The organism is Faecalibacterium sp. BIOML-A4 (assembly GCF_009679665.1).
In the GTDB taxonomy this organism is placed as follows: Bacteria; Bacillota; Clostridia; order Oscillospirales; family Ruminococcaceae; genus Faecalibacterium; species Faecalibacterium taiwanense.
Genome location: NZ_WKZG01000006.1, coordinates 57098 through 146460, shown reverse-complemented (window position 1 = coordinate 146460; position 89363 = coordinate 57098). Strand labels below are relative to the sequence as shown.

The window sequence follows — 89363 nt, the reverse complement described above, 5'->3', positions numbered from 1 at the left end:
GAAGATTTTGCAGAGCAAAACATGTGAAAAGGCAAAGCTCCTGCTCATGGTCACCGTTCACACCGAACGCAGTTCCTACCCCTGTTTTGCAGCGGCGTTGTCCGGCTCGCCCACAGAAAGTGTGAGGTCATGGCGCAGTATCTCGTTCAGACGGCTTATGAAGAATTCAAGGTGCAGCTTCCCAAAAGAAAAATACCGCCCTGCAAGACAGGCGAAAAATTTTGTCGGGTGAAACGGCGGCAAAATAGATCGGGTGTGTTGCGGGGCGGTAAAAATCTTCATGGGGAATAAATCCTCGCCGCTCTGTACTTTTCTACAAAATTGGTGGGATTTGCGATAAAGGGTATCACGGATTGCGGCGAGCGTCAAGATGGTTTTGCAAATTTTATTGCAGTAAAGCAGTGATAGTAGGACTTATACAAATCAAAACACCGCCCGATTCTGGTGAAGGAGAACCAGAATTGAACGGTGCAAATGGAAGAAGGAGAAAAGCGTAGAAAATCAGACGATGCAATCTGGGAGCAGCGCATGGAGCTGTGTCAGCAGTTCTTCGCAGGAATCGGAATAAATCACAAGGGTAAGCGGATTGCTCAGGTCGAGACTGTAAATGCCAAGCAGGGATTTGGCATCAATGGTATATCGCCCGGAGACTAAGTCCATCTCATAGGGATATTTGGACAGCAAATCTACAAAGTCCTTGACCTGATCGACCTGCCGCATTCTGATCTGTAATTTTGTCATAGGGTATCCTTTCTTTTACATCAGTGGGATAGAGGCAATGCAGTTCTGAATTTCTACCATGGAGGGCATTGCAGGGATTGCACCGCCCTTTGTCGTGGTCAGACTGCCCGCTGCATTGCCGAAGCGGACGATTTCTTCAAGCTCAAATGCAGGGAGGGTACGCAAATCCTCCGCAGCTTTTCTCCGCAGCTGGTAGTGAATTGCGCCCATGAAAGCATCGCCTGCACCCGTCGTGTCCACGGTAGGCACATCATAGGTGGGAAGATGCCCTGCGCCCACAGCGTTCCGGTAATAAGCACCCTTTGCACCCAGCGATACCAGCACAAGAGATGGCCCCATTTCGAGCAGGGCTTGTGAGCCGCGGGCAAGGTCGCTTTCGTTTGTGATAAGCTGCATTTCTTCCTCGGAAACTTTCAGAAGATCCGCCAGCGTGACACCTTCCTGCATCTGGACAACGGCATCTGCCGGGTGCTCCCACAGAAGCGGACGGTAATTGGGGTCAAAGCTGACCAGCTTGCCCTGCTGCCGTGCATACCGCGCAGCTTCCAACGTGGCGGTGCGGCTCGGGTCGGAGGTCAGAGAGACAGAGCCGAAATGGAAGATGGCAGCATCGTCAATCAGATTCCTGTTGACTTCTGCCGAAGTCAGCATCACATCGGCACCGGGGTTCCGGTAAAAGGTAAAGGAGCGGTCTCCCTTGCTGTCAAGCTGTACGAAGGCAAGGGTCGTGGGAATCTTTTCGTCAATCACCAGACCGGACACATCAATGCTGCTTTCCACAAGGGTCTGGCGGAGAAAATCGCCAAATCCGTCTTTGCCGACTTTTCCGATGAATGCTGTTTTGCCGCCCAGACGGGCATTCATGGCAAGGACATTGGCGGGTGCACCGCCGGGATTCCGGGCAAACAATTCGATGCCCTGTGCATTGGTTCCGTTCGGGGTAAAGTCGATCAGGCTTTCTCCCAAAGCTACAACATCAAACATGGTATCACCTCAACCTGTTTTTTTAGCGTTCAGTTCGGACATAATCTGGTTATACGAACGCTTACTGATTCGGTAGAAGAACAGGACAATCGCTGTTATCAGCCACAGCACACCGGGAAGCAGCGAGAATGCATAGTGCATCGCATTCTGCACGGCAGCATTCTGCACCTGATTGGGGGCAAAACTCAATGCACTCAGCACACCAGCCAGCGCAGAGGTGCCAATCGCCATGCCCAGTTTGTTCCCCAGTGAAACGAATGCGTACTGGAAACCATCGTTGCGGACACCGGTTTTCCACTCGCCATACTCCACGCAGTCGGGAACGATGGCGTAGATGGCGGTATTGAATCCGCAGAAGAAGAACTGGGACAGTGCAGCGAATGTATAGAACGGAATGGGAGAAGAAACTGCACTGAAGAAATAGAGCGCAATCAGGGAAACGCCGGTTCCGGCAGCGAAAAGGGAAGCGGTGTGCCCTTTGTTGCCCAGCTTTTCAAACACGAAGGGGAATGCCGCAGCACCCAGAATGGAGGGAACGATCAGGATCATCGAGTAGATGGTAAACAGATTCTCGTTGCCTTCCACATATTTGAAGTAATAGAGCAGGTCGGCATTGCGGCCATACAGCGTTATACCGAACAGGAACTGACCCGCCAGTGCAATCAGGTAGGGCTTGTTCTGAAGCGCTGCATCCAACTGCTTTTTCAGTGAGACTTTTTTCCGCTCCGGGGGCTGGACGACCTCTTTGGTTTTGGCAAAACAGAACCAGTGACAGAGGGTGAAGATACCGCCGTAAAGGACGGTCACCAGAAGATATCCCCGTGCTGCATTATCACCGCCAAAAGCAGAGATCAAAGGCAGGGTGATGATGTTGATGATATTGATGGCGATCATGGCACAGACGGAGCGAGAGGTGTTGATTTTCGCACGCTCCTCGATGTTCTGGGTCAGGGTGCCGCAGAGCGTACCATAAGGGATGTTCACGCAAGTATAGCCCAGAACCAGTACACAGTAAGTAATGTACATATACAGGCTCTTAGCACTGTCTGACCATGTGGGGTGCGCCCAGAACGTCAGCACGAGCACCACAGCAGTTGCCGGCGCGCCGAACAACAGCCATGGACGGTAGCGTCCCCAGCGGGAACGGGTACGGTCGCTCAGCGAACCGATCACGGGGTCATTGATGGCATCCCAGAAGCGGGAGACCAGCATCAGGAGGGACACTGCCGCCATGCTGATGCCGCAGACATCGGTGTAAAAAATCATCAAGAAGTTGCCAACGAACATCCAGCTGAAGTTGCAGCCCACATCGCCCATGCCGTAAGCGATTTTACTGATCAGAGGGACTTTGATGTTCGTATCCTGCTGTTTCGGCTCTGCTGTGTAACTCATACGACGCGCTCCTTTCTCCTCTTGACGCGATGCTTATAATTTCTGGCAGAACTCTATTCTCTCTTTATTCGGGCCTTCGACCATGAAAAAGCGAACACCGTTTTCCCAGAACGGCAGTGACTGGATGCTGGAATGCAGCAGGTGCATCCCTGCCTCTTTTGCCGCAGCAAAGGCGGCTTCGATATCGGTCGTTGCCAGAGCTACATGGTCGATTGCTCCGGCCTTTTCCGCCGCACGATGGTTTTCATAGGTTTCGATCATCAGATCGCCAAGCTGAAGAAACGCAACGCGCTCCCCGGCGGCTTTGTTCACCGTTTCCAGCGCAGAAACAAACCCCAGCTTCTTGTAAAATGCAATGGTCTTGTCGAGATCATTTGTTGGGATGCCAATGTGCGCCACACCGGTCAGAACCTGCGGAAAGCTCATACCTTCGTTTCCTCCGCAATCTTCACCACTGCTTTGACGATGTTGGCCTTGTCCGAAATGCTCTTGTCCATGGCATTCTGGATGTCGTCAAAGTCAAAGATGTTGGTCACAATGCCCTTCAGATTGATTTTGCCGGAAGCAACGGCATCGATCGCCATGGGGTAAATGTGGCGATAACGGAACACGGTCTTGAAGGTCAGTTCCTTGTCCAGTGCAAGGCTCATAGGCAGGGTCATCTCGCCGGATTTGGAGTAACCAACCAGAACGATGTTTGCGCCCTTCTGCGCCATCTCAATGGCCTGACGGGTAGTGATTTCTGTGCCAGCAGTCTCGATAACGAGGTCGCAGCCCAGACCATCGGTCAGGTCGAGAATCGTCTGGACAGCATCCTTTTCGCGGCTGTTGATCACACCGTCTGCACCCAGTTCAAGAGCCTTATCCAGACGCTTCTGCATGATATCTACAACGTAAACACGGGAAACACCCTCGGCTTTCAGCGCCATCATGGAGACCAGACCAATGCAGCCTGCACCCATGACCACCGCAGTCTGACCGGCATGAGCACCGCCCTGATTGGCGGCGTGGAAACCAACGGCCAGAGGCTCGATCAGCGCACCTTCCATGGTGCTTACGTTGTCCGGCAGCTTGAAGCAGAGGTTTGCTTCATGTGCCACATACTCCTGAAAAACACCGTCTACCGGCGGGGTAGCGAAGAACACGACATCCGGGCAGAGGTTGTATTTGCCCTCGCGGCAGAACTTGCAGTGACCGCAGGTCTTGCCCGGCTCCAGCGCAACGCGGTCGCCGACTTTCAGATGCTTGACAGCACTGCCAACTTCCACGACTGTGCCGCCCGGCTCGTGGCCCAGCACGAACGGTGGCTTGACCACATAATTGCCGATCGCACCCGTTTCATAGTAGTGCATATCGCTGCCGCAGATGCCAACGTATTCCAGCTTGACAAGAACCTCGTCCTCTTTGGGTGTGGGGATCGGGCGGGTGGTGTAGCCCATCTTGCCGATGCCGTTCATGACTGCAACTTTCATTGTGCCTTTCATAAGATGACCTCCGTTTTTATTTGTTTATTAACTTTTATAAAGTGTTTATGAATGTGACTACAAATTAACACACCGCACAACCAAAGTCAAGCCCTTTTTCGCGGATTCGGAAAACTGCACAAGGAAAAAGCGGCGGAATTGTGCAAAAAATCGAGGACGGCAGGTGCCGTCCTCGATGGGAAGGTTTATAGGTTCTGAATAAAGGCTTCGATATGGAGCAGAGCGGCTCCCAGCGCAGAGGCTTCCAGCCTATAGCGGCTGAACTTCAGGTAGGAACTGTCCGGCTCAAACGTATTACGCTCGACCAGCATTTCCCGGAGCGGTTCGCCAAACTCTGCCAGAAAGCCGCCAACGTAGCCGCCAACAATTACATCACAGTCGAAGGTCATGCGCAGATTATTGACTGCTACAGCAAGGTAAGAAAGGTATTCATTCCATGCCGTTTGCAAAGCTGCATTGCCGGAGCGCAACCCGTCAAAGAATAGTGCAAGATTTCCGTCGGTCAGCTGGGAGAGGACTTTTGCAGAGCAATAGGCATCCAGACAGCCCTTTTTTCCGCAGTAGCAGGGGCGGCCATCGGGAACGAGCGTGTTGTGCCCGAACTCTCCGGCACGAAGATGGTCGCCGCCATAGAGCGCTCCACCGGTCAGAATCGCACCGCCGACACTGTTGCTCAGAGAAAGGTAGACAAGGCTGCGGGGAGATTCGAGGTCGCGCACTTCAGCAAGTCCGGCAGCGTTCGCGTCGTTGATGAACCGGCAGGAGAACGGGATGTAACGGCTGAATTCTTCGGTAGGAACATTCCGCAGACCCAAGGCATGAGAGTAAACCAATGTCTGCCCCTCTTTGTCCAGAATACCGGGCAGCGAAATGCCGACGCCCAAGATTTTTTCGACCGGGCAGCCCTCTTTTTCAATCAGCCCCTGCACGATTCCGGCAAGCATTTCCGCATAGGTGTCCGACCGCTCATAAAGACGCTTTTTACGCTCATAGTGGAGAAGGTTACCGGACAGATCGACCAGAACTGCTCCGACATGATTCTGGGTGATCTCCAGTCCGACCGCAAGTCTGGCATTCCGCACGGGAGCAAATGCTCTCGCCTTGCGCCCACCGGTAGATTCAAAGGTGCCGACCTCCTGCACCAGTCCCATCGCCATCAGTTCTTTGACATTCTGCAATACGGTCGGCCAGCTGTTGTTGACTTTTGCCGCAAGCTCCGGCTGCGAGATTCGGTCGCAGGAAAAAATGCTGCGAATCGTTCGGATGCGGTTGATTTTTTTAACATCACGGTTATTTGCGCCGCTGCCGGTCATGGGCTTACTCACCTCCAAGAGCAGATTCAACATTTGAAAGAAGATTTATAAAGCTCTTTCTTATTATAGAGAATCTGGAAAGATTCTGCAAGGGAAACATTTACAAAAAAGCGTTAGCCGAAAAGAGCGAGTTGCTTATGGATAAGAAGCGATGCTACCAGCTTATGGCAAACCATAGGTCGGTGGGCATCGTGTTCTTTATAGGGACTTAATCTTCCAGCCTGCTGTGGTCGCATCCCAGCGAGAGATAGTGCTCCATCTCTCCTCCCAGCACAAGCTGTGCGTACTCCAGCGGCCTGTTGCACAGCAGCCAGTCCAGCTCTGCCCGCTGTGCGGGGGTGCTGCCGTACTCGTCCTCCACGGCGATGCAGTCGATGGCAAGAGTGGTGCCATCCTCGAACCGGGCTTCCACCCGGTTGGTGTCCATATTGAAGCGGCAGGAAAGCAGTTTGTTCATGGTGAACCTCATTTCTATATCAAACGGTGTCTGTTCGGATGTCCTAAACCCTTTTGTTTGAGCGATGGAAGGGGCTCGAACAGGGCGGCGGCGCATAGGGAAAACGCTGCTGCGGCAGGACGGGAGAACGTACACCATTGGTTCCTCTGCAAGCCTGCGCTGGGTGGGCAAAGACCGTCAACTGCCACGCCCATCCGCGCATCCTTCTGCCACAGAACAGGTGCTTGCCGGAGCCTCTCGCAGCCCCTTTTCCGCGTCAGCCGGAACCAAGGTGTAACACACTAGACTTTGCAGGCAAAGTCGTGTGCCAAAGGGATGCTGCCTCTCGCCTGTCGGCTCGGTCAGGTGCTTCAAAATGCGCTGCACTTTGAGGTCGCCACTGGCGCGACCCGCACCCCTTTGGAAACCCAAGAGAAACGCCTATCAACTGCGCTGCTCGTCCTCGGCCAGTGCGTTGATCCGCTTGACCATGGGGTGCTGCAGAAACTTCTGCTTATTTACAGTATACCTCGTGCGTGCTATACTAAAATCAGTACCCTTTTCACGCATCGTTTTTGCGAAACAGTTGTTTTTTAAGAGAGAGTGACCTTATGAACAAAAAGATTACGATCCGTGATGTGGCACAGGCAGCGGGCGTTTCCATCAGCACGGTCCATCAGGCACTGAACGACAAGCCTGGCGTCAGTGAGGTCACCAGGGAGCATATCCGGAGGATCGCGGATGATCTGGGCTACCGGCCCAATAAAATGGCTTCCGGCCTGAAACGCCGCACCCAGCGTGTGGCTGTGCTTCTGCCGGATGAGGTGGGCCGAAACCGCTTTTATTATCCGCCTTTGTGGCAGGGTGTGCGGGACTACTTGAAAAACTCTGAAGATCTGAACGTGGAGTGTACCGAGTTCAGTTTCCCCAATGAGATCGACCCTTTCCACTCCCGTGGAGTGGAAGAGGTGCGCGCTCTGCTGGCCGAGGACAAACTGGACGGCCTGCTGACAGTGGGTCACATGGAAGCTATGACAATGCAGGAGTGGCAGCATGCCCGGGATGCCGGTGTGGCAGTGGTGCAGGTGGGGTTTAGAAACCCGAAGATCGCACCGCTGTGCAGCGTGCAGCCCGACTATGAGGTCATTGGACGGACGATGGCAGAGCTGATCTTCAGCCATATCCCCTCTTTCGGCAGTGTGGTGCTCTGTGCCGGAAATCCCAAATGGGAGCAACATGCCCGCATCGTGCAGGGGTTTGAGGATTATATGCAGGAGAACGGTGCGCAGAACCGCATTTATCTGGACAATTCCTGCTGCATCGGCTCAGAGGCACAGAGGAACATCCTGAATCTGCTGGAAAAGCCGGATGTTGCGGCCTGCTGCAGTGTGCTGTCGCAGGGGAGCGTGATGCTCGTGCAGGGGCTGCAGCAGTGCGGCAAAGCGGGTAAAGTGTTCGCGGTGGGCAGCGACGTATTCGAAGAAAATCTGGACGCTCTGCGGAGCAGAATCCTGGACAATATCGTGCAGAAAAACCCTTACGCTCAAGGGTATCTTGGCATCAAAGCACTGGTGGAATATCTCGTGCAGGGCAAGGCTCCGGAACAGCGCACCATTTACGTGGGCTCTGAAGTGGTGTTCCGCAGCAACGCTGTGATGTATGACCGGGACAATTTCCGGGGGCTGCTGCTCTGAAAACAAAAACATGAAAAAGGCGGACTGGTTTCCAATCAGTCCGCCTTTTTCATGTAAATGGAGAAGTAAAAAGAGCAAGCGGTAAATGTCAAAAGTCAGTGGGATCAGCCCTTGTACTCGAGCTTGCGGTAGCTGCGGCAGCTCTTCTCGATCAGATCCCAATCCAGTTCGGCACCCACGCCCGGACCCTGCGGCACATGGATGATGCCATGTTCGTCAATGGGCAGTTTGCCCTTCATGGGCAGGGTGTAGTTTTCTTCAGGTACGAAGTACTCGAAATACTCACAGTTCTTGATGGCGCAGCTGACATGCAGGTTGACAAGATCCATGTAGTTCATGGTGGTGGTGTGGATCTCGCAGTTCAGGCCGAATGCTTCTGCCAGATGTGCGATCTTCAGCGTGCCGGTGATGCCGTCCTTCCAACTGACATCCGCGCGGACGATATCGGCAGCGTGCTGAGCAATGACCTGCGCCACACCCCAGTGGCAGCCGCGGGTGGTCTCGGTGGCAGCGATAGGGATATCCAGTGTGCGGCACAGCTCGGTGTATTTATACAGCTCAAAGTCGCGGAAGGGCTCTTCGAACCACTTATAATTCAGCCTTTCCAGCTGACGCCCCACGGTGACGGCTTCGTTGATGGTATAGTCGCCCACGGGGTCGGTCATCAGCAGGTAGTCGGGGCCGACAGCGTCGCGGATGGCCTGATGCACTTCCATATCAAAGCTGACCGGCCCGCCCGGATGGGCTTTGTAGCCGGGGATGCCTTTGCTCTGGTAGTAGAGAGCCTCGTCCACATACTCCTTAACAGTGCCGTGGAAGTTGCCGCTGGCATAGACCGGCAGGCTGTCGCGGTAAGCGCCGATGTACTTATAAAGAGGAAGCCCGGCTTCCTTGGCACAGATATCCCACAAGGCTACATCCACGGGGCCGGGCAGGAACACGGGAAAGAATGCCTCATGACGGTCGATGGTCCACAGTTCCTGGAAGATGGCCTCACGGTCATGGGGGTCACGTCCCAGAACAACAGGGCCGATGCTCTCCTGTAAGTAGGCTTCGCTCACAGCGCCGCTGCGGGCTGCCATGCAGGTGGCAACGCCCTCAATGCCGGTGTCGGTGGTCAGTTTGATGGCGATGACATCCCAGCCCATTTTGGCACCGCCCTGACGCTTTTCGTCAAACAGGCAGCGGCCGCGCTCGACCCACCAGGTCTCGAACTTGGTAATGATCATAAAAATGCTCCTCTCGTTGATCGTGTTAAAGGAATTGGCTGCTTGATAACCGGAACTTTGCTTTGCGGAAAAGAATCTTTGACGGAAACACGTCAATAAAATAGAACCGAAACGTTTTGCTTGATTATAATGCAAAAGTACATAAAAGTAAAGAGATTACAGAATTTTGGTTGGAAAATCGTCACACTGCAAAAACGATTTGGTCAAAAACTATGCTATATGACAAAAATATATCCGAAACAGGCGAAAAATTTGAAAAATATTGACCTCGCGCACAAGACGTGCTAAAATGTTGCCAAAGAAAGCTACAAAAACGTTTTTGTAGCAAGGGGCAGGCGGGACACGAAGACGCTGCCCCGAACACGTATCCGACACACGATGCCAAGAAAAAAGGAGATTTCTTATGAAAAAAGCAATTTCTCGTCGTGACTTCCTGAAGGTTGTTGGCGTTTCTGCCGCAGCACTGGGCATGACCGCATGCGGCGGTTCTTCCGCTTCCACCTCTGCTTCCACCGCAGCTTCCTCCACTGCCTCTTCTGCAGCAGCAGGTGCAGGCGAGGGCGGCTCCGGCAATGACTACAAGCTGACATGGAACGAGGTCAACGGCGAGGACTACGGCGCAACCGTTGGCGCACACACCTTTGCTGAGAAGATCGAAGAGCTGTCCGGCGGTCACATCACCATTGACCTGTACATCAACGGCACGCTGGGTTCCGAGGCTGAGTCCATGCAGGGCATCCAGATGGGTACTCTGGATATCTTCCGCGGCAACGCTTCTTCTCTGCCCAACTACGGCGCTGAACTGATCGGCACCACCGGCCTGCCGTATGTCTTTAAGGATATGGCACAGTTTGAGGATGTGGCTGAGAGCAGTCTGGGCGACGAGCTGCTGCAGAGCGTGGAAGATGCCAACTGCGGTTATGTTGCTCTGGGCTGGCTGGTCGAAGGTCCTCGCAGCATGTTCATCACCCCGAAGGTCTACGAGCGTCTGGGCAAGCCCACCGACTTCACGCTGGACAAGATGAAGGGCCTGAAGGTCCGCGTGCCCGAGACGGACCTGATGATCAACACCATGGATGCTCTGGGCGCTTCCGCCACCGCAATCGCTTACTCTGAGCTGTACACCTCTCTGCAGTCCGGCGTCGTCGATGCTGCTGAGAACGGCGTTACCTCTTACATGAGCAACAGCTTCAACGAAGTTGCCCCCTACTTCATCACCGATGCACACACCTTTGGCTGCGGCGTCATCCTGATGAACGCTGACAAGTGGAACGGCTTCAACGATGCCGAGAAGGGCTGGATCAAGGAAGCCGCTCTGGCCGCACGTTCCGCCTGCTACGAGTACAACCAGAAGCAGGAGCAGGCCTGCTTCGATTCCTTCGCCGACAAGGGCATCACCAAGCTGGAGGTTTCCGATATCGAAAAGTGGCAGGAGGCCTGCGCACCTCTGTACGAGAAGGAGAGCGCAGAGGCTCAGGACATCATCGCTAAGATCCAGGGCGGCAACTACTGATCCCTGCCGAGACGTTTTGACGAACCAATAAAGGACGAACGTTCCCCACGGCTGGCAGCGGTCGTGGGGAATTTTAGAAAAACGAACAATCAAGGAGCCGATTATGGACAAATTTGAAACTGTTTGGAAAAAGATCGACGCCGTGCTGTTCCAGCTTCTGCGCCATGTCTGCGCATTGATCCTGGGAGCTCTGGTAGCGGTGGTCTTTTTTATCTTCTTTGGGCGTTATGTGATGCACCATTCTCCCATGTGGGGCGAGCCGTTCTCCCTGCTGTGTCTGGTATGGCTGAGCCTGCTGGGCAGTGTGCTGGTGGTGCGCAAGAACGAGCATCTGGCCGTTACCATGTTTGACGAAAAGCTGGGCAAGACTGGTGTGTTCGTCACCGATATCCTGTCCGCTGTGTGTGTGGTGGGCTTCTCCATCTTCCTGATCGTGTACGGCATCAAGCTGGCACAGTCGGGCGCAAGCAACAACATGGCCGGCATCAATGTGCCCTATGCCTTTATGTACAGTGCACTGCCTGTGACCGGCGTACTGAACATCTTCGCTGTTCTGAGCCACTGGGTGCTGGGTCGAAAGGAGAAAAAGTAAATGTCTACTGCAACGATCGCAACCATCCTGCTGCTGGGTGTGTTCCTGGTGCTGGTTTTCCTCCGCGTGCCCGTGGTATATGCCATTGGTGTGGCTTCTCTGCTGGATTTCTTCTATCTGGGCATCAACCCCATGCAGATGGCTCTGAAATTTGTCAGCAATCTGAACTCCTATACGCTGCTGGCGGTGCCCTTCTTCATCCTGATGGGTGAATTGATGAGCGCGGGCGGCATCACCGATACCCTGATCGCTTTCTCAAAGGAACTTGTCGGCTGGATGCATGGCGGTGCTGCCATGGTCAACGTGGTGGCCTCCTTCTTCTTCGGCGGCATCTCCGGCTCTTCTTCTGCCGACTGTGCCTCTCTGGGCCCCATCGAGATCAAGATGATGGAAGAGCAGGGCTATGACCGCGAGTTCTCCACCTGCCTGACCATGGCATCCTCCGTTGAAGGTATTCTGGTTCCCCCCTCTCAGAACATGGTCATCTTCACTCTGGCTGCTGCCGGCGTCACCACCGTTTCCATCGGCCAGCTGTTCGTGGCCGGCTACATGCCCGGCGCTGTGCTGAGCATCGTGCTGATGATCTACTCCTACTACTACTCCAAGAAGATGAACATCCCGGTCACCGGCAAGTTCAACCTGAAGAACTGCATCAAGGCATTCTTCAAGGCCATCTGGGGCATGCTGGCTGTTATGTTCGTGGTCGTCGGCGTTATCGCCGGTGTCTTTACCACCACCGAGTCCGCCGCTGCTGCCGTTGTGTGGTCGCTGTGCGTCGGCCTGTTCATCTACAAGGGCTTCTCCTTCAAGGATATCCCCCACATCTTTGCAAACGTCGTGGAGACTCTGGGCAAGGTGCTGATCCTGCTGGGCGTGTCCGGCGCATTCACCTACCTGCTGACCTATCTGCGCATCCCCACCATGATCGCTACCGGCCTGTTCTCCATCACCAGCAACAAGATCATCATCCTGATCCTGCTCAACATCCTGATGTTGTGTCTGGGCTGCCTGATCGAGATGGCCTGCCTGATCCTGATGCTGACCCCCGTCATCCTGCCCATCTGGATGCAGCTGGGTCTGTCCCCCATCCATCTGGGCATCGTCATGGTGCTGAACCTCGGCATCGGCCTGCTGACCCCTCCCGTCGGCTCCACCCTGTTCATCGGTTCTGCCATTTCCGGCATCAAGATCGAGACCCTGTCCAAGAAGATGGTGCCGTTCTACATCACCATGTTCATTGCGCTGATCATCCTGACCTACTTCCCGCAGACCTTCATGTGGCTGCCGAACCTGCTGTACTAAGTGCGTATGGAAACAATGAATCTGCCGCTGGGGGCGCGGCTCTGGATCGCAGATGCCCCCAAAGACCCCAAAGGAATGATTCTGATCTGCCCCGGCGGCGGATACCAGTGGCTTTCGCCGCGTGAGGCCCAGCCGGTAGCCCGCGCCTTTACCGCCGCCGGCTGGGCGGCCGCGGTGGTGTACTACACCATTCGCGAAAAGCCCGGCCAACCCCCGCTGGGTACCCTGCCGGTGCGCCAGCTGGGCGAAGCACTGCAGACCATGCAGCAGCGTTTCCCGGCACTGTCGGCGCTGGTCTGTGGCTTCTCCGCAGGCGGCCATCTGGCAGCCAGTCTGGGCGTGCACTGGCGTGAGCTGGGCCTGCCCCGCCCCGACGGCATGATCCTGGGCTACCCGGTGATCACCGCCGGAAAGTACGCCCACCGCGGCAGTATCCAAAATCTGGCCGGTTCGGACGATCCGGGCTGGTATTCGCTGGAAACGCAGGTCACGGCAGATACGCCGCCTGCCTTCTTCTGGCATACCGTCACCGACCCGGAAGTGCCGGTGCAGAACAGCCTGCTTCTGGCAGGTGCACTGAGCGCGGCCGGTGTGCGCTACGAAATGCATCTTTACCCCCGCGGGGTGCACGGTCTGAGTCTGGCAACGCCCGAAGTGGACGAGCCGGAAAAGCACCGCGTTGCAGATCCCCACATCGCCGGCTGGTTCGGGCAGTGCCTCGAATGGCTGGATATTCTAAAAACGACAAAGGAGTGATTCCCCATGGCAATGTGGAAAAACGACGATGAAATGTTCGCCCTGATGAAAGAGAAGCTCTATACCCCCGTTGTGGGTGATATTCTGGATCAGATGGGCTATAAGCACCAGTTCCTGCCCGCTTCCATCCGCCCGCTGGCTGCACAGGTGCCTACCGCACCCTACATCCTGCCCGGAGAGGAAGAGGACAAGCGCCTGAAGGTGGCTGGCTACGCCTGCACCGTTCTGGAAAACGATGTGTTTGAGTACCCCGCCGAAAAGCCCTTCGGCTATATGACTGAGGCGCTGGATGACCTGAAGCCCAACGAGATCTACATCGCTACCGGCGCACACAACAGTGCTCTGTGGGGCGAGCTGCTCACCGCCTGCGGCAAGGCCCGCGGTGCAGTTGGCGCCGTTCTGGACGGCTACACCCGCGATACCCCCAAGGTCATCGAGCAGAACTTCCCTGTTTTCTGCTCCGGTACATGGGCACAGGATTCCTCCGTCCGTACCTACGTGTTCAAGTGGCGCTGCCCCATTGAGATCGGTCAGGTGACCATCCACAATGGCGATATCGTCTTTGGTGACATCGACGGCGTGCTCATCATCCCCAAGGATATTGCACCGGAAGTCATCGAGAAAGCCCTCGTCAAGGCAAGCACGGAAAAGACCATGCGCAAAGCCATTGAAGACGGCATGATGGTCACGGATGCATTTGCAAAGTTCGGAGTGCTGTAAGCTATGGACGAAAAGCAGAACGCCTTTCAGATCAATCGGGAAGACAATGTGGCCACGGCCCTGACCCCGCTGGTGCCCGGCCCTGTGGAGCTGCGCGGCGATGCCTGCGCCCCCGAAGTGGAAGCCGTCACCGAGGTGCCGATGGGCCATAAAATTGCCCTGCGGGACATCAGGAACGGTGAGGATATCGTCAAGTACGGCGTAGTCATTGGCCGCGCTACCGCCGATATCCCGGCTGGCAGCTGGGTACACCTGCACGTCATGCGCAGCGTCTACGACCAGCGTTCCAGCCATCTGGACGTCAGGACCGGTGCTCCCAAAGACACGAAGTACGAGTAAAGGAGAGGCTTTTAATGGATTGGAATGAACTGCAAAGCCTCACCTGGCCCGGCTACGCCCGCAAAAACGGCGGCAAGGGCATCCGTAACCGGGTGTTGGTGATCTACACGGTCAAGTGTGCCGAGTTTGTGGCGCAGCAGATCGTAGCCAAAAGCGGCAGTACCAATGTGGAACTGCTGGGCTTTGACGGCTGTACCGACAACCAGTATGCGGTGAACCTGCTCATCAGCTTCATCCGCCACCCCAACGTGGGTGCGGTGCTGGCCGTAGGCCTTGGCTGTGAATACGTGCAGCCGGAATGGCTGTCTAAAATTGCCGAGGAAGAGGGCAAGCCCACAAGCTGGATGTTCATCCAGAACGAGGGCGGCACCCAGCCTGCCGTCCGCAAGGGCGTGGAGTGGGTGCAGAGCGCACTCAAAGAGCTGGAAAACACCCCCCTCGTGGAGATGTCCGTAAAAGATCTGGTCATCGGCGCAGAGTGCGGCGGCAGTGACTACACCAGCGGTCTGGCTGGCAATGTGGTCGTGGGCCGGTTCTACGACTGGCTCACCGATCAGGGCGGCACGGCCATCTTTGAGGAGATCGTTGAGGCCATTGGTCTGGATCATCTGCTGCTCAAGCGCGCTGCTTCTGAGCAGGCCGCAAAAGAGCTGCGCTATACCTATGATAAAGCGCTGGAATACTGCCGCAGCGTGCGTCAGTATTCGGTCAGCCCCGGCAACTTTGCAGGCGGCCTGTCCACCATTGAAGAAAAGAGCATGGGTGCTGTGATCAAGAGCGGCTCCCGCCCAATTCAGGGCGTCATCAAGGTGTCCTGCCCTGCGCCCCATCCGGGTCTGTGGCTGCTGGACTCCACCCCGGACCCTTACTGGATGCAGTTTGGCATCACCAATCCAAACGACAACGAGGGCTTGATGGATCTTGCCAGCTGTGGCGCACACATCGTGTTCCTCGTTACAGGGCGCGGCAATGTGGTGGGCAGCGCAGTAGCCCCCTGCATCAAGATCACCGGCAACGGTGCGACTTACGCCCGCATGGAGGGCGATATGGACTTCAATGCCAACCCCGTGCTCCGGGGCGAATGCACCCAGAGCGAGCTGGCCCGCCGCCTGACCGAACTGGTGGTAAAAACTGCCGCCGGTCAGCCCACCAAGAGCGAAGCCCAGGGACACCACGAGTTCTTTGTACCGTATAAATATCAGGAAAAGCAGGTCGCTTTCAAGCGTGCCTGCGAAGAGTGAGGAGGACTGTTCCCCATGGCAGCATTTACCGAAGAACAGGTGAAGGATTTCAGCATCAAGAACTGGTACGACCTGTCCGGTCAGGTCGCCGTCGTCACCGGCGGTGCCACCGGTCTGGGTCTTGCCATTACCCGCTGTCTTGTTTCCGCAGGCGCAAAGGTGGCCGTTGTGGCTTCCCGTGCTCCTGAGCTGGTGGCCGATACTCTGGCAGAGTTTGGCGGCAAGGCTGTGTACTATCAGTTCAATATCACCGATACCGACCACGCTCAGGAACTGGCCGATAAGATCACCGCTGAGCAGGGTCCCGTGAGCATCCTTGTGAACAACGCAGGCAACCATTGCAAGAAGTTCATCTGGGATATGACCGTGGACGACTACAAGCGCGTTCTGGATGTGCATCTGGTGGGTGCATTCGCACTGACCAAGGCTTTTGTTCCCCAGATGAAGGAGCAGGGTCATGGCCGCATCATCTTCCAGGCCAGCATGACCAGCTACATCGGCCAGCCCCAGGTGGCAGGCTACTCCACCGCAAAGGCCGGCTATCTGGGCCTGATCCACACCCTGACCGCTGAACTGGCCGAGTACGGCATCACCGTCAACGCCATTGCTCCGGGCTGGATCGACACCCCCATGTTCCACAAAGCTACCGACAACGACCCGCCGCGTCTGGCCAAGATCATGGGCCGCATCCCCGCCAAGAGCGTGGGCGACCCTATGGATGTCGGCATGTGTGCAGCGTTCCTGTGCAGTGACGCAGCCCGCTATATCAGCGGCACCTGCATCCCTGTTGACGGCGGCGCTCTGATCGGATTCTGATGAAATGAGCCCACCCATCTCCTGAACAGACGGGTGGGCATTTTTGGAGGATATTTGTTATGAATGATCGTTTCAGCGAAGAGCTGTTCCTCACCAATGAGACCGGCAAGATGCTCTACCACAAGTATGCAGAGCATATGCCGATCATCGATTACCATTGCCATCTTCAGCCCGTGGAGATCGCTGAGAACAAGGAGTTTGAAGATCTGGGCGAGATGTGGCTGCGCGGCGACCACTACAAGTGGCGCTGTATGCGCACCTTTGGCATCGACGAGAAGTACATCACCGGTGACGCCAGCTACTACGAAAAGTACATGAAGTTTGCCGAAATTCTGCCCCAGCTGGTGGGCAATCCCATCTATATCTGGTGTGCACTGGAGCTGAAGCGCTACTTCGACATCGACGAACCCCTGACCGCAGCCAATGCACAGGAAATTTATGACCGCACCAAAAAGCTTATCACCGAAAAGCACATGACACGCCGCTGGTGCATGGAGCATAGCAATGTGCGTCTGGTCTCCACCACCGAAGACCCCATCGACGACCTGCGCTACCACAAGGTTCTGAACGAGGAAAAGATGTTCACCCGCGTGATCACCGCCTTCCGCCCCGATAAGGCCATGTTCTGCGCCAACGCCGATTTTGCTGCTTATCTGGCAAAGCTTTCTGCTGCTGCGGAGCAGCCCATCGACAGCTTTGCCGAGATGCTCACCGCATTGGAAAAGCGTTTGCAGTATTTCCAGCAGATCACCGGCACCACCGTCAGTGACGACGGCATCCCCTACTTCAACTGGGCAGATTACACCCCCGCCGAGGTAGAGGGCATCTTTGCCAAGGCACGCAGCGGCGGCAAGCTGACCCAGCATGAGATCGACCAGTACCAGAGCGCATTCCTGTTCGAGATGGCCCGTATCTACAACCGCAACCACTACGTTATGCAGCTGCACATCGGCACCTATCTGGATGCCAACACCAGCCATGTGAAGAGCGTGGGCCAGTCCACTGGTTTTGATTGCTGCGACGATGCCGCACCGGTCAAGGGTGTTGGCGAGCTGCTGAACAACCTGACCACCATCGGCGAACTGCCCAAAACCATCATCTACCCGCTGGACGGCACCAAGATTGAGACCTGGGCGATCTTAGCCGCAGGCTTCTGCGATAATGGCACCAAGGCAAAAGTTCAGCTGGGCGCACCCTGGTGGTTCAACGATCAGGCCTTTGGCATCCAGCGGCAGTTCGAGGCCTGTGCAAACCTGTACCCGGTCTCACTGTCGGTCGGCATGCTGACCGACAGCCGCAGCTTTATCTCCTATCCCCGTCATGAGCTGTACCGCCGCGTGCTGTGCAGTTATCTGGGCAGTCTGGTGGAGCGCGGAGAGTATTTCTCCGGTGAGGAAGAGCTGAAAAAGACCATCGAGAATGTCTGCTTCAACAATGTGAATGAGTTCTTTGGCTTCAACGTTAAGGTTTGATAGGAGGATTTATTATGGCAGATCTGAAGGGTAAGGCCGGCATCGTCACCGGCGGCAGCAGCGGCATTGGTTTCCAGATCGCAAATGTGCTGGCAGAGGCCGGCGCAACGGTTTACGTGATCAGCCGTACCGGCAGGCCCAAAGAGGGCGTGGGAGAAAGCGCATCGGGCGTTGTCCACCTGAAGGGCGATGTGGGCGATGTAGAAGCCATGAAGGCTATGGTGGCAGAGCTTGCCGCAAAGCACAATGGCTGCCTTGATTTTCTGGTGAACAATGCAGGCGTCAGCTATAAATGCCGTGCCGAAAATTTCCCTATGGAACAGTTTGACAACATCATGAACGTGAACGTCAAGTATTTGTTTGAGATGAGCGTTGTCTGCTACCCCTACCTGAAGAAGAGCGCGGACAAGGGCCGCATCATCAACATCACCAGCATGAGCGCACATCTGGGCTTCAGCGAGGTGGTGCCCTACTGCACCAGCAAGGGCGCTGTTTTGGCTATGACCCGCGCACTGGCTGTGGAGTGGGCCGGGGACAACATCACCGTCAACAGCATCGCACCGGGCTGGTTCCGCAGCAAGATGAACGAGCAGGTGGTGGACGCCGCCCGTGAGCAGAAGATCCTGAACCGGATGCCCCTGCATGCTTACGGCGATACCCGCGATCTGGGCAAGATGGCCGAGTTCCTGGTGGGCGATGGAGCCTCCTACATCACAGGTCAGGATTTTGCCGTGGATGGCGGTGCCCTGGCGTATGGATACTGACCGAACTTGATTTTTGGTGTGCGGTCACTCGAACCAATGCCGTCAAGTCGTTGTCGGATAAATCGATTTTTCATTTGTCCGGGAGTAAGTGCACGGTTTCTGCACGGTTTTTGCACGGTCTCAAAACGTGCAAAGGGTGCAAATCGTTGCAAAATCGGACAAAGGGTGCAGAAACTCCAAGCTCAAAACTTGCGATGCATCGCTGAGAGATGACGTTAAAACGTAACTTCCAAAAATTGAGGGAATCGCCCGGCGTGCGCTACGAATCAGTAGGCCGGGGGTTCGAGTCCCTTCCATCGCACCAAGTAAAATCCCACGATTGACCGTTGAAAATACGGTGTAAATCGTGGGATTTCTTGCTTTATATAGCTGTCAAAATGGCTGGAAAGTGTGACAAAAATGCGACAAATTCAAGAAAAACCTGTTTGTGCGACAGTGTACGCCCCTGTTCTGTATGCTTTGCCCTATATCATACGGCTGTATAATGGGCAATCCTCACCCCTGCTATGGGCTGGGTGTGTAGTGTTTCACGACCCACCTACCTACAATCTGAACTGTTGATATGTCAGAGCAGCTTTCTCCACCTGTGGGGAAAAGGGCATGAACCAGATTCACACCCCGACACAAGCGGCGATGGGGTCAATCTGACGGACTGCCATAGATCGGCGTAAAATTGCGCTGGTGTTGGATGCGCTCAAAATTGAGCGTAACCCAATTACGACCCTTTGCCCGGTCTGCCTGATAGCACTATCACAGAATTGTGGTGCCCGGCGGCTTCCTGGCAGAAGGTGCACCCACCTGTGAAGATGTCCCCACTTTTGGGGATACGGTCATCACCTCAAGGCCGGAGCCCATCCGGCATTTCGTTACGGAAACACTGGGACGCACAGCGACCCAGCAGGACGCTACCGGCGTGTACACCGGCGAGCCCCGCACCATGATCATGGTGGCGCTGACCCGGCGGCAGGCAGGGCTGCTGCGGGATTTCCTGCGCCGGGAGGACTCTGACCATTGTCAACTCCAGCAAGATCATCGGCAAAGGATTCCAGTCCATCTGAAAACGCAAAATGCCCGCCCACCGTGGGTCTCCACAGGTGGGCGGCATCATCATTATATATGGTATCAGAGCATGGGCGCACGGTTTCTGCACGGTCGGCGCACGGTTCATGTGATTTGTGTCAGAACATGCTGCGGCTGCTTCAAAACAGCGGAGCGGAAGAAGCAAATTCTAAACAAATACTGGGGTCGGGAAAAATCCCGACCCCAAAACTATTATAAACCTATTATTCTGTCTGTTTGACAGAACACACCTTGGATGCAGTGCGCCGTTCGGCTGTCTTTCATCAAAGCGATCCGTCAGCGTTTGACGGCGACGGCTTCGATCTCTACCCTTGCATTCTTTGGAAGTGCTGCTACCTGAAAGGCTGCGCGGGCCGGATAAGGCTCTGCAAAAAATTCGCCGTACACTTCGTTCATGGCACCGAACTCGTTGATGTCTGCCAGTAGCACGGTGGTCTTTACTACGTCTGCCATTGTCATACCGTTGGCCTCGATGATTGCCTTCAGGTTCAGGAGCGACTGCCTAGTCTGCGCTGCAATGTCCTCACTGGGGAAGGCGCCGGTAGCGGGATCAATGGGCAGCTGACCGGAAATGAATGCATATTCCCTGGCGGAGATCCCTTGAGAGTAGGGACCGATGGCCGAAGGAGCAGCGGCTGTATAAATTGCTTTGTTGGACATGACACTTCTTTCCTTTCTATTGTTGCTTGCGGACTGCACGTTCACTTTTCAGGCTCAGCACAAACAGCAGTGCAAGCACTGCCATCAGGCCCAACCCAAAAGGACGGCAGATTAGTCCGAAAATGTTGTCGGAGTACTGCATCAGCGCCCGTCGCAGGGAGGTGTCTGCAGTGGGTCCAACCAAAAGGCCCAGCACAAACGGTGCGATCGGGTAGCGATACAGTTTCATCAGATATCCCAGCAGACCAAAAAGCGATAGCTGGATCAGGGCAAACGGTGTTCCTATGGCACTGTAAGCGCCTATTGCGCACAGCACCGCCACCAGCGGCATCAGAAGACTTTGGGGAATGGTCAGGATGCGGATCGTCAGCTTGGAACACAGGAAGGAGACGACACCCATTGCCGCTGCGGCCATCAGCAATAACAGGCACAGCCCACAGAGGATGCCCGGTGACTCGATCAGAAGCGTGGGGCCGGGACGCAGATTCATGATGAACATAGCCGACAGAAAGATCGCCGCTGTGGAACTGCCGGGGATCCCGAGCGACAGAGCCGGGATCAGCGCACCGGCCGAGCAGGCATTGTTGGCGACTTCCGCCGCAATGATCCCTTCCTCGGAGCCGTGGCCGAACTTCTCTTTTTGCTTGGAGGAGCGCTTGGCAAGATCGTAGGAAAACCAGCAAGCGGCAGACTCGCCGATGCCCGGGATGAAGCCAATCCACAATCCCGCCAGAGCGGAACGGAGCATGTTGCCAAGATTGGCTTTCAAGACCGTCCAGTTGATGAGTGGAAAGCCGGTCTTTTCCACGGTCCGCTCCGGTTCGGGAGCGCACAGCGTGTAGAGAACCTCTCCAAGGCCAAACAGCCCTAGCATGGCGATAACGCTGTTGAAGCCCGACAACAATTCTCCGCGCCCAAAGGTGAAGCGCAGCACGGACTGTACCCCATCCGCTCCGGTCAGAGACAGCAGGCACCCCGCCAAGGCGGCAATCCACCCCCGCCGCCGGCTGCCGCCAGAAATAGAGCCGCAGATGAGCAGACCGAAAACGCAGAACAGAAAGGTCTCCCAATCGCCAAACTTCAGGGCGATGCCAGTCACGAAGGGCTGGATCAGGAAGATAAGGATCGTGCCCACAAGCGTTCCCACAACAGACGCTGCAATGGAATAACCTACGGCCTCCCGGCCTCTGCCCTGCTTTGTCAGGGCGTTGCCATCCAGACAGGTCGCCGCTGCTGCGGGTGTGCCGGGGATGTTGATCAGGCTGGCGGTAATGCCGCCAGAACCGCACGAGGCCACAAAAATGCCCACGAGCAGTGCCATACCGTGGGTGTACTCCAAGTGGAATACCAGCCCAAGGCAAAGCGCCATGCCCATCGTCGGCCCAAGTCCTGGCACGACGCCGACAACAAAGCCCAGAAACACGCCGCCGATCAGGAACAGCCAGACGCCCGGATCGCACAGAAACGCAGCTGCCGCCTCGGGCAGATAGAGCCATTCAGAAAACATGTGCATTCTCCCATTTTACAAAAGCTGCAATCCCAGCACGCCGGGGATCAACAAGAGAGCCGCCAGACAGTACACTCCGCTGAGCAATAGCAGCTCCAGTGGACGCCTGCCTCGGTTCAATAGAAACAGGATGGCCGTTAAATACGCCGCGGTCGGCAGGGTAAAACCTACTTTGGAAATCAACAGCAAATAGGCAAGTGTCAGCAGGACCACAGAAACGGATCTTTTTGTTATGCTATGGCCGCCTGCCGAAACCTCCTGCCCCTTCCAAAGCGCTGCTGTCAGACGCACGCCTTGCAGGGTGAGCATGGCAGACAGCAACAGCGGCAGGAATTTAGCTTCCGTCAGCAAGCCCCAAAAACCGTCGGTTTTTACGGGATTTCTGCGGATGCCGAGAGAGAGGAGGACGTATCCCAGTCCCGCTGCCGTCACGATCAAGCCTTCTGCACACTGGCGCAGTTTTTTCTTATCCATAATGCGCTCTCCTATTCCGGCCATGCCTGCGCCGCAGCCGTGCGGTCATTGGCTGGGAACGAGAAATCCTCGATCCTTGGGATCTGGTAATCGGCCGGGTTGATTGTAGAGATCCCGGCGTCATACAGACCCCATGCATAGATGGATTCCAGCTTTGCACATATTTCGTCGCTCTCTGTGCCGATTATTGCCGCAGGCTCCAGCCCTTTGGTCTGGCAAAACTGCGCCCACTCTTTGCTGTCCACAGTACTCTGGAATGCGTCGCGGATCTTTGCCACGGCGTCTGCCGGTGTATCTCGGGAAACCCGGAAGCCCCAATACAGCAATCCCTGAAGATCGCTCAACTCGGGGTAGTCGTCCAGAAGGCTGGGTACGGTATAATTCCCCTTTGCACAGTCGATCTCCCGGGGGCTGCTGTCGCAGATGCCCAGAATGCGGATATCGCCGCTCTGTGCCAGATCCAGAATATCGGACAAACCGCACCAAGACCAGGTCACTTCCCCGGCTACCACTTTGATGGCGGCGGAACGGCCGCCGTCGTAGGGAACGGAATTGCCCTTCAGGCCCAGCTTTTCCAGCATCAGCGAGCCGGTCAGTTGGTTAATGCTTCCCAGACCGGCGTTGCCCCACTTCATGGAGGGGTCCCCCCGCATGGCGTCAAACAGCTGCTGTGCGGTCTGGTAGGGAGAATTGCCGGAAACAAACAGTACATAAGGGGAAGAGGCTGCATAGAAGCCGTAGAAATCCTCCCAGCCCAGATCGGCATACCCAAGGGTGCGCCAGCCAGATACCGTGTGCGCCACATCTCCCAGCCAGGTATAGCCGTCATGAGCGGCAGCGTACACCTGTTGGCCGGCAATAGAACCGGAACCGCCGGTAACGTTTACCAGATTGAAGGTGGTAGACAGCTGCTGGGACATGAGCGCTGACAGCTGCCGGGCAACGGTATCCGCCGTGCCGCCCGCGGTGTAACAGACGTCGATCTCGATCTTTTGAGACGGCCACTGTCCGGTCGTTTCCTTCCTGCTGCATCCGGTCAATAATGCAACGAAAACAAGCAACGCTGCAAGGATTCGTTTTTTCATGGGTCGTCTCCTTTCGATTTTCGATGCAAGAGAAAACGTTTTTATCATACCAGATTGACGCAAAAAGTACAAGTGACACAGACCGAACCCTCTAAAGCGAACCCGGCCTGTGCATTTCAGGATATTACAGCGCGTTTACAGCCTTTTCCAGCTGCTCCAGCGCCTGTTCCACGGTGGACCGCGGACAAGCGATGTTCATGCGCATGAAGCCGGTGCCGCCTGTACCGAAGGTGGCGCCGTCGTTCAGGCCCAGCTTTGCTTTGTTGAACATGAATGCCTTCAGTTCGTCCTGGGTCATATTCAGATCCCGGCAGTCCAGCCACATCAGATAGGTCGCTTCCGGTTCTGCTAGCTTGATGCGGGGGATGCGCTCCTTCATATAAGCCATCATCATATCCCGACTCTGCTGCAGATACTGCATCATCTCATCCGCGTAATAGTCGCACTTGGTGTAGGCCGTGACAAAGGTAAGCATGCCAAAGATCGTGCGGCCATAGTTTTTGTTGTTTACGATCGTGATTTCGATGTTGTCCCGGATGCGTTTGTTGGGGATGATGGCCGCTCCGGTACGGAACCCGGCAATGTTAAAGGTTTTACTGGGGTTAATCAGGACGATGCAGTTGTTTGCAAACTCCTCGCTGATGGAACCAAAGGGAATGTGCTTGTAACCTTGATAAGTCAGATCGCAGTGGATCTCGTCAGAGATTACCAGTACGTTGTACTTCAGGCACAGCTCACCGATCCGCTTCAGCTCTTCAAGGGTGAAGCAGCGCATAGCGGGGTTGTGGGGGTTGGACATAAAGAACAGCTTGGTGCGGGGATCCTTCAGCTTCTTCTCCAGATCGTCAAAATCAATTTGATATTTGCCGTTTTCGTCCTGCACAAGGCGGTTCTCCAGCAGCTGGCGGCCGTTGTTGCGTACGATAGCGGAGAAGGGCGGGTAAACCGGGGGCTGAATGACCACCTTGTCGCCGGGATAAGAATAGGCTCGGATGGCGTACATCAAGAACGGAAGAACACCGTTGGCGTACTTGACCCAGTGAGGGTCCACGTTCCAGCCAAAGCGGACGCGCTCCCAGCGCGCTGCCGCCTCTTCAAACTCAAAGGACTCAATGGGATAGCCGAAGCAGGGGTGCTTTGCCCGCTGCTGGATGGCCTCGGAAATTTCTGCCGGTACGGCAAAGTCCGTATCCGCGATCCACATCGGGAGCACGTCCTCTGGATAGCAGGCAGCCTCGTACTTCTTGCACTCGGAGACTCGCCGGTTGATGATCTCGTCAAAATTGTGTCTCATAGCATTTCACCTCAAAAAACAGAGTAAAAATCAAAGTCCGAATACAACAAAGGTTGCGATAAAGCAGACCAGCACGCCGAACAGCATGGGAACGGCGTTGCGCTTGCACAGGGCCATCGGCTCTGTCTCCACCATGCCGGACACGGCAATCATCGCGCCGCAGAAGGGAGAGAAGCAGCGGGACAGGCCGCCGGTCAGATGCATGGGCACCAGCAGCAGACCGTTGTGTACGCCAAGCGTTGCGGCCATATCCGCACCCATCGAACCGAAAGCGTACCAGGGAGCGTTGGAAGAGCCGGTGAGCAGCGCGGTGCCGATCTGGATGGCGGCCATCGCAATGGCCACGATGATCACGGCGCCGCCGATGTGGGACAGCATGCCGCACAGAACGTCGATGCCCTTCAGTTTCTTGATGGCTTCGGCAAAAACAGAGGCGACAGAAATCAGAACGATGATGTTGTTGAAGTAGTTGCCCATCCAGACCCACAGCTTTTTCAGGTTATCCTGCAGGCGGTTCATGTCCTTTTTTACGATTAGGTCCACGATGAAGAACAGGAAGAAGCAGATGATGTGGGCGGTGATAACGTCCATCTTTATGCCGTCCACAAAGCTGAACACGACTACCAGCGTCAGGGGGATCAGGGGGAAGACGCCGTAGAAGGCGGGCACACCGAGGTCAGAGATCTTCATGTCCTCCTTGGCTTCTTCGGGGATCACCAGACCGCCGAACTCCTTCTTATCCATATACTGGAACCAGATACCCATGAAAATGCCGACGCAGACGATGATCACCGGTCCAATGATCAGCTCGTAGTTGGTAAACCAATCCATAGGGGTGCAGTTTAGGATCTCGGTGGCGGCAAAGATGCCGGTGGAGTCGTTGGGGCCAAGGTCCATACCGCCGATGGCCACGCAGGCAGCCGCCGCGCTGAGTTTGCTGACGCCCATCCGGGTCAGGATGGGGAACATGGTAGCCATAAACAGCAGGCCAAGGGCGATCTGGCTGGTGATAAAAATCTTTAGCACAGCGCCGATCATGTAAACCAGAGCCAGCACGATGTAGGGGTTCTTAATGGGTTTCAGCAGTTTGCTGGCGCCAAGGGCCAGCACATCAGCCGCTTTGGTGTGGTTCATCAGCATGACGTAGCCGCCGATCATCATCAGGCGGATACCGGTGCCGGAAATGGTGCTGACAAATTTGGCGCGGATCACATCAAAAATGTCCAGCCATACATTGCCGGTGGTGGAGTCACCCAGCACAGATTGGCCGGTGACGATGGTAGCGGCAGCCAGACCGATGACGCCCAAAAACAGGAAGGTCAACCGAGTATCGACCTTTTTCAGGATCATGGTTACGGCAGCGACAACCAGGAGCGCTGTGAGAATCACGTACAGAATGTCCATAGTCTCTCCTCCAAAATATAATTCATCATATGACACTCGTCATATGTCTTATGTGTAAAGCTTAACAGATTGTTTACGATTTTACAAGATGGAACCTTTCATAAACTGAAGCGGCCTTTTTTGTCGAAAAGTCACAATCAATATCATACGTATGATGTTCTACGTTCAGCGTTGACATTTGCCTGCGAACCATTTATACTATATTCAAAGACTTTTTATAGGGATCTCACATAAATTCCCGCACCAAATTCAATCCTGGAAAGGATCAGAGAACGGAGCCATTACCCATGTCTTCTAATAAAACGCTCTCTGCCATCGTGGCAAACAAAATTGAAAATCAGATTATCTGCGGCAACTGGCAGGTCGGCAGTCAGATCCCCCCAGAGCAGGAGCTGATGCAGACCTTTGACGTCAGCCGCATCACCATCCGGGAAGCAATCAAAACGCTGGTGTCTCGGGATGTTCTGGAAATCCGCCGTGGCTGCGGCACTTTTGTCAGCGCCGTGCCGGGCCTGTCTGACGATCCTTTGGGGCTACGCTTTATCGCCAGTGATGATTTGAACACCTATCTGTTTGAGGCTCGACAGATCCTGGAGCCTTCTGTTTGTCGTCTTGCCGCCCAGCGTGGCGATGCGGAAGAGCTGGTGCTCCTGAAGCAGTTAGCCGAGGATATCGACGAGCTGGATGCGCAGCTGCAGGGAAAGAAAACCACCCCGGAGGTGATCCAGGCCATCACCGCCAAGGACATTGCCTTCCACACCTTCCTGTGCCGCATGAGCAAAAACCCCGTCTTTGAGCGGATGCTTCCGGTGATTATCAAATCGGTGCGGGCTTCTTACAGCCTGCTGGTTCCCCGTCTGTCTAACGGTCCCCGGGTGTCCATTCACGGAGAGATCTACAAAGCGGTGGCAGCCCACGACGGGGACGAAGCCTACCGACTGATGGTCGCTCACTTGAGCAACAGTCGTCAGGGCTTTGACCAGAAGGTGAAAAAGGAGCGCAATGCCAAAGGTGGAAAAACGGAACTGCCTCAAAAGTAATAAATAATAGAAATAGAAGGCATTTCGTGCAGTATGAAAAATCACAACGAGCAAAGCGGGCAGAACGGGCCAGACTGCGCTGCAGCGACTCATAACACGCAGGCCAAAGATTCAGAGATAAAAAGCAGGGCGTACCCCTTCGTTGAGGGATATGCCCTGTTTTTTGCTACAGCCTTAAAAATGCAACATACAGAACATCAATATCGCAGCAATTTGGTTGACTACCTAAATTACGGGTGGTCAATTATGCTATACTGGCATAGAAATCAATCAAAATATATCGTTGTTTGGTTAAATAATATAGTTTTGACGAAAAAAGTCTGACCGTTTTACTTGAAGATCAAAAAGAAAGAGGAGGCTGTTTGCAGGTCAGCGACAAAAGAAACCACCAAAATCACATGGCTGATCCTTGCGTTTATGACATTCTCAACCGTATGGGGATTCGGCAGTGTCACAAATGACTTTGTGTACTTCAATGGTCCGCAGATCATCTTCAGCTGGATCCAGATGTTTGCGCGTTACTTTGTTCCTTATGCCCTGATGGTCGGCGAGCTGGATTTTACGGTCAAGAGTGAGGGCAGCGTTAGCTCATGGCTGCACTAGACCACCAATGTAAAGCTGGCCTATTATGCAGGCTGAACCTACTGGGCCTGCCACATCACCTATATTGCCAGCAAAGGCAGCGGCTTTTTGAAAGCCTTGAGCTGGGCGATCTTCCGCAATGCGGAAAGTTACGATTCTGTCCCCACCCTGTACATCCAACTGGCGACCTTCTGCATCCTGCTGCTGGGCTGCTACATTGCTAGCCTTGGTCTGAATCCGCTGAAAAAGCTGCTGACCGCTGCCGGTACCTGCACCTTTGTCGTGTCACTGCTGTACATTGTTATGATGTTTGCAGTGCCTGTCATTAACTCCAAGGCAGAGTAATGATCCACCTCTCCACCCAGCACAAGCTGTGCGTACTCCAACGGCTTATTGTAGAGCAGCCAGTCCAGTTCCGCCCGTTGTACCGGGGTGTTTCCGTATTCGTCCTCCACAGCGGCGCAGTCGATGGCAATGGTGGTGCTACCCTCGAACCGGGCTTCCATCCGGTTGGTATCCATATTGAAGTGGCAGGAAAGCAGCTTGTTCATGGTGAACCTCATTTCTATGTAAAACGGTGTCTGTTCGGATGTCCTAAACCCTGCCAAAGAACCGGTGTATCATGTAAGATTGTTGTCTGGATGAAATAGGGAATTTTTGTGCTGCTGATGCCTCAAAAATCCAGCAGGAAAGTCGCTCATTTTGAGACCGTCTTGTCGGGCTGATTTTAGCTCTGCACACTTTTGCACATTTTCTGCACATCGCAAGGATGGATAATAGGTGTAAAACCGTGCAAGCAATGCAAAGAATACAATAGAACAACAACGGCAAAATGACGGTAATTCGATCGAAATAGCGATTTGACGTTGAATAATGAAATGGACAAAATGCGCTATTCGGTTCCTACGAATCAGTAGGCCGGGGGTTCGAGTCCCTTCCATCGCACCAAGAAAAACCAGTACACATTGTGTGCTGGTTTTTCTTTTTTGTTTGCGCGATGGAAGGGGCTCGAACAGGGCGGCGGCGCATAGCGCCGCAAGCAATCAGCCCAGTGCAACAACGACGACCGCAGCCTGCGGCTGAAACAGGGAGGAGTTGTTGGGGCCGCGTTCTGATTTTTCAAAGCCCTACCAAGGGGCTGCGGAAAAATCAGCTAACGCAACCCGTTGCTGTTGCTTAGCCCGCGGGTCCCAACGCGTAGGAATGTCTACCGTGGAAGCTGTGGATCGAAAGATTTCATGGCTTTTTTGTTTTGTAAGCCATGGCTGCACGGTTTTTGCACGGTCGGTGTTTTCCATGTCCGATAATGTAGGGCGCTGTATTGCATTGCAATCAGTGCCCTTTTTTGCATCAGGTGAGCAGTGCCAGGCGGAGCTTTGCCTTCATTTCCGGGTCGGCATCCTTGAGCAATTCCAAAAGAGCTGTCATGGAGATGGTGGGTTCGCCTGCGGCGGGTACAGCCTGTGGGCTGGGGGTGTCGGGCTTGGCATAGAAGCCGCTTTCAAACTTCTTGCCCAGCTCCACACGGGAGGACTGCTGGATAAGGCGGGCAAAGACTTCCTTGAGGATGTTCTCCGCTTTTTTAGCGTGAAAATGTAAAAGACCAACTGTATATTTCAGGTTTCGGAAAGAAGCTTCCCCTCCTCCAGCATCTTTTTCACCTCGCGCAGGTCTTTGCACTCGGCGGTGTACAGACGGCGCATCTCGTCGTCAGCGGGGGCAAGGTCCGGCACCATCACGGTGACAAAGCCGCCCCGCGCACCGGCGCGCACGCCGTTGTAGCTGTCCTCCAGCACCAGCGTTTCAGCCGGGGTGGTACCCAGCGCCTTGGCCGCGGTGAGGAAGATCTCCGGGTCGGGCTTTGACGAGGTGAACTGCTCGCCGGAAATAAGGGCCTGAAAGTGATCGGTCATGTGCCAGTTGTTGAGGTGCCGCAGGATGGATGCCATCCGGCTGGAGGAAGCCACCACCATGGGAATGTGCTGCGCTTCCAGATAGGCGATGAGTTCATCCAGACCCGGCTTTTTGGGCGGCGGTGCCTGAAAGGCCGTCTCTGCCTGCGCGTGCAGGGCATCCATGATGGCATCGGTGTCGCAGTCCGGGCCGTAGAAGCGGCGCAGCACGGCCCGCATGGAATCGCCTGCCGAGCCGCGCGCGGCAGCGTCCAGCCCTTCCTTATAAGGAAGGCCCAGTGTGGCCAGTGCGGGCTTCCACAGGGTGGCCCAGATGCGCTCGGTGTCGAACATCAGCCCGTCCATATCAAAAATAACACCTTTTATCATTGTGCAAAAGCTCCTTTCTGAGCCTGTAAGATCCGGCTTATGCCCTCATTGTATCATATTTTGGGCAGTTTGCACATGGAAAAGCAGGCAATTTAGCGCAACTTAACCTGTCCAAAGATGAAAGATTTTTCGTTTCCTTGTAAATCACATTCATATTATTATAATAGAAAACAACATTCGGTGTTTGCGGGCGCATTTTCACTCGCTGCGCCCGAGATCAGGAAAGAGGGAAAATAAATCATGTTGGATATCAAGATCACCCGTACCACTGCTCCGAAGGCAAAGCCTGACGAGAGCAATCTGGGTTTTGGCAAGAAGTTCACCGACCATATGTTCGTGATGGATTACACCGAGGGCGAAGGCTGGCACGATGCCCGCATTGTCCCCTACGGCCCCTTTGAACTGGACCCGGCTACTGTCGTGTTCCACTACGCTCAGGAGATCTTTGAGGGCATGAAGGCATACCGCACGGCCGATGATACCGTCCAGCTGTTCCGCCCGGACTGCAACGCAAAGCGTTTCCAGGACTCCGCCGACCGTCTGTGCATCCCCAAGATCCCTGTGGAGGACTACATTCAGGCGGTTGAAACGCTGGTGGATGTGGACCGTGACTGGGTGCCCCATTCCGACGGTGCTTCCCTGTACATCCGTCCCTTCGTGTTCGCAAACGACGTGGGTCTGGGCGTGCACGCTTCCAAGCACTACATTTTCTGCATCATCTGCGCTCCCTCGGGCGCTTACTATGCCGAGGGCATCAACCCCGTCCGCATCTATGTGGAAGACGAGTACATCCGCGCCGCTCCCGGCCTGACCGGCTTCACCAAGTGCGGCGGCAACTACGCTGCTTCCATCAAGGCCGGCGAGCTGGCCGAGGAGCAGGGCTACGCACAGGTGCTGTGGCTGGACGGCGTGGAGAAGAAGTACGTCGAGGAAGTTGGCAGCATGAACATCATGTTCAAGATCGACGGCAAGGTGTACACCGCTGCTACCGTCGGCACCGTTCTGCCCGGCGTTACCCGCCGCAGCTGCATCGAGCTGCTGAAGGACTGGGGCTATGAGGTCGTCGAGGGCAAGATCGCCATTGCCGACATCATGGCTGCTGCCCGCGAAGGCAAGCTGGAAGAGGTGTTCGGCACCGGTACCGCCGCTGTCGTCTCCCCCGTCAAGGAGCTGGTCTGGAAGGGCGAGCACGCCTACATCGGCGACGGCAAGATCGGCCCTGTCACCCAGAAACTGTACGACACCATGACCGGTATGCAGTGGGGCAAGATCCCCGATACCAAGGGCTGGATCGTGCCTGTTGAGAAAAAGAACTGATCCCGATTCTCCGGAGAAAACCTTTTTATTCAGAATAGCAGCAAACGCCGCCAGGCCTCCGCTCGGCGGCGTTTGCCGTATATTAGGATAACGTCCTCGCCCTCTCAGCCACGCTTCGCGTGTCAGCTCCCCCAAAGGGGGAGCCCTTGGCAAAACCAGAAACTTTACCGTACTGCCAAGGCCTCTCACTTTGGGAGAGGTGGATGCGAGCGAAGCGAGCAGACGGAGAGGGCAAGCCGCCTCTCCGTCAAACCTCCAAAATTTCCCGGCGCAATTGCTTTCTGTGCCCTGCAGTGCTAAACTGAAAACAGAACAGCGGCCTGCATTGCGGCAGGCGTGCGGGAAAGATTGAGAGGAATGGACCCATGGTCAAAAAATGGAGCGTGAGCTACCCTGCCGTCAACGGCACCGAGCAGCGCAGAGTATATGTTTATCTGCCCACGATGTATGAAGCTGACCCCGACCGCCGGTATCCGGTGCTGTATATGTTCGACGGTCAGAACGTCTTTTTTGACGAGGATGCCACCTTTGGCAAAAGCTGGGGCGTGGCCGATTATCTGGACTACACCGACACCCCGCTGATCGTGGCGGCGGTGGAGTGCAACGCCGGAGCCAACAACGAACGGCTGGTGGAGTATTCGCCCTACCGGTTCGACGACCCGCAGTTCGGCCACTTTGACGGCATGGGTCAGGCCACCATGAGCTGGTATATCCACCGGTTCAAACCTTTCATCGACCGCAACTTCCGCACCCTGCCCGACCGGGCACACACCTTTATCGGCGGCAGCAGCATGGGCGGTCTGATGAGCCTGTACGCCCTTTTGCAGTACAACGACACTTTCAGCCGTGCGGCGGCGCTGTCACCGTCTATCTGGGTGTCGCCGGAAAAGCTTTCCGGCCTTGTGGGCCGCGCAAAGCTGGAGCCGGGCACCGTGCTGTACATGGACTACGGCTCCCGCGAGATGGGCAACCACGACGGGATGCGCTGCGGCTTTGCAGAGATGTGCGCAAAGGTCATGACCCGGGGCATCCACCTTACCAGCCGCATCGTGCCCGGCGGCACCCACAGCGAAGCCAGTTGGGAAAAACAGCTGCCCTTTATGTTCCATACTCTGATGTATGAGGTGGAGGAGTAAACCCTAAAAGGAGGAAACACCATGGAAATGCAGTATTTTAAGGACTACAGCCCGGCGCTGGGCCGCGACATGGAGTGCAAAATTTACGGCCACGCAGGCCGCCCGATGCTGTACATCCCCTGTCAGGATGGCCGCTTCTTCGATTTTGAGAACTTCCACATGGCCGACACCCTTGCCCCATGGATCGATGCTGGTAAGATCATGGTGATCTCCATTGATACCATGGACAAGGAGACCTGGTCCGACACGCAGGGCGACCCTTATTGGCGCATCCGCCGCTATGAGCAGTGGCTGCGCTATATCGTGGAGGAGGCTGTGCCCAAGATCCAGTATATGGCCAAGGAGCGCAACGGCTGGGACGACCTGCCCGGTGTCATTGCCTTTGGCTGCAGTCTGGGCGCTACCCATGCGGTCAACCTGTACCTGCGCCGCCCGGATGTGTTCTGCGGCTGTCTGGCCCTCAGCGGCATCTACACGGCCCACTATGGCTTCGGCAATTATATGGACGAGCTGGTGTACATGAACTCGCCCGTGGACTACATGAAGAACTTCCCGGAGGATCACCCCTACATGCAGCTGTTCCGCAGCCAGAAGGCGGTCATCTGCTGCGGTCAGGGCGACTGGGAGCAGCCGGACACCACATGGCTCCTCAAGCGCATCTTCGAGGCCAAGAACATCCCCATCTGGGTAGACCTGTGGGGCCACGATGTGAACCACGACTGGAACTGGTGGTATAAGCAGACTGCATATTACATGCCGTATATTCTGGGTGAGCAGTAAACAGGGAACTCCCCCAGTCTGCTTCGCAGACAGCCCCCTCATGGAGGGGGCCTTGCAAAAGTTCTCCGCAATGGAAAAAGGCTCCCTCCCGGAGGGAGCTGGCACGGCGAAGCCGTGACGGAGGGAGTTTTTATAGAGGAAAGAGGAATCATAAAACCATGCAGAATTTTATTTTTATTTCGCCCAACTTCCCCACCAACTACTGGCAGTTCTGCCGTGAGCTGAAAAACAACGGCATGAATGTGCTGGGCATCGGCGACCAGCCCTACGATGAGCTGAAGCCAGAGCTGAAGGACAGCCTGAACGAGTACTACAAGGTGGGCAGTCTGGAAAACTACGACGAGGTCTACCGCGCCGTGGCCTTCTTTGCATTCAAGTATGGCCGAATCGACTGGCTGGAGTCCAACAATGAATACTGGCTGGAGCGGGACGCAGCCCTGCGCACCGATTTCCACATCACCTCCGGCTTCCAGACCTCCGATATGCCCCGCATCAAGTACAAGAGCAAGATGAAGGAGTATTACCAGAAGGCCGGCATCGCCACCGCACGCTACCACATGGTGGACGATTACGAGGGCTGCCGGAAGTTCATCGACGAGGTGGGCTACCCGGTGGTGGTAAAGCCGGATAACGGCGTGGGCGCATCCGATACCCACAAGCTGTCCAGCGACGAGGACCTGAAAAAGTTCCTCGTGCAGAAGACGGCCCATCACCCGGATGTGGAGTACATCATGGAGGAGTTCGTCCGGGCCGAGGTGAACAGCTACGATGCCATCATCGATGCCAACGGCAACCCCATTTTTGAGGCCGGCAACGTCAGCCCCATGTCCATCATGGATATCGTCAACGACAACGACAACTCCATCTACTACATCATCAAGGACCTGCCCGAGGACACCCGCGCTGCAGGCCGTGCCGCCGTCAAGAGCTTTGGCGTGAAGAGCCGCTTCATCCACTTTGAGTTTTTCCGCATGACCGAGGATCAGGCCGGCATGGGCAAAAAGGGCCAGATCGTGGCGCTGGAGGTCAACATGCGCCCCTGCGGCGGCTTTACCCCGGACATGATCAACTTTGCCCGCTCCACCAACGTCTACAAGATCTGGGCGGACATGATCGCCTTTGGCGGCACCGATATGCCGGTGGGCGAGCACTTCTACTGCCCGTTTGCAGGCCGCCGCGACGGCAAGCACTTTGTGTACAGCCACGAGCAGATCATGCAGAAGTACCAGCAGAACATGCGCATGGTGGACCGCATGCCGGACGCGCTGAGCGGCGCCATGGGCAACCAGATGTACGTTGCCACCTTCTCCACCCGCGAGGGCATGGAGCAGTTCTATTCCGATGTGCTGGCCGTCACCGACGACAACAACGCCGCTGTGCAGAAGGAGCTGAGCAGCATTCTGGCTCTGGGCGAGCCGGAGACCACCCCGGCGGAAAAGCCCGCCGCTCCTGCCGCTAAAAAAGCACGCACCACAAAGAAAAAGTAAGAATACGCTCAAAAAGCCCCGGAATGGCGTGCCCGTTCCGGGGCTTTTCGTTGTCCCTTTCTGCAAAGTGTGCTATACTGTTGCCAGACATTTTATTGGGAACGAGGTACATCTATGAAAATTCCTGCAAACGGCTTCACCCACGCCGGCAAGTTCCACGCCGACGATGTGTTTGCCACTGCCCTGCTGCAAATTTTGCGCCCGGACATCAAGATCACCCGCGGCTTTGTGGTGCCGGATGATTTTGACGGCATCGTGTACGATGTGGGCTTTGGTATGTTCGACCACCATCAGGAGCCCCGGGAGTACCGCCCCAATGGCGTGCCCTATGCGGCCCTCGGCCTGCTGTGGCGGGTGCTCGGCCCCGGCCTTGTGGGTGAGCGTCAGGCCCGGCTTATTGACGAGAACTTCATCCAGCCGCTGGACCTCAACGATAACACCGGCGAGCAGAACAGCCTGTGCGATGCCATTGGCTTTTTTAACCCGGTGTGGGACTCCAAAGAGGATCAGGACACCTGCTTTTTCAAGGCGGTGGCCGTGGCAAAGCAGATCTTGGAAAACCAGATCGCCAGCGCCAACGCCGTGAACCGCGCCGACGAAAAGGTGCAGCAGGCTTACAAAAACTCCCGGGACGGCATCGTGGTGCTGCCCTGCTATCTGCCGTGGAAGAACGGCCTGTACAAGACGGACGCGTTGTTTGTGGTCTACCCCAGCCAGCGCGGCGGCTGGAGCGCCCAGTGCGTCACCGACCACAAGACCAAGCGCCCCAAACTCCCCTTCCCCCAGAGCTGGGCCGGCCAGCCGCAGGAGGTCATTGAGCAGAAGAGCGGCATCCCGGGCATCAGCTTCTGCCACGCCAGCCGCTTCCTCATCACCGCCAAGGATAAGGAAACTGCCCTTGCCGCCTGCCGTCAGGTGTTAAAGAACAATGGCCGCATCTGAGCCGTGCGCCCGGCCAAAGCCCGCCTTTGTGTATATGGTGCGGTGTACCGGCGGTACGCTGTACACCGGCTGGACCACCGACCCTGCCGCCCGCCTGCGCGCCCACCAGAGCGGACGCGGCGCAAAGTACACCCGTGCCAGAGGGGCCGGGGGCTTTGCCTATCTGGAACTGTGCGCGGATAAGCGCGCCGCCCTGCGGCGGGAGTATGCCCTCAAGCAGCTGCCCAAGGCCCAGAAGGAACTGCTGTGCGCCGCATGGACGGCGGCGGGCGGGCCATTTTCCGGCGCATAAAGCGAAAACGAAACCCGGGACTCTTTCAGGGCCAGACGGCTCACAAAAGGGTCCCGGGCTTTTTGTTTTTGCGGTGTGAATTCTTTCCGTGTGCTGTAGTCCGCACATGCCCCGGGCGGGATGCATGTGCCCCGAATATATACTGTGCAAATGCATAAAATATGAATATATTCTGCAAATAACGCATAAAGATGCAACATGAACGAAAATCAGGCGCCGGAAGCAAAAAAGGTTTGTATGGTTTTGTTATTGACGAAAAAACAGCGCGGCGTATAATAAAAGCATCAACCGAAACGCAACGGAAGAGGATGCGAAGGGAAAGTGCGCATCAGAAAACAAAAGTGTATTTTTATGAAAAAGGAGCGTCACCTATGAAAAAGGAAAACATCAAAAAAGTCGTGCTGGCTTACTCCGGCGGTCTGGACACCTCCATTATCATTCCCTGGCTGAAGGAAAACTACAACAACTGCGAGGTCGTCGCTGTCTCCGGTGACGTGGGTCAGGGCACGGAGCTGGATGGTCTGGAAGAAAAGGCCAAGGCTACCGGCGCTTCCAAACTGTACGTGCTGGACCTGAAGAAGGACTTCGTGGAGAACTACATCTTCCCCACCCTGAAGTTCGGCGCAAAGTACGAGGACTACCTGCTGGGCACCAGCTTTGCACGTCCCTGCATCGCCAAGGCTCTGGCTGATATCGCCATCAAGGAAGGCGCAGACGCCATCTGCCACGGCTGCACCGGCAAGGGCAATGATCAGGTGCGTTTTGAGCTGACCCTCAAGGCCCTGTGCCCCGATATGGCCATCATTGCTCCGTGGCGTGAGTGGGATATCAAGAGCCGTGACGAGGAGATCGACTACGCCGAGGCTCACCACATCCCCCTGAAGATCAACCGCGAGACCAACTACTCCAAGGACAAGAACCTGTGGCACCTGAGCCACGAGGGCCTCGATCTGGAAAGCCCCGCCAACGAGCCCCAGTACAACAAGCCCGGCTTCCTGGAGCTGGGCATCAGCCCCGAGCAGGCTCCCGATGTTCCCACCTATGTGACCATCCACTTTGAAAAGGGCATCCCCACCGCTGTGGACGGCAAGGAGATGGGCGCTGTGGAGCTGGTGGAGCACCTGAACAAGCTGGGCGGCGAGAACGGCATCGGCCTGCTGGATATCGTGGAGAACCGTCTGGTGGGCATGAAGAGCCGCGGTGTGTACGAGACCCCCGGCGGTGCCATCCTGTACAAGGCCATCAATGTGCTGGAGACCATCACTCTGGATAAGGAAAGCTCTCACTTCAAGGCTCAGCTGGCCCAGAAGTATGCCGATATCGTTTACAACGGCCAGTGGTTCACCCCGCTGCGCGAGGCTCTGGATGCCTTTGCCGACAGTCTGGAAAAGACCGTCACCGGCGATGTGAAGCTCAAGCTCTACAAGGGCAACATGATCAACGCCGGTGTCACCTCTCCGTACACCCTGTACGACGAGCAGACCGCTTCCTTCGGTGAGGACGAGGACTACAATCAGGCTGATGCAACAGGCTTCATCAACCTGTTCGGCCTGTCCATCAAGGAGCGCGCAAAGCTGTCCAAGAACTGGCCGGAGGTCAAGTAAGCAGCTATAACATCTTCCCTTTCGTGTGTTTTCACACTTTCACACGGAAGTTCCATCCAACCGGCATCGTTGCCGGCGGCACCGCCGCAGGAGCGTTTTCCCCTGCGGCGGCTTTGCCGTTTTTAGAAGAAATAAAATGAGCGGCAAAAACTCCTTCCGTCACCTTCGGTGACACCTCCCTCAAAGAGGAAGGCGTTTATCAGCTGACCGTAACGTTAAGGCTCCCTCCCAGAGGGAGCTGGCACGGCGTCAGCCGTGACTGAGGGAGTGAATAGGGCGAGCCGCCTATCAGTAAAGGATAAAACTATGGCAGAACAACTCTGGAAGGGCCGTTTTTCCAAGGCCGTGGATTCCCGCGTGAACGACTTCAACTCCTCCATCCGGTTCGACCAGCGCATGATCGCGCAGGATATGCGCGGCAGCGGCGTGCACGCCGCCATGCTGGCAAAGCAGGGCATCATCTCTGAAAAGGATTGTGAGGACATCCTCAACGGTCTGGCTTCCATCGCCGATGATCTGGCAGCCGGCAGGCTGGAGATCGACCCCAATGCCGAGGATGTGCACACCTTTGTGGAGCAGACCCTCACCGCCCGCATCGGCGATGCGGGCAAGCGGCTGCACACCGGCCGCAGCCGCAACGATCAGGTGGCGCTGGATATCCGCCTGACCCTGCGGGACTACAGCCACACCCTGCAGGCCTACATCGTGGAGCTCATCAAGGTCATCTGCAAAAAGGCCGGTGAGAACACCACCGCCGTCATGCCCGGCTATACCCATCTGCAGCGCGCCCAACCCATCACCTTTGGCCACGCTCTGATGGCATATGCCTCCATGCTGCTGCGCGACCTGCAGCGCTTTGAGGATGCCACCGCCCGCATGGACGCACAGTGCCCGCTGGGCTCCGGCGCGCTGGCTGGCACCACCTACCCGCTGGACCGCCAGTTCACCGCCGAAAAGCTGGGCTTTGCGGCTCCCTGTGCCAACAGTCTGGACGGCGTGTCCGACCGCGATTTCTGCATCGAGCTGGCCAATGCCATCTCCATCTGCATGATGCACCTGTCCCGGCTTTCCGAGGAGATCATCCTCTGGTGCAGCTGGGAGTTCAAGTTCATTGAGCTGGACGATGCCTTTACCACCGGCTCTTCCATCATGCCGCAGAAGAAGAACCCGGATGTTACTGAGCTGATCCGCGGCAAGACCGGCCGCGTCTACGGCGACCTGAACACCCTGCTGGTGATGATGAAGGGCATTCCCCTCGCCTACAACAAGGACATGCAGGAAGATAAGGAAGCCATCTTCGACGCAGTGGATACGCTGGAGCTGTGCCTGAAGACGGTCACTCCCATGCTGGACACCATGAAGACCATTCCGGCCAACATGCGCCGCGCCGCCGCCAAGGGCTTTATCAACGCCACCGACTGCGCCGACTACCTCACCAAGAAGGGGATGCCCTTCCGCGATGCCTACAAGCTGACCGGCTGCATGGTGTCCGACTGCATCGCAAAGGACAAGACCCTTGAAGAGCTGACCCTCGACGAGTTCAAGGGCTACAGCGCTCTGTTCGAGAACGATATCTACGATGCCATTGATCTGGTCAAGTGCTGCGAGGGCCGCACCAGCTACGGCGGCCCCAGCGAAGCCAGCGTGAACAACCAGATCGCACTGGCAAACGCACAGCTGGATGCGTGGGAGGAAAAGAACGCATGAGCGTGAAAGTTTTTATTGATGGCTCTTCCGGCACCACCGGCCTGCGCATTGCCGACCGTCTGGCACAACGCCCGGAGATCGAGCTGCTTTCCATTTCCGCAGAGGGCCGCAAGGATGTGAACGAGCGCGCGAAGGTCATCAACTCTGCCGACCTCGCCTTCCTCTGCCTGCCGGATGCCGCTTCCAAAGAGGTCATGCCCCTGCTGCGCCCGGACGTGAAGGTGCTGGACACCTCCACCGCCTTCCGCACCGATGCCGCATGGGACTACGGCTTCCCGGAGCTGGCGGGCCAGAAGGAAAAAATCAAAAATTCCTGCCGCGTGGCAGTACCCGGCTGCTATGCCAGCGGCTTTATCAGCATTGCCCGCCCGCTGGTGGAGCTGGGCCTTGCACCGGCAGATTATCCCTTCAGCTGCACCGGCATCTCCGGCTACTCCGGCGGCGGCAAAAAGATGATCGCCGAGTACGAGAGCGCTGACCGCCCGGCGCACAGCAAGCTGGATGCACCCAAGAGCTACGGTCTGGGCCTTGCCCATAAGCATCTGCCGGAAATGCAGAAGATCAGCGGCCTTGCCCACACCCCCATGTTCGTGCCCGTGGTGTGTGACTACTACTGCGGCATGCAGGTGCTGGTGCCGCTGGATCTGACGCTGGCGGGCAGCACCGCCGAACAGGTGGCCGAGGGCATTGCGGCATATTACAAGGATGCTGCCACCGTCAAGGTGCACGCTCTGAACGAAGCCCTGCCGGAGAACGGCCTGTACTCCAATGCCATGGCCGGTACCGACCGCATGGAGCTGTACATGACCGTGAACGCTGCAGGCGACCAGATGATGCTGGTCTCCCTGTTCGATAATCTGGGCAAAGGCTCTTCCGGCGCGGCCGTCCAGTGCATGAACCTGATGCTGGGGCTGGAAGAGACCGAAGGGTTGGAATAAAAAAGAAAACCCTCTCAGTCACCTGACGGTGACAGCTCCCCCGAAGGGGGAGCTTTTGGCAAAAAGATAAGGTTTCCCTCTTGCTGAAAAGCTCCCCCTTTTGGGGGAGCTGGCAATGCCGCAAGGCATTGACTGAGAGGGTTCGTCCTGTGGGAAAGGAAGATCATTATGCAGTATCAAGAAGTTGCGGGCGGCATCTGCGCGCCCAAGGGCTTTGCAGCGGCTGGCGTGCACTGCGGCATCCGCGCAAACCATGCAGAAAAATACGATCTGGCACTCATCAAGGCGGACGTGCGCTGCGCCGCCGCCGGTGTGTACACCACCAACAAGGTCTGCGGCGCACCCATCAAGGTGGACCGCGCCCACCTGAAGGACGGCTACGCACAGGCAATCATCGTGAACAGCGGCAACGCCAACACTTGCGCCGCCAACGGCGTGGCTCTGGCCGAAGAATGCTGTGAGCTGGTGGGCAAGGAGCTGGGCATCGACCCGCAGGACGTTCTGCCCGCTTCCACCGGTGTCATCGGTCAGCCCATGGTCATCGACCCCTTTGCCCGGGGCATCCCTGCCGCCGCCGCAAAGCTGGCTGCGGACGAGCAGGGCAGCACCGATGCCGCCACCGCCATCATGACCACCGACACCCACAAAAAGGAATACGCCATCCAGTTCGAGCTGGGCGGCAAGACCTGCACGGTGGGTGCCATTGGCAAGGGCAGCGGCATGATCGCCCCCAACATGGCAACCATGCTGGCCTTCTACACCACCGATGCCGCCGTCTCACCCATCCTGCTGGAAAAGGCCCTCAAGACCGTGGTGCCCGGCACCTACAACCAGATGAGCGTGGATCTGGACACTTCCACCAACGATACCTTGATCATCATGGCTTCCGGCCTTGCAGGCAACCCGGAGATCTGCGAGGAGAACGCGGACTACGAAGCCTTTGTTGCCGCGCTCACCGCCATTGCAGAGCACATGTGTGCCGAGCACGCCGGTGACGGCGAGGGTGCCACCCACCTCATCACCTGCGAAGTGACCCACGCCCCCGACCTGAAGACCGCCCGTGCCGTCAGCCGCAGCGTGGTGTGCTCCAACCTGTTCAAGGCAGCGGTGTTTGGCCGCGATGCCAACTGGGGCCGCATCCTATGCGCCATCGGCTACACCCCCGGCGATTTCTCCATTGATAAGGTCTGCGTGTGGCTTTCCAGCAAGGCCGGTGAGGTGTATGTGTGCGAAAACGCCGCCTACCACCCCTACAGCGAGGAGGAGGCCGCCAAGGTGCTGGCTGAGCACGATGTGCTGGTCAAGGTGGACATGGGCACCGGCGATGCATCCGCAAAGGCATGGGGCTGCGATCTGACCTACGATTACGTCAAGATCAACGGCGACTACCGCACCTGATAACCCTCTCAGGCGCTGCGCGCCAGCTCCCCCGAAGGGGGAGCTTAAAACGAACGACAAGCAGCTGATTTTATGAAATAAAGTGACCCGTCCGGCAAAAGCTCCCCCTCTCGGGGGAGCTGGCAATGCCGCAAGGCATTGACTGAGAGGGTTCAGAGGAAATCTTATGAAAAACGAAGAAATGGCGCGCCTTTTCTCTGAGGCGACACCCTACATCCAGAAGTATCACGGAAAGACCATGGTGGTAAAGTACGGCGGCAATGCCATGATCAACGAAGAACTGAAAAATGCCGTCATGAACGATCTGGTCACCCTTACCCTGCTGGGTGTGCGCGTGGTGCTGGTGCACGGCGGCGGCCCGGCCATCAACGAGATGCTGAAAAAGGTGGGTGTGGAGAGCCATTTCGCAAACGGTCTGCGCGTGACTGACGATGCCACCATGGAGATCGTGCAGCAGGTGCTGGCCGGTAAGGTGAACAAAGATCTGGTTGCCAAGCTGCGCGGCCGCGGCGTGGGCCTGTGCGGCATGGACGGCCAGATGCTGCGCTGCACCGAGCTGGACCCCCAGCTGGGCCATGTGGGCGAGATCGTGCATGTGGACGCCACCCTGATCGCAAGCCTGCTGGACGGCGGCTTCATCCCCGTGATCGCCACGGTGGGCATGGACGATCTGGGTCAGGCCTACAACGTGAACGCCGACACCGCCGCTGCGCAGATCGCGATTGCGCTGAAAGCGGAGAAGCTGGTATCCATGACCGATATCGCGGGCCTGCTGCGGGATAAGGACGACGAGAGCACCCTCATCCCCGAGGTGGAGGTGTCCGAGATCGAGGGCTATAAGTCCGCCGGCATCATTGCGGGCGGCATGATCCCCAAGATCGGCGGCATGGCCGATGCCATCTATCAGGGCGTGCACGAGGCGGTCATCATCGATGGCCGCGTGCCCCACTCCATCCTGCTGGAGCTGTTCTCCAACCGCGGCTCCGGCACCCGCTTTTACCGCCGCAGCCACCGCGAATAAGCATTGCGCCGGTGCCGTGCAGGCGGTATAATAAGAAAAATGACCCTCTCAAGCCTTTGCCAGCATTTTCTGGCGCGAAAGCGCCTGAGAGGGTTTTCTGTTCACAGGAGGGTACACCTATGGATTCTGAAAAAGTCATCAAGCGGGACAACGAATACGTCCTGCACACCTATAACCGCAACCCTATTGTGCTGGAAAAAGGCCACGGCCTGCGCGCCGCAGGCCCCGAGGGCCAGCAGTATCTGGATTTTACCAGCGGCATTGGCGTGAACAGCCTTGGCTACTGTGATCTGGACTGGGCCGAAGCCGTCTCGGAGCAGGCCCACAAGCTGCAGCATACCTCTAACCTTTACTACACCGCGCCCTGCGGCAAGCTGGCCAAAAAGCTGTGCAAGCGCACCGGCATGAGCAAGGTGTTCTTTGGCAACTCCGGTGCCGAGGCCAACGAGGGTGCCATTAAGGCCGCGCGCAAGTACAGCGTGGACCACTACCGCAAGGACCGTACCACGGTCATCACGCTGGTGAACAGCTTCCACGGCCGCACCATCGCCACCCTGACCGCCACCGGTCAGGAGGTGTTCCACAACTACTTCGGCCCCTTCAACGAAGGCTTCCTGTATGCTCCGGCAGGCGATATCGAAGCGCTGGAGGAGCTGGTGGACCGCACCACCTGCGCCGTGATGCTGGAACTCATTCAGGGCGAGGGCGGCGTGATGGCGCTGGACCCGGACTACGTGCAGGCCGTGCGCAAGCTCTGTGACGAAAAAGACCTTGTGCTCATCGTGGACGAGGTGCAGACCGGCGTGGGCCGCACCGGCACCTTCCTGTGCTGCGAGCACTACAACCTCAAGCCGGACGTGGTCACGCTGGCCAAGGGTCTGGGCGGCGGCCTGCCCATCGGCGCAGTGCTGATGAACGAAAAGGTAGCCGAGGGCATGGGCCCCGGCACCCATGGCTCCACCTTCGGCGGCAACCCGGTGGTCTGCGCCGGTGCCAACGTGGTGGTGGACCGCATGGACCAGAGCTTCCTTGCCAATGTCAACGAGCGTGCCGTCCAGCTGCGCGCAGGCATCGCAAAGCTGCCCCATGTCAAGAGCATTTCCGGTATCGGCCTGATGGTGGGCATCGAGTTCTACGACCTCAAGGCCGCAGATGTGCTGGCCGCCTGCCGCGAAGCGGGCCTGCTGGTGCTGACAGCCAAGACCCGCCTGCGCCTGCTGCCGCCGCTGACCCTCAGCGAGCATGATGTGGACATGGCGCTGGAGATCCTGAGCGATGTGCTGGGCAAGATGGAGCCGACGGCTCCGAAGGAGCAGGCATGAAAAATCTGCTGAAAATGAGCGGCCTCTCCCCTGCCGAGCTGACCCACATTCTGGATGTGGCCGATCAACTCAAGGCACAGCAGAAGCTGGGCGGCACGGCCCCGCTGCTGGCAGGAAAGACGGTTGCCCTGATGTTCTCCAAGGCATCCACCCGCACCCGCACCAGCTTTGAGGTGGGTGTGTACCAGCTGGGCGGTCTGGGCAACTACATGAACACCGCCGAGCTGCAGGCCGGGCGCGGTGAGCCCCTCAAGGACACCGCCCGGGTGCTGGGCCGCTACTACGACTGCGTGGTGTGGCGCACCTACCGCCAGAGCGATCTGGAAGAGTTTGCCGAGCTGGCCGGTGTGCCGGTGATCAACGGCCTGACGGATTACGCCCATCCCTGCCAGGTTCTGGCCGACCTGATGACCATTCGAGAGCGCCGGGGCAGCCTTGCGGGCCGGAAGCTCTGCTTTGTCGGCGACGGCAGCAGCATGGCAAACAGCCTCATCGTGGGCGGACTGCTGGCGGGGATGCAGGTCACCTGCGTCTGCCCGCAGAGCTACCGCCCGGCGGCGGATGTGCTGATGTTCGCCCACAAGTACGGCAGCGCCTTCCACCTGACCGCAGACCCTGCCGAGGGCGTTCAGGACGCCGATGTGGTGGCAACGGCTGTGTGGAACACCGCCAAGCCCGGCACGCCGGAAAGTGAGCAGCGCCTGCGGGATTTCGTGGGCTACCAGCTCACAAACAAGCTGCTGGAAAGCGCAAAGCCCGATGTCATGGTGCTGCACTGCCTGCCCGCCCACCGGGGTGAGGAGATCTCCTCGGCGGTGTTCGAGCAGCACGCACCGGAGATTTTCGACGAAGCCGAGAACCGCCTGCACGTGCAGAAAGCCGTGCTGGCCATTCTTCTGGCGGGGAAATAAAACCGGAATAAAAAAACAACGCGGCTCCCTTTTCATGTATGGGGGCCGCGTTGTTTTATTGATTGAATAGAAAAGTTGTTTAATGGATGTGCCAGATTATGAGTGCATAATCCGAAAAATATTTTTGACGGATATCAATATCATCGGGAACGATCCATTTTGTGCGCGGAGTACCATCGCTGCAGGTGCACAGCGATTTATTAAGGTCAATTTTTGATTTGGCATATTCTGACACTTTAATTGGAAAAACCTCATTGGAAATCTGGATATTCAGCTTTCCGCTTAAAAGCGTGAGGTTTCCCAACCGCCAAAGATACTCATTGTGAGTATCTTCCGGGATTTTCCATTTACTGTTTTCAATTGGCATTACATGTTCGATATGAACATCGCTGTTGTTGAGATTCAATTCATCTGTTGGAGATAATTGTTTGTTGATTTTTCTCAGGATATAGCGAATAATTTCACGGTTGGAACCTGACCAGGTATTGAAAGCAGCAGTGAACTCATCGTCTGGGACAATTGATTTTCGGATTTCTTTACAGATGGCGGTAACGGAATTTAGATCACCGTAAATCCGGAGAGCGATCTCAGAAAAGAATCGTTCACCGGTGTTGGCAACCTTTCCGCAGATTGTAAAATTACGAAAAACATAGACTTCAATGGTTTCGGCGACGGTCAAGAGGTCTTTTTCAGAATAGGATTCTTTCGCCTGTTTCATTGCAAGCAAAATCGGGTAAAAAGTTTTGGCCTTGAGGATTTTGAGATTCTTTAGACAAGAGATCAATTTATCGTCTGTAAAATCAACGTTTTCCTCCGGAAATGCAATGTCATGGTAGAATTGAGAACAATTTTCAAGACTATCGAGAAAAGCTGACACATCAGCAGGGGTCTTGATGAATTTTACAATTTCCCGGTATAAGTCGTTTTTGCGAATGAATTTATGAGAAGAGTTCCAATAATGTCGGATATAATTGGTTGTATCAATTTTATCCAGGTTGTCTACAATGGAATTCCATTTTTTCTGAGTGTCATCCACATCTTTTGACTTGCTGAAAACAAAATTTTTGAGTAAATCTGCTGTTTCAAGGTCTTTTCCGCGAGCATTCAATGTTTCAAAAATGATAAAAGCTTCTTCCAGCTTGGTGGCCTCAATATACATGACTTTGAACCGCTCGAAGAAGGCCTCGAAGTATCGGTTAAGGCAATCCATTTTCTTGGAAGTATCGGAAGCGTCCTGGCAGTGCGAATCAAGATATTCATAAATAGTCTTGAATGCTTTTCGGATTCTTTCCCAGGACTTTTTCGTTTCTTTGGAACCAGACGGCTGTCTAGCAGTTATGGTTTGAATAAAGTAAGGATTATCCGCTTCACTAAGGATGAGATGAAGGCTTTTTTCCTCATCAGAGTATTCTCCTACATAATTGGACAATAGAACTTCCTTTTTTGATGCAGGATGATATTGAGTGGTAAAATATAGATTTTCGTACAAAAGCTGAAGAGAGTGCACAAAAATCATGGATGTAATTGTGCGCTGCTGCCCATCAATAATGAATTTTGTTTGGGAGTCCTCATCATTGTGAACTACGATCTGCCCGAAAAAGTGAATGGTGCTCGGATTGGCACAGGTATCCTCCAGATCATTCAGAAAATCCTGAATTTCATTTTCCTCCCAGGAATATTCCCGCTGATAATTTGGAATGGAATATTGACCATCCAAAAAGGTTTTCATGGGTTCAATTGCATAGTTTTTGCAGGGCCATGATATCGGAGCCTCCCTTTTGATGTAAATGCGAATTACTTGAAAATAGTATATCACATGGAACATGTTTCGTCAGCTGGATAATTGCGAAAAAACAAAAGATTACATAGTGTTACAGAATGATGCAAGGTTTATGATAGGTGGGCTGATATCAGATACAAGCTAAAAGGATTTTGATGGGGTTGATAACTGTGCAGAAAAAGCTCTTTGTCAGATTCTTGCGGCACCGCGGTCGAGGATCTTATCGAACCGGGCAAAGAAGGTGATGGTGGTGATGGTGGCGGCCAGAATGTCGCTGACCGGCTCGGCCAGAAACACGCCGAACACCGGGTTCGGCAGAACGTGCGGCAGAATGAAGATGAGGGGGATCAACAGAATGATCTTGCGCAGGCAGGCCAGCAGCAGGCTGACCTTAGCCTGCCCCAGCGCCATAAAGCTTTGCTGGCAGGCGATCTGGAAGCCCATGGCAAAAATGCCCGCCATGTAAATGCGCATGGCCCACGTGGTGTACTGGATCAGTGCGGTGTCCGAGGTGAAAATGCCTGCCACCGCGCCGGGAAACAGCATCATCAACAGCCAGAACAAGCAGGTGTAGGCCCCGCACAGCGTCAGCTGAAAACGGAAGGCTTCCTTGACGCGGGCCTTCTTGCCTGCGCCGAAGTTGAAGCTCATCACCGGCTGTCCGCCCTGACAGATGCCCTGAATGGGCAGCGTGCACAGCTGGGATGCGCTGGTGATGACGGTCATGGCACCCACAGCCACATCGCCGCCGTACCGCGCCAGACTGGAGCTGAAGCTGATGGAAAGCAGGCTTTCGGTGGAGAGCATCACAAACGAAGAGATGCCCAGCGCCAGCACCGGCAGAATGATCTGCTTTTCCGGGCGCAGGTAGTCTCTGCGCAGGCGCAGGATGGTCTTTTTGCCGGTGAGAAAGCGGATGATCCATGCCGCACCCACGGCCTGACTGAGCACCGTGGCAATGGCCGCACCCCGCACGCCCAGCCCGAACCCGAAGATCAGGATGGGGTCGAGGATAATGTTGATCACCGCGCCGATCACGGTGGTAAGCATACTGGTCTTGGCAAAGCCCTGCGTGGTGATAAAAGGGTTCATGCCCAGCACCACCAGCACGAACACCGAGCCTGCAATGTAGATGCGGCTGTAGCTCAGGGCGTACGGCAGGGTGGCATCGCTGGCACCGAACAGCCGCAGCAGCACCGGTGCCCCGGCATAGAAGCCAATGGTCAGCACCACGGCAAAGAACATCAGCATGGTAAAGCTGTTGGAGACGATCTTTTCGGCCTGCTGTCTGTCCCCCTGCCCCAGAGCAATGGCGGTGCGCGGCGCGCCGCCCGCGCCCACCAGCATGGCAAAAGCGTTCAGCAGCATCAGAATGGGTGTGAACAGCCCCACGCCGGTCAGCGCTGCCGCGCCAATGCCCGCAATGTGGCCGATGTAAATGCGGTCCACGATGTTATACAGCAGGTTCACCACCTGCGCCACCACGGCGGGGATCATGAGCTGCAGCATCAGCTTTTTGATGCTGCCGGTGCCCATATCTTGTTTTGCCTGTGCCATTGGAATGCTCTCCTCTATACTTCAAATTTGAAAAATATCGTTCCTATTATACTCGGCTCCCGCCCAAAAGAACAGCCTTTTTTGCAAAGAAACCGCGCTTTCTGCCCCAAAAACGCAAAACGGCACGGCTGCGTATGGCTTGCAGCCGTGCCGTGCCGTAACGGGAGAAAAGTGTTGACGGAAAACCGCTTTTTTGCTATACTGTAAAGGCTAATATATGGAGATGTATCGAAGCGGTCGTAACGAGAACGACTCGAAATCCAAGTGGATGCTTCGCCGGATGTCTCCATATAACACGGGAGAACGTCAATTTTGATGTCCTGACAGGCTTCAAAGCCTGTCTGAACGATGCGTTTTCTAACAATATTCTAACAGCAACTGTTCCAAGTTTCAAGGCCGATTTGCGATATACAAATCGTAAATTTGCCATGAAAATATACTTGGAGATGTATCGAAGCGGTCGTAACGAGAACGACTCGAAATCGTTTTGTCCTTAACCGGGCACGTGGGTTCGAATCCCACCATCTCCGCCAGAAGTCGCAGATTCAAACGAATTTGCGACTTTTTCTTTTGCATCAAGCAGAAAAAGACCGCTTTTGCCTCATCACAGTATGCTTTATACACGAACGATAAATCCATAATTATTTGGGAAGTTTGGATTCTCCCAAAAGGTTCGCAATGACCCCAGCAGATCCCTGTTTGCTCTTGTAATCGAGATGTGCATAGATGTCAGCGGTGGTAGAAAAGGTGCTGTGCCCCAGCCATTCCTGAACCTGCTTCATGGATACGCCGTTCATCACCATCAGGCTGGCGCAGCTGTGGCGCAGATCGTGGAAACGGATGTGCTTCAGCCCGTACTTGGTCAGCAACCAGTCGAAGTGCTCCGTCACGAAGTTCGGGCGGATCAGCTTGCCTTCCTGATCGGTGCAGACGAAATCCAGATACTCGGTGCTGTAACTCTTCTTGAACAGCTTACGGTAAAGCTGCTGTTTTTCCTTCTGCTTCAGAAGTTCTTTTTCCACAGCCGGAATCAGCGGCAGGGTACGGCAGCTGGTCTTGTTCTTCATCACATCGCTGACCACAGGAACGTACTTGCCGTTCACCAACTGTTCCGTCACCTTGTGGTTGATGGTGATGGACTTTCGCTCAAAGTCGATAGACGACCACTTCAACCCCAGTACCTCGCTGCGGCGCAGACCGTAGTAGGCTGTAATGAGGATGCACAGGTGCAGGGGGTCATCCTGCGATACTTCCAGCAGCTGCTGGACTTCATCCTTGGAGTAGAAGTTGGGCCGGAAGCTGTTCTTCTTCGGGCGGTCAACTTTCAGCATCGGGTTGGTTTCCAGATAGTCCTTGCGGACGGCATCCTTGAACGCTTTACCGAAGATGGCGTGGTAGTGAATGACTGTGTTAGTGGTGTAGCCCTCCAGCAAGATCTTCTCCTGAAACTCATCCAGCACCTGCGGCGTGACCTCGCACAGCTTCAAGCCCAGCGGCTCAAAATACTGCGTGATGCGCCCGGTGATCATCCGATTGTAGCTGATAAAGGTTGCAGGCTGGATGGATGCCTTGTGGACTTGCACCCACTCGTTGAGATAATCCAGAAACAGCATCTCCGACTTGTTAACGGGTTGGAGAGGTTGCGGCAAGGGCTTGGCGGTTTTAGCATCTACTTTTTCGTAGGCTCCGCCCCGCCCTGTGGGCAGCTCCCCGGTCTTATCATAGTGGAGCAATATTTCCCGGAGCATGGATTCTGCCTTGCGCTTGTTGCCCCGGACGGTCAAACCTGTGGAGATCCACTTGATCCTCCGCTTGCCGTTGGCATCATAAAGATTGATCACGAAATAGAAACGTCCATTTTTCTCTTGGACAGACCCTGTAGTTTTCATCATAAACCTCCTTTGGGTCAACAGGCGTGCTGTCCGTTGCTGCACCCACAGCATACCACATCCAGCGGCGGATTTCCAGCCGGGAAGGTGCTCTGTCCGGTGAGCAGGAACTCGATCACGCTCAGCTTCGGGATACGGTAGGTGCGGCCGATTTTAAGCGCAAACAGGCGGTGGGAACGGATCAGTTCCCCGACCGTGTGGCGGTTCAGACCAAGCATCTCCGCAGCCTGCTGAAGGCTGACGGCATCGGGGTAACCGGGAAACATCTGGGAATAGGCATCGTTAAACTTCATAGGCACTCCTTCTGTATAAGTAGTTTAAGGTCGAAAGTGTGTGCCACCTGCGGTTATATCCTTTGCAGCAAGGCTGCGGTCAGGCGGCAATGTAAAGAGAGCTGACAGTAGTTTCAACTCTCGCATCGCAGATAGACTTGCAGCCCATCTGCGTCAATATGATATAGGTCTCCCATATTCGCCCTCGGCACCCTAGGAGTGGGGAATCGTCCAGCAGCGGGCTTGCACCGCACCATTGGCATTTCAGCCACCCCGTCTTCGTCATGACCGGGCTGCGAATTACAGAAGTACCTTTTGTGAAGTACCGGACGATTGAACTATTCTGTTTTCAAAGAACGGAGTTACATAGAAAATCTTCGGAATTTAAGGCTTCCGAAAAAATTGTCCCTCTAATTGGTAGCCGACGAAAAAGGCCAAAATATAACCCGAAAAAGAAATTTGTTGAAAAGTTCTTGAAAAATATAGTTGATGTGGCCACTCGGTTAAAATAACGTCGGTCCATGGGGCGACCGATGGAGGGTGGAACTTTGCAACAACTGCAGTGCCTGAAGTTGAAAGTGGTCTTGAAAAAAGATGCCTCTATATACGAACCTTTGAAATAGGTCATTCCATAGCATCCAAGGCGATTCTGTAACCGAATTGTAATAAGCGGACAAAAGTGAACTCCTAAAAGAAGCCTTCATAATGTCAAAAAGTGTGTCACCTGCGGTCAGGTGGCAATGTAAAGAGAGCTGACAGTAGTTTCAACTCTCGCGTCGCAGATAGGCTTACAGTCCATCTGCGTCAATATGATATAGGTCTCCCATATTCGCCCTCGGCACCCTAGGAGTGGGGAATCGTCCGGCAGCGGATTCACACCGCACCATTGGCATTTCAGCCACCCCGTCTTCGTTATGACCGGGCTGCGAGTTACAGAAGTACCTTTTGTGAAGTGCCGGACGATTGAACTATTCTGTTTTCAAAGAACAGAGTTTTATAGAAAATCTTCGAAATTTAAGGCTTCCGAAAAATTGTCCCTCTAATTGGTAGGCATCGAGAAAGGCCAAAACGTAGCAATGCTTTTGAAAATTAACAAAAAAGTCACAATTTGCATTTGCAAATCGTGTGTCTGCTATTAAACGGAATTGTCATAATAATCATACGAGTACAAGCAAACATTCGTGAAAGAAGATACTCCGAAGAAATACCCCTCTATATACGAGCCCATGAAAAGGGCTATTCTGCACCCACAACTTACAATCTGTAGCCAAGATGTAATCATTCAAATCGATATTCGCCAAAAAAGAAGGCTGGATTTCTCCAGCCTTCCAAAAGAATGTATCAATAATTTTTGCTCAGAGTCTTCTCAAGCGTGTCCGCAAACCTGACATCCTGCTCCTTCGTCCGCTTTGGGCTCCCCTTGGGGTGCTTTCCGGCAAGAAGGAGCTTTTTGTTTTCATAACGCCGCAGCATGAGAGCGTCTATGTTGTCGGCGGTGTATTCCAAGCCATTTTGATTCAGCACCCGGGCGCACTTGGCAAGGCACATACTCGCCAGCCCGTAGTCCTGTGTTACGACCACATCCCCCGGTTTGACCCGGTTGACCAGCGCAAAGTCTACGCTGTCGATACCCTTGTCGAATACCATCGTCTGTGCACCCTCACGTTCGATCTGGTGCGAGGTGTCGCACAGGATGATGACCGGAACACCGAACTGTCTTGCAATCTGCAATGTCAGGTCCACCACCGGGCAGCCGTCTGCATCAATCAAAATGGTCATGTGTGTTCCTCCATCACCCACCGAAAGGCTTTCGCGGTACGCAAATCAGCGTCCTTAAAGTGCCCGCCGCTGTTCCATTCAAGCGTGCAGTCTGTGCCACGCTCTGCAAGTCGGCTGTGCAGGGTGCGGATATTATCCCCCACCGCAGCCATGACAGCGTTTTTCGTGCGCTCTTCCTTGTCGCCAAGGCTCAGATAAATGTGCTGTGCCTGTATCGGATGCTGCTGTTCAAACTCCATCCAGCCCGGAAACCAAACAGAGGGGGATGCGGCGGCGACACCATAGAACAGATCAGTCTGGGTGGATGCCCACAACGCAAACAGCCCGGCCAGTGAATAGCCGCCCAGAATGATTTTGACGTTTTCCGGGAGATGAAACTGCCGCTTCAGCGTGGGGATGACCTGTTCCATCAGAAAGCGCAGGGTGTCCATAGCATTGCCGCCAAACCCTTGCGTTCCCCACACAGCAGGGGCTTCCCATGGAGAAAGTTCATCGTTCCAACTTTCCACGGGAATTGCCGCAAACAGAAAATTCCGGCTGCTTTGCGCGATCATTGCCACTTCATGGTCCATGCTCTGCAGTTCGTGTTCGCCGGTCATTTGGAGCAGTAGGTATTCTGCATAGGCTTCGCCGCAAATGCGGCAAGGTCTGTTCCCGATTTGCATTGTCTGTGCGGTCATTGCGGCGTCCTCCCGAAAAAACTTTGATAAGCCCAGTATAGCAACTGAAAAATTATTTTGCAATTCAAAAGGCTTTCATAGCCGTAGCAAGCAGTGTCTTCGTATATACAAAGACCATTTTGCGTTGCAAAATGCTTGTTGGGAAATCCCAAACCCTTGAACTACATCCGATGGATGCAGGCTACGCGTTTTTTGCAAAACGCTCTTTCAGCACACCACAGGAATGCGCAGCCATCACGGAATTGTGATGATTACAGGGATTGGGATTGCATCCCAACAAGCGAATGAACACAGCAGAATTTTAATTCTGCGTGCGAATTTAGCCTTTGTGCGCACAAAGGCTCTGCTTGCCACGGTTATGGTTCTGCGAATGCGATTGAGAAACTTTTCATTCGCATTGCAAACCGGGTGGCACTTTTGTATAATTGGTTCAATGAACACACGCATAAAATCGGAGAGGCTGTCCGATTAAAAATTCTAAAAATGCGCTATTGCAGGCCACTGGGAGGAATAGCATGAACAAGCAGCAACTCGCATCGAAAATCTGGGAATCTGCCAACAAGATGCGCTCTAAAATCGAAGCCAACGAGTACAAGGATTACATTCTGGGCTTCATGTTTTATAAATTTCTGTCGGACAAAGAAGTCAAATGGCTGAAAGAGAATGACTGGACAGACGAATATCTGCCGGATTTGACCGAAGACGATGCCGAAACGCTGGATACCGTTCGGAAGAATGTCGGCTATTTTATCGCCTATGAAAATCTGTTTTCCACATGGATCAGCAAAGGCAGCGACTTCAAGGCTGACGACGTAACGGTAGCATTGCAGGCATTCAGCCGTTTGATTGACCCGCACCACAAAAAGGTGTTTGACGGTGTCTTTGCTACGCTGCAAACCGGCCTGTCCAAACTGGGTGAAAGCTCCGGTGCGCGGACAAAGGCCATTCGCGACCTGATCTATCTCATCAAAGATATTCCCATGGACGGCAAGCAGGATTATGATGTTCTCGGCTTTATCTACGAATATCTGATCAGCAACTTTGCAGCAAACGCAGGCAAGAAGGCCGGCGAGTTCTACACGCCGCACGAAGTTTCGCTGCTCATGTCTGAAATCGTGGCGTACCACCTGAAAGACCGGGAAGAGATCAAAATTTACGACCCCACCAGCGGTTCCGGCTCACTGCTGATCAACATTGGTCAGTGTGCCGCACGGTATATGGGCAATGGCAACAACATCAAATACTACGCACAGGAGTTGAAGGAAAACACCTACAACCTGACCCGCATGAACCTTGTCATGCGCGGCATTCTGCCCGACAACATTGTAACGCGCAACGGCGATACGCTGGAGGAAGATTGGCCGTACTTTGAAGAAAACGACCCGGTCAACACCTACGACCCGCTGTTTGTGGATGCGGTGGTATCAAATCCCCCATATTCGCAGGCGTGGAATCCGAACGACAAAGAGAACAACCCGCGCTTTTCGGATTACGGCCTTGCCCCCAAAGGCAAGGCAGACTACGCCTTTTTGCTGCACGACCTGTATCACATCCGCAATGACGGCATTGTGACCATCGTTCTGCCCCACGGTGTTCTATTCCGTGGCGGTGAAGAAGGTACAATTCGCAAAAATCTGATTGACCACAACAACATTGATGCAATCATCGGTCTGCCCGCCAATATTTTCTTCGGCACAGGCATTCCCACCATCATCATGGTGCTGCGGAAGAATAAAAAGGATTCGGACGTTCTGATTATTGATGCGTCTAAGGGCTTTGAGAAGGACGGCAAAAACAACAAGCTGCGTGCCTGTGACATCAAACGCATTGTGGATGCTTACAAGGAACGCCCGGAGAAAATCGAAAAGTTCGCACGCAGAGTATCCCGCGCAGAGATTATCCAGAATGATTACAACCTGAACATCCCCCGGTATGTGGATTCCTCGGAAAAGGCTGAGAGCTGGGATATTTACGCTTCCATGTTTGGCGGCATTCCCGAGGCCGAACTGCAAGACCTATCTGCATACTGGACTGCATTCCCGCACTTGAAAGCGGCTCTGTTCAGCCCGGACAACGAAGCGTATTGCCATCTGAATGTGCAAAACCTGAAAAACGCAGTTCTGAACCACCCGGATGTGGTGGCGTTCAAGACCGCTTTCCAGAATGCTTTCGGTGACTTTGATGCCTACTTGAAGTCCGCACTCATCGACGGCATGACGCAGCTGAATGCTGCCGGCGAGGAAGAACGCCTGAGCCGGGAGATCTTTGCACGGCTGGCAGGAATTCCGCTGGTTGACCGCTATGCAGCATACCAGCTTTTGGACGATGACTGGAAGAAAATCGCCATTGACCTTGAAATCATCCAGACCGAGGGTTTTGCCGCAACCAAGCAGGTAGACCCCAACATGGTGCTGAAAAAGGATGCCGAAGTACAGGACGGCTGGGTGGGTCATGTGCTGCCCTTTGAGTTGGTGCAGAACGTTAAAATGCACGAGGAAGTAGCAGCGCTGCGGGCAAAGGAAACCAGACTCTCCGAAATCGCCGGAGAATATGAAAGCCATCTGGACGAACTGAGCGAGGAGGACAAGGAGCAGAACTTTGTGAATGACGCAAAGGACGCCTTTGTTGCCGCTGAGGTCAAAAAGGCCATCAAGGCGCGGGAAGTAGAGCCTGCCACTTTGAGCATCCTGAAAGATGTGGACGCGCTGTTTGCCGAGGAAAAGACCCTGAAAAAGAAAGTCAAGGACGACAGTGCGGCACTCCATCAGCGCACCAAGAGCGTGATCGAGCACCTGACCGATGAAGAAGTGTGTGACCTGCTGCACCGCAAGTGGATCTTGCCCCTGATGGAAAATCTGAACAGCCTGCCGGATGCCGTTCTGGACGATTTTGTGAAGCAGTTGGATGCCGTCTGCAAGAAATACGAAACCACCTTTGAGGACGTAGAGAGCCAGATTGCCGATACCGAGCACGAATTGCTGGGGCTGCTGGACGATTTGCAGGGAAATGAATTTGACATGAAGGGCATTGCAGAACTCAAAAAGTTGCTGGGAGGTGAATGATTATGCAGGATAACGGGAAGAAACCTGCCCTCCGGTTCAAGGGCTTCACTGACCCTTGGGAACAGCGTAAGCTGGATGAAGCGTTTGATTTTACAGTTCCAAATAATACGCTTTCCCGTGCTGAACTAAACCAAGAAAGTGGTTCTGTTCGGAATGTCCACTATGGCGATGTCCTGATAAAATATGGCTCTGTGTTAGACGCTCAGAACGATGAACTTCCGTTTATAACCGGGAGAAGCAAAGACGATTTCAAAGGTGCACTTCTGCAAAACGGAGATATCATCATTGCTGATACTGCTGAAGATGAAACGACCGGAAAAGTCTGTGAAATCGTCAATATTCAGGATAAAGATGTTGTGGCAGGACTTCATACGATGGTGTGTCGTCCCAAAAATAAAACAGCAGAAGGCTATTTCGGCTACTACATGAATTCAAGCTCCTATCATCACCAGCTTTTACCGTTGATGCAGGGCATTAAAGTTCTATCCCTTAGTAAAACCAATGTTCAAAAAACAACAGTGAAATACCCGAAAGATAAAGCAGAGCAACAAAAAATTGCAGATTGCCTTAGACGTATTGACACCCTTATCACCCTTCATCAGCGTAAGTATGAGAAGCTAGTGAATATCAAAAAGTCCATGCTGGACAAGATGTTCCCCCAAAATGGGGCATCTGTACCGGAAATTCGCTTCAAGGGTTTTACTGACCCTTGGGAACAGCGTAAGCTGGGTGAAATTGCGAACTTTTCTAAAGGTGTAGGCTACTCCAAGAACGATTTATGCGAGGAAGGCACTCCGATAATCCTGTATGGTCGCCTTTACACAAAATATGAAACCTGCATTTTTGATGTAGATACCTTTGTTAAAGAAAAAGCTGGAAGCGTATATAGCAAGGGCGGAGAAGTCATTGTGCCTGCTTCTGGCGAAACGGCGGAAGATATTTCAATCGCATCTGTTGTGGTTAAGCCCGGCATTTTACTGGGTGGCGACCTAAATATAGTATCGCCGACAACTGAATATGATTCAGCCTTTCTTGCGCTAACTATTTCGAGTGGAGCAGCACATAAGTATTTATCCTCTCTTGCACAGGGGAAATCTGTTGTTCATCTTCACAACGCCGATATTCAAAGTGTGTCAGCTAAATTCCCGACAAAAAGGGAACAGGAAAAGATTCATTTGCTTTTTGGCAAAATTGATACCCTTATCACCCTTCATCAACGTAAGTTGGAAAAGCTGCAAAACATCAAGAAATCTTGTCTTGAAAAGATGTTTGTATAAAAACAAGTGGTGCAATTTGCCCGCAACCAGAAGATGGACGTACCGGCGTTTGTTGTTTGGCTAAGGAGCAACGCAATTTCTCTTGTCCGTTCAGAATATGCAAAACAGGCTGACGAATAAAAATCAAGGCAATGTCAAACGCTTGGAACTGCTGTGTTTTAAAGCTATCGGGAGTCAAAAATCAAAATTTGAGCTGAATACGCAAAACCGAAAGTGAAATTTTCAGCGAACATTCGGTAGGCGGTGGAAAATAGCTGCTGAAAGTGTGCATTTGCTCCTACTTGGGAACAGCGTAAGCTGGATGAAGCGTTTGATTTTACAGTTCCAAATAATACGCTTTCCCGTGCTGAACTAAACCAAGAAAGTGGTTCTGTTCGGAATGTCCACTATGGCGATGTCCTGATAAAATATGGCTCTGTGTTAGACGCTCAGAACGATGAACTTCCGTTTATAACCGGGAGAAGCAAAGACGATTTCAAAGGTGCACTTCTGCAAAACGGAGATATCATCATTGCTGATACTGCTGAAGATGAAACGACCGGAAAAGTCTGTGAAATCGTCAATATTCAGGATAAAGATGTTGTGGCAGGACTTCATACGATGGTGTGTCGTCCCAAAAATAAAACAGCAGAAGGCTATTTCGGCTACTACATGAATTCAAGCTCCTATCATCACCAGCTTTTACCGTTGATGCAGGGCATTAAAGTTCTATCCCTTAGTAAAACCAATGTTCAAAAAACAACAGTGAAATACCCGAAAGATAAAGCAGAGCAACAAAAAATTGCAGATTGCCTTAGACGTATTGACACCCTTATCACCCTTCATCAGCGTAAGCTGGAAAAGCTTGTACAAATTAGAAAAGCCTTCGCAGAGAGGTGCTTTTTGCAAAGTCGAAAGGAGTTCGTTATGGCGTTTACAAAAGAAGCCGATTTTGAAGAGGCAGTGGTAAAGCTCCTGATAGAACGCGGCTGGAAAGATGGTGTGCTGAAAAACTACACCGAACAGCAACTGATCCAGAACTGGGCGAACATCCTTTTTGAGAACAACCGCGGCATTGACCGACTGAACGATTATCCGCTGACGGATGGCGAGATGCAGCAGATCATGGAACAGGTCACGAACGCGAAAACGCCGATGAAGCTGAATAAATTTATCAACGGCAAAAGTGTGCTTATCAAGCGTGACAATCCTGACGATAAGCTGAATTTCGGCAAAGAAGTGTCCCTGAAAATCTATGACCGTCTGGAAATTGCAGCCGGACTTAGCCGCTACCAGATCGCAGAGCAGCCAAAGTTCCCCACCAAGTCCAAAGTTTTGAATGACCGCCGCGGCGATTTGATGCTGCTCATCAATGGTATGCCGGTCATTCACATGGAACTGAAAAAGAGCGGTGTTTCCATCATAAAGGCTTGCAACCAGATTGAAAAATACGCGGCAGAGGGCATTTTTACGGGACTGTTCTCGCTGGTGCAGATTTTTGTGGCCATGAACCCGGAAGAAACGGTCTACTTTGCCAATCCCGGTCCGGAAGGACAATTCAACAAAAGCTACTATTTCCATTGGGCGGACTTCTACAACGAGCCGATGAACGACTGGAAAGACGTTACAACGGCACTTTTGTCCATTCCGATGGCGCATATGTTGGTAGGCTTTTATACTGTGGCCGATGGTTCCGATGGCATTTTGAAGGTGATGCGCAGCTATCAGTACTACGCTGCCAGCAAAATTTCGGATGCCGTTTCCAAGGCGAAATGGGAGAATGACCAGCAGCGCGGCGGCTACATCTGGCACACCACAGGTTCCGGCAAGACCATGACTTCTTTCAAGTCCGCTCAACTGATTGCATCTTCCAAGGATGCGGACAAAGTGATTTTTCTGATGGACCGAATCGAGTTGGGTACCCAGAGCCTGAAAGAATACCGCAACTTTGCAGAGGAAAACGAGGAGGTGCAGGCTACCGAGAACACGGATGTTCTTGTGGACAAGCTGAAAAGTACTTCGCCGTCCGATACGCTCATCGTGACTTCCATCCAGAAGATGAGCAACATCAAGGATGATGCACAAAACAAGCTGAACCCCAACGACATTGCGCTGATCAACGCAAAGCGGTTGGTTTTTATCGTGGACGAGTGCCACCGTTCCACCTTTGGCGATATGATGCAGACCATCAAGCATACATTCCCGAAAGCACTGTTCTTTGGTTTTACCGGTACGCCGATCCAAGGCGAAAACCAGAAGAAAATGAGCACCACCGCCACCGTTTTCGGCAACGAACTGCATCGGTACAGCATTGCAGACGGCATCCGGGATCACAACGTGCTGGGCTTTGACCCTTACAAGGTGCTGACCTTCAAGGACAGCGACTTGCGGAAAGCGGTCGCACTGGAAAAAGCAAAGGCATATTCTGTGGACGAAGCTCTGGCCGACCCACAGAAGAGCAAGGTGTTTTATAAGTATCTGAATCTGCCGATGGCAGGCGGAAAAGATGCGCTCGGTGAGGAGATAAAGGGCATCGAAGATTATATTCCCAACACCCAGTATGAGGGCGAAGAACACCAGAAAGCCGTGGTGGAGGACATTTGCGAGAACTGGCAGACCCAGAGCCGCAACAGCAAATTTCATGCCATTTTTGCAACCTCCAGCATCCCGGAAGCCATCCAATATTACAAGAGGTTCAGAGAAGCCGCACCATGGCTGAAAGTCACCGCACTATTTGACCCCAACATTGATAACAACGGCAAAGGCATCACCAAAGAAGAAGGGCTGAAAGAGATCGTAGAAGACTATAACGCCCGCTATGGACAGGACTTCAGCATTCCGACCTTTGCCAAGATGAAAAAGGACATTGCGGCACGTCTGGCGCACAAATCACCCTACCAGCGCATCGAGCGTACCCCGGAAAAACAGCTTGATCTGCTGATCGTGGTGGATCAGATGCTGACAGGCTTTGACTCCAAGTGGATCAACACCCTGTATCTGGATAAAATGCTGCAATACGAAAATCTGATTCAGGCGTTCTCCCGCACCAACCGACTGTTTGGCGATGACAAACAGTTCGGCACCATCAAGTATTACCGCCGTCCGCACACGATGGAGAAAAACATCGCAGATGCGGTAAAAGAGTATTCCGGCGATAAACCGTTTGGCCTGTTTGTAGATAAACTGGACAAGAACGTGGAAAAACTGAATGCCCTCTATGCGGAGATCAAAGATCTGTTTGTGTCGGCGGGCAGTGAAGAGTTTTCGCAGATCCCTGCGGATATGGCAGAGCGCAAAAAGTTTGCCGACCTGTTCCAGTCCTTCAACGAAAATCTGGAAGCAGCCAAGGTGCAGGGCTTCGAGTGGGATAAGCCCATTGTGATCATCAACGAGGATACAGATGAGAAAACGGAACTTCATGCGGACTTTGACGAGAGAACGTTCAAAGTGCTGGCACTCCGCTATAAAGAGCTGTTCACGCCGAATCCGGATGGCAGTGAAAATGACCCGAACGATGACGTTCCCTATGCGGTGAACAGCTATCTGACCACCATTGATACTGCTGACATCGACACGGACTATATGAACTCCCGCTTTGAAAAGTACCTGAAAATTTTCTATCAGGAGGGTGCAGAAGCGGAAGCCATCCATCAGGCCGAAACGGAGCTGCACAAGACCTTTGCCACCCTCTCGCAGGAAGAGCAGAAGTACGCTAATATTTTCCTGCACGACATTCAAAGCGGCGCAGTGGTTCCGCAGCCGGGAAAGACCTTGCGGGAGTACATTGCCGAGTACATTGCCCAAAAGCAGAACGACCAGATCCACAAAGTAGCTGAAGTTTTCGGCTTGGACGAAAAGAAGCTGCGGGCATTCATGCATGCAAATATCACCGAAGCCAACATCAACGAGTTCGGACGTTTTGATGACTTGAAAGCCACTGTGGACAAGGCAAAAGCAAAGGCATATTTTGAAGCAATCGAGGGTACAAAGCTTATTCCGCCCAAGGTGCCTGTCAAGTATGATAAACTCTTGCGCGAGTTCATCGTAAGTGGCGGATTTGATTTGAAAATGCCAAAAGAATCATAAAATGGGTGCAAAATCACCCTGCTGACCAAGAGCCGAGGCGCGTCCTCGGCTCTTTTTTCGCGCCAAAATCCCAAAACACACCTACTTGGGAACAGCGTAAGCTGGAAGAATATCTCGAAGTTTCAGGTCAAAAGAACTTTGAAGGAATATATACCAAAGAAGATGTCTTGTCCGTTTCGGGCGATTTTGGAATTGTGAATCAGATTGAATTTCAGGGACGTTCATTTGCAGGAGCATCCGTTGCCAATTATGGTGTGGTTGAAACCGGCGATATTGTTTACACTAAATCACCCCTGAAATCTAATCCTTATGGCATCATTAAAGCTAATAAAGGAAAAAATGGCATCGTGTCAACGTTATATGCCGTTTACAAGCCAAAACAAAGTGCCAATCCAGAATTTGTCCAGAATTATTTTGAGCAGGATGCCAGAATGAATAATTATATGCACCCACTCGTCAACAAAGGTGCAAAAAACGACATGAAGGTATCCGCAGAAAATGCGCTCAAGGGACAAATCGTTTTTCCTGACATCAAGGAGCAAAGAACAATCTCTGAGTTTTTCCGCAATCTTGACACCCTTATCACCCTTCATCAGCGTGAGCATATAAAACCGATTTTGGAGGTAAAACGTGTTAAACGAAATGAATGAAAACAACCTGTTCTGCGATTATTATGAGCAGTGGGTTGCTGTATACAAAGAGGGTGCAGTTCGCCCGGTTACATTGGATAAGTACAAAATGACCCTTTCTTGGGTAAAAAAACTCGCTCCTACTTTGAAACTCTGTGAGGTTTCCAGAGTGACCTATCAGCAGCTTTTGAACGATTATGCCGTAGGCCACGAGCGGCAGACCACGATGGACTTCCACCATCAGCTGAAAGGGGCTATCATGGATGCCGTGGATGATGGACTGATTGTGAAAGACCCGACCCGAAAAGCGATCATCAAAGGCAAGCCCCCGGTGCCTAAAAAGGTGAAATACCTGAACCAGTTTGAACTGCATCTTTTGTTGAGCGACTTGGATCTACAGGGAAAACTCAACTGGGACTGGATGATTTTGCTGATTGCCAAAACCGGCATCCGCTTTTCCGAAGCTTTGGCGATCACTCCTGCGGATTTTGACTTTTCGCACCAGATGCTTTCCATCAATAAAACATGGGATTATAAGGGGAACGGCGGATTTCTGCCGACAAAAAATAAATCGTCTGTCCGCAAAATTCAGATCGACTGGCAGACGGTGATCCAGTTCGCAGCACTGGTAAAGGACGTTCCTGAAGATAAGCCGATTTTCGTGTTCAAGGAACACGCCTACAATTCCACCGTCAACGATGTTCTGGAACGGCACTGCAACCGGGCCAAGATCCCGGTTATCTCGGTACATGGTCTGCGGCATACCCACGCTTCGGTGCTTCTGTTTGCAGGTGTATCTATTGCAAGCGTAGCAAGGAGGCTGGGGCATTCCAGCATGACAACCACGCAGAAAACCTACCTACATATCATTCAGGAACTGGAAAATCAGGACATCGACCTTGTAATGCGGTCACTCTCTGGATTAAGCTGATAAAATAATCAACCATCGCTCGCGCTGGTGAAGGATGATAAGAGAAAAGCCAAACCTCAAGCTGTACAGGATGTACGGTGAGGTTTGGCTTTTTGGTATCAGCTGCTCTTTTGATTTTCGTTCATAATTCTTCTGGCTCGTCCGCGCGTGGTGTCCTCAAAGGTTTCATCCTCGCTGAATCGTAGCCAATAGGGGTCTTCCATCAGGCAGGCGTTGGTGCGTTTGACGATTTCCCATGCATTGTAGTTCGGCAGACCCATCATTTTCAGAATTTCCTTGCAGTCCATCCGATTTTTCGGAAAGATTCGTTTCTTAGCCCAAACCACCACATCAACCAATGGAACTTCACGTTTGTCACCGATGAAAAGGTTCAGTGGGAGGCTGTACTGCGGCACGCCCTCATTTGCGCAAAGAGACTGCCCATCTTCGCTTAGGTGTGCAATTTCTTTTTCATCCATCATCAATTTCAGATAGGCCATTTTATCACCCCATGGCGGCTTTCAGGTAGTGCAGACGGTATTTCAGGTATTGACGGATCGCAGATGCTCTTTTTTCGCTCAACAATGCAAGAATAGGCGAGATGGACTGAATGATTTCACTATACAACTCGTCCAAGTCACGCGTTGGCAGCACAGGCTCATCGATCATCTTGATTTGCTGGGCATGGTGACTGCGGAACGGTTTGGCTTTGTCGAACTGATAACGGAGCTTCGTGTCAGTCAATTCTTCATCCGTTGCCCACGCAAGCAGACTACCGCCATTGTCGTAAATAGGCGGAGCATAATTTTTTCCATCCCGGACGATCACATCAAAATTGTTTTCGTGGCGGTCTTCGTTGCCGATAAAGGCGTCAAATGCCAGCATTTGATAAAGCCACTTCTTACCATATAGTTCTATCGCATACTGGAACAATGCTTCCGGTGAAGCGGCTCGACCGCTGGCAAGGAAATGGGCATCAGCCAAGTCTGCAAAATGATACAGCTGTTCATCGTCCGTTGTGAACTTGGGGCAGACGCTGACCACATCGCAGGAATAGGTCTGAATGTCGGGAAAGAGTTTGGCAGGCATCAACGTATATTCTACATGGGGCAAATTCAGCACCTGTGCAATCAGCGATGCCATCACCTCAGAATACGGCTCATACCCAGCGGTTCCGGCCTCTGTGATGGAGTTGCCCTTGACCATAACAAGCTGATCATCTACATGATACCAGCCCTTTGAGAGCATTCCACGGCTCGTCCGTGTTTCACGCTTTTCAACCAACTGGATTTTTGCAGGGACTTCAATTGGGCTCATGGTATCACGCTCCTTTGCCCCATTATACCATGTTTGGATGGATAGACAAGGTAAACTATGGTCAATAGCAAAAATCAAAAAATCAAATTGTTTTTTGAAATTTGAAGTAGAAAAGTCAAATCAAATATGAAATTTCGATAGAAACATTAAATTTTTCGCTCAATAAGTGAAATGAACGCTCAAAAAAATGAAATCCAAACCACAAAAGTGAAATTTGATGGTTGAATACTGAAAAAGTGTTAAAAAGATTTTAATATTCTAAATTCGACTTGAACTGTTTTTTGCATATCGTCCTTGCAGATAGCCCTTGGAGATGTTCTCACCTTTCCGGGGAGAAAACTCGGTCAGGGCGTAAATATCGGTCTGCATGGTCTTTTCGTCCTTTTCGGCAAACCAGATCTGATCACGCCGCAGCAACGTCAGGTCGAGAAGTCCGGTATCGTGCGTGGTGAAGATGAGTTGTGCATGATTTGTATTGATAGCGGCATCCTGCACCATCTCGATCAGATGCCTTGTCAGCAGCGGGTGCATACTGGATTCTATCTCGTCTACTACCAAAACAGAGCCGGATTCCAAAGCCGCAAGCCACATACCGATGCGAGAGAAGAAACGCTGTGTCCCAACGGATTCTTGCCCCAACGGGAGCCAGAAACCCTTAGAAGTGCTATCTTCGGCATCGAGAGTGTGCAGTGCGGAAATGATAGGCTCTTCCTTGGAGCCTGTAATGCGGATGTCCTTGATACCGAGGTCTGCATACAGCATTTCATGCAGGATACGTCTCTTTTCAGAGCCGCCCTGCCGGATGGCAGACAAGGTGGCATCCAGCTGCATTTCGGTTCCCATAAAGCCTGTCAGCTTTTCAAAGAACCACAGATACGCTTTTTCGGTCTGGGGGCAGTTCCACTCGTTCGAGCTGGACAGATAAAGGCGGTTTTCAGCAGTTCGTCCAGCAAGCGTGAACTGCTCTTGAATATTCTCGCGGAACTGATAGCCATTGTTTTCTCTTGAAAAAATCAAGGCTTCCCGGCCATTCGGCCAGTGATAGAGATATTCGGTCAGGACTTTGGATTTGTCAAACGAGAACCCATAGGCATACTTGATGCCGCCATAAAAATAGATGGCTTCAAAGCTGGTCGGCTGTGTAGGCTGATCGGTGAAAGCAAACGGCTCTTGCGGAAGGGACTCACCTTTCAGCAGCTTGGCATATCGGCCACAGACCATTTCCCGCATGAGCAGGAGAGCATGGAGAACATTGCTCTTCCCGGCTGCATTTGCGCCGTACAGTGCCAGCACAGGCACAAGCTGTTTCTTCTCGTCCGGCGAAATCAGGCAATCAGACAGACTTTTATCCGTAGATGCTTTCAAGCTGATAATAGCCGTGTCCTTGATGGAGCGGTGGTTGGTGACTGAAAATTGAAGCAGCATCGCGATTCCTCCCAGATGATTTTCTGAATCCAGTGTACTCTATTCTGGGCGAAAAGTCAAATTTTGATTTTGAAATTTGCAAATATTCCGCAAAAATCAAGAATAAAATCTAAAATATCGGCTTTTGATACCATTCGGATGCTATCAGGGATCATTCTGCATACACGACTTCCCTCACCACTACCTCTTCAGCCTGCGCTTTCAGCCCGTTCATGTGCGCCACCCAGAGAAGCTGTGCGCGCTCTTTGTCCGGCGCGGGGTACTTGTCTAACAGAGTGGTCATCGTGCGTTCCAGCCACGCGTAGGCCGTTTTCTGGACATCCTGCAAATGCGGCCAGAGCGTACCGTTCAGCAGCATCTGGTTGTACAGCACAGGACGCTGAGTTTTGAGATACGCCAGCCGCATCCGGCCATACTTGCCCAGCAGTTCGGTATCATCGGTCTGCGGCAGGGTGAGCAGGGGCAGCTGATACTCCCCGACCTGTGCGTAATGGATCTCGGTGCGGACGGCGTTCGTGTTCTTCATGGAAATTCTCCTTTGTATTTTCAACGTGTTTTGCGGTCTTTGTGGAAAACGGTGTTCACTCCTTCCGGCTCTGCGCGGTCAGCCAGTTACCCTGCGCCTGATAGTAGTGCTCCATCGTGGTGGGGGCGTTCAGGATGGTGGTGCGCAGATAGGCCATGATGTTCTTGATGGGCTGGGTGGTGTTGGACATCACATCGAAGATGTACTCAACGTGCTGGCTGGTCAGCTTGTCCAGCCGCAGCCGAATGGCTTTAGTGGTCTGCGGCTGCTTGCCGACGTACTGAGTCTGCCGAGGACAGCAGTACATCTCCACAATGTTGTCCAGCAGTTCCTCCAGCTTGTCGGGGTCGTACCGCTGGGCAAGGGTGTCGATCTCCAAACGTTCCCGAAACTCCTCCCGTACCTGTGCTTCCATCTGGTCAAAATCTGCGGATTCGCCTGCCTGCCCTGATAGATTAGTACTTTGTCTTTTAGTATTTTGTTTATTAGTATTTTGTTGCGTTGCCTTTTCCAAATTGGGCTCAGCCAAATTTGGAAAATCCAAAAATGGTGAAGAACAAGGTTTCATGCGGCTTTTCGGGCTTTTGGTTGCGGACGGGTTCGATGGCCCGCCTTCCTTGCCGGGAACGGCAGGATCGTCCTCAACAGGCGATTCATAAACCTGATAATCGTAGTCGATGATCTGCCCTTTGGCATTGCGAACTTTCTGACGGCGGACGTAGCCGTGTTCTTCCAGTTCCAGAACAGCGGTGCGTACACTGTCCAGACCATCCTTGCAACCAACGGTCAGCCCTTTCAGGCTGTAATCCCAATCGTCCGGCAGGGAGAGCATATAGGACAGCAGTCCCTTGGCTTTCAGGGACAGCCTCTTATCCTGCAGGTGGTGGTTGCTCATGACGGTGTAGTTGACATTTTTATTGACGCGGAATGTTGACATGGCGGCTTCCCTTTCAGCCCAATGCGGGCAAGAGAAAACGCAGCATTTCCCGGCTTTCGGGAAACGCTGCGTTCAGACAGGGAAGCCTGCTGTGAGCTGGCACAGCAACGGCAGCACTGCATATTTCTAACGGACATCTAACACAACTACACCTGAAATGCAGCCGCTGACGGCCTGTGTGAAAAAGGCTTTTTCTAACGTCATTTCGCAAAAAGCGGCTGATTTTTGCCTGCAAATTGCGGTGTGACGTGCCTTTTTTGAGGTTACAAAAATGCCCTCAGCTGCCAATGACGGCCGCGCGGGACCAGCTTCATCCAACAATTTTAAAGACTCGAAATCGTTTTGTCCTTAATCGGGCACGTGGGTTCGAATCCCACCATCTCCGCCAACAAAAGGCATCAGCTCAGGCTGGTGCCTTTTTTGCGGCTAGATGGTGCGGATGAGAACAGGGCGGCGGCCCGCAGGCCGCAAGCAACCAGCCCTGTGGGCTGTTGCTTAGCCCGCGGGAGAATATCCACCATCTCCGCCAGAAGTCGCAGATTGCATTTTGAGACAGGGGGGAATATACTTATATTGGATAGATTCCAATACTATAGCAATTTAACTTTTTAATGCAAAAGCGGTGAATTGCATATCGCAAAGATGCCGTTTGAATGTTGCACGAATTTCTTAACTTGCGATAAAATTTGCGATAAACGATTTTTGGAAGGAATATAATCATGTCGAAAGATGAATATTTGATCACAGATCCACCCCTTAAAGCGCTGACTGTTTTTGCGATGCCGATGATCCTTGGCAGCTTTTTTCAACAAGTATACAATATGGCCGATTCCATAATAGTTGGTCAATTTGTTGGCTCCTCGGCACTTGCGGCTGTTGGTGCTTGTGCTGCACTGACCAATGTTTTTATTTGTGTGGCGCTTGGTGCTGGTGTGGGCGCAGGTGTGCTTGTAAGCCGCTATTTTGGTGCAAAAAATTATGGTAAAATGAAAACCATTGTGTCAACGTCCCTGATCAGCTTTTTGATCTTAAGCGTTGTCCTTGGTGTCTTTGGCTTTTGCTTTTCCCATTTCATGATGAGCGGATTACAGACCCCTGCCGATATATTGGAAGAAGCAGTATTGTATCTGCGTGTCTACTTTGTGGGTTTCCCGTTTCTATTCATGTACAACATTCTTTCCACCATGTTCACTTCCATCGGTGAATCCAAAATTCCGTTGGGACTGCTGATATTCTCATCTATCCTGAATATTTTTATGGATCTCTGGATGGTGGCTGGTCTTGGTCTGGGGGTGTTTGGTGCAGCCCTTGCGACCTTGATCGCACAAGGAATTTCTGCCGTGTTTTCGTTTTTGATCTTTCTGTCTCGGATGCGGCAATACAAGAGCTCCTTTAGCAGGTTCGACCGGCAGGAGCTGTATTCCATGCTTCGCATTGCGGTACCATCGGTTTTGCAGCAGTCCACAGTGTCTATCGGTATGATGATCGTGCAGGCAGTGGTAAATCCCTTCGGCACACAGGCACTTGCCGGGTATGCGGCAACGATGCGGGTAGAAAATGTTTTTTCGCTGATCTTCGTATCCATCGGCAATGCAGTTTCGCCGTTTGTATCCCAGAATTTTGGCGCAAAGAAAATTGAGCGTATCAAAAAAGGGTATCATGCTGCACTGGTGTTGGATCTATGCTTTGCAGTTCTTGCTTTCGTGGTCATTGAAACACTGCACACACAGATTTCCTCGTTGTTCTTGGGAAAAGACGGAACCGCGTTGGCCTATCAGGTGTCCGGTGATTATATGAGATGGCTTGGTTACTTTTTCATCTTCATGGGCATCAAGATGGCAACGGATGGCGTTCTTCGCGGACTTGGAATCATGCGGCCGTTTCTTATTGCAAATATGGTAAACCTTGCAATCCGCTTGTCTGTTGCTTTGATTTGTGCACCGCGTTTTGGCATTGCTTTTGTTTGGCTTGCAGTCCCGGCAGGTTGGCTTGCAAACTTCCTTATTTCCTATGCGGCGCTCAGAAGATCGTGGCCAGAGGATAAAGCGGCGGTATCTCAATGATTTCATGCAGTGGAGAGGTGCTTTGTTCTGACGGGCTTCACTTACAGAGAATGTGACGCGAAAAAAATTCGCCGGTGTTCCGTTCAGAAAATCAGATGCTCGCTAAAATATCTGTCAGTGTGGCGACAAATGCTTCATCCTGCTCCTTCGTCCGCTTTGGGCTCCCCTTGGGGTGCTTTCCGGCACGGAGGAGTTTTTTGTTTTCATAACGCCGCAGCATGAGAGCATCTATGTTATCGGCGGTGTATTCCAAACCGTTCTGATTCAGCACCCGTGCGCGCTTGGCAAGGCACATACTCGCCAGCCCGTAGTCCTGTGTTACGACCACATCCCCCGGCTTTACCCGGTTAACGAGGGCAAAGTCTACGCTGTCTGCCCCTTTATCGAACACCAGCGTCTGCGCACTTTCCCGCTCGATTTGGTGAGAGGTGTCGCACAGGATGATGACCGGAACGCTGAATTGCTTTGCAATCTGCAAAGTCAGATCGACCACCGGGCAGCCGTCTGCATCGATCAAAATATTCATCGGCTTTCCTCCATCGCCCACCGAAAGGCTTTCGCGGTACGCAAATCGGCGTCTTTGAAATGCCCGCCGCTGTTCCATTCAAGGGTGCAGTCTGCGCCACGCTCTGCAAGCCGACTGTGCAGGGTGCGGATGTTATCACCTACCGCAGCCATGACAGCGTTTTTCGTATGCTCTTCCTTGTTGCCAAGGCTCAGATAAATGTGCTGTGCCTGTATCGGGTGCTGCTGTTCAAACTTCATCCAGCCCGGAAACCACACCGAGGGAGATGCGGCGGCGATACCATAGAACAGATCAGTCTGGGTGGATGCCCACAATGCAAACAACCCGGCCAGCGAGTAGCCGCCCAGAATGATTTTGACATTTTCCGGGAGAGGATACTGCTGCTTCAGTGTGGGAATGACCTGTTCTGTCAGAAAGCACAGGGCGTCCGCGGCCTTACCGCCGAAGCCTTGTTTTCCCCACACGGCAGGGGCTTCCCACGGGGAAAGTGCATCGTTCCAGCTTTCCACCGGGATGGCCGCAAACAGAAAGTGGTGCGCACTCTGTGCAATAGCGGCAATCTCGCTTTCCATGCTTTGCAGCTCATGTTCGCCTGTCATTTGGAGCAGTAGGTATTCTGCATGGGCTTCACCGTAAATGCGGCAAGGTCTGTTCCCGATTTGCATTGTCTGTGCGGTCACTGCGGCATCCTCCCGAAAAAAACTTTGATAAGCCCAGTATAGCAACTGAAAAATCATTTTGCAATTCAAAAGGCGTTCGCATCCTCTGCTTTGCAGAGAAGGAAGTGTTCGCCGTGAACACCGCCTACGACGGCCTGCTGCACGAGCTGCAGAAGCAGGGTGCCTACCTGCTGAACAAGGCCCAGACCGAACAGCTGGTGAACATCGTGCTGCAGCCCAAGAAGGGCGGCGGCCACGAGGTGAACAAAAAGTGGGTGGGCAAGGATGCCGCCCGCATTCTGGAGACCATCGGCGTGCATGTGCCGGATACTTGCCGCCTTGCCATCTGCGAGGTGCCTGCCGACCATCCGTTCGTTCTGGTGGAGCAGATGATGCCGGTGCTGCCCATCGTGCGCTGCCAGAGTTTTGAACAGGCGGTGGAAGATGCCGTGGTGGCCGAGCACGGCAACCGCCACACCGCTTCCATCTTCTCCAAGGATGTGGACCACATGACCCGCTTTGCCCGGGTCATTGAGACCACCATCTACGTAAAGAACAGCGCCACCAAGGCCGGTGTTGGCATTGGCGGCGAGGGCCACTGCACCATGACCATTGCCGGCCCCACCGGCGAGGGCATCACCTGCGCAAAGAGTTTCTGCCGCCGCCGCTGCATGCTGGCCGAGGGCGGGCTGCGCATCATCTGAGTTTTTGAAGGACGAAACCATCACATACAATTTTTTCAGTGTTCTGACAGGAGGAACAACTTATGAAAGCTCTGGGTTTTATCGAGACGAAGGGTCTGGTTGGCAACATCGACGCTACCGATGCAATGCTGAAGGCTGCTGACGTTGAGTTCATTGGTTCCGACACCATCGGTGCCGGTCTGACCACCGTGATCGTTACCGGCGAGGTGGGCGCTGTCAAGGCTGCTACCGAGGCTGGCGAAGAGGCTGCTTCCCGCGTGGGTGAGCTGTTCTGCGTCAACGTCATTGCACGTCCCCACGCAGATCTGGCCCGCATCATGCCTGCCAAGGGCCCCGCGACCGGCAAGTCCGGCCTGCCCGCAGGCGAGCAGGTGCCGCTGGATGCCGCTCTGGGCATGATCGAGACCAACGGCCTGACCGCTTCCATCGAGGCAGCCGATGCCATGCTGAAGAGCGCAGATGTCTCTCTGGTGGGCCAGGAGAAGATCGGCGCAGGCCTTGTTACCGTGTTCGTGCAGGGCGACGTTGGCGCTGTGAAGGCTGCTGTTGAGGCAGGCCAGACCGCTGCTTCCCGCATTGGCGAAGTGGTCAGCGCACTGGTCATTCCCCGCCCGCACGCAAGCGTGTCCGAGTGCATGCCTGAGCTGCGCTGAGCCCTGCGCTGACGCTGCATAAGAAAGGAGCGCTGTGCCTTGGTTTACCATGACATCAGTCAGGAACAGCTGCTGCTCCTGATCACGCAGGCCGTGCAGGCAGAGCTGCAAAAGCGCAGCCGTCAGGTGCCGGTAGGCATCTCGGTGCGGCACATCCACCTTACCCGCGATGATGTGGACAAGCTGTTCGGCTATGGTTACCAGCTCACCCCCAAAAAGGCGCTGAGCCAGCCCGGCCAGTTTGCCTGCGAGGAATGTCTGGACATCATCGGCCCCAAGGGCGAACTGAAGCATGTCCGCATCCTTGGCCCGGAGCGCAGTGCCACTCAGATCGAGCTGGCGCAGACCGACTGCCGCAACATCGGCATCAAAGCGCCGGTGCGTTCCAGCGGGGATACAAAGGGTACGCCGGGCGTGACCCTGCGCGGCCCCAATGGCACCCTGACTGTGCCGGAGGGCGTGATGATCGCCGACCGCCACATCCACATGACTCCCGCACAGGCAGCTGCCTTCGGCCTTGCCGACGGCGACCGCGTGCAGGTAAAGATCGACGGCCCCAAGCCGGGCGTGATGGGCGGGGTGCTGATCCGCGCAAACGACAAATGTGCACTGGATTTTCACATCGACACGGACGATGGCAATGCCTTCCTGCTCAAGCAGGGGCAGCTGGTCACCGTGCTGGGCAAAGAGGAGTAAGCTATGATTTTAGGGATCGTCAAGGGGACCGTTGTCGCCACCCGCAAAATGCCGGAGCTTGTAGGCTATAAGTTCCTGCTGGTGGAGCCGGTGTTCGGCTCCAAAAAGGATACCATCGTGGCGGGCGACAACATCGGCGCGGGTGTAGGCGAGATGGTTCTGGTCACCACCGACGAGACCACCCAGCATGGTCTGGACCATCCGTCGCCCATTGATGCTTTCATCGTGGGCATCGTGGACAATCCTCCCACCCTGAGTAAGTAACACCCTGCAAGTTTTGCCGCAGAGAGGGGCTTCCTCCCGGCGGGATCGTGAGGCTTAAACAATGAAAATTATTATCATCGGCAGCATTGCCGCCGGGGTTTCGGCCGCCGCCAGACTTGCCGCCGCCCAGCGCGGAGCGCAGATCACCGTCTACGAAAAAGGCGGCTTCTACTCCTGCGGCACCGGCGGCCTGCCCCATTACCTGTGCGAGGATCTGGACAGCCTGAACAAGGCCATTCAGGCCAAGGAAACTGAGCTGAACGCGCAGGGCATCACCGCACATCTGCGCCATGAGGTGCGCGGCATCGACGCAGCCGCCCGCAAGGTGACGGTATGTGATCTTGCCACCGGACGCGTGTTTGAAGACCACTACGACAAGCTGGTGCTGGCCACCGGTTCTTCCAACCGTGTGCCGCAGGTGCCCGGCAGTGACCGCGTGGGCGTGCAGACCCTCAAGACCGTGGAAGATCTGATCTTCCTCAAGGAGTTCGTCCGCACCCCCTATGTGCGGGACATCGTGATCCTGGGCGGCAGCTGGGCCGGTTTGGAGATCGCAAAGTCCTTCCTCAAGCTGGGCCGCAATGTGCGTATCATTGAAAAAGAGCAGCAGCTTTTGCCCCAGTTTGACCCTGAGGTGAGCAAGCTGATCCAGAAGGAGCTGGAAGCGCAGGGCGTGCAGTTCAATCTGGGTGAGCAGGTGCGCTCCTTCCCAGGCCGTACCTTCGTGGAGCAGGTGCAGACCAACCGCGGCACCTACCCCTGTGACCTTTGCGTGGTAGCCATCGGCGTTACCCCCAACACCGGCCTGCTGGCCGGTACCGGGGCGCAGCTGGCACCCAATGGCGCTGTGCTCATTGGTGCCGACCTTGCCACCAGTGTGCCCAATATCTATGCCGTGGGCGACTGCGCAGCCTGCCGCGACGGCTCTCTGCGCACCAGCAGCCTGAAGGTGGCGGATCTGGAGATCGCCCGCACCGGCCTGACCGAGACCGAGGCCCGCAAGGCCGGTCTGCGGGTCAAGAGTGCAATGGCCACCGGCACCGACCGTCCGGGCATCTGCCCGAACCCCCACCGCATCACCATCAAGCTGGTGTATGAGGCCAATACCCGTCAGGTGCTGGGTGCGCAGGCATGGGGAGAAAAGAATGTTTCGGCCCGCATCAACGCCATTGCCGTTGCCATCCGCGCTGGCATGACCGTGGAAGCACTGGGTCAGGTGGATTTCGTCTATTCCTCCTCGTCCTGTTCCATTTGGGACCCGGTGCAGATCGTCTGCGGTCAGGCACAGTAAGCGGAGGGTGAACACATGGCAGAACGCATCAACGCCGTCAAGACCAGCTTTTTTGGCAAGGGTGCCATCCGTCTTCTGGGACCGGAGCTTCAGAAGATGGGCATCCGCCGTGCTTTGCTGGTGACGGACCGCTTTCTCTATGATTCCGGTGCCGCTGCCCGGGTCGGTCAGGTACTGTCCGATGCCGGTGTGGAGTACGCCGTGTACTACAATGTGCAGCCCAACCCCACCGTACAGGTGGTGAACGACTGCATTGCCGCAGCCCGCACCCTGCAGGTGCAGCTGCTGGTGGCTCTGGGCGGCGGCAGCGCCATCGATACCGCTAAGGCAGCCAGCATCGTGGTGGCCTGCGGCGGTACCGTGGAGCAGTACGAGGGCGAGAACAAGTCCTCCAAGCCCGGCCTGCCCATCGTGGCGGTGAACACCACCGCCGGTACCGGCAGCGAGTGCACCTCCTTCTACATCGTCACCGACCCCGTTCGCCACAGCAAAATGGCCATGGTGGACCCCAACTGCATGGTCAGCATCGCGGTGAACGACACCGACTTCATGTCCTCCATGCCGCCCAAGCTCACCGCAGCCACCGGCATGGACGCGCTGACCCACGCCATCGAGGCGGCGCTTTCCAGAAACGCCAACCCGCTCACGGACAAGGATGCCTACTGGGCCATGCAGGCGATCGTGCAGAACCTGCCCCGGGCCGTTGCCAACGGTCAGGATGAAGCCGCCCGCACCATGATGGCCTACGCCGAAAATGTGGCAGGCATGGCTTTCTCCAACGCGGGCCTTGGCATGGTGCATGCGATGGCACACGCGCTGGGCGGACATTACAACCTGCCCCACGGTGTGTGCAATGCGGTGCTGCTGCCCTACGTGCTGGCCTTCAACAGCCGCAGCCCGGTGTGCCGGGAGCGGTTCATGACCATTGCCGCTGCCATGGGCCTGCAGGGCACCTTTACCCCGGACACTGCCGCACCGGCAGTGATCCAGTTTGTCCGTCAGCTCAGTGCAGGGGTGGGCATCCCCGCAAACCTTGCGCAGCTGAACAAGGTGGACCCTGCAGATTTTGCCGCGCTGGCAGAGCTTGCGCTGCACGACACCTGCATGTCCACCAACCAGATCACCCCCACCCGCGACGAGGTGGTGGCGGTATATACCGCTGCTTTCCGCGGATAAACTTTGAGACCTCCTCCATTTTCTCCATACCCAAACAAAGCCGCCGCTCTCCCTCTGCAAGGGAATGCGGCGGCTTTGTGCTGTAAAAAGGGGTGATGGGATTGTTTTTAAAGAGGGTTCTGTTATAATAAAATAAAAATGCGGTGCAGAAGTAAGAGGAGAAAACGATGGAAACAAGAGAAAAACAGGCGTACCTGATAGAAGCACATAAATGTGATGAGATGCTTCTGACCCTGTTGCGGATGCTGGATGTACCGTGGAATGATATATTCATCCACATGGACAGCAAAAATACGGACTACCAGCCGGAAACGGTGGAGTGCCGCATGAAATATGCGAAAGTGTTTCACGCAAAACGGCACAGTGTTGTGTGGGGCGGTGTCAGTCAGGTAAAAGCGGAGCTTGTGCTATTGAAAACAGCAGTGGCCCATGGCCCGTATCAGCATTACCACCTGATCTCCGGTGTGGATCTGCCCATTCAAACACAAGAAGATATCCGTGCATTTTTTGAGGCAAACCCGGACGTGGAATTTGTCCATTTCGACCCGCACCCGTTCAGCCCATTCAACGATGAGCGCGTTTATTACCGGCACTTTTTCCAGAATATCGATCTGCGCCGCCATCCGGTGCTCGGCGTGATCAATGGAACCCTGCTGTCGGGCCAGAAGCTGCTGAAAATAAAGCGCAATCAGGACGTTCACTTCACAAAGGGCAGCAACTGGTTCAGCTGCACTGACGGCTTTGCACGGTATCTGTTGACAAAAGAAGAGTGGATCCTGCAGGTGCTGGACAAGACCTTTTGCTCGGACGAGTTCTTTGTGCAGACACTGATCGTGCAGTCGCCGTATCAGGATAAGATCTATCAGGGGCCGGGTGATACCAGTGCCCGTGCCATCGATTGGGACAGAGGCAATCCGTGGGTCTGGAAATACGCTGATCTGGAACAGCTGAAAGCATCGCCCTGCATGTTTGCCAGAAAATTTGATATCGAAAAAGAACCGGAGCTTGTGCATGAAATAGAACGCCTGTATGCACCTCATATATAAAAACAGTGCCGGACAGTTTTCAGGCTGTCCGGCACTGCTTTTTACTGTTCATTCTTTTTCGCCAGATCCTTGGTGTACAGGGCACGGGTGGCGTTGAGCACAGCCAGCACCATCACGCCCACATCGGCAAAGATGGCGGTCCACATGCTGGCCATGCCGATCGCGCCCAGCACAAGGCAGGCAAACTTGATGGCCAGTGCAAACACGATGTTCTGGTACACGATGCGTAACGTGCGGCGGGCAATGCGCATGGCCAGTGCAATCTTGGCGGGGTCGTCGTCCATCAGCACCACGTCAGCGGCCTCAATGGCAGCGTCAGAGCCAAGAGCGCCCATTGCAATGCCCACATCGGCACGGGACAGCACCGGGGCATCGTTGATGCCGTCGCCCACAAAGGCAAGGTTCTCTTTGGGCCGCTTTGCGGCGAGCAGCGTTTCGATCTGGTCTACCTTGTCGCCCGGCAGCAGGCCCGCATGGTATTCATCCAGCCCAAGCTCTGCGGAAACGGCCTTTGCAACCGGCTCGGCATCGCCGGTCAGCATCACGGCCTTGCGCACACCGGCATCCTTCAGGCCCCGGATGGCCTGTGCGCTGTGGGGCTTCACCACATCGGCAATCAGCAGATAACCGGCGTACATGCCCTCGATGGCCACATGCACGATGGTGCCGGTCTCGCTGACGGCGGGAGCCTTCAGGCCCAGCTTTTCCATCAGGCGGGCGTTGCCGGCAGCAACGGTCCTGCCGTCCACCTTGGCGGTCACGCCGTGGCCGCCAAGCTCCTGCACATCGGTGACACGGTTCGGATCGATCTCCCTGCCGTAAGCGGCCTTGATGCTGAGGGAGATGGGGTGCTTGGACCAGCTCTCGGCCAGCGCGGCAGCTTCCACCAGCTGCTCCTCGCTGGTGCCCTCTGCGGGGTGGATGCCGGTCACTTTAAAGGTGCCCTGGGTCAGGGTGCCGGTCTTGTCGAACACAACGATGCCGGTGCGGGCCAGCTCTTCCAGATAGGTGGAACCCTTGACCAGAATGCCGCAGGCAGATGCACCGCCGATGCCGCCGAAGAAGCTCAGGGGAATGCTGATGACCAGTGCGCAGGGGCAGCTGATAACAAGGAAGGTCAGGGCACGGTAGACCCAGTCACCAAAGCGGGCGGGCTGGCCCATGAGCAGCAGCACGATGGGCGGGATAAAGGCCAGAGCCAATGCGCCATAGCACACGGCGGGGGTGTACACGCGGGCAAAACGGGTGATGAAGTTCTCGGCGCGGGCCTTCTTCATGCTGGAATTTTCCACCAGATCGAGAATTTTGGAAACGGTGGATTCGCCGAATTCCTTGGTGGTCTTTACCTTCAGCAGGCCGGTCATGTTCACGCAGCCGCTGATGACCTCATCGCCGGTCTGCACATCGCGGGGCAGGCTCTCGCCGGTCAGGGCGGCGGTGTTCAGGGCAGAAGCGCCCTCCACGATCACGCCGTCGATGGGCACGCGCTCACCGGGCTGGACCACGATCACGGTGCCGATCTCCACATCGTCCGGGTCCACCTGCTCCAGCCTGCCGTCCTCGCCCTCAATGTTGGCGTAGTCCGGGCGGATGTCCATCAGGCTGGAAATGCTCTGCCGGCTCTTGCCCACGGCCACGCTCTGGAACAGCTCGCCGATCTGGTAGAAGATGATAACGGCACAGCCCTCCACGTAGTCGCCCAGTGCAAATGCACCCACAGTGGCAACGGCCATCAGGAAGCACTCGTCAAAGGGCTGACGGTTCTTGATGCCAAGCAGTGCCTTGCGCAGCACGTCCCAGCCGACCACCAGATACGGGATGCAGTACAGTACCAGCTCCACCGGCGTGGGGAACTGGGGCAAAAGCTTGAGGATGAGCACCAAAATCAGCGCAATGATGATGCGCTGCAGGTTCTTTTTCTGCTTTTTGTTCATACAAAACTCTCCTTTTGCGGGATCCATGGGCCGCATCACGCTGCGGCGGGCGGGGATTTCAACAACTTTTCCCCATAAAAATGGATATTCCACGGTTTTACCCGTGTTTTCCACACAGTTTTTCAGGCGTAAAAGCGCTTTTCCACGTTTATTTTATGCTTTTTCCGCAAACGGTGTTGAAAACTGAGTGGAAACTGTTGAAAACTGTCTGATTTTTCAACAGAAAAAGTTATTGCACAACACAATCGCACACAAAGTAAAAAGCATCTGCACATTCGTTTGAGCTCTCAGAAAATCTACGAATTCTTGCTGCAGATGCTTTTTTCTTTAGCGGGCTCGCCCTCTCCGTCACCGCAGGTGACGGAGAGGGCGAGGCTGTTGATCGTGTGCAGCAACCTGCCGCGCATCAGATGTCAAAGATCTCGCAGTCGTCCTCCACCTTCTTGCAGGCGGCCAGAACGTTCACCATGGTGTCGTGGGGGTCTGCACCTTCAGAGAACTCCACCTTCATCTTCTGGGTCATAAAGCTGACGGTAGCATTTGCCACGCCTGCAACGGTGTTGGCAGCGTCTTCCATCTTCTGAGCGCAGTTTGCGCAGTCCACTTCGATCTTGTAGCTCTTCTTCATAAGTAATACCAGCCTTTCGTTATTCTTCGATATGATCCATCCCCATGGAGAGGATGCTGCGCACATGGTCATCGTCCAGTGCGTAGTAAACGGTTTTGCCATCGCGCCGGAACCGCACGAGCTTGGAATCCTTGAGCACCCGCAGCTGATGGCTCACCGCCGACTGGCTCAGCTGCACGGCGTTTGCAATGTCCTGCACGCACAGCTCGTTGTCGTGCAGTGCATACAGGATCTTGATGCGGGTGGAGTCGCCGAACACCCGGAACAGGTCGGCTAGCTCGTACAGCACCTCGTCGTCCGGCATATCCAAGGCTTCCGGCTGCGGCGCGGGCATTGCTTCCTTTATTTCCGCCATGTTGACATCTCCCTTCGCTGTGGATTCACATGAACGCTTGTTCATGTGTTCATAGTAGCACGCGGAATGCTCCTTGTCAAGGCTTTTTTAAAGATTTTTGGCGTCTGCTCTAAATTGATGAAATTTGCCTTAAAACGCAGAAAATTTGCGTTTTTGAATCGCAATAAGGATGCGGATTGGAGGGAAGGCGAAAACAAAAAAGAGGTTGCCGCATGGTCAGTGTCCTCGCCCTTTCCGTCACCTTCGGTGCCACCTCTCCCAAAGAGAGAGGACTTGGCAGCCCGTTTGCGCAAAAAGAAAAAGAGAAATTCACAAAAAAGTGCAAAATAGGGTGCGTTCTGGTGCAAAATGTGGTATCTTATAAAGGTGTTCAAAAATAAAATGCGCCATACGGCGCGCAAAAGGAGAGGAAAGTATATGACATTGGAAACCGGTATCCGCGGGGAACAGAGCGTGCTCGTCACCGCAGCCAACACCGCAAAGACCATGGGCAGCGGCACGCTGGATGTGTTTGCCACCCCGGCCCTTGTGGCTCTGGCGGAAAAAACCTGCTGGATGAGCGTGGCCGACGCGCTGGGTGAGGGCAATGGCTCGGTGGGCACCAAGCTCGAGCTGGAGCACACCGCCCCCACCCCCGTGGGCATGACCGTGACCTGCGAGAGCGAGCTGGTGGCGGTGGAAGGCCGCAAGCTCACCTTCAAGGTGGCCCTGCACGACGAAAAAGGCCCTGTAGGCGGCGGCACCCACGAACGTTTTGTCATCAACAACGCCAAGTTCGCAGCCAAGGCGGAGGCAAAGAAGGGGTAAAACTCCTTCCGTCATCGCTGCGCGATGCCACCGTTCCCCTTTTTGTCGCTTACACGACATCTTCCCCCAGCCGGGGGAAGTCTTTCTCAATGAGGGAGGCTTTGGCAGTACGGTAAAGTTCCCGGTTTGGCCAAAGGCTCTCCCTTTGGGAGAGCTGGCACCGAAGGTGACTGAGAGGGCGAGGACGCTGACCGAAGAAAACTATTCTTCATCCGTCTGCTCTGTTTGCTCCAATCGGATCGGCGGCGGGTCAGCTTCCAGCAAGTGCTGCTCAGCACGCTTCTGCGCGTCCTGCAAAAGCTGTGCGGCCTGCACGCTGGCCCGGAACAGCTCAAAATACATCGCTTTATAGTCCGGCGCGGCGCACACCTCCCTTTGCATTCGATGGGGATAGTTTTTCCTGCGCAAAGAGGGGTATGCATCCCCGGAAATTTGAAAAAAGAGGAATCCGTTATGAAAAATAAGAACCTTTCATGGTTCGCAGCTCTGCTGGTGTTTGCCCTGCTGCTGTGGTGCACAGCGGCAACGCCCGGCAAGATCGCGGACCCGTCCACCTATACCTGTGCGGTGTACAGCACCATCTTTTCGCTGCTGCCGCCGGTGATCGCCATTGTGCTGGCGCTGAACACCAAGGAGGTGTACACCTCCCTGCTGGTGGGCATCGCATCCGGTGCACTGCTATATGCCAACGGCAATCTGGAGCTGGCCATCAACACCCTGTTCTTCAATGAGGACGGCGGCATGGTGGCCAAGCTTTCGGACAGCAGCAACGTGGGCATTTTGGTGTTCCTTGTCATGCTGGGCATCCTTGTGGCCCTGATGAACAAGGCCGGCGGCTCTGCCGCCTTTGGCCGCTGGGCCTCCACCCACATCCACTCCCGGGCCGGTGCGCAGTTTGCCACCCTGCTGCTGGGCGTGATGATCTTTGTGGACGACTACTTCAACTGCCTGACCGTGGGCTCTGTCATGCGCCCCGTCACCGACCGGCAGAAGGTGTCCCGCGCAAAGCTGGCCTACCTGATCGATGCCACCGCAGCACCCGTGTGCATCATTGCGCCGGTGTCCAGCTGGGCAGCTGCGGTCACTTCCAGCGTGCCGGAAGGCTCCGGCATCAACGGCTTTACCATGTTCCTGCGCACCATTCCTTATAACTACTATGCCCTGCTCACCATCGTGATGAGCCTGTTCCTCATCTTCACCGGCACGGACTTTGGCTCTATGAAGCTCAACGAGGACAACGCCAAAAACGGCGACCTGTTTACCACCGAGGACCGTCCCTACGGCAACGATGTGGACGATGGCACCGATACCTGCGGCCATGTTGCAGACCTGCTCGCCCCGGTGCTGGTGTTGATCGTGGCCTGCATCTTCGGCATGATCTACACCGGCGGCTTCTTTGAGGGCGTGGACTTCGTTACCGCCTTTGCGGACTGCAACGCTTCTGCAGGTCTGGTGCTGGGCAGCAGCATTGCCCTGCTGTTCACCTTTGTGTTCTACCGCGTGCGCAATGTGATGACCTTTCAGGACTTTGCCGCCTGCATTCCCGAGGGCTTCAAGGCCATGGTCAGCCCCATGCTGATCCTCTCCCTCGCATGGACCCTGTCCGGCATGACCGGCCTGCTGGGCGCAAAATATTACGTTGCCAACCTGCTGAGTGGCTCTGCTGCAGCGCTGCAGTACATGCTGCCGGTCATCATCTTCCTTGTGGCAGTGTTCCTTGCCTTTGCCACCGGCACGAGCTGGGGCACCTTCTCCATCCTCATCCCCATCGTGTGCCATGCCTTCCCGGAGGGCGAGATGCTGGTCATCTCCATTGCGGCCTGCCTGTCCGGTGCCGTCTGCGGCGACCACTGCTCCCCCATCTCGGACACCACCATCATGGCATCCGCCGGTGCCCACTGCAGCCATGTGAACCATGTGTCCACCCAGCTGCCCTACGCCATTACGGCGGCTTCCTGCGCGGCAGTGTGCTATGTCATCACGGGCATTGCGCAGGCTTTCCTTGGCGCAAATGGCAGCCTGTTCACCTCGCTGATCCTGCTGGCCGTTGCCATTGCCGTAGAGCTGGTGGTGCTCAGCGTGATCCGTGTGCGCACGAACAAAAAGGCGGCAGAATAAATTCCTGCCAAAAATTCAGCTGTTTCGCTTTGCGCCGCGGCCAAAACGTGGTATTTTTAAATAAAATGAACTATCGGAGGCACACGACCTATGCTGGAACAGGCATTTCAGGACGTATACACCAAATTCAAGCTGCATTTCTACCAGAACATTTTTCAGCGTTTTGCCACCCGGGAAGCCACGCTGACCACGGTGGAGTCCTTCTGCATGGAGGGCATCATGGCCATGGGCGAACCCACCATTGCGGAGTTTTCCCGCATGATGCAGATCTCCACCCCCAACGCGGCGTATAAGATCGGCAGTCTGGTGAAGAAGGGCTATGTGGAAAAGATCCAGTCCACCACCGACCGGCGCGAGTATCACCTGCGCCCCACCCAGAAGTATATCGATTACTACAACATCAGCTATTCCTACCTGCACACTGTGGTGGAGCGCGCAAGAGAGCGCTTCTCACCCGAGGACTGTGCAAAGCTGGAGGAGATGCTCACCATTGTGAGCACCGAGCTGATGCCCGAGTTGGATATGCTCAAGAAGGACGAAAAGGCAGAATAAGCAACAAAGAACTCCCGGACATCCGTCCGGGAGTTCTTTTGTTTCCCCTTACTTCTGCTCTTTATCTACTACCTGGATCTTGCCCTTCTTCCACAGCACATAGGAGGTAAGGATGCCGATGGGCAGCATCACGATGATGAAGATGCCCACAAGGCCGCCCAGCACGGAGCCGTAGCCTGCAAGGCGTGCGGCGAGGGAGAGCACTGTCATGATGATGAGCACCGGCAGCACGCCCTTGATGCCGCCCTTGACCACCTTGCTGCCGCTGGCAGAGCTGGCGAACAGGCCCAGCGCCATGGAGCCGAACAGGGCCAGCAGCGGGCTCTGGATGATGTCCTTCATGGTTGCCATAAAATGTCCTCCTACTAAATACAGAATAAACGAAAGAAGGCGGGTGCTTTCGGCCAGCCGTCCTTGAGATACGGACAGGATACCGGAAAAGACGGCATCTGTCAGATGAGTATGACTAAAGCACGAACGGCATTTTAGGGATATTTCAGGAACAGGATCCTGCAAAGAACCTTTACTGCATTAAAATAATAAAGCGCTGACCGCGAGTCACTTTGTATCCGTTAAAAATTGCATAAAATTTAAAGAAAAAATCTGTCGTTCTGCCAAAAGCAGTGGGGATACACCTTTGCAAAAGCCGTGAGACCTGTTATAATACAGACATATTCATATCGAGAGAATGGGTTTATCGGCGGCAATGAGGCCAAAGAGGAAACCGGCATCGTATTTTGAGGGAAAGGCCAATGGAACACGTAACCAAACAACAACTGATAAGGCGGCAGAGCACCGTATGGCGGGCACTGCGTGCCGCCGCACCGCAGACCATTCCGGTGCTGGCGGGCTATTTTGTGCTGGGGATGGGCTATGGCATTTATGTGCAGTCGCTGGGCCTGCCGGTGTGGATGCCCATGCTCATGGGCACCGTGGTGTACGGCGGTTCGCTGGAATTTGTGCTGGCAAGCCTGCTGCTGAGCGCGTTCTCACCCCTTTCGGCGTTTCTGATGGCGCTCATGATCCAGGCGCGGCATCTGTTCTACGGCCTTGCCATGCTGGAACGCTACAAGGGCTACGGCCTGCGCAGCTTTTATATGATCTTTGCCATGAGCGACGAGACCTTTTCCATCACCTGTTCGGCCGAGCCGCCGGAAGGGGTGGACAGGGGCTGGTTCATGTTCTTCATCACCCTGCTGGATCAGTTCTACTGGGTGGCCAGTGCCGGTCTTGGCGCGGTGGTGGGCTCGGTGCTGCCCTTCAGCACCGAGGGTGTGGACTTTGTGATGACCGCCATGTTCACGGTGATCTTTCTCAACCAGTGGGAAAAGGACCGGCAGCACTACAGCGCCCTGATCGGCCTTGCCGCCCCGCTGGTGTGTCTGGCTGTTTTTGGCTCCGGCAGCTTTCTGCTGCCCTCCATGGGATGCATCCTGATCCTGCTGCTGGCCCTGCGTAAACCGATCGAAAAGGCCGAAGGCACCGAAGCAGAAAAAAACGGCGAGGAGGTGGGCGCATGACCGCAGTCCAGATGGGCCTGACCATTGCAGTGTGCACCGCCGCCACCATGCTCACCCGCTTTCTGCCCTTTGTGGTGTTCTCTTCCAAGGATCAACAGCCGCCGGAGGTGGTGCGGTATCTGGGCAGGGTGCTGCCCGCAGCCATTTTTGGTATGCTGATCGTCTACTGCCTGAAAAGCGTCACCCCCTTTGCGGGCAGCCGCGGCATTCCGGAGGCCATCGCCCTGCTGGTGACGGTGGGCCTGCACAAGTGGAAGCATGAGACCCTGCTCAGTGTCGCAGGCGGTACGCTGTGCTATGTGCTGCTGGTGCAGTTGGTGTTCTGAAAGAAAAAAGCGCGCTGCCGAGCAGGAAGATTCCTGTACGACAGCGCGTTTGTGCATGGAACGATCCGCTGACCGCGAACCGGAGCAGGACCGTCCGAAAAACCGATGCTTTGCGACCCGGTCACGGAAATTTTTCAAAAAAAGGTGTATACTGTAGAAAAATGCATCCGAAGGAGGGTTTTCTCATGCCCAGCATCATCATTATAGGTTCTGGCCCGGCAGGCATTTCCGCTGCTCTGTACGCTGTCCGCGCCGGTGTGGATACCACGGTGCTCACCAAAGGCCCCGGTGCGCTGGACCGCGCCGAAAAAATTGAAAACTATTACGGCTTTGCCGAGCCGGTCTCCGGTGCGGAACTGGAACGCCGCAGCATCGAGAATGCAAAGCGCCTTGGTGTGAGATTCGTCACAGCCGAAGCCGTGGGCCTGACCTATACGGATAAACTCACCGTAGAAACAGTGGATAAAAATTACCCGGCGGACGCTGTGATCCTTGCCACGGGTGCATCCCGGGCGGTGCCGCGCATCCCGGGCCTTGCCGGGCTGGAGGGGCACGGCGTGAGCTATTGTGCCGCCTGCGACGCCTTTTTCTACCGTGGAAAGGACGTAGCGGTGCTGGGCAGCGGCGAGTACGCCCTGCACGAGGTGCAGGCTCTGCTGCCGGTGGCAAAAAGCGTTGCCCTGCTGACCAACGGCGCACCGCTGACGGCGGACTTCCCGCCAGAGGTCACAGTCTATCCGCAGGCGGTGGAGGCTGTTCTGGGCGAAACCGTTGTCACCGGCGTGCAGCTGTCAGGCGGTGTGCAGCTGCCTGTCAGCGGTGTATTTGTGGCACTGGGCGTGGCGGGCAGCACCGCACTGGCTAGGAAGATCGGCGCAGAGGTGGACGGGAACCGCATCGTGGTGGACGAAAAAATGCAGACCACCGTGCCCGGCCTGTATGCGGCGGGCGACTGCACCGGCGGCCTTCTGCAGGTGGCAAAGGCCGTGTATGAGGGCGCGCAGGCGGGCACTGAAGCCGCCAAGGCCCTGCGGAAAGGATGAAAAGCAATGTCGGAAACAACAAAGGAACACCGCGATTGTCTGGCCAAAGGTTTTCCCTTCTGGAACGACCTGACACCCGACGAACAGGACATGCTCTGCCGCTACACCCGGCCGGTGCACTACGCAAAGGGGGCAAGGGTGCACAGCCCGCTGGAAAGCTGCGTGGGCATCCTGCTGCTGCGCTCGGGCCAGCTGCGGGCCTACCTGCTCTCGGAGGACGGGCGGGACGTGACGCTCTACCGCCTGTTCGGCGGGGAGGTGTGCATCCTGTCGGCCTCCTGCGTGATGGACTCGGTGAACATCGACCTGTATATTGATGCCGAAGAGGACACCGAGGCCTACTGCATCAGCGCGGGCGTTTTCCGCAGGCTGATGCAGCAGAACGTGCATGTGCGCTGCTACGCCTATCAGATGACGGCGGAGCGCTTTTCCGACAGCATGTGGACCATGCAGCAGGTGCTGTTCATGAGCGCAGACCGCAGGCTTGCCATTTTTCTCACCGATGAGCTGGCCAAGACCGGCGGTGATGAGGTGCGCATGACCCACGACCAGATGGCAAAATACATGGGGTCTGCCCGCGAGGTGGTGAGCCGGATGCTGAAATACTTTGCGCAGGAGGGCTGGGTGCGGCTGTTCCGGGGCGGCGTGCAGGTGCTGGACAGGAAAAAGCTGCAGCAGCTGGCAAGAGGAGAATAACAAAAAAGGGGCGATGTGAACATCACATCGTCCCTTTTTGGGTCATAGGTTATCCTTTGCAGCCCTGTTCTTCCCAGTCGCCAAAGTCGCTGGCTTCGGCGATCTTGGTGGGGTCGAATTTTCCGCTCTCGTCTTTGGGAGCAACGGCGGGGCCTGCTTCCACAGGGTTCTGGTTGGGAGCTTCCGGGTCGAACACCGGCTTCTCACCGCCCTCCGCGGGTGCCGCCGGGGCAGAGGCTTCTTCGGCAGGAGCTTCCGGCGCAGCTTCTTCTGCAGCCTTTTCGTTGGCAGCATCGGAGGCTTTGGTTTCCGCTTCGGCGTAGGCTTCGGCAGTCTTGGCGGCTTCCTCAGCGTTCTGCTCGGCGTCCTCCGGGAACTCTACTTCCTCCACATGGAGCGGGTCTTTCTGGTTCAGGATCTTGTCCAGTGCCACAATGGCAGCACCGGTAACGGCCACAGCAGCGGCCGTGCCAAGGATACGAAACAGTGTTTTCATGCCGGGACCTCCTTGAAAGATCAGATCAAGAGAATGTTACCACATCGTTCAGCGGCTTTTCGGCGGGCTCCACCGACACAGCGGTGAGCACCGGGCCTTTGCCGCGGTAGATGTTATGGAACTTGTAGCCTACCTTTGCGGTCACCCGCACCCATGCGCGCTGCTCCAGCGCCTTGTAGCCATCGTAGCTGCAGGGGAAGCCCACGAACTGGATGTCCTGCACGCAGCAGGTCATGGCGAAACGGCCCGGCACGAAGCTGTTCTTGCCGGCACGATTGGTCTGGCACACCTGTGCAAGGAATTTGACCGTTTTACCGGTGTACTTCTGGGGCTCGTCCTGACAGTCCATGTACCAGATGCCGAAGTCGTCATCCGGAATGTCGATGATATCCGCGTTGATGTCAAAGGGCAGCGGGTCGGGGATGTCGTCATAGGCCACGCTGCCGTCGGCAAACTCGTAGGCGATGTCGCACTTGCGGGAAGCCTGACGCACCAGCTTGTGCAGCTCCTGACGGGCGGCGTCATTGTTCACAGCTTCGGCGCGGTTGAACACGATCAGCTCACTGCGGGCGATCTTGTCCAGCAGCAGGCTGCGCATGGAGTTGTCGCGGGCGTAGGTCAGGGCGGTGGTGCCGTCGGCGGTGGCGATGCACTGGTACACGATCCAGCTCTCGGGCAGAGCCTCGGCCAGATCCTGCAGCAGCCACATGCCGTTGTACTCAATGACCACACGGCCTGCACCGGATTCCTTTTCCAGCTTGAGCAGATTCTGCGGGTTCAACTCGGCCTTGTCCTCCAGCACCTTGACGGTCACGCCGGGAAAGGCGAACTTTTTGGGATTATACTCTTCTTCGCCCTCTTCGCAGATCAGCAGCAGGGTCTTGTCGCCGGAGTCGAAGTTGGGGTCTTCAAAGGTCTCCTGAATGAATTTGGTCTTGCCGCTTTCCAGAAAGCCCACAAACAGGTAGACCGGAATTTCTTTTGCCATAGGAATGGTTTCTCCTTAAAAAATCATTATCCAATCAGGCTCCCTCTCCGAGGGAGCTGGCAAACCCGTTAGGGTTTGACTGAAGGAGTTCAGCAGCCGAACAGCTCTGCAATGGCCTTTTCGTTCAGCTTGGAGCCGATCACGACCAGCTTGCCGCCCACATCTGCACCGCGGGCACGCACTTCCCACTCGCCGGGCACATAGTCGAACTCCAGCCAGCCGTCTGCGCCGCCGTTCACGATGCCCTTGCTGCGCAGGATCATGCCGTAATTGCCGGTATCCAGCTCGGTGAGGGCGTGCTCCACTTCTGCCTTGGTGAACTTGCGGGCCGTCTCGACGCCCCAGCTGGTGAATACCTCGTCGGCATCGTGGTCATGATGATGGTGGTGATGGCCGCAGCAGCAGTGGCCGTCATGGTCGTGATGATGCTCGTGCTCGTCCTCGTCATCGTCGTCATCGTGGTCGTGATGGTGGCCGCAGCAGCAATGGTCGTGGTCGTCATGATCGTGGTGATGATGGTGCTCGTGCTCATCGTGGTCATCATCCTCATCATGATCGTGGTGATGCTCGTGCTCATCCTCGTCGTCATCATCGTGGTCGTGATGATGGCCGCAGCTGCACACACCGTTCTCGTCATCGTGGTGATGATGGTGGTGATGCTCTTCTTCGTCCTCGTGGGCGTGCTCTTCGTTGGCCTTTGCAGCCATGGCAATCAGCTCTGCCTTGAAGTCGTCCTTGGTGGACATGGCCTTCAGGATCTGCTCACCGGTCAGCTCGTCCCATGCGGTGGTCACGATGGTAGCGGTGGGGTTCTTCTCGCGCAGCATGGCGACCGCAGCGGCGATCTTCTCTTCGCTGGCGGTCTGGGTGCGGCTGAGCAGGATGCAGCTTGCGTGGCTGATCTGGTCGTCGTAGAACTCGCCGAAGTTCTTCATATACATCTTCACCTTGTTCACATCGGCCACGGTGACAAAGCTGTTCAGCTGCACATCCAGATGCTCGGCCACGCCTTCCACAGCGCGGGTCACATCGGAGAGCTTGCCCACGCCGGAGGGCTCGATGACGATGCGGTCGGGGTGGTACTGCTCCACCACCTGCTGCAGGGCGGTGCGGAAGTCGCCCACCAGAGAGCAGCAGATGCAGCCGGCGTTCAGCTCGTTGATCTGGATGCCGCTTTCCTTCAGAAAGCCGCCGTCAATGCCGATCTCGCCGAACTCGTTCTCGATCAGCACCACCTGCTGGCCGGCAAAGGCCTCTTTGATGAGCTTTTTGATCAGGGTAGTTTTACCGGCACCAAGGAAGCCGGAGAAAATATCGATTTTGGTCATGATTCAATTGCCTCTTTCTTTGAATAGCACACAGAGCCGCAGAGTGCTGGCTCAAAAATCTTACACTCCTATTATAACAAGGCTGTCAATGGGAAAACGGCCTTTTTCAAGAAAAAATTGTAACTTTTTTTGCAAATTGGCGGCATTTTGAGGGAGAACGAACTCCCTCAGTCAAAACCTGACGGTTTTGCTGAGAGGACGCCAACCCTCTCAGGCTCACTGCGTTCGCCAGCCGTTCCCCTTTCTGGCTTCGCCATCTTCCCCCGGCCGGGGGAAGTCGTTCCACTCAGGGGGAGCTTTTTGTTTTCTGAAGGTCGGCACGAATAAAGCTCCCCCTT

Annotated in this window: 88 protein-coding genes, 1 tRNA gene and 2 pseudogenes; 51 read left to right on the top strand and 40 right to left on the bottom strand. The window is 54.7% G+C overall.

Features of this window, described 5'->3' with window-relative positions:
- Positions 1–75 precede the first annotated feature (75 nt).
- The 8 genes from GKG34_RS05975 to GKG34_RS05940 form a co-directional block, all read right to left on the bottom strand.
- Entirely contained in the window at positions 76–282 is a 207-nt protein-coding gene (locus GKG34_RS05975) for a hypothetical protein (protein WP_154255792.1), read from the bottom strand.
- 219 nt (positions 283–501) lie between these two features.
- Complete coding sequence (locus GKG34_RS05970; protein ID WP_015564590.1) at positions 502–741, bottom strand: HPr family phosphocarrier protein; 240 nt, start codon at positions 739–741, stop codon at positions 502–504.
- A 15-nt stretch (positions 742–756) separates the two neighbouring features.
- Positions 757–1725, bottom strand: coding sequence for a carbohydrate kinase (locus GKG34_RS05965; protein WP_154255791.1), 969 nt, complete (start codon positions 1723–1725; stop codon positions 757–759).
- A gap of 9 nt (positions 1726–1734) precedes the next feature.
- A complete protein-coding gene (locus GKG34_RS05960) occupies positions 1735–3117 on the bottom strand; it encodes an MFS transporter (RefSeq protein WP_154255790.1) in 1383 nt (460 codons plus the stop codon).
- 33 nt (positions 3118–3150) lie between these two features.
- Positions 3151–3543, bottom strand: coding sequence for a VOC family protein (locus GKG34_RS05955; protein ID WP_117476342.1), 393 nt, complete (start codon positions 3541–3543; stop codon positions 3151–3153).
- Positions 3540–4601: an NAD(P)-dependent alcohol dehydrogenase gene (locus GKG34_RS05950; protein WP_005940978.1), complete on the bottom strand. Its 1062-nt coding sequence runs from the start codon at positions 4599–4601 to the stop codon at positions 3540–3542. The genes GKG34_RS05955 and GKG34_RS05950 overlap by 4 nt, the downstream gene beginning before the upstream one ends.
- Before the next feature lie 185 nt (positions 4602–4786).
- Positions 4787–5914: an ROK family transcriptional regulator gene (locus GKG34_RS05945; protein ID WP_044953544.1), complete on the bottom strand. Its 1128-nt coding sequence runs from the start codon at positions 5912–5914 to the stop codon at positions 4787–4789.
- Between the two features lie 208 nt (positions 5915–6122).
- Complete coding sequence (locus tag GKG34_RS05940; RefSeq protein WP_044953546.1) at positions 6123–6371, bottom strand: DUF6061 family protein; 249 nt, start codon at positions 6369–6371, stop codon at positions 6123–6125.
- 590 nt (positions 6372–6961) lie between these two features.
- Between GKG34_RS05940 and GKG34_RS05935 the strand changes: the two genes are divergently transcribed.
- Complete coding sequence (locus GKG34_RS05935) at positions 6962–8044, top strand: LacI family DNA-binding transcriptional regulator (RefSeq protein WP_005938422.1); 1083 nt, start codon at positions 6962–6964, stop codon at positions 8042–8044.
- A 104-nt stretch (positions 8045–8148) separates the two neighbouring features.
- On the opposite strand, the gene GKG34_RS05930 is transcribed toward GKG34_RS05935, so the two are convergent.
- Positions 8149–9273: an enolase C-terminal domain-like protein gene (locus tag GKG34_RS05930; protein ID WP_005938419.1), complete on the bottom strand. Its 1125-nt coding sequence runs from the start codon at positions 9271–9273 to the stop codon at positions 8149–8151.
- 403 nt (positions 9274–9676) lie between these two features.
- Between GKG34_RS05930 and dctP the strand changes: the two genes are divergently transcribed.
- From dctP to GKG34_RS05875, 11 genes are all read left to right on the top strand, one after another.
- Positions 9677–10786, top strand: a complete 1110-nt coding sequence (gene dctP, locus GKG34_RS05925) for a TRAP transporter substrate-binding protein DctP (RefSeq protein WP_005938413.1) — start codon at positions 9677–9679, stop codon at positions 10784–10786.
- Between the two features lie 103 nt (positions 10787–10889).
- The gene (locus GKG34_RS05920; protein ID WP_005938410.1) at positions 10890–11378 is read left to right on the top strand and encodes a TRAP transporter small permease; all 489 of its coding nucleotides are present in this window, start codon (positions 10890–10892) and stop codon (positions 11376–11378) included.
- Positions 11379–12680, top strand: a complete 1302-nt coding sequence (locus GKG34_RS05915; RefSeq protein WP_005938406.1) for a TRAP transporter large permease — start codon at positions 11379–11381, stop codon at positions 12678–12680.
- Between the two features lie 6 nt (positions 12681–12686).
- Positions 12687–13436 carry an alpha/beta hydrolase gene (locus GKG34_RS05910; protein ID WP_005938404.1) on the top strand — a complete coding sequence of 250 codons (750 nt, stop codon included), beginning with the start codon at positions 12687–12689 and terminating at the stop codon, positions 13434–13436.
- A 6-nt stretch (positions 13437–13442) separates the two neighbouring features.
- Positions 13443–14156 carry an RraA family protein gene (locus GKG34_RS05905; RefSeq protein ID WP_005938401.1) on the top strand — a complete coding sequence of 238 codons (714 nt, stop codon included), beginning with the start codon at positions 13443–13445 and terminating at the stop codon, positions 14154–14156.
- A 3-nt stretch (positions 14157–14159) separates the two neighbouring features.
- The gene (locus GKG34_RS05900; protein ID WP_005938398.1) at positions 14160–14495 is read left to right on the top strand and encodes a UxaA family hydrolase; all 336 of its coding nucleotides are present in this window, start codon (positions 14160–14162) and stop codon (positions 14493–14495) included.
- A 14-nt stretch (positions 14496–14509) separates the two neighbouring features.
- Entirely contained in the window at positions 14510–15736 is a 1227-nt protein-coding gene (locus GKG34_RS05895) for a UxaA family hydrolase (RefSeq protein ID WP_005938395.1), read from the top strand.
- Between the two features lie 15 nt (positions 15737–15751).
- Positions 15752–16552 (top strand): SDR family NAD(P)-dependent oxidoreductase, encoded by an 801-nt coding sequence (locus GKG34_RS05890; protein WP_005938393.1) that lies wholly within the window; start codon positions 15752–15754, stop codon positions 16550–16552.
- 59 nt (positions 16553–16611) lie between these two features.
- Positions 16612–18024, top strand: a complete 1413-nt coding sequence (gene uxaC, locus GKG34_RS05885) for a glucuronate isomerase (protein WP_005938390.1) — start codon at positions 16612–16614, stop codon at positions 18022–18024.
- Positions 18025–18038: 14 nt separating this feature from the next.
- Complete coding sequence (locus tag GKG34_RS05880) at positions 18039–18788, top strand: SDR family oxidoreductase (protein WP_005938387.1); 750 nt, start codon at positions 18039–18041, stop codon at positions 18786–18788.
- Positions 18789–19551: 763 nt separating this feature from the next.
- A complete protein-coding gene (locus GKG34_RS05875) occupies positions 19552–20088 on the top strand; it encodes a DUF2179 domain-containing protein (RefSeq protein WP_154255789.1) in 537 nt (178 codons plus the stop codon).
- Between the two features lie 56 nt (positions 20089–20144).
- Here the strand turns inward: GKG34_RS05875 and GKG34_RS05870 are convergent, their stop codons facing one another.
- The 6 genes from GKG34_RS05870 to dcuC all read right to left on the bottom strand — a co-directional run bounded on the left by GKG34_RS05870 (position 20145) and on the right by dcuC (position 26292).
- Positions 20145–20528: a RidA family protein gene (locus tag GKG34_RS05870; RefSeq protein ID WP_154255788.1), complete on the bottom strand. Its 384-nt coding sequence runs from the start codon at positions 20526–20528 to the stop codon at positions 20145–20147.
- 16 nt (positions 20529–20544) lie between these two features.
- Positions 20545–22035 (bottom strand): tripartite tricarboxylate transporter permease, encoded by a 1491-nt coding sequence (locus GKG34_RS05865; RefSeq protein WP_173015225.1) that lies wholly within the window; start codon positions 22033–22035, stop codon positions 20545–20547.
- Positions 22036–22050: 15 nt separating this feature from the next.
- Positions 22051–22509, bottom strand: coding sequence for a tripartite tricarboxylate transporter TctB family protein (locus GKG34_RS05860; RefSeq protein ID WP_173015224.1), 459 nt, complete (start codon positions 22507–22509; stop codon positions 22051–22053).
- Positions 22510–22520: 11 nt separating this feature from the next.
- Complete coding sequence (locus tag GKG34_RS05855; protein WP_173015223.1) at positions 22521–23594, bottom strand: tripartite tricarboxylate transporter substrate binding protein; 1074 nt, start codon at positions 23592–23594, stop codon at positions 22521–22523.
- 124 nt (positions 23595–23718) lie between these two features.
- On the bottom strand, positions 23719–24888 hold the full coding sequence (locus GKG34_RS05850) for a MalY/PatB family protein (RefSeq protein WP_154255784.1): 1170 nt from the start codon (positions 24886–24888) through the stop codon (positions 23719–23721).
- Positions 24889–24918: 30 nt separating this feature from the next.
- The gene (gene dcuC / locus GKG34_RS05845; RefSeq protein ID WP_154255783.1) at positions 24919–26292 is read right to left on the bottom strand and encodes a C4-dicarboxylate transporter DcuC; all 1374 of its coding nucleotides are present in this window, start codon (positions 26290–26292) and stop codon (positions 24919–24921) included.
- Positions 26293–26579: 287 nt separating this feature from the next.
- On the opposite strand from dcuC, the gene GKG34_RS05840 reads away from it, so the two are divergent.
- The 3 genes from GKG34_RS05840 (at position 26580) to GKG34_RS16125 (ending at position 27935) form a co-directional block, all read left to right on the top strand.
- Positions 26580–27332, top strand: coding sequence for a FadR/GntR family transcriptional regulator (locus GKG34_RS05840; RefSeq protein ID WP_154255782.1), 753 nt, complete (start codon positions 26580–26582; stop codon positions 27330–27332).
- Between the two features lie 33 nt (positions 27333–27365).
- Positions 27366–27656 carry a hypothetical protein gene (locus GKG34_RS05835; RefSeq protein WP_154255781.1) on the top strand — a complete coding sequence of 97 codons (291 nt, stop codon included), beginning with the start codon at positions 27366–27368 and terminating at the stop codon, positions 27654–27656.
- Positions 27657–27749: 93 nt separating this feature from the next.
- Entirely contained in the window at positions 27750–27935 is a 186-nt protein-coding gene (locus GKG34_RS16125; protein WP_347563428.1) for a hypothetical protein, read from the top strand.
- A gap of 311 nt (positions 27936–28246) precedes the next feature.
- On the opposite strand, the pseudogene GKG34_RS05825 reads toward GKG34_RS16125, so the two are convergent.
- The 3 genes and pseudogenes from GKG34_RS05825 to GKG34_RS05815 form a co-directional block, all read right to left on the bottom strand.
- Positions 28247–28465 (bottom strand): annotated as a pseudogene (locus GKG34_RS05825) (DUF6061 family protein); the annotation flags it as partial.
- A gap of 799 nt (positions 28466–29264) precedes the next feature.
- Positions 29265–29438: a hypothetical protein gene (locus GKG34_RS05820; protein ID WP_242821922.1), complete on the bottom strand. Its 174-nt coding sequence runs from the start codon at positions 29436–29438 to the stop codon at positions 29265–29267.
- A 92-nt stretch (positions 29439–29530) separates the two neighbouring features.
- Positions 29531–30196 carry an HAD family phosphatase gene (locus GKG34_RS05815; RefSeq protein WP_005939046.1) on the bottom strand — a complete coding sequence of 222 codons (666 nt, stop codon included), beginning with the start codon at positions 30194–30196 and terminating at the stop codon, positions 29531–29533.
- A 240-nt stretch (positions 30197–30436) separates the two neighbouring features.
- Here GKG34_RS05815 and GKG34_RS05810 point away from each other — a divergent pair, with 240 nt between their 5' ends.
- The 13 genes from GKG34_RS05810 (at position 30437) to argF (ending at position 45051) form a co-directional block, all read left to right on the top strand.
- The gene (locus tag GKG34_RS05810) at positions 30437–31513 is read left to right on the top strand and encodes a branched-chain amino acid aminotransferase (protein ID WP_005939052.1); all 1077 of its coding nucleotides are present in this window, start codon (positions 30437–30439) and stop codon (positions 31511–31513) included.
- A gap of 365 nt (positions 31514–31878) precedes the next feature.
- The gene (locus GKG34_RS05805) at positions 31879–32649 is read left to right on the top strand and encodes an alpha/beta hydrolase-fold protein (RefSeq protein ID WP_005939058.1); all 771 of its coding nucleotides are present in this window, start codon (positions 31879–31881) and stop codon (positions 32647–32649) included.
- A 21-nt stretch (positions 32650–32670) separates the two neighbouring features.
- The gene (locus GKG34_RS05800) at positions 32671–33429 is read left to right on the top strand and encodes an alpha/beta hydrolase-fold protein (protein WP_154255780.1); all 759 of its coding nucleotides are present in this window, start codon (positions 32671–32673) and stop codon (positions 33427–33429) included.
- Between the two features lie 158 nt (positions 33430–33587).
- A complete protein-coding gene (locus GKG34_RS05795; protein WP_154255779.1) occupies positions 33588–34916 on the top strand; it encodes an ATP-grasp domain-containing protein in 1329 nt (442 codons plus the stop codon).
- Between the two features lie 114 nt (positions 34917–35030).
- The gene (locus GKG34_RS05790; RefSeq protein ID WP_097781097.1) at positions 35031–35858 is read left to right on the top strand and encodes an MYG1 family protein; all 828 of its coding nucleotides are present in this window, start codon (positions 35031–35033) and stop codon (positions 35856–35858) included.
- Positions 35845–36150 (top strand): GIY-YIG nuclease family protein, encoded by a 306-nt coding sequence (locus tag GKG34_RS05785; RefSeq protein ID WP_154255778.1) that lies wholly within the window; start codon positions 35845–35847, stop codon positions 36148–36150. The genes GKG34_RS05790 and GKG34_RS05785 overlap by 14 nt, the downstream gene beginning before the upstream one ends.
- A 371-nt stretch (positions 36151–36521) precedes the next feature.
- Entirely contained in the window at positions 36522–37754 is a 1233-nt protein-coding gene (locus GKG34_RS05780) for an argininosuccinate synthase (protein ID WP_154255777.1), read from the top strand.
- Between the two features lie 306 nt (positions 37755–38060).
- The gene (argH, locus tag GKG34_RS05775) at positions 38061–39461 is read left to right on the top strand and encodes an argininosuccinate lyase (RefSeq protein WP_154255776.1); all 1401 of its coding nucleotides are present in this window, start codon (positions 38061–38063) and stop codon (positions 39459–39461) included.
- Positions 39458–40399, top strand: coding sequence for an N-acetyl-gamma-glutamyl-phosphate reductase (gene argC, locus GKG34_RS05770; protein ID WP_120120348.1), 942 nt, complete (start codon positions 39458–39460; stop codon positions 40397–40399). Before argH ends, argC begins: the two co-directional genes overlap by 4 nt.
- 168 nt (positions 40400–40567) lie before the next feature.
- Positions 40568–41797 (top strand): bifunctional glutamate N-acetyltransferase/amino-acid acetyltransferase ArgJ, encoded by a 1230-nt coding sequence (argJ, locus tag GKG34_RS05765; RefSeq protein ID WP_154255775.1) that lies wholly within the window; start codon positions 40568–40570, stop codon positions 41795–41797.
- A gap of 166 nt (positions 41798–41963) precedes the next feature.
- The gene (argB, locus tag GKG34_RS05760; RefSeq protein WP_005938551.1) at positions 41964–42818 is read left to right on the top strand and encodes an acetylglutamate kinase; all 855 of its coding nucleotides are present in this window, start codon (positions 41964–41966) and stop codon (positions 42816–42818) included.
- 119 nt (positions 42819–42937) lie between these two features.
- Positions 42938–44140 (top strand): aspartate aminotransferase family protein, encoded by a 1203-nt coding sequence (locus GKG34_RS05755; RefSeq protein WP_005938549.1) that lies wholly within the window; start codon positions 42938–42940, stop codon positions 44138–44140.
- Entirely contained in the window at positions 44137–45051 is a 915-nt protein-coding gene (argF, locus tag GKG34_RS05750) for an ornithine carbamoyltransferase (protein ID WP_005938546.1), read from the top strand. The genes GKG34_RS05755 and argF overlap by 4 nt, the downstream gene beginning before the upstream one ends.
- A 79-nt stretch (positions 45052–45130) precedes the next feature.
- Here the strand turns inward: argF and GKG34_RS05745 are convergent, their stop codons facing one another.
- Together GKG34_RS05745 and GKG34_RS05740 are read right to left on the bottom strand one after the other, a co-directional pair.
- Positions 45131–46780, bottom strand: a complete 1650-nt coding sequence (locus tag GKG34_RS05745) for a DUF262 domain-containing protein (protein ID WP_044953333.1) — start codon at positions 46778–46780, stop codon at positions 45131–45133.
- A 240-nt stretch (positions 46781–47020) separates the two neighbouring features.
- The gene (locus GKG34_RS05740) at positions 47021–48388 is read right to left on the bottom strand and encodes an MATE family efflux transporter (RefSeq protein WP_154255774.1); all 1368 of its coding nucleotides are present in this window, start codon (positions 48386–48388) and stop codon (positions 47021–47023) included.
- A gap of 442 nt (positions 48389–48830) precedes the next feature.
- Here GKG34_RS05740 and GKG34_RS05735 point away from each other — a divergent pair.
- Positions 48831–48921 (top strand) — tRNA-Ser (locus GKG34_RS05735).
- Positions 48922–49029: 108 nt separating this feature from the next.
- Here GKG34_RS05735 and GKG34_RS05730 read toward each other — a convergent pair.
- The 4 genes from GKG34_RS05730 to GKG34_RS05715 form a co-directional block, all read right to left on the bottom strand.
- Positions 49030–50280, bottom strand: a complete 1251-nt coding sequence (locus GKG34_RS05730) for a site-specific integrase (RefSeq protein WP_154255773.1) — start codon at positions 50278–50280, stop codon at positions 49030–49032.
- Between the two features lie 14 nt (positions 50281–50294).
- Positions 50295–50570, bottom strand: a complete 276-nt coding sequence (locus GKG34_RS05725; RefSeq protein WP_154255772.1) for a helix-turn-helix domain-containing protein — start codon at positions 50568–50570, stop codon at positions 50295–50297.
- A gap of 1320 nt (positions 50571–51890) precedes the next feature.
- Positions 51891–52328, bottom strand: a complete 438-nt coding sequence (locus tag GKG34_RS05720; RefSeq protein ID WP_154255771.1) for a DUF188 domain-containing protein — start codon at positions 52326–52328, stop codon at positions 51891–51893.
- Positions 52325–52993: an alpha/beta hydrolase-fold protein gene (locus tag GKG34_RS05715; RefSeq protein WP_154255796.1), complete on the bottom strand. Its 669-nt coding sequence runs from the start codon at positions 52991–52993 to the stop codon at positions 52325–52327. The genes GKG34_RS05720 and GKG34_RS05715 overlap by 4 nt, the downstream gene beginning before the upstream one ends.
- Before the next feature lie 530 nt (positions 52994–53523).
- On the opposite strand from GKG34_RS05715, the gene GKG34_RS05710 reads away from it, so the two are divergent.
- Positions 53524–56070: a type I restriction-modification system subunit M gene (locus GKG34_RS05710; RefSeq protein ID WP_154255770.1), complete on the top strand. Its 2547-nt coding sequence runs from the start codon at positions 53524–53526 to the stop codon at positions 56068–56070.
- A gap of 2 nt (positions 56071–56072) precedes the next feature.
- The gene (locus GKG34_RS05705) at positions 56073–57347 is read left to right on the top strand and encodes a restriction endonuclease subunit S (protein WP_154255769.1); all 1275 of its coding nucleotides are present in this window, start codon (positions 56073–56075) and stop codon (positions 57345–57347) included.
- A 420-nt stretch (positions 57348–57767) separates the two neighbouring features.
- Here GKG34_RS05705 and GKG34_RS15840 read toward each other — a convergent pair whose 3' ends face one another.
- On the bottom strand, positions 57768–57944 hold the full coding sequence (locus tag GKG34_RS15840) for a hypothetical protein (protein ID WP_243139215.1): 177 nt from the start codon (positions 57942–57944) through the stop codon (positions 57768–57770).
- A 309-nt stretch (positions 57945–58253) separates the two neighbouring features.
- Between GKG34_RS15840 and GKG34_RS05695 the strand changes: the two genes are divergently transcribed.
- Genes GKG34_RS05695 through GKG34_RS05685 form a run of 3 tightly spaced genes read left to right on the top strand, consistent with a single transcriptional unit; the run spans position 58254 to position 62972 of the window.
- Positions 58254–61412, top strand: coding sequence for an HsdR family type I site-specific deoxyribonuclease (locus tag GKG34_RS05695; RefSeq protein ID WP_154255768.1), 3159 nt, complete (start codon positions 58254–58256; stop codon positions 61410–61412).
- Positions 61413–61417: 5 nt separating this feature from the next.
- The gene (locus GKG34_RS05690) at positions 61418–62062 is read left to right on the top strand and encodes a restriction endonuclease subunit S (protein WP_206671443.1); all 645 of its coding nucleotides are present in this window, start codon (positions 61418–61420) and stop codon (positions 62060–62062) included.
- Entirely contained in the window at positions 62043–62972 is a 930-nt protein-coding gene (locus GKG34_RS05685; RefSeq protein WP_117950208.1) for a site-specific integrase, read from the top strand. The genes GKG34_RS05690 and GKG34_RS05685 overlap by 20 nt, the downstream gene beginning before the upstream one ends.
- 98 nt (positions 62973–63070) lie before the next feature.
- Here GKG34_RS05685 and GKG34_RS05680 read toward each other — a convergent pair whose 3' ends face one another.
- From GKG34_RS05680 to GKG34_RS05660, 5 genes are all read right to left on the bottom strand, one after another.
- Complete coding sequence (locus GKG34_RS05680; RefSeq protein WP_005939396.1) at positions 63071–63451, bottom strand: hypothetical protein; 381 nt, start codon at positions 63449–63451, stop codon at positions 63071–63073.
- 4 nt (positions 63452–63455) lie between these two features.
- Entirely contained in the window at positions 63456–64268 is an 813-nt protein-coding gene (locus GKG34_RS05675; protein ID WP_005939393.1) for a hypothetical protein, read from the bottom strand.
- A gap of 258 nt (positions 64269–64526) precedes the next feature.
- Positions 64527–65693, bottom strand: a complete 1167-nt coding sequence (locus GKG34_RS05670; RefSeq protein WP_154255767.1) for an ATP-binding protein — start codon at positions 65691–65693, stop codon at positions 64527–64529.
- A 151-nt stretch (positions 65694–65844) separates the two neighbouring features.
- On the bottom strand, positions 65845–66219 hold the full coding sequence (locus GKG34_RS05665) for a TnpV protein (protein WP_154255766.1): 375 nt from the start codon (positions 66217–66219) through the stop codon (positions 65845–65847).
- A 55-nt stretch (positions 66220–66274) separates the two neighbouring features.
- Positions 66275–67156: a DUF6017 domain-containing protein gene (locus tag GKG34_RS05660; RefSeq protein WP_154255765.1), complete on the bottom strand. Its 882-nt coding sequence runs from the start codon at positions 67154–67156 to the stop codon at positions 66275–66277.
- 719 nt (positions 67157–67875) lie between these two features.
- Between GKG34_RS05660 and GKG34_RS05655 the strand changes: the two genes are divergently transcribed.
- Entirely contained in the window at positions 67876–69219 is a 1344-nt protein-coding gene (locus GKG34_RS05655) for an MATE family efflux transporter (RefSeq protein WP_097774519.1), read from the top strand.
- Between the two features lie 91 nt (positions 69220–69310).
- On the opposite strand, the gene GKG34_RS05650 is transcribed toward GKG34_RS05655, so the two are convergent.
- Positions 69311–69745, bottom strand: coding sequence for a DUF188 domain-containing protein (locus tag GKG34_RS05650; protein WP_154255764.1), 435 nt, complete (start codon positions 69743–69745; stop codon positions 69311–69313).
- Complete coding sequence (locus GKG34_RS05645) at positions 69742–70410, bottom strand: alpha/beta hydrolase-fold protein (protein ID WP_154255794.1); 669 nt, start codon at positions 70408–70410, stop codon at positions 69742–69744. Before GKG34_RS05645 ends, GKG34_RS05650 begins: the two co-directional genes overlap by 4 nt.
- Before the next feature lie 128 nt (positions 70411–70538).
- Between GKG34_RS05645 and GKG34_RS16035 the strand changes: the two genes are divergently transcribed.
- From GKG34_RS16035 to GKG34_RS05610, 8 genes and pseudogenes are all read left to right on the top strand, one after another.
- Positions 70539–71108, top strand: a complete 570-nt coding sequence (locus GKG34_RS16035) for an aldehyde dehydrogenase family protein (protein ID WP_347563426.1) — start codon at positions 70539–70541, stop codon at positions 71106–71108.
- A 62-nt stretch (positions 71109–71170) separates the two neighbouring features.
- A pseudogene (locus tag GKG34_RS15775) lies at positions 71171–71434 on the top strand (BMC domain-containing protein); the annotation flags it as partial.
- Entirely contained in the window at positions 71426–71761 is a 336-nt protein-coding gene (locus GKG34_RS15770; protein WP_199663710.1) for a BMC domain-containing protein, read from the top strand. The pseudogene GKG34_RS15775 and the gene GKG34_RS15770, both read left to right, overlap by 9 nt.
- 39 nt (positions 71762–71800) lie before the next feature.
- A complete protein-coding gene (locus GKG34_RS05630; RefSeq protein WP_005939594.1) occupies positions 71801–72457 on the top strand; it encodes a phosphate propanoyltransferase in 657 nt (218 codons plus the stop codon).
- A gap of 3 nt (positions 72458–72460) precedes the next feature.
- Entirely contained in the window at positions 72461–72721 is a 261-nt protein-coding gene (locus tag GKG34_RS05625; protein ID WP_005939597.1) for a EutN/CcmL family microcompartment protein, read from the top strand.
- A 61-nt stretch (positions 72722–72782) separates the two neighbouring features.
- The gene (locus GKG34_RS05620) at positions 72783–74012 is read left to right on the top strand and encodes an FAD-dependent oxidoreductase (protein WP_005939599.1); all 1230 of its coding nucleotides are present in this window, start codon (positions 72783–72785) and stop codon (positions 74010–74012) included.
- 15 nt (positions 74013–74027) lie between these two features.
- Positions 74028–75188, top strand: a complete 1161-nt coding sequence (locus GKG34_RS05615) for an iron-containing alcohol dehydrogenase (RefSeq protein ID WP_154255762.1) — start codon at positions 74028–74030, stop codon at positions 75186–75188.
- Between the two features lie 167 nt (positions 75189–75355).
- Entirely contained in the window at positions 75356–76234 is an 879-nt protein-coding gene (locus GKG34_RS05610; RefSeq protein ID WP_154255761.1) for a beta-1,6-N-acetylglucosaminyltransferase, read from the top strand.
- A 41-nt stretch (positions 76235–76275) separates the two neighbouring features.
- Here GKG34_RS05610 and GKG34_RS05605 read toward each other — a convergent pair whose 3' ends face one another.
- From GKG34_RS05605 to GKG34_RS05595, 3 genes are all read right to left on the bottom strand, one after another.
- Entirely contained in the window at positions 76276–78168 is a 1893-nt protein-coding gene (locus tag GKG34_RS05605) for a heavy metal translocating P-type ATPase (RefSeq protein WP_154255760.1), read from the bottom strand.
- Between the two features lie 406 nt (positions 78169–78574).
- Positions 78575–78796, bottom strand: a complete 222-nt coding sequence (locus tag GKG34_RS05600; RefSeq protein WP_005940491.1) for a cation transporter — start codon at positions 78794–78796, stop codon at positions 78575–78577.
- Between the two features lie 19 nt (positions 78797–78815).
- A complete protein-coding gene (locus GKG34_RS05595) occupies positions 78816–79151 on the bottom strand; it encodes a metalloregulator ArsR/SmtB family transcription factor (protein ID WP_097774537.1) in 336 nt (111 codons plus the stop codon).
- A gap of 212 nt (positions 79152–79363) precedes the next feature.
- Between GKG34_RS05595 and GKG34_RS05590 the strand changes: the two genes are divergently transcribed.
- Both GKG34_RS05590 and GKG34_RS05585 read left to right on the top strand, forming a co-directional pair.
- On the top strand, positions 79364–79531 hold the full coding sequence (locus GKG34_RS05590) for a hypothetical protein (RefSeq protein WP_154255759.1): 168 nt from the start codon (positions 79364–79366) through the stop codon (positions 79529–79531).
- Between the two features lie 37 nt (positions 79532–79568).
- Positions 79569–79958, top strand: coding sequence for a hotdog domain-containing protein (locus GKG34_RS05585; RefSeq protein ID WP_097781121.1), 390 nt, complete (start codon positions 79569–79571; stop codon positions 79956–79958).
- 201 nt (positions 79959–80159) lie between these two features.
- Here GKG34_RS05585 and GKG34_RS15635 read toward each other — a convergent pair whose 3' ends face one another.
- Positions 80160–80339: a hypothetical protein gene (locus tag GKG34_RS15635; protein ID WP_097774539.1), complete on the bottom strand. Its 180-nt coding sequence runs from the start codon at positions 80337–80339 to the stop codon at positions 80160–80162.
- A 72-nt stretch (positions 80340–80411) separates the two neighbouring features.
- On the opposite strand from GKG34_RS15635, the gene GKG34_RS05580 reads away from it, so the two are divergent.
- A complete protein-coding gene (locus GKG34_RS05580) occupies positions 80412–82076 on the top strand; it encodes a Na+/H+ antiporter NhaC family protein (RefSeq protein WP_154255758.1) in 1665 nt (554 codons plus the stop codon).
- A 90-nt stretch (positions 82077–82166) separates the two neighbouring features.
- A complete protein-coding gene (locus tag GKG34_RS05575; RefSeq protein ID WP_005943797.1) occupies positions 82167–82628 on the top strand; it encodes a MarR family transcriptional regulator in 462 nt (153 codons plus the stop codon).
- Positions 82629–82676: 48 nt separating this feature from the next.
- On the opposite strand, the gene GKG34_RS05570 is transcribed toward GKG34_RS05575, so the two are convergent.
- A complete protein-coding gene (locus GKG34_RS05570; protein ID WP_243111955.1) occupies positions 82677–82979 on the bottom strand; it encodes a hypothetical protein in 303 nt (100 codons plus the stop codon).
- A gap of 401 nt (positions 82980–83380) precedes the next feature.
- On the opposite strand from GKG34_RS05570, the gene GKG34_RS05565 reads away from it, so the two are divergent.
- From GKG34_RS05565 to GKG34_RS05550, 4 genes are all read left to right on the top strand, one after another.
- Positions 83381–84148: an AzlC family ABC transporter permease gene (locus tag GKG34_RS05565; RefSeq protein WP_154255757.1), complete on the top strand. Its 768-nt coding sequence runs from the start codon at positions 83381–83383 to the stop codon at positions 84146–84148.
- A complete protein-coding gene (locus GKG34_RS05560; RefSeq protein ID WP_005943786.1) occupies positions 84145–84474 on the top strand; it encodes a branched-chain amino acid transporter permease in 330 nt (109 codons plus the stop codon). The genes GKG34_RS05565 and GKG34_RS05560 overlap by 4 nt, the downstream gene beginning before the upstream one ends.
- A 185-nt stretch (positions 84475–84659) precedes the next feature.
- Complete coding sequence (locus tag GKG34_RS05555) at positions 84660–85517, top strand: NAD(P)/FAD-dependent oxidoreductase (RefSeq protein WP_154255756.1); 858 nt, start codon at positions 84660–84662, stop codon at positions 85515–85517.
- Between the two features lie 6 nt (positions 85518–85523).
- Positions 85524–86213: a Crp/Fnr family transcriptional regulator gene (locus tag GKG34_RS05550; RefSeq protein ID WP_005943776.1), complete on the top strand. Its 690-nt coding sequence runs from the start codon at positions 85524–85526 to the stop codon at positions 86211–86213.
- Positions 86214–86262: 49 nt separating this feature from the next.
- Here GKG34_RS05550 and GKG34_RS05545 read toward each other — a convergent pair whose 3' ends face one another.
- The 3 genes from GKG34_RS05545 to GKG34_RS05535 form a co-directional block, all read right to left on the bottom strand.
- Entirely contained in the window at positions 86263–86709 is a 447-nt protein-coding gene (locus tag GKG34_RS05545; RefSeq protein WP_005943772.1) for a hypothetical protein, read from the bottom strand.
- A 25-nt stretch (positions 86710–86734) separates the two neighbouring features.
- Positions 86735–87697: an outer membrane insertion C- signal gene (locus GKG34_RS05540; RefSeq protein ID WP_154255755.1), complete on the bottom strand. Its 963-nt coding sequence runs from the start codon at positions 87695–87697 to the stop codon at positions 86735–86737.
- Between the two features lie 89 nt (positions 87698–87786).
- Positions 87787–89025, bottom strand: coding sequence for a CobW family GTP-binding protein (locus tag GKG34_RS05535; RefSeq protein ID WP_154255754.1), 1239 nt, complete (start codon positions 89023–89025; stop codon positions 87787–87789).
- Positions 89026–89363: the final 338 nt, after the last annotated feature.

Bases quoted from the DNA above. Each gene is read 5' to 3' on its own strand.
- GKG34_RS05975 (WP_154255792.1), bottom strand. From the start codon at position 282: ATGAAGATTTTTACCGCCCCGCAACACACCCGATCTATTTTGCCGCCG.
- GKG34_RS05970 (WP_015564590.1), bottom strand. From the start codon at position 741: ATGACAAAATTACAGATCAGAATGCGGCAGGTCGATCAGGTCAAGGAC.
- GKG34_RS05965 (WP_154255791.1), bottom strand. From the start codon at position 1,725: ATGTTTGATGTTGTAGCTTTGGGAGAAAGCCTGATCGACTTTACCCCG.
- GKG34_RS05960 (WP_154255790.1), bottom strand. From the start codon at position 3,117: ATGAGTTACACAGCAGAGCCGAAACAGCAGGATACGAACATCAAAGTC.
- GKG34_RS05955 (WP_117476342.1), bottom strand. From the start codon at position 3,543: ATGAGCTTTCCGCAGGTTCTGACCGGTGTGGCGCACATTGGCATCCCA.
- GKG34_RS05950 (WP_005940978.1), bottom strand. From the start codon at position 4,601: ATGAAAGGCACAATGAAAGTTGCAGTCATGAACGGCATCGGCAAGATG.
- GKG34_RS05945 (WP_044953544.1), bottom strand. From the start codon at position 5,914: ATGACCGGCAGCGGCGCAAATAACCGTGATGTTAAAAAAATCAACCGC.
- GKG34_RS05940 (WP_044953546.1), bottom strand. From the start codon at position 6,371: ATGAACAAACTGCTTTCCTGCCGCTTCAATATGGACACCAACCGGGTG.
- GKG34_RS05935 (WP_005938422.1), top strand. From the start codon at position 6,962: ATGAACAAAAAGATTACGATCCGTGATGTGGCACAGGCAGCGGGCGTT.
- GKG34_RS05930 (WP_005938419.1), bottom strand. From the start codon at position 9,273: ATGATCATTACCAAGTTCGAGACCTGGTGGGTCGAGCGCGGCCGCTGC.
- dctP (WP_005938413.1), top strand. From the start codon at position 9,677: ATGAAAAAAGCAATTTCTCGTCGTGACTTCCTGAAGGTTGTTGGCGTT.
- GKG34_RS05920 (WP_005938410.1), top strand. From the start codon at position 10,890: ATGGACAAATTTGAAACTGTTTGGAAAAAGATCGACGCCGTGCTGTTC.
- GKG34_RS05915 (WP_005938406.1), top strand. From the start codon at position 11,379: ATGTCTACTGCAACGATCGCAACCATCCTGCTGCTGGGTGTGTTCCTG.
- GKG34_RS05910 (WP_005938404.1), top strand. From the start codon at position 12,687: ATGGAAACAATGAATCTGCCGCTGGGGGCGCGGCTCTGGATCGCAGAT.
- GKG34_RS05905 (WP_005938401.1), top strand. From the start codon at position 13,443: ATGGCAATGTGGAAAAACGACGATGAAATGTTCGCCCTGATGAAAGAG.
- GKG34_RS05900 (WP_005938398.1), top strand. From the start codon at position 14,160: ATGGACGAAAAGCAGAACGCCTTTCAGATCAATCGGGAAGACAATGTG.
- GKG34_RS05895 (WP_005938395.1), top strand. From the start codon at position 14,510: ATGGATTGGAATGAACTGCAAAGCCTCACCTGGCCCGGCTACGCCCGC.
- GKG34_RS05890 (WP_005938393.1), top strand. From the start codon at position 15,752: ATGGCAGCATTTACCGAAGAACAGGTGAAGGATTTCAGCATCAAGAAC.
- uxaC (WP_005938390.1), top strand. From the start codon at position 16,612: ATGAATGATCGTTTCAGCGAAGAGCTGTTCCTCACCAATGAGACCGGC.
- GKG34_RS05880 (WP_005938387.1), top strand. From the start codon at position 18,039: ATGGCAGATCTGAAGGGTAAGGCCGGCATCGTCACCGGCGGCAGCAGC.
- GKG34_RS05870 (WP_154255788.1), bottom strand. From the start codon at position 20,528: ATGTCCAACAAAGCAATTTATACAGCCGCTGCTCCTTCGGCCATCGGT.
- GKG34_RS05865 (WP_173015225.1), bottom strand. From the start codon at position 22,035: ATGTTTTCTGAATGGCTCTATCTGCCCGAGGCGGCAGCTGCGTTTCTG.
- GKG34_RS05860 (WP_173015224.1), bottom strand. From the start codon at position 22,509: ATGGATAAGAAAAAACTGCGCCAGTGTGCAGAAGGCTTGATCGTGACG.
- GKG34_RS05855 (WP_173015223.1), bottom strand. From the start codon at position 23,594: ATGAAAAAACGAATCCTTGCAGCGTTGCTTGTTTTCGTTGCATTATTG.
- GKG34_RS05850 (WP_154255784.1), bottom strand. From the start codon at position 24,888: ATGAGACACAATTTTGACGAGATCATCAACCGGCGAGTCTCCGAGTGC.
- dcuC (WP_154255783.1), bottom strand. From the start codon at position 26,292: ATGGACATTCTGTACGTGATTCTCACAGCGCTCCTGGTTGTCGCTGCC.
- GKG34_RS05840 (WP_154255782.1), top strand. From the start codon at position 26,580: ATGTCTTCTAATAAAACGCTCTCTGCCATCGTGGCAAACAAAATTGAA.
- GKG34_RS05835 (WP_154255781.1), top strand. From the start codon at position 27,366: ATGAAAAATCACAACGAGCAAAGCGGGCAGAACGGGCCAGACTGCGCT.
- GKG34_RS16125 (WP_347563428.1), top strand. From the start codon at position 27,750: ATGACATTCTCAACCGTATGGGGATTCGGCAGTGTCACAAATGACTTT.
- GKG34_RS05815 (WP_005939046.1), bottom strand. From the start codon at position 30,196: ATGATAAAAGGTGTTATTTTTGATATGGACGGGCTGATGTTCGACACC.
- GKG34_RS05810 (WP_005939052.1), top strand. From the start codon at position 30,437: ATGTTGGATATCAAGATCACCCGTACCACTGCTCCGAAGGCAAAGCCT.
- GKG34_RS05805 (WP_005939058.1), top strand. From the start codon at position 31,879: ATGGTCAAAAAATGGAGCGTGAGCTACCCTGCCGTCAACGGCACCGAG.
- GKG34_RS05800 (WP_154255780.1), top strand. From the start codon at position 32,671: ATGGAAATGCAGTATTTTAAGGACTACAGCCCGGCGCTGGGCCGCGAC.
- GKG34_RS05795 (WP_154255779.1), top strand. From the start codon at position 33,588: ATGCAGAATTTTATTTTTATTTCGCCCAACTTCCCCACCAACTACTGG.
- GKG34_RS05790 (WP_097781097.1), top strand. From the start codon at position 35,031: ATGAAAATTCCTGCAAACGGCTTCACCCACGCCGGCAAGTTCCACGCC.
- GKG34_RS05785 (WP_154255778.1), top strand. From the start codon at position 35,845: ATGGCCGCATCTGAGCCGTGCGCCCGGCCAAAGCCCGCCTTTGTGTAT.
- GKG34_RS05780 (WP_154255777.1), top strand. From the start codon at position 36,522: ATGAAAAAGGAAAACATCAAAAAAGTCGTGCTGGCTTACTCCGGCGGT.
- argH (WP_154255776.1), top strand. From the start codon at position 38,061: ATGGCAGAACAACTCTGGAAGGGCCGTTTTTCCAAGGCCGTGGATTCC.
- argC (WP_120120348.1), top strand. From the start codon at position 39,458: ATGAGCGTGAAAGTTTTTATTGATGGCTCTTCCGGCACCACCGGCCTG.
- argJ (WP_154255775.1), top strand. From the start codon at position 40,568: ATGCAGTATCAAGAAGTTGCGGGCGGCATCTGCGCGCCCAAGGGCTTT.
- argB (WP_005938551.1), top strand. From the start codon at position 41,964: ATGAAAAACGAAGAAATGGCGCGCCTTTTCTCTGAGGCGACACCCTAC.
- GKG34_RS05755 (WP_005938549.1), top strand. From the start codon at position 42,938: ATGGATTCTGAAAAAGTCATCAAGCGGGACAACGAATACGTCCTGCAC.
- argF (WP_005938546.1), top strand. From the start codon at position 44,137: ATGAAAAATCTGCTGAAAATGAGCGGCCTCTCCCCTGCCGAGCTGACC.
- GKG34_RS05745 (WP_044953333.1), bottom strand. From the start codon at position 46,780: ATGAAAACCTTTTTGGATGGTCAATATTCCATTCCAAATTATCAGCGG.
- GKG34_RS05740 (WP_154255774.1), bottom strand. From the start codon at position 48,388: ATGGCACAGGCAAAACAAGATATGGGCACCGGCAGCATCAAAAAGCTG.
- GKG34_RS05730 (WP_154255773.1), bottom strand. From the start codon at position 50,280: ATGATGAAAACTACAGGGTCTGTCCAAGAGAAAAATGGACGTTTCTAT.
- GKG34_RS05725 (WP_154255772.1), bottom strand. From the start codon at position 50,570: ATGAAGTTTAACGATGCCTATTCCCAGATGTTTCCCGGTTACCCCGAT.
- GKG34_RS05720 (WP_154255771.1), bottom strand. From the start codon at position 52,328: ATGACCATTTTGATTGATGCAGACGGCTGCCCGGTGGTGGACCTGACA.
- GKG34_RS05715 (WP_154255796.1), bottom strand. From the start codon at position 52,993: ATGCAAATCGGGAACAGACCTTGCCGCATTTGCGGCGAAGCCTATGCA.
- GKG34_RS05710 (WP_154255770.1), top strand. From the start codon at position 53,524: ATGAACAAGCAGCAACTCGCATCGAAAATCTGGGAATCTGCCAACAAG.
- GKG34_RS05705 (WP_154255769.1), top strand. From the start codon at position 56,073: ATGCAGGATAACGGGAAGAAACCTGCCCTCCGGTTCAAGGGCTTCACT.
- GKG34_RS15840 (WP_243139215.1), bottom strand. From the start codon at position 57,944: ATGAAGTCCTGCCACAACATCTTTATCCTGAATATTGACGATTTCACA.
- GKG34_RS05695 (WP_154255768.1), top strand. From the start codon at position 58,254: ATGGCGTTTACAAAAGAAGCCGATTTTGAAGAGGCAGTGGTAAAGCTC.
- GKG34_RS05680 (WP_005939396.1), bottom strand. From the start codon at position 63,451: ATGGCCTATCTGAAATTGATGATGGATGAAAAAGAAATTGCACACCTA.
- GKG34_RS05675 (WP_005939393.1), bottom strand. From the start codon at position 64,268: ATGAGCCCAATTGAAGTCCCTGCAAAAATCCAGTTGGTTGAAAAGCGT.
- GKG34_RS05670 (WP_154255767.1), bottom strand. From the start codon at position 65,693: ATGCTGCTTCAATTTTCAGTCACCAACCACCGCTCCATCAAGGACACG.
- GKG34_RS05665 (WP_154255766.1), bottom strand. From the start codon at position 66,219: ATGAAGAACACGAACGCCGTCCGCACCGAGATCCATTACGCACAGGTC.
- GKG34_RS05660 (WP_154255765.1), bottom strand. From the start codon at position 67,156: ATGTCAACATTCCGCGTCAATAAAAATGTCAACTACACCGTCATGAGC.
- GKG34_RS05655 (WP_097774519.1), top strand. From the start codon at position 67,876: ATGTCGAAAGATGAATATTTGATCACAGATCCACCCCTTAAAGCGCTG.
- GKG34_RS05650 (WP_154255764.1), bottom strand. From the start codon at position 69,745: ATGAATATTTTGATCGATGCAGACGGCTGCCCGGTGGTCGATCTGACT.
- GKG34_RS05645 (WP_154255794.1), bottom strand. From the start codon at position 70,410: ATGCAAATCGGGAACAGACCTTGCCGCATTTACGGTGAAGCCCATGCA.
- GKG34_RS15770 (WP_199663710.1), top strand. From the start codon at position 71,426: ATGCCTGCCAAGGGCCCCGCGACCGGCAAGTCCGGCCTGCCCGCAGGC.
- GKG34_RS05625 (WP_005939597.1), top strand. From the start codon at position 72,461: ATGATTTTAGGGATCGTCAAGGGGACCGTTGTCGCCACCCGCAAAATG.
- GKG34_RS05620 (WP_005939599.1), top strand. From the start codon at position 72,783: ATGAAAATTATTATCATCGGCAGCATTGCCGCCGGGGTTTCGGCCGCC.
- GKG34_RS05615 (WP_154255762.1), top strand. From the start codon at position 74,028: ATGGCAGAACGCATCAACGCCGTCAAGACCAGCTTTTTTGGCAAGGGT.
- GKG34_RS05610 (WP_154255761.1), top strand. From the start codon at position 75,356: ATGGAAACAAGAGAAAAACAGGCGTACCTGATAGAAGCACATAAATGT.
- GKG34_RS05605 (WP_154255760.1), bottom strand. From the start codon at position 78,168: ATGAACAAAAAGCAGAAAAAGAACCTGCAGCGCATCATCATTGCGCTG.
- GKG34_RS05600 (WP_005940491.1), bottom strand. From the start codon at position 78,796: ATGAAGAAGAGCTACAAGATCGAAGTGGACTGCGCAAACTGCGCTCAG.
- GKG34_RS05595 (WP_097774537.1), bottom strand. From the start codon at position 79,151: ATGGCGGAAATAAAGGAAGCAATGCCCGCGCCGCAGCCGGAAGCCTTG.
- GKG34_RS05590 (WP_154255759.1), top strand. From the start codon at position 79,364: ATGGTCAGTGTCCTCGCCCTTTCCGTCACCTTCGGTGCCACCTCTCCC.
- GKG34_RS05585 (WP_097781121.1), top strand. From the start codon at position 79,569: ATGACATTGGAAACCGGTATCCGCGGGGAACAGAGCGTGCTCGTCACC.
- GKG34_RS15635 (WP_097774539.1), bottom strand. From the start codon at position 80,339: ATGCAAAGGGAGGTGTGCGCCGCGCCGGACTATAAAGCGATGTATTTT.
- GKG34_RS05580 (WP_154255758.1), top strand. From the start codon at position 80,412: ATGAAAAATAAGAACCTTTCATGGTTCGCAGCTCTGCTGGTGTTTGCC.
- GKG34_RS05575 (WP_005943797.1), top strand. From the start codon at position 82,167: ATGCTGGAACAGGCATTTCAGGACGTATACACCAAATTCAAGCTGCAT.
- GKG34_RS05570 (WP_243111955.1), bottom strand. From the start codon at position 82,979: ATGGCAACCATGAAGGACATCATCCAGAGCCCGCTGCTGGCCCTGTTC.
- GKG34_RS05565 (WP_154255757.1), top strand. From the start codon at position 83,381: ATGGAACACGTAACCAAACAACAACTGATAAGGCGGCAGAGCACCGTA.
- GKG34_RS05560 (WP_005943786.1), top strand. From the start codon at position 84,145: ATGACCGCAGTCCAGATGGGCCTGACCATTGCAGTGTGCACCGCCGCC.
- GKG34_RS05555 (WP_154255756.1), top strand. From the start codon at position 84,660: ATGCCCAGCATCATCATTATAGGTTCTGGCCCGGCAGGCATTTCCGCT.
- GKG34_RS05550 (WP_005943776.1), top strand. From the start codon at position 85,524: ATGTCGGAAACAACAAAGGAACACCGCGATTGTCTGGCCAAAGGTTTT.
- GKG34_RS05545 (WP_005943772.1), bottom strand. From the start codon at position 86,709: ATGAAAACACTGTTTCGTATCCTTGGCACGGCCGCTGCTGTGGCCGTT.
- GKG34_RS05540 (WP_154255755.1), bottom strand. From the start codon at position 87,697: ATGGCAAAAGAAATTCCGGTCTACCTGTTTGTGGGCTTTCTGGAAAGC.
- GKG34_RS05535 (WP_154255754.1), bottom strand. From the start codon at position 89,025: ATGACCAAAATCGATATTTTCTCCGGCTTCCTTGGTGCCGGTAAAACT.